Genomic DNA, 115,343 nt, shown 5'->3' on the forward strand with positions numbered 1-115,343 from the left:
AGACGTCCTTCCTGTTGAGCCCTCCGGAGTGGCTCCAGGAGGCGGCCGACAAGCTGGGCATCCCGGACCACCGGGCGGACCGGGACGGGGGCGCGCGGCCCCCCGTCGCCCCTGCCGCCCCCGTGCCCGCGGCGGCGCGGGGCGGGCAGGCCGCGTACGAGCCCACCGCCAACGACGGCGTTCCGGTCTCCCCGCCGAACGTGCCCGCCGGTGCCACCCCCTGGACCGGGACCGACACCAACGCGGACTCCGACGACGGTGCGGTGCCGCTGCCCGCCACGGTGTTCGCGCCGCCGCTCTCGGGCTCCGACGACGACGGCACCCCGCCGCCGGTCGTGCCCGCCGACGCGCCGACCGCCCTGATGTCCGGCGGCAGCCGGCTGCCCAGGACCGCGATCGTCCCCGGCCTGGAACCGCAGGGTGCCGGCGGCCCCGCTTCCGGGGCACCCGCCCAGGGCGCCCCGGGCGCTCCCGGCGCCGGTGACATAGCGGACGCGACCACCCGCAAGGCGGCCGTGCCGCCGCGCGGTACGCGCGGGGGCGGTTCGACGACCCCGCCGCCGCCCGGTGCCCCCGGTGTGCCGGGCGCCCGGCCCGGCGCTCCCGTGCCGCCGCCCTCGGGACCGGGTGCGCCCGGCGCTCCGGCGGGCGGGTATCTGCCGGGCGGGCTTGTCTCCCAGCAAGGTGCGCCGGGGGTTCCTGGTGCGCCGCTGCCTCCTGGCCCTCCGGGTCCGCCGGTGCCTCCTGGTTCGACGCCTCCGCCGGGTGGGGGTGTGCACCATGCGGCGACGATGCTGGCCGATCCGAGCATGGGCGGTCCCGGTGCGCCGCAGCCTCCCGGTGTGCCGCAGCCTCCCGGTCCGCCCGGTCGGCCGGGTGTTCCGGGTGCGCCGGTGCCTCCTGGTTCGACGCCGCCGCCGGGTGGGGGTGTGCATCATGCGGCGACGATGCTGGCCGATCCGAGCATGGGTGGCCCCGGCGCCCCGCAGCCCCCCGGTCCCCCCGGCCCGCCCGGAATGCCGCAGGGCGTCGGCCCCGGCCCCGTACCGCCGAATCCGCACACCCCGCCGCCCCCGGCGTACGGCTATCCGCAGGCGCCGAGCGGTCAGCCGACCGTCGGCCCCGGCTATCAGGCCGTGCTGCGCTACCGCGCGCCCGACGGCAGCGAGCAGCAACTGATCCGCCGCTCGGCGCCCGGCACCCCGCACCCCGAGTGGCAGATGCTGCATGAGCTGCGGGCCATGAACGTGCCGCCGCAGCAGGTCATCGAGCTGCACACCGAGCTGGCGTCGTGCGAGCTGCCCGGTGGTTACTGCGCGCGGATGATCCGTGAGACCTGGCCGCAGGTGCGGATCACCAGCGTCGCCCCGTACGGCACCGATCACGCCAGCCGGCAGCAGGGCATGCAGCATCTGCTCACGCATCAGGGCGAGCTGCACCAGGTGGCGGACGGGCCGGCGCGCCCGGCGCCGGTGCGTGCGCCGCTGCCGCAGATGCCGCCCGCGCCGCAGGTGCCGCCGGAGGTCGTCGCGCAGGAACTGCTGCAGAGCTTCGGCCCGCAGGGCATCCTCCGCTTCGACCAGCGCGCGGTGTCCCGTCAGGGTGTGCCCGAGACCGTGGCACAGACCCTGGTGTGGGCGGGGCTGCCCGCCGACTTCGGGCCGTTCTTCTGGGCACAGCCGGGCCGGCCGGTGGTGCCGACGCTGGCCGAGCTCGCCGCGCAGCGGCAGGTGCAGGCCGCCCCGGACGCCGGGTCGTACCTCGTCATGGGGACCGATTTCGGCCGGGCGATCTGCGTCCAGTACGGCACGGCGAACATCGTGGCCGTGCCGGTCGAGGCGGGTTCCCCCGCGGGCGGGCACGGTCAGTCGGTGGCGCCGCAGTTCGTGAACACCGGGCTGCCGGAGTTCCAGCGCTCGATGGCGCTGCTCGGCCGGATGTGGCGGCTGCGCTTCGGGCTCACCCCCGAGCAGGCGGGCCGCTGGACGGTCGACTTCCAGGCCCAGCTGGTGGCGCTGGACGCGGCGGCGCTGGCGTCGCCGGAGAGCTGGTGGTCCGTACTCCTTGAGCAGATGTGGGACGGGCTGATCTGACCCGGCAGCCGTGCGAGGGCGCCCGGACCCCGACCAGGGGCCGGGCGCCCTCGCAGGGTCTGTGATGCCCGTCGCTTCCGTCCGGAACGCGGCCGATCGATTCCGACTTCTGTGCCAATTACCGCATCCTTGACGTATTGCTGGTGATTCGGAGAGTCGGAAAGAGGCTTCAAGGATGAGTTCTGCACCGGTGTCCCCGCACGGCTTCGTCGTGGTGCGAGGGCGCGGCTACCGCCCGGAGCAGGTGGACAACAGAGCGGCCGATCTGTCGGCGGAGCGGGACGGGGCGCGGGAGCAGGTGTCCCGGCTGACCGCGCTGGTCGACGAGTTGTCGGCCGAGTCGGCGCGGCTGGACGAGGTTGTCGCCGCGCTCGCTCCGCAGAACTACGCATCGCTCGGTGAGCGTGCCCAGCGGATCCTGGGGCTCGCCGAGAGCGAGGCCCAGGACGTCCGGGGCGCCGCCCAGGAGGAGGCGCAGGCGCTGCGGGACGCGGCGGACGAGGCGGGCCGCGGGCTCCGCGCGTCGGCGAGCGCGGACTCCGAGGCGATGCGGACGGCGGCCGGGAAGTACGCCGACGAGACGCTGGCCACGGCCCGGGGCGCCGCCGAGGAGGCCGTCGCCGAGGCCCGCCAGGAGGCCGCGGAGGTCCGGGAGCAGGCGGAGTCGGCGATGGCCGAGACGCGGCGTCGTACCGCGAGCGTTCTCGCGCACCAGGAGCAGGAGCACGCCGAGCGGTGGAAGACGGCCGAACGCGAGCTGGCCGAGGCCGAGGCCGCGCAGGCGGCGCGCCACGACGAGCAGATCGAGCGGGTGGAGGCCCGCCTGGCCGAGGCGCGGCGGGCGCTGGCGGAGACCGAGGAGGCCGCACGGCACGGCCAGGAGGACGCCGACGCGCGGGGCGCGGAACTGTTCGCGGCGGCCCGGGTCCGCGAGGAGCGGGTGGTCCGGGAGACGGAGCGGATCCTGCGGGAGCACGAGGAGGGCCGCGAGGAGGTGCAGGCGCACATGGCGCACGTACGGAACTCGCTCGCGGCGCTCACCGGGCGGGTGGCCCCGGATCCGGCGGAGGACTGAGCCGTACGGCTCCGGCGGAGGTCAGGCTGCCCGCCTGTTGCCGGTTGGGCGGCTGCGCAGTGCCGCGCGCACCGTTTCGACGGAGTCGGCTCCGGTGCGCTCGCCATGGCCGGGCGGGCCGTCGCTGTCCCGGCAATCGCCGCAACTGCCGGGCCGGGCGGCGCGGAAGACGCGTTCGCAGCCACCGTCGCAGGTCTGCCAGGGCAGCACATCCGAGAGTGGCCCGGGGCCTTGGCCCCGGACCCCCGAGTCGGCGCGCGTGTTCAGTCGGCGGTGGGCTGGTCGGGCAGTTCGGCGCGCAGGGTGAGGCCGCCGTCCGGGTTGGGGTGTGCGGACAGGGTGCCGTGGTGGGTTCGGGTGATGGCCTGTACGACGGCCAGGCCGAGGCCCGAGCCGTTTCGGTAGGGGGTGGTGCCGCGCCGGAACGGCTGGAACAGGTCGTCCACGTCGTCGGCTGCCACGACCGGCCCGGTGTTGCGCACCTCGATGCTGCTGCGGGCGGCGGTGCGGGCCGTAGTGATCCGGATGGAGCCGCCGGGGTGGTTGTGGCGCACTGCGTTGGACACGAGGTTGTGCACGAGCTGGCCGAGCAGCACCGCGTCGCCGGTCAGCGGGGCGGGGGTCAGCGCGGTGTCGATGCGCACCTCCAGCCGCTGCGCCTCGTCGGCGATCTGGCCGACGGTGCCGCGCACGAGGTCCGCCAGGTCGGTCGGATGCGGTTCGAGCATGCCGCTCTCCCCGCGGGCAAGGGCCAGGAGCGAGGCGAGCAGGCGCTCGCTGCGCTCGGTGGCTGCCAGGGCGCGCCGCAGCGCCGGCTCCAGGTCTGCCGGCACCCGGCCCTGGGCCAGGGGGATCTCCAGCGCGGTGCGCTGCACGGTCATCGGGGTGCGCAGCTCGTGCGAGGCCTGCGCGGTGAAGCGGCGCTGGTCGGCGAAGGCGCGCTCCAGGCGGTTGAGCATGGCGTCGAAGGTGTCGGCGAGTTCCTTGACCTCGTCGTCGGGCCCCATCAGGGCGAGCCGGTCGTGCAGGTTGGCGTCGTTGATGTGCCGGGCGGTCGCGGTGACCTTGCCGATGCGGGACAGGGAGCGGCGGGCCACCCACCAGCCGGCGACCAGCGACAGTGCGGCGACGGCGAGCAGTACCAGCAGCGAGCGGGTGAGCAGGTCGTGCAGCACCGCGTCGCGGAAGTCCTCGAACCGGTTGGCGGGGGTGGACTGCGCCGCCTCGACGGCCGGTGCCGTCTCGGAGGGTGCCGTCTCGGCGGCCGGTGCCGTCTCGGCGGGTGCGTCGGGCGGGAAAGCGGGCTGCTGCGCGGTGGTGGGCAGGACGACCTGGCGGTGGGCCTCCAGTACCTGGTGCACGCTGAGCCAGTTCAAGGCGAGTAGGACGCTTCCCCCGGCGAGCAGTATCGCGGTGTTGAGCAGCGCCAGGCGGGTGCGGATGGTCGGCCCGCGGCCACGGTCCCGGTCGAAGCGGAGACGGAGGCGGGGGCCGGAACGGACGGCCTTCACAGCTTGTAGCCGAAGCCGGGCACGGTCTCGATCAGCGGCGGTTCGCCGAGTTTGCGCCGCAGTTGGTGCACGGTGACTTTGACGGCGCTGCGCGACTCGGGCGGGGTCTGCCAGACGGTGTCGCGCAGCTGCGCCGGGGTGAGGATGCCGCCGTCGGCTTCCAGCAGTGCCTCCAGTACGCCCAGCTCCTTCGGGGTCAGCCGGAGCAACCGCCCGTCGCGTTCGGCGAGGCGGCGCACGGTGTCCACGCGCACCCCGCGCCGTTCCAGCACGGTGGGCGTGCCAGCCGGGCCGCGGCGGCCCAGGGCGCGCAGCCGGGCCACCAGTTCGAGGTAGGAGAACGGCTTGGTGAGGTAGTCGTCGGCGCCCTGGCCGAGGCCGTCGACGATGTCGGACAGGGTTCCGGCGGCGGTGAGCATCATCACCCGTGCCGGGTATCCGGCCGCGTTCAGGGTGCGGCAGACGGCGTCGCCGCCGACCACCGGAAGGTCGCGGTCGAGTACCAGAACGTCGTAGGAGGTCGCGGAGGCCATCTGCAGCGCGGTGGCGCCGTCGTGGGCGATGTCGGCGCTCATGCCCTCGCCGCGCAGGCCGTCTGCGATCATCTCGGCCAGCTCCTCCTCGTCCTCGACGATCAGCACCCTCATCTGCCGCTCCGCTCCGTGCGTCGTGTGACCGCGCTGCGTTCGCTGCCGCGTTGATGACCAGTCTCGCCGCCCGCCGGTTAGCCGCGGGTTGGCCGCGGATGACCGGGGGCTAACCGGTGCGCGCGTACACCTGGTGCACCGGACGCCGGTTGGCGGCTCCGGGTATCTGCCAGCATCCGGGAGGTATGTGATGAAGCACATGACGGGCCGGGCGGCAGGGGCGACTCTGGTCGCCGCTGTCGCGGTCCTGGCCCTGGGTGGCTGTTCGTCCGGTGCGGACACCGCGCCGAAGGTCGCCGGGGCCCGCACCGGTACGGTCAAGCCGCAGGACGAGGGGGCGGTCAAGCAGGCGTGGGTGCAGTGCATGCACGAGGCCGGCCAGACCTCCGTGCAGGTCAACAAGCAGGGGCAGGTCGAGATTCCGGCCGCGGAGGCCGGGGGGGATGGATCGGGCTCCGGTGTGGACTCCGGCGCCGACGCCATGCAGAAAGCGATGACCGCATGCGACGCCAAGGTGCCGGGCATGCGGCAACTCGCCGACAAGGGACTGTCCAAGAGGGTGGAGCGGGCCCGGCAGCTCGCTGTCTGCCTGCGCAAGCATGGACTGACGGTAGCTCAGGTGCCGGATCCTGAACCGAAGTTCAGCGGCAATTTGGCCATCGCGGTCGGCATCGACGTGGCCGCGTTCGACCGGGCGTACGCCATCTGTGGCAAGGACTTCCAGGACGTGGGCGTCACCTCGCTGGGCGAGGACGGGCAGTGAGCATGTCGATGGACGACGACACCCGCGGCCTCGGGGCGGCGCCGGGCCCGACTGCGCCGCAGCCGCCCGGCGGGCCGGAACCGGGCACGCCGCAGCCCCGCCGTCGAAGCCGGCTGCTGCGCCGCTCCGGCATCGCGCTGCTCGTGGTCGCGGTGCTGTCCGGCGGCGGTGTGGCGGTGGTCGGACAGCCCTGGCGCTCGCACGACACCCCGACCGCGCGGCCGAACGCAGGCACCGGCACGGCCGTCGTTCAGCGCACCTCGCTGTCCTCCGGTATGCGCCTGGGCGGCAGGCTCGACTACGGCACGGGTGTGGAGGTGACCGGGCAGGGCCATGGGACGGTGACCAGGCTCCCCGCGCCCGGCGACGTGATCAAGCCCGGCGGAGCCGTATGGGAGATGGACGGCAGACCCGTGGTGCTGTTCACCGGTGAGCGGCCGTTGTGGCGCGAGCTTGCCGAGAAGATGCCCGACGGCCCGGACGTCAAGCAGCTCAAGCGCAACCTGGTGGATCTCGGCTACGCGAGCGGCCTGGGCCTGACCGTCGACGAGAAGTTCACCGCGGCCACCACCGTCGCGGTCAAACGCTGGCAGAAGGCACTCGGTCTGGAGCAGACCGGAAAGGTCGAGCTCGGCCGGGTGGTGGTGCTGCCGATGCCTGTGGTGCGGGTGAAGGAAGTCACCGCGAAGCTCGGGCAGCAGCTCGCCGCCGGCACCGTTCTGCAGGTCACCGGCCCCGAGGTGGTGGCCACGGTGCAGCCCGACGACGAACAGCTGCCGCAGTTCGCACCGGGCAGCACTGTCTCACTGGAGCTCACCGGCGGCCGCACCGCGCAGGGCAGGGTGCGCGGTTTCGCCCGCAGCGGCGACGGGCAGAGCGGCGGAGAAAACGGCGGCGCAGACGGCGCCGGGGGCAGCCAGAAGGCCACGGTCACCATCAAGGTCACCGACCAGCAGGCGGCCCGCAAGGCGCTGAAGGACGCGCAGCCCGGCGTCACCGTCACCATCACCGACCGCAGCGCGAAGGACGTGCTGGTGGTGCCGGTGACCGCGTTGCTGGCGCTCGCCGAGGGCGGCTACGGCGTGCAGGTGGTGCACGACGGCCGGGCGCCGGTCCTGGTGCCGGTCAAGGTCGGCCTGGTCGCCAACGCCCGCGCCGAGATCTCCGGCGGTATCCGCGAGGGCGACCGGGTGGTGGTGCCGTCGTGACCGCCGGTGCCTCCCATCCGGCCGCCCGGTCCGCCGGCGGGGCCGTTCCGGTGTTGGAACTGCAGGGCGTGGTCAAGGAGTACGGGGAGACGGCGCCACTGCGGATCCTGCATGGCATCGACCTGGTGGTGCGCCACGGTGAACTGCTGGCCGTCGTCGGCCCGTCGGGTTCGGGGAAGTCCACCGTGCTGTCGCTGATCGGTGCACTGGAGCGTCCCACGGCAGGCAGGATCAGCCTGGACGGGCATGATCTGGCGGGTCTGCGCGAGCGGCAGGTGGCCGCGCTGCGAGCCCACCGCATCGGCTTCGTCTTCCAGCAGTTCTTCCTGCTGGCGGGGCTGAGCTGCGTGGAGAACGTGGCCACCGGGCTGCTGTACACGGGCGCGAGCGCCCGCGTACGGCGCAGACGCGCGGTGGAGGTGCTGCGGCGGGTCGGGCTCGGGCACCGCCTGGACCACCGCCCGGAGCAGTTGTCGGGCGGGGAGAAGCAGCGAGTAGCAATCTCCCGTGCGGTTGCCGGGCGTCCGGCGCTCCTGCTGGCGGACGAGCCGACCGGGGCGCTGGACAGCGCGTCCGGCGCGGCCGTCGTCGACCTGCTGCGGGAGCTGAACGAGGACGGCACAACGGTGGTGGTCATCACCCACGACCGGGAGCTGGCGGCGTCGTTCCCGCGGCGCGTCGGCATCCAGGACGGGCGGATCGCGTTCGACGAGCGCGGCACCGCGTCGGTGGCCGGGGGCGGTGCCCGGTGAACTTCCACGCCCACAACCACACCCGCGGCGACTACGAGGGCAGGCTGCCCCGTCCGGTCCGGCTGCGCCCGTCCGACCTGCTGCGGCTGGGCCTGCTGGGGCCACGCACCCGCCGGCTGCGCTCGGTACTGTCCGCGCTCGGCATCGCCCTGGGCATCGCCGCAGTCGTCGCGGTCACCGGTATCTCGGCGTCCAACCAGGCGCATCTGCTGGACCGCCTCGACCGGCTCGGCAGCAACCTGATCACGGTGGCGCCAGGAAAGGACGCCTCCCAGCGGCTCGTGCCGCTGCCCCCGCAGGCGCCGGTGATGCTGGGCAGCATCGCCCCGGTGCAGAAGGTCACCGCCACCGGCGCGACCAAGGCGTCCGTCTACCGCAACGACCTGGTACCGGACGGCCAGACCAACAGCCTGACCGTGCTGTCCGCGCGCCTGGACCTGCTGGACGCACTGCACGCGACGCTGCGCGCCGGCCGCTGGCTCGACACCGCCTCGCAGAACCTGCCCGTGGTGGTGCTCGGCGACGCCGCCGCCAGACGGCTGGGCGTCACCGCCCCCGGGGAGCGGGTCTGGCTGAACGGTAAGGGCATCACCGGCGACTGGTACCAGGTGTCCGGAATCCTCCAGCCCGACGAACTGGCGCCCGAGATCGACTCCACCGCACTGGTCGGCGCCCCCCGGGCGCAAGCGCATCTGGGCGCAGACGGCACACCGGCGACGGTGTATGTGCGCGTGCACCCCGACCGGGTGGCCGATGTGCAGGCCGTCGCCGGGGCCACCGCCAACCCCGCCCACCCCACCATGGTCGCCGTCTCGCGGCCCTCGGACCTCCTCAAGGCCCGCGCGGAGACGCAGGACACGCTGACCGGACTGGTCCTCGCCCTGGCGGGGGTGGCGCTGTTGGTCGGAGGGGTGGGCATCGCCAACACCATGGTGGTGGGGGTGATGGAACGACGCGGCGAAATCGGCCTGCGGCGCGCCCTGGGCGCCCGGCAGGGACAGATCGCCGCGCAGTTCCTGATCGAGGCGGTCCTCCTGGGGGCCCTCGGCGGCCTTGCCGGGGCGGCGATCGGCGCGGCGTCGGTGTACGGGTACGCCGCCGCGCACGACTGGCCGGCGACCGTCCCGGCGATATGGGCCGCAGCCGGACCGGCGACCGCCGTGGTGGTCGGTACCGTCGCGGGCTTGTATCCGGCGCTGCGTGCCGCCCGCATGTCGCCCACCGAAGCCCTGCGCGCCACATAGGCGCACGGGCACAGGACGGCCCGGCCTCCACGCGCGGGCCGTCCTGCGCCCGTGCGGCGGATCCTTCCCTGCGCCGGCAGATCGAGCGCCGTGGGAAACGCCGGCCCTGCGCCCGCGGGAATCCGCCTTTCCTGCTCCGTTGCCGCCTGGGGGCAAGGGGGCATATTGATCCGAAAGGGCAGGCTTCTGGGGCGTTGATCCCTGCGTGAGTGAACTGGCGGGGGACGCACGACAGTTGTCGCCGTCGGCGCAGGCGGCGCATCCGGATGCCCTCCGGGTGCGGCGATGTCTCGAACGGCCCGAGGGTGCTCGGTCACCGGCCGGGGTGGAAGCGGCGGTCTCTCTTCAACTCGGCTATGAACGAGGTCCAGGAGGGAGCAGCGAAGGTCAGTGCCGGGCCGTCGGTCGTCTTGCTGTCACGGACGGGGACGACTCCGGGGAATCCGTCCGCCACCTCGACGCAGTTGCCTCCCTCCTGATTGCTGTAGCTGCTTTTGCGCCAGGCGAAGGCGGTCGGATCGGGACGGGACAGTCGCGTCATAGTGGTTGTCCTCCATCGCGGATCGGATCATGTCGAGCGACATGCGAGGGGGCAGAGCCGCTGCCCGGAGCTGATCGTAGGTCACCGCGAAGCGCCTGACCTCCTCCGGATCCTCGATCAACTGGCCGTAGTGCGCGCCTTCCGTGTAGCCGGTCTCCGTGCCGTCGGGGAGGTCCAGAACGGTCAGGGAGCCGCCCAGGGCGTCGTGCTCGCCGTGGGCGAACGGCAGCACCTGCACGGTGATGTGGGGTTCCTCCGCCGTGGCCAGCAGACGGGCCAGTTGGTCTCTCATGACTTCCGGGCCGCCCACCGGGCGCCGTAGTACGGCTTCGTCGAGGATCACCCACAGCTCGGGGCGATCGGCACTGCGCAGGCGGTCTTGGCGGACCATGCGCGCCGACAGCCTCTCCTCCAGCTGCTCTTCGCTCTTGAGCGTGCGTCCGACGCTCAAGAGCGCCCGTGCGTAGGGTTCGGTCTGGAGCAGACCCGGCACGACTTGTGCGGCGTACTCCCTGATCGCCGTCGCCCGTGCCGAGAGGGTCATGAACGCCTGCACCCAGTCCGGGAACGCCTCCCGGTAGACGTACGGCCACAGGTCGACCAGCAGGTCGTCCGCCACCAGCGCGGCGTCCAGGGCCTGTGCCAGCTCCTGGGACGGCTTGGCTCCGGATGACCGTTCGATCTGGGTGATCCGGGTGCTGACGACGTGTGTCATTCTGCCGAGCTCGGCCTGGGTCAGTCCGGCCGCCGTACGGAGTTTGCGTACCCGCGAACCGAACAGGGCCGCCATCGAATGCTGGGGGTCGATCGCTTTGGCCATGGCGTCACTTCCTCTGCTTACGACCGGGAAGGTAATGCTTCGTCACCTTCCGAGCCTAGGCATGCCTGCCGACTCTTGACTGCGGAACGTAGCGAATTCCGCACGCTGCGGGACGCGTGAGGAACGACGGGATGGGATGGGCCGCACCATGCTCAAGGCAGTGACTGTGCCGGACGACGGGCCGGAGCGAGAGCCGGACAGTGCTCTGCTTGCGGAAGAACGGGAGGCAGAGGTGCTTTTGGGCGCTCAAAAGCACGGCTTCTCAAGGCAGTTCTCTTCCACAGCCCGCGGTGCCCGGCTTGCGCGGCTGACGGCGGTGAGGCATCTCGACGAGTGGGGGTTGCCGCCGGCGTCGGAGACCTCCTGCACTGTTGCGCTGGTGGTTGCCGAGCTCGCCTCCAACGCGGTGCGCCATGGCCGGGTCCGCGGCCGGAACTTTCTCCTGAGCGTGACGTACGGGACGAGGGCCCGGCGTATTCGGATCGAGGTCTCCGACGCCTGCCCGGAGCTGCCACCGGTCGGCCCGTCCATGCGGGCCGACGAGGAGGAGTCGGGTCGCGGTCTGGTCCTCGTAGACGTGCTCGCCGACCGGTGGGGGGCGTCTCCACGGGCTCCCCTCGGGAAGACGGTGTGGGCGGAGTGCATCGCTGAGCCGGCGGCCGTGGACCAACTTGACTCTGTCGGGGATCCCGGTGTGATGCTTAGGGGTATTTCCCAGCGCTGACGCGAGGTCCTCATGAAGTTCCTGCATCACATCGTGGCTGCAACCGCTGTCTTATGGATGGCGGCAGGCGCTGCTCCCGTCGTTGCCTCGACCCCGACGGATACCGAACACCCTGCAACTGAGGCCGCAGCGGCCGGCTGGCCGCTGGCATATGAGGCGGACCCCAGGACAGGACGCTACCTCCCTCTGGGGTTCGTAGGTCCAGACGGCCGAATGGTGCCGCTCTCCGCAGGGCAGCAGGGCTACCGTGCTGATCCGCGTACCGGCAAGCTCGCGCCCGTGAGGGAGGGGCAACTCTTCTCGCCGGCGTCGGCCGACTACGCCCAGCGGCCAAGGTAATGAAAGCGGCAATGCCCCCACCGTCGGTGGGAGCATTGCCGCAGTCCGCAAATGTCGTGGTTCTGTTGGCATGTGATCGCCATTCACCGGTCGATGCCCGCGGACTCCGCCCCACGTCCTCAGGTGCGGTCCACCGGCGCCGTGCCCGCCAGGATCCGGGGCTCCTCCCTGTCGTACTGACGGCGGGCCTCGCCCGCCGTGTAGCGGGGGAGGACGGTTCCCAGCCAGCCCGCCAGGAAACCGGCCGGGATGGAGACGAGCCCGGTCGTGGTGAACGGGAACCAGTTGAAGTCGTGGTCCGGGAAGACCGAGGAGGGGGAGCCCGAGACCAGATTGGTGCCCGTGATCAGCACCATGACGGTGACGGTGCCGACGATCAGGGTGCAGAGCAGTCCGGTACGGGTGAAGCGCCGCCAGAACATGCTGTAGACCAACGCCGGGGCGAGCGCCGACGCGCCGACGCAGAACGAGAGGGTCGCCAGCGCCTGCACGTTCCAGTGCCTGGCCACGACGGCGAGCGTGATGGCGAGCAGTCCGACGGCGACCGCCGAGACCTGTGCCGTGCGCATCTCGGACCGGCCCGCCACCGGCTGTCCGTCCTGGCGGCGCACCCCGTGCAGGCCGTGGGCGAAGAGGTCGTGGGCGAGGGCGTTGGCACAGGCCAGGATCATTCCGGCGACCGAGGCGAGCAGTGTCAGGAAGATCGCCGTCGTCATCGTCGTGACGATCAGCGCGCCCATCTGGCCGCCGCCCGCGACGGCTCCGCTGACCTGCAGGATCGAGCTGTTCCCGGATGCCCCGGCGGCGGTGATGCCGTCATGTCCGACGAGCGCGCCGGCACCGAAGCCGATCACGACGAGCAGCAGACAGATCCCGGCGACCACACAGACCGCCCAGGACAGTGAGCGGCGGACGGCCTGGGTGGAGGGGGCGCTGGTCATGCGCAGGGTGACGTGCGGCAGGCAGGCGGCGCCGAGCACCACGGTCAGTTCGGAGCTGACCATGTCGAGCCCGCTGCCCTCGAACTGGAGCCCCGAGCGCAGATAGGCGGCCCCCGCCCCGCTGCCCTGCTGGGCGGCCGAGAGCAGGGCGCCGGTGTCCCAGCCGAACCGGTTCATGATCAGTACGGCGATGGTGAGGGCGGCGACGAAGAGGACCACGGTCTTCACGACCTGGATCAGTGAGGTGCCCTTCATGCCGCCGATCGCCGCGTAGCCGATCATCAGCATGCCGAGCCCGATGATGGCGCCGGTGCGGAATCCCGAGCTGTCGAACCCCAGGATGAAGGCGAGGAGATCGCCGCTGCTCGCGAGCTGGACGACCATCATCGGCACGAGTGCGGCGAGAGCGGCCGCGCAGGCGGCGACGCGGACCGCGCGGCCGGGGGCGCGGCGTTCGAGCAGGTCGCCCATGGTGAACCCGCCCGCGTTGCGCAGCGGTTCGGCCAGCAGGAACATCAGCAGCACGAGCGAGAGGGTGATGCTCAGGGCGAGGATCAGCCCGTCGTAGCCGGTGAGGGCGATGATGCCGGTGGTGCCGAGGACCGTGGCGGCGGAGAGGTAGTCGCCCGCCAGGGCGAGGCCGCTGCGCAGGGGGGAGTGCGAGCGGGAGCCGGTGTAGAACTCGTGGAGGTCGTCGCGGTCCGGACCCGTCATCACACAGAGCAGCAGCGCCACGGTGGCCACGGCGAGAAAGGCCACCAGGGACATGGTCTGCGCGGAGTTGTCGAATCCGTTCACTGGGCCGCTCCCGCTCTTCGGAGCCGGGCGGCGAGCGGATCGACGGTCTGCCGGGCGGTCCGCTCGTACAGGACGACGGCGAGCAGCGTCACCGGGAGCTGGCAGAGGGCGAGCACCAGGCCGAGGTTGAGACCGCCGAACAGGGGGCGGTCCATCAGGTCCTTGGCGAAGCCGGAGAGCAGCAGGAAGGCGATGAAGTAGCCGAGTGCGGTCAGCGTCGTGATGCGCCGCAGCAGCCGGTAGGCGGTGCGCAGCCGGCGCAGATCGCCGTGACGGGCGGGGGCGGGCGCGGGCGCGGCGGGTGTGTCCGTCCATTCCGCGGGTGGTGAAGGCTGCGAACTCTGCCAGGGGAGCAGGTAGTCGGGATGGTACGGAGGCGGGGGCTGATGCCGCCGGGACGGCTTCGGCAGCCGTTCGGGCCGGGAGGGATACGGGGACGGGGGCGGGTTTCCGTACGACATCTGGTGCTGCTCCTTGCAAGGCTCGGGTCCTGGGCCGGACGGCAAGGCAGGAGTGCGGTGGTGCTGTAGGAAGCGCGAACATTACTCGTGGGTATGGCAGTTGAGGAGAGTATGGCCTGAACTGCCCACGGTAATGGCTCAGTTGCGTGAACTCTCGACGAAATACAGCTCCCCGCACTACGGCGCGGGGCTGTCGCCGCCGGGCTCCTCGGTGAGGACCGGGAAGCGGCGCGGGGCCAGCAGGACCAGCACCAGCAGGGCGAGTGCCGCGGCCGCGGCGGCCCCCAGATAGACATGGTCGACGGCGGCGTCGACGGCCCGCCGCAACTGGTCCGTGGCGGCGGCCGAGAGGCTGCCCGGGTCGTCCAGGGCGTGCGAGACCGCGTCCAGGTCGCCCGGCAGCCCGGGTACCGGGGCGGCGGCCAGCCGGGAGGTGAGGACCCCGTTGGCGACGGCGCCGAAGAGCGCGGCACCGACGCTCTGGCCGACCTGCCGGCAGAAGAGCACCGACGCGGTCGTCGTCCCGCGCTCGGCCCAGCCGACCGTCGACTGCACCCCGACGATCAGCGGCAGCTGGAACAGCCCGAGCGCCGCGCCGAGCAGCAGCATGATCAGGGCGGGCTGCCAGGGCTCGCCCGGATACGGCAGCAGCGGGAAGGCGAGCAGTATCAACAGGGCGCAGCCCATGCCGATGATCGCGGTGAGGCGGAAACCGATGCGGTTGTAGACGCGGTTGGAGAACGCCGCCGAGACCGGCCAGCTCAGGGTCATCACGGACAGCACGAAACCGGCGGCGATGGGGCCGAGGCCGAGCACCGACTGGGCGTACGTCGGCAGGAAGACGGTGGGGGCGACCATCAGCAGTCCCATCGCGCCCAGCGCGAGATTGACCGAGGCGATGGTCCGCCGCCGCCAGACCCAGCCGGGAATGACCGGCTCGGCGGCCCGCCGTTCGATGACGACCGTCAGCGCGCCGAGCGCGACGCTGCCGGCCAGCAGTCCGAGGGACGGGGCGGAGAGCCAGGGCCAGGCGACCCCGCCCTGGACGAGCGCGGTCAGCAGCAGGGTGCCGGTGGCGAAGACGGCGAGGGCGCCCGCCCAGTCGATGCGGGGGCGGGGCGCGCCGGCCGCCCGGCGGGTGCGGGACGGCTCGTGGAGGTGGCGTACGACGAGCCAGAGTGCGACGGCCCCGACCGGCAGATTGATCAGAAAGATCCAGCGCCAGTCCGCGTACACCGCGAAGAGTCCGCCGATCACCGGCCCCGCGACCGCCGACGTGGCCCATACGGTCGACAGCCTGGCCTGGATCTTCGGACGTTCCTTGAGCGGATAGAGGTCGGCGGCGATGGTCTGCACGGTGCCCTGGAGGGCGCCGCCGCCCAGGCCCTGGACGACCCGGAAGGCGATCAGCGCGGCCATGTTCCAGGCGGCGGCGCAGAGCACCGAACCGAACAGGAACAGCACGATGCCGGCGATCAGGACCGGCTTGCGGCCGAAGGTGTCGGAGAGTTTCCCGTAGACCGGCAGAGTGACCGTCACGGCCAGCAGATAGCCGGAGAACAGCCACGAGAAGACGGAGAAACCGCCGAGATCGCCGACGATCTGCGGAACGGCGGTGGAGACGATGGTGCCGTCGATGGCCGACAGGGCCATGGCGAGCATCAGGGCGGCGACCACCGGTCCGCGTCCGCGCGGTGCCGCGGGGGACGGCGCCGGGTCCACCCCGGACCCGGACATCGCTTCGGTACTGCCGCCCGCGCCGCTCACCAAGATTCCTTCCCCCTGCACGTATTTTCTCGTGACACTGTCTCACCCGTGGCTCCGGGCGGGGAGGGTGCCGCTGCTGGGGGACGGGTCCGGGAGCCCCGGCGGACCCGGGAGCGTGCGTCCGTGGGGCCGGCCCCTGAGGCCCGTCTCCACCCGGGGGCCGATACCCCTAAGGGACGCTCCCCACTTTTGCCCAGGGGCGGTTCCTCCCGGCGGAGGACGTGACGGCGCGGGCCCGCTCCTTACGGTGTTCCTACACCGCGAGAAACGGCTGATTCCCGCCGCGAATGCGGCTGGCCGCAGGGGGCGGGGTGGGGGAAACCCCACCCGAAGACTGCGCTGTGCACCAGCGCGCCGACCCCTCTCGGAACACCAGACTTCACCCGTACACCGCGACATCCTGAACACTGACGGACATAGGAGAAAAACCGTGACAACGGCTGTAACCATTCCCAGGCACGGGGGCACTGGAGGGCGTACGGCCGTGGCTGCGCGGGCGCGGCAGGTCGTCAAGGCGTACGGGGCGGGGGAGACCCGTGTCGTCGCGCTCGACCATGTCGATGTGGACATCGCCCGCGGGCAGTTCACGGCGATCATGGGTCCGTCCGGCTCCGGCAAGTCGACCCTGATGCACTGCCTGGCCGGACTGGACACCGTGACCTCCGGTCAGATCTTCCTGGACGAGACCGAGATCACCGGGCTCAAGGACAAGAAGCTCACCCAGCTCCGCCGGGACCGGATCGGCTTCATCTTCCAGGCGTTCAACCTGCTCCCGACGCTCAACGCGCTGGAGAACATCACGCTGCCGATGGACATCGCGGGCCGTAGGCCCGACGCGGCCTGGCTGCGGCAGGTCGTGGAGACCGTCGGTCTCGCCGAGCGGCTGAAGCACCGGCCCACCGAGCTCTCCGGCGGCCAGCAGCAGCGCGTCGCGGTGGCCAGGGCGCTCGCCGCCCGGCCGGAGATCATCTTCGGTGACGAGCCCACCGGAAACCTGGACTCGCGGGCCGGCGCCGAGGTGCTGAGCTTCCTGCGCAGGTCGGTCGACGAGCTGGGCCAGACCATCGTCATGGTCACCCACGACCCGGTCGCCGCCTCCTACGCGGACCGGGTGCTCTACCTCGCCGACGGGCGCATCGTCGACGAGATGCACAACCCGACGGCCGACCAGGTCCTCGACCGCATGAAGGACTTCGACTCCCGCGGGCGGACCTCATGACCGTCTGGAAGACATCGAGGCGCAACTTCTTCGCGCACAAGGGACGCATGGCGCTCTCCGCCGTCGCGGTCCTGCTGTCGGTGGCGTTCGTGTGCGGCACGCTCGTCTTCACCGACACCATGAACACCACGTTCGACAAGCTCTTCGCCGCGACCTCGGCCGATGTCACCGTGAGCCCGAAGAGCCCCGAGGACAACGACCGGCTCCCGGGGAACGGCAAGCCCGTCACGCTGCCCGCCTCCGACGTCGAACGGGTCGCCGGGGGCACCGGGGTGAAGAGCGCCGAGGGCGCGGTCAGCAGCATGTCGGTCACCCTCGTCGACAGCCACGACAAGAACCTGGGCCCTACCTCGGGCGGCCCGACGATCGCGGGCAACTGGACCAGGAACGACCTGCGTTCGATGGAGATCACCTCCGGCCACGCGCCGCGCGGCCCCACCGAGGTGATGATCGACGCCGACACCGCCGGCAAGCACCACCTGCGGATCGGTGACGAGCTGCGCACCATCGCCGCCACCGGCGACATCCGCGCGAGGATCAGCGGCATCGCCACCTTCAAGGTCACCAACCCCGGTGCGGCGATCGTCTACTTCGACACCGTCACCGCGCAGACGAAGCTGCTCGGCGGGCCCGATGTCTTCAGCGCCATCTCCGTCACCGCCGAACCGGGCGTGACCGACACGCAGTTGAAGAAGAACGTCGCCACGGCCCTCGGTGACTCCTCCGCGTACAAGCTCCAGACCCAGAAGGAGGCCGCGGACGCCAACAAGGACTCGATGGGCTCCTTCCTCGACGTCATGAAGTACGCGATGCTCGGCTTCGCCGGGATCGCCTTCCTCGTCGGCATCTTCCTGATCGTCAACACCTTCTCGATGCTGGTCGCCCAGCGCACCCGCGAGATCGGCCTGATGCGGGCCATCGGCTCCAGCCGCAAGCAGGTCAACCGGTCCGTACTGATCGAGGCGCTGTTCCTCGGCATCGTCGGCTCCGTCCTCGGCGTCGGCGCCGGGATCGGCCTCGCCGTCGGCCTGATGAAGCTCATGGGCGCCATGGGCATGGAACTGTCCACCAAGGACCTCACGGTCGCCTGGACGACCCCGGTCGTCGGCCTGGCGCTCGGCATCGTCGTCACCGTCGTCGCCGCGTACATCCCGGCCCGCCGCGCCGGGAAGATCTCCCCGATGGCCGCGCTGCGCGACGCCGGAACCCCGGCGGACGCCCGCGCGGGCCGGGTCCGGGCCGCGCTCGGCCTGGTCCTCACCCTCGCCGGTGGCGCCGCGCTGCTCGCCGCGACGCGCGCCGACAAGTCGAGCGAAGGCTCGCTCTTCCTCGGCGTGGGCGTGATCCTCACCCTGATCGGCTTCATCGTGATCGGCCCGCTGCTGGCCGGCTTCGTGGTCCGGGTGCTGAGCGCGGTCATGCTGCGGATGTTCGGCCCCGTCGGACGGCTCGCGGAGCGCAACGCCCTGCGCAACCCGCGCCGCACCGGAGCGACCGGCGCCGCCCTGATGATCGGCCTCGCCCTGGTGGCCTGCCTCTCGGTCGTCGGCTCCTCCATGGTCGCCTCGGCCACCGAGGAACTCGACAAGTCGGTCGGCGCGGACTTCATCGTCCAGTCGTCCGGCAGCAACTTCCAGCTGATCGTGCCGCAGGCCGAGAAAGCCCTGGAGGCCGTGCCGGGCATCGAGCACCTCACCTCGTACAAGGTCGTCAGCGCCGGGATCACCGCGCCCGACGGCAGCACCGAGGACAAGGCCCTGGCCGCCGTCGACCCCACGTACCGGGACGACGTGCGCCGCGAGACCGTCTCCGGCAAGCTGGCCGACGCCTACGGCAAGGACGCCATGTCGGTCGGCGAGACGTACGCCACCGAGCACCACGTCAAGGTCGGTGACCGGCTCACCATCGCGTTCAAGGGCGGCGAGACGGCCAAGCTGAAGGTCGCCGCGATCACCTCGGACGACGTGAACATCGACAAGGGCGCGATGTACACCGCCCTCACGACCGCCGCGCGGTACGTCCCCGCCGACACCCTGCCGAAGAACATGATCATGTTCGCGAAGGCCGAGGACGGCAAGGAGAAGGCGGCGTACGCCGCCCTCAAGGACGCCCTCGCCAAGTACCCGCAGTACGACGTGAAGAACCAGGCCGACTTCAAGCAGCAGCTGAAGGACCAGATCGGCCAGCTGCTGAACATCGTCTACGGGCTGCTGGCCCTCGCGATCATCGTCGCGGTGCTCGGAGTGGTGAACACCCTGGCGCTGTCGGTGGTCGAGCGGACCCGCGAGATCGGCCTGATGCGCGCCATCGGGCTCTCCCGCCGCCAGCTGCGCCGGATGATCCGTCTGGAGTCGGTGGTCATCGCGGTCTTCGGCGCCCTGCTGGGCCTGGGCCTGGGCATGGGCTGGGGCACGGCGGCCCAGAAGCTGCTGGCCCTGGAAGGGCTCAACGTCCTGGAGATCCCGTGGCCGACGATTCTCACGGTCTTCGTCGCCTCCGCCTTCGTCGGCCTGTTCGCGGCGCTGGTACCGGCGTTCCGGGCGGGCAGGATGAACGTGCTGAACGCGATCGCCACGGAATAGCCGGGGCGAGCCCACGTAGGATGACTGATCCGGCCCCGGGGTGTTCCTCCAAACACTCCGGGGCCGGACGCGTGCGGCCCCGGTCCGCGTCGTTCGCGGGACCTCCCGCGACCGGGGCCGCTTGCACGAAGCTGCCGTGGTCCGTGCAGCAAGCTGACACGTCCGGGCACGCCCCCGCGCCCTCCTCGCTGGCATCGTCGTCCTGCCGGGAACCCCCGGCAGGACGCAACAGCCGAAGGGGAACCGTGTTCAGCTCTTCGCTCTCGCTCCGGCCGGCCGGCGCCGCACGCACTGCCGCCGTCACCGGTCTCGCCCTGGTCTCGCTCGCGCTCTCCGCCGGTGCCGCCTCCGCCTCGGGGCCGGCCTCCTTCGGTCCCCCGGCCGGGCAACCCGGCCCCGCCCAGGCCGATCGGACGCTCTGTACGAGCCTGCGGACGGTACTGGACCGGCTCCCCCTGTCCGCCGCACCCGTTCAGGTGTGCAAGCTGGTCAACGGCTGGGACTAGACCGTGTCCGACACACCCCTTCTGGCGTGCGACGCCCGGCACGCACACGCGCCGCGTTGTCGGAATCATCCGAGTACGTCCGGTACGAGGCTGATCCTCCGCCGTGCGACCGCACGCACCGGACACCGCGCGCCCCGCGCTCCGGGCGGACGGCGCTGTTCGCCGGACACGGACTAGACCGCCGTGATGCGGTTTCAGCTGCTAGGGCCGCTGACCCTCACGGACGGCCCCGAGGCCGTCGTGCTCCAGCCGTCGAAGCCGACGATCCTGCTGGCCGCTCTTCTCCTGCACGCCAACGCCGTCGTGTCCGCCGACTACCTCCAGCGGGCCGTGTGGGGGGAGGAACAGCCGGCCACCGCCAAGGCCGCCCTCCAGACCTGCGTGCTGCGGCTGCGCCGGCTCTTCACCAAACACGGGGTGACGGAGACCTCCATCGAGGCGGTGCCCGGCGGCTACCGGATCACCGCCGAGCCGCACTCGCTGGACCTGCTCGGCTTCCGGGACCAGGTGCGCCGTGCGGTGGCCATGTCCCAGGACCCGGAGGCGGAACTCTGCACGCTCAAGGACGCGCTGTCCCTCTGGCAGGGCTCGCTGCTGGCCAATGTGCGCTCCGACGTGCTGCACCGGGACGAGGTGCCGCGTCTCGCGGAGGAGCGGCTGCGCAGTGTGGAACGGGTCTGCGATCTGCTGCTGGGCCTGGGGCGCTACGGGGAGGCGCTCGTCGAACTGTGGACGGCTACGCGCGTATATCCGGGCCATGAGCGGCTCCACGAGCAGCTGATCGAGGCGCTCTACCGGACCGGACGGCAGACCCAGGCCCTCGCGGAGTACCGGAGGGTCAAGGGGTTCCTGCTGGACGAACTGGGCGTCGACCCCTCTCCCGCGCTCCAGCAGCTGGAGCTCGCGATTCTGCGCGGCGAGGACCCGGGGGCCGAGGACAGCCGGCCCCTTCGGCCGCCCGGTGCCCTCACACGGGTCGTCGAAGGCGAGCTGGTCGTGGCCGACGGCCCCGCCCCGGTGCCGGCGGGGCGTGCGGCGGCGGTGCCCTGGGCCCCGTCCGTGGCCGCTGCCGCCGGAGCGCCCGGGGTGGCGGCCGTGCCGGGGGCGAGCGTGCCACCCGTGGCGCCGGAGGTCCCCGCGGTTCCGAACTTCACCGGGCGGGACGCCGGGACCGCCGCCATGGTGGCCCGTCTCACCGCCCCCGCCGCGTCCGGCGAGGACGACCGGCACCCGCTCACCGTGCTGGTGTCGGGGGCGCCCGGCATCGGCAAATCGGCACTCGCCCATCACGTCGCGCACCTGGTCCGGGGCGGCTTCCCGGGCGGCCGGCTGCTCATCCGCGCGACCCGGCCGGACGGCGAACCCCGTGACGCCGCCGAGGTCGTGGCGGAGGTCTCGGCGGCCCTGCGCCCCAAACAGGCGGACGGACGCACCCTGTTCGTGCTCGACGACGTGCGCGACGCCGACCAGGTGCGCCCGCTGCTGCCCCTCGTCGCGCAGGCGAGGGGAGCCGTGATCGTCACCAGCCGGATGGGGCTCGCCGGGCTCGTCGCCACGCACGGCGGGTGGGTGCACCGGCTCTCCGCGTTCACCGGGGCGGAGTCGTACGCGCTGCTGCTGTCCGTGCTCGGCGCCGAACGGGTCGAGGCGGAGCCGGACGCCGCGCACCGGCTCACGGCGCTGTGCGGCCACTTCCCGCTCGCGCTGCGCATCCTGACGGCCCGTCTGCTGACCCGGCCCGGACTTCGGCTCGGCGACGCCGTCGGCTGGCTGGGCCAGGACCCGCTCGCCCGGCTCACCCTCACCGACTCCCCGGGCCTGTCCGTGACGGCCCTGCTGGACGGCGCGCTGAACCGGCTCGACCCGCGGCTGTCCGAGGCGTTCCTGCGGGTCGCGGCAGCACCCGGGTCCGCCTTCACGGCCGAGGACGTCCCGGCCGTCACCGAGGCGGCCCTGGAACGGCTGGCCGACGCCGGACTGCTGGAGGACGGCCCGCCGGGCCCGTACCGCATCCACGAACTGCTCCGCGCCTACGTACGAAGAACCGACCAGGAACGCATCCGCCGCACAGAGAAGGTGTGACCTCATGGCCGAGAGTGCCGAGAGTGCCGAAACCGCAGTGACCGGGACGTTCGACGCGCTCGGCGCGACCCGGCCGCGCATCCGCCGGGACGTGCTGTTCACCGAGACCCCCGGCGGGGTGCTCTTCCACAACGCCGACGGCGGGTTCCACCTGGCCGGACGCACCGCCTACCGCTTCGCCTCCCTCGTCGTCCCGCACCTGGCCGGTCACCACCGGCTCGCCGACGTCTGCGCGGGCTTCGGGCCGGGACAGCGGGCGATGGCGGCGGAGCTGGTCAGGACGCTGTACGAGCGGGGGTTCGCCCGCGACGTGCCCGAGTCCGGCACCGAGTCCGGCACCGGGGCCGGGCCGGTACCGGACGAGGTGGCGGAGCGGTTCGCGGCCCAGATCGCCTATGTCGACCACTACGTGGACGGTGCGCCGGAGCGCTTCGCCCGCTTCCGCGCCACCCGCGTCGCGGTGCTCGGTGACGACGAGATCGCCCGCTGGTGCGCGCTGAGCCTGCTGCGGAACGGGTGTGTGCGGATCGGTACGACCACGGAGTTCGGCGAGGTGACGGCCGAGGCGGCCCGGGGCGCCGCACGGGCGGACCGGATCGCCGCCGGTCCGGGGGCCGACTGGGCGGCCCTCGACGGCTACGACGTCGTCGTGGTGACCGGGGCCGGGGCCGGGGCACGCACCCACCGGCTGCTCGCCGCCGGGGTGCCCGAGGGCCGGACCCTGATCCCCGCCTGGCTGTTCGGCGAGCGGCTCGTCGTCGGCCCGCTCTCCACCGCGACCGCGACCGGCTGCTGGTCCTGCGCCCTGCTGCGGCTGGGCGGCAATGTGTCGGCCGGGGAGGCCGCCGCGCTCTGGGGCGAGGCCGCCGGTGCCACCCCGGTGTCCCGGGACGCACTGTCCGGCCCGGTCGCCGCGATGGTGGGCAACCTCCTCGGCTACGAGATCTTCCGCCTCACCACCGGTGCGCTGTCCGCCGAGACCGCGGGTCAGGTCCTCGTCCAGGACCTGGCCTCGCTGGACGTGATGTCCGAGCCGGTCCGGCCGCACCCCCGCTGCGGTCGCTGCGCCGCCCTGGACGCGCGCGAACCGGCGCCCGCGCTGCCGGACGGCCTGGCCCTGCCCGTCACCCCGACCGTGGAGACCGCCCGCGACGCGGAGGCCATGGTCGAGGAGCTGAACCGGATCAGCGGGGCGCTGGTGCGCCCGCACACCGGGGTCTTCACCCGCTACGACGACGAGGGGCTGACCCAGACCCCGCTGAAGCTCAGCCGGGTCGAGGTGGCGCTCGGCACCGGGGCGCGGCGCAGGATCGCCGCCTTCGACGTGCACCACCTGGCGGGCGCGCGGATGCGGGCGCTGTACGCGGCGGCGACGGCGTACGTGGAGCACGTGGTGCCCCTGGACCGGTCCGCGGCGGTGCCGGCCGACCGGATCCTGGGCCCCGACGCGCTGACCACCGGCGGCGGGACCGGCACCCTGCCGGACGCCTGGACCGTCGCGACCTCGCTGATCGGCAAGGAACCGGTCCGGGTACCGGCCGCGGCCGTACGCACCTTCGGGGCGCACAACCGGGACCGGCTCCATCTCGCGACGGCCGCGGGTGCGGGCGCGGGTGCGGACGCGCGGGAGGCCGCGGGGGTCGGCCTGTTGTCGGCGCTGGCGCACGACGCACTGCTGCGGGCGGTCCGGGGCACGGCGGTGGTGAGCCCGGTCGCCGCCGACGGCGACGACCCGGAACTGGTGTTCCTGCTGAAGTCCGCGGCCAATCTGGATCTCGCCGTGGAGCTGCTGGACCTGGGGGAGGAGGAGCGCACCTCGGCCCAGGTGGTGCTGGCCCGGGAGCCCGACGGGGAGCGGACGCCGGGGCGTTGGGCGGTCGGCGCGGGGCTGTCGCGCCGGGCGGCGGCCTGCGCCGCGCTGCGGGATCTGCTCGGGCAGGCGCAGCTGGCCGCCGAGGACCCGGACGCGGAGGCCGACCTCGGCGACCCGCTGGTGAGGGACCTCGCCGCCGGGAGCATCACGGTCACCGGCGCCCCCGTCACGGCGGCCGGGCCCACGGCCACGTTCACCGGAGTGCTCGACCGGCTCCGGCTCGCCGGACGCGACGCCCTGTACGTGCCCACCACCCCGGCCGATCTCGTCACCGGTGGCATCAGTACCGCCCGGGTGCTGCTCACGGTGGACGGCGGGGGCGGACCCGATGCCCGTTGAGACCCCCGTCCGAGGACAGCGTCCCTGGGCGGCGGAGTCCGCGCGCACGCTCGCGGCGCTCCTGCACGACGCGCTGGCCCTGACCCACCACGGCACCCCGCCGCCGCTGGACGTGGCGCCGCTCGGCGTGCGCGACGCCTTCGCGGACGGGGCGGCGGTCACCGGAACCCCGGTGGCGGAGGCCGCCGTGCCCGTCCGGTTCTACGGTCCGCACGTCGTCGTCGGCCCCTTCGCGCCGCCCGGACGCACCGGCCGGCGGATCTGCGCCCACTGCCTCGAACGACGCTGGCAGGCGGTCCGCTCCGTCGCGCTGCGCGAGGCGCTGGAGCTCGGCTCGGGCACCCGGGCCGCCGGGGAGTCCCCGTACCTCACACCGTTCGCCGCGCACGCGCTCGCCGGGGTCGTCGCCGCCCGGCTCGGCGGCACCGGACCGGAGACCGGCGCCCTGCCCGCCGTGCACCTGGTGGACCTGCGGACGCTGACGGTCCGCCACTACCCGCTCGTCCCCGACCCCGAGTGCCCGCGCTGCGGGGTGCGGGAGCCGGACACGGCCGGGGCCGCCACGCTCACCCTGCGCCCGGCGCCCAAGCACCGGCCCGGCAGCTTCCGGGTCCGGGACATCGAGGACTACGCCCTGCCCGTCGAGCCGTACGCCAACCCGGTGTGCGGTTCGCTCGGCCCGTCCGTCGTCCAGGACGTCTCCTCCACCTCCACCTCCGCCACCATCGGCTGCTTCTCCATGCGCTCGGGGGAGTATCTGCGCGAGACCTTCTGGGGCGGCCACGCCGACACCTTCGCCGAGAGCATGCGGATCGGTGTGCTCGAAGGACTGGAGCGGTACGCGGGCATGCGCTCCCGGTCCAGGACGGTGCGGACCCGGGACTCGCTGAACGCCCTGCGCGCCCGCGGCGAGCACGCGCTCGACCCGCGGGTGTGCGGGCTGTACTCCGACGCCTTCCACCGGGCCAATCCGCGCGTCACCCCGTTCACCCCGGACCGCGCGATCCCCTGGGTCCAGGGCTGGTCCCTGCGCGACCGGCGCACGGTCCTGGTGCCCGAGGTCCTCACGTACTACCACGCGCCCGGCCTGGAGAACCGCTTCGTCCAGGAGAGCTCCAACGGCTGCGCCTCGGGAGGCTGCCTCGAAGAGGCCGTCTACTTCGGGCTGATGGAGGTCGTCGAGCGCGACGCGTTCCTGCTCGCCTGGTACGGGAAGGCGTCCCTGCCGGAGATCGATCCGCGCACCAGCCGCCGCCCGGCCACCCGTCAGATGGCCGACCGGCTGGAGATGTACGGCTACGAGGCCCGCTTCTTCGACACCCGGATCTCCTTCCCCCTCCCGGTCGTCACGGGGGTCGCCGTGCGCAGGGACGGCGGCCTCGGCCTGATGTGCTTCGGCGCGGGCGCCGGACTGGACCCGGAGGCGGCCCTGGCCGGGGCGCTCTGCGAGATCGCCACCGACGCGGTGAACCTGCGCCGGCGCACCGAGCGTGACCAGGAGCGGCTGCGCGCCATGGCGGACGACTTCCACCGGGTCGAGGCGCTGCACGACCACCCCCTGCTCTACGGCATCCCGGAGATGGGCCGCCACGCGCACTTCCTGATCGGCGAACCGGGAGCGCCGCGCCCGCCCCTGCGCTCCTTCGACCAGCTGTACGGGGACGGCTCGGCGCTGCCCGTCTCCGACGATCTGCGCACCGACCTGACCCGGTGCGTGGACGCCGTCACCGCCGCCGGATTCGACGTGATCGTCGTCGACCAGACCATGCCGGAACAGCGTGAGCTGGGCCTGAGGACGGTCGGCGTGATCGTGCCCGGACTGCTGCCGATCGACTTCGGCTGGACCCGGCAGCGCGCCCTCGGCATGGACCGGCTGCGCACCGCCCTGCGCGAGGCCGGGCTGCGCGGGAGCGACCTCACCGACGCCGACCTCAACCCCGCCCCGCACCCCTTCCCGTGACCGAGGAGCCCGCCATGGGGTACGCCCATGAATACGCCGCCGCGATCCTTCAGCGCGGCCGGGTCCCGATGGACCCCGCCGATTTCGTGCCGAACTGGTCGGACGGCCCGCGCAAGACCAAGTTCTACCCCGGCGTCGACAGCCTTCCGCTGCCCGACTGCGACTACCCGGCCGACGCCGCGCTCGACCGCGGACTCGCCCAGGAGGCTTACGGGGACGGGGAGTTCGACCTCGCGCTGCTCGCCGGGATGCTCCGTGACTCCTACGGGCTGACCGGCCGCCGCCTGGGCATCCAGACCAACACCGACCTCGGTGCCCTGCCGCACTACCCGCTCGCCAACTGGTCGCGGGGCTCGGCGTCCGGCGGCGGGCTCTACCCGGTCAGCGTCTACTGGGTGTCCGGGCCGAGCGGTCCCGTACCGCCGGGGGTGCACTACTACTCCACCCGGCACCACGCGATGCAGCGGCTGCTGACCGGGGACGTCTCCGGCGAGGTGCGGGCGGCGCTCGGGGACGGGGCGCCGGGGCCGGACACCGATCAGTATCTGGTCCTCGGGATCAAGTACTGGCAGAACGCCTTCAAGTACAACAACTTCTCCTTCCACGCCGTGTCCATGGACCTCGGCGCGTGTGTACAGACCTGGCGGATGTGGGCCGGTGCGCGGGGACTGTCCGTACAGCCCGCGCTCTGGTTCGACGAGGAACGGCTCGGCCGGCTGCTCGGTGTCGACACGGCGGCGGAGGGCGTCTTCGCCGTCGTACCGCTCAACTGGGCCGGGGCCGCCGCCCGCACACCCTCCGTCGCCCCGGTCTCCGTGCCCCACCGGGACCGGGAGCGTTCACGCACCGTCCTCGCCTTCGACGCGCTCCGGCGGATGCAGGCCGTCACCGCCGCCCGCGCCACCGACCGCCCCGACCCGTCGGCGCTCGCCCCCGCGGCGGCGCACCCCGCCGATCCGGCCCGCCCGGAGGTGGCGCTGCCGCCGGCCCCGCCGCTCGGCACGGACGTACGCACCGCCCTGCGCACCCGCCGCAGCAGCTTCGGCCGCTTCGACGCCCAGCGCCCGATCGGCGCGGAGCAGTTGGCGGCCTGTCTGGCGGCCTCCGTGGCCGGCTCGCGGATCGGCGGGGACACCGGAGGGCAGCGGCTGGCGAAGCTCTACGCGTTCGTCGGCCATGTCGAGGGGATCGCGCCCGGCGCGTACGAGTACGACCCCGACGCGCACGTCCTGCGGCTGGTGAAGGCGGGCAGGCCGGGGGAGTTCCTGCAGAAGAACTACTTCCTGTCGAACTACAACCTGGAGCAGGCCGGCGCGGTCCTGGTGCCCACCGTCCGCACCGAAGCCGTCCTCGACGCCGTCGGGGACCGCGGATACCGCCTGGTCAACGCCACCGTCGGGGCGATCGCGCAGACCGCCTACACCGCCGCGTCCGCCGTGGGCATCGGCTGCGGGGTGGCGCTCGGCTTCGACAACATCTCGTACATCGAGGAACTCTCCCTCGCCGGGACGGGAGAGGCGCCGTTGCTGATCATGATGATCGGCAACGAGCGGCCCGCCCCGGCCGACTTCCGGTACGAGATCGCCTGAGCGGCTGTCACAGCCGCTGAGCGTGACCACCTTGGACGAGCACCGGAACGAGAAGGGGAGACCACCCGCCATGACGCCGGACCACCCATCCACCGCCACCGTCACCCGCCCCCGCTTCATGCTGCGGGTCGCCGGGCTGCCGGTCGAGAGCGTCCGGGCGCTGCGCTGCCCGCGCAGCCGCCGCTGGGCCGACGAGGTCCTGCACGCCACCGAGCGATCGCGCGCCGACGGCGAGCGGCTCGGCGACCTGCTTCACGGTCTCATCGGCGGCAGCGAGGACGAGGCGCTGCGCCGCACGCTGCTGCGACTGCGCCGCGACGTCTTCAACAACCGGCTGCCGGGGCCCGGGGCCGCCGACCACGCGCTGGCGCTGGTGCGGGGACTCGACGCGGCGACCGGCACCGCGCTGGCGGCCTGGCTGACCGGCCGGCGCCGGCTGGACGAGCAGCGGGCGGCGGGCCGCGCCCTGCTCGCCGACGAGACCGGGCGCGCCCGCGAGGCACTGCGCCGGCTGGCGGGGGAGGAACGGCTGCGCAAGGGGCTGCCGCTGGCCTCCCCGGCGCTGGACGCACAGCTCGACGCGTACACGAGGAGCGCAGCCGGGGCGACGCCGGACAAGAAGCGGCGCAAGATCGAGCGCTCGCTGCTCTCGTACCTCTACCGGACGGCCTGCAAGACCAGTCCGTTCTCCACGTTCACCGGGGTCGCCCTCGGGACCTTCGGCGAGCCCGCCGAGGACCGGGGGCTCGCGGTCCGGGTCGACGAGGAATGGGCCGGGCTGCTGCGGCTCAATGTCGTCGCCGTCGGCAGGCTCGCCCAGGCCGTGATCGCGGACCCGGTCCGCCGCGCCGATCTGCCGGTCGCCCCGGCCTCCGGCTGGGGCCGCGACGACGACCGGGTCCGCTATGTGCGGCGCTGGATCACCCAGGGCGACGAGGACACCGCCGTCACCTTCGACACGGTCAAGGACCGGCTGTTCTTCCTCCGCCGCAGCGGCACCCTGGAGCGCCTCCTGGGCCTGTTCGAGGAGCGCGGCACCCTTCGTTACGGGGAGCTGGCCGACTGGCTGGCCGAGGACCAGGACGCCGGGGAGGCCGAGTGCGCCCACTACCTCCAGGCACTCCTCGACCTCGGCATGGTGCAGGTCCCCTGCCTGCGGACCGAGGTCCATGACACCGATCCGCTGCGCGCCTTCCAGACCTCGCTGCGCGGACTGGACCGCCCCTGGGCCGACCGGCTCGCCGCCCGGCTCGACGCCCCCGCGTCCCGCGTCGAACGGTTCGCGGACGCGGGCCCGGCCGAACGACGCGCCCTGATGGCCGAGTTGCGCACCGAACTGAGCGACATCCAGGTGGCGGAGCTCGGTGTGGACCGGGCGAGAATCCCGCAGACCCTGCTGTACGAGGACGTGGCGGCCGGCCGGCGCACCGAACTCTCCGCAGCCGCCTGGGAGGGGCTGGCGGCCGGACCGCTCGGCGCCGTGGAGCGGGTGCTGCCCGCCTTCGACCTGACCCTGCCGCAGCGCGTCACGTTCAAGGGGTTCTTCCTCGCCCGGTACGGGCAGGGCGGACGCTGCGACGATCTGCTGAAGCTGGTCCACGACTTCCACGAGGACTTCTTCGACCAGTACATGTCGTTCACCGCGAAGCGCACCGCGTTCGACGCGGACGGGAACTACGTACCCGAGGAGAACTGGCTCTCCCTGCCGCAGCTCAAGGCACTCGACACGGCCCGGCAGGCCTTCGTGGAGCGGATGCGCGCCCTGTGGTCGGCCTGGGAGAAGACCGGTGACGGCAGCGGCGAGATCCATGTCGACGCGGACGTCCTCGACGAGGTGGCCGGCGAACTGTCGTCCCTGGATGCGGAGTTCACCCCGCTCGCGCACCATGTGCAGATCGTCGACCGGCCCGCCGACCCGCTGGTGGTCCTCAACCGCTCGTACGGGGGCGTCTCCTTCCCGTTCAGCAGGTTCACGCACCTCTTCGACGGCCTCGACGAACAACTGCTCGCCGCCACCGCCGGTCTCGTGCCCGAGGGCGCCGTCCTCGCCGAGGTCACCGGCGGGCCCGTCACCAGCAATCTCAATCTGCACGGCAGGCTCACCGAGTACGAGATCGTCTGCCCCGGCGAGCGCGGCACCCTGCCCGCCGCCCACCGCATCCACCTGGACGACCTGTACCTCGTCCATGACCGGGCCGCGGACCGGCTCGTCCTGCGCTCCATCCGGCTGGGCAAGGAGGTGGTGCCCGTCTACCTCGGCTACCTCGTCCCGCTGGCGCTGCCCGAACTGCCCCGCACCCTGCTTCTCCTCTCGCCCACCTCCATGTCCCCGCTCAATGTGTGGGGCGGCGTCCCGGAGGGCGCTCCGGACGGCGGGGTCACCCGCAGGCCGAGGGTCCGGCACGGCAGTGTGGTGCTCAGCCGGCGCAGCTGGAGCGCGCCCGCGGCCGTGCTGCCGCTGCGTGGGCCGGGGGCCGGGGAGGACGCCTGGTTCCTGGGCTGGCACGCGTTCCGCCGCGCCCATGGCCTGCCGGACCGGGTCTTCGCCACCGTCGCCGACAGCGGCGCGCGCGGGGCGACCGGCGCGAAGCCGAGCTACGTCGACTTCGACAGCCCGCTCTCCCTGTCCGCGTTCGAGGCACTGATCAGGAACGACGGGGCCAGGGTCGTGTTCCGGGAGATGCTGCCCGACGAGGACGGGCTGCACACCTTCTCCGGCCGGGGCCGCCATGTCGCCGAGCTCGCGGTGGAGACCGTCACCCCCGTCCGAAGGAGGGACCACTCATGAGTCCAGCCCCGCCCACCCCGGCCGTCACGGAGACCCGCCGGGCCGGAGCCTGGCAGGCCACCCACATCTTCTACGCCGCCAACCCCCGGCCGATGCTCACCCACTGCATCCGCCCGCTGGTGGCGGAACTGGAGGCGGACGGCCTGCTCGCCGGCTACTTCTTCATCAACTACTGGCTGGAGGGTCCTCACGTGAGGCTGCGGATCCGGCCCGCGGCCCCGGACGCCGAGGCCGAGGTGCGACGCCGTACCGAGGCGGCCCTCGACGCGTTCCTGGCGGAACGGCCCGCGCTGTACGAGGTGGACTCCGGGTTCCTCAACGACTTCTACAACACCCTGTTCGACATCGAGTTCCCCGGCGCCGAACGCGGCCACTACATGGACGACCAGGGCCGGATGAACCTGCGCCCCAACAACTCGCGCAGCGAGGAGCGTTACGAACCCGAGTACGGCAAATACGGCGGCCCGGCCGGGATCGAGCTCGCCGAATGGCACTTCAGGCACTCCAGCGACCTGGTCATCGACGCTTTCCGGACGAAGAACCTCCATCTGCGGACCGTGCTGCTCGGCACCTCCGCCCAGCTGATGATGGTGATGTCCGCGGCCTTCCTGCCGGACCGGCGGGAACTCGCCGACTACCTCGACAGCTACTACGAGTTCTGGCACCGCGCCTTCCCCGGCACGGGGTTCATCGGCAGCGACGAGTACGACCGCAACTACGCCTCGATGGCGGCCGGACTGGCCGCCCGCTTCGTCGCGATCCGGGCCGCCGTGGCGGGCGAGGAGGGCGCGGCGCGGCTGCCCGGATTCCTCGCCGGCTGGGCCGAGCACTGCGTCGAACTGCGCGACAGGGCCGTCGCGCTGACCCTCGACGGCGATCTGACGTTCCGCTCCTGGGACGGCGAGCGCGACGAACTGGTCACCGATCCGGCGGCCTCCCTGCCGCTGCTCCTCTCCCCGTACATGCATATGACCAACAACCGGCTGCATGTGACGATCAGGGACGAGGCGTACCTCTCGCACGTGCTCGGCCGGGCCCTGCGGGAGCCGGGATGAGCGCCGCCGCCGACGCCCTCGCCGAGTACCGGCCCGCGCTGCGGCCCCGGGTCCTGCTCAGCGACGCGCTGCTGCACGGCGCCGCGACGGTGCATCTGATCAAGGACACCGACAGCGGCAGCTCCTTCCGGGTCGGCCCCAAGGAGCACTTCCTCATCGCCAGGATGGACGGCGAGCGGAGCCTGCGGGAGATCGGCGAGGAGTACGCCCGCGAGTACGGGCGCCGACTGGACGGCGCCCGCTGGCAGCAGATCCTGCGGATGCTCGGTACCCGCGGACTGCTGGCCGGGGCCGACGCCCGTACACCCGCCGGACCCGAGGGATCCGTCGCGCCCGAGGGATCCGCCGCACCCGCGACCCGGCCCGCCGGGCTCGTCGAGCCCGCCGGATCTGCCGCGCCCGAGGGATCCGCCGTACCCGCCACCCGGCCCGCCGGGATCGTCGAGCCCGCGCGCGGGGTGCTGCGCGGCAGCGTCCGGCTGGTCGCCGACGCCGACGCGGCCACCGCCCGGCTGCACCGGGCGGTCGGCTTCCTGCTGGCTCCGGGGTGGCTGGTGCCCCTGCTCGTGCTGGTCGTGGCGATGGAGGTGGTGGTCGCCCTGCGCGTGGGCGAACTCCTGGTCAACATAAGGGGGTTGTTCACCAATCCCGTGCTGCTGACCGGCGCCGCCACGCTGCTCTGGTTCAGCACCGCCCTGCATGAACTCGCCCACGGGGTCGTCGCCCGGCACCACGGCGGCGCGGTGGCCGAAATCGGTCTGCGCTGGCGGCTGCCCGTGGTCATCATGTACTGCACGGTCGGCAACTACCTCTATCTGGGCACCCGTTGGCAACGCATCCACACCGCGCTGGCGGGCGCGGTGATGAACCTGCTGTTCCTGCTCCCGTTCTGCGCCCTGTGGATGTTCGCCCCGCTCGACACGGCCACGCACGACGCGCTCGGCGCCCTGCTGCTCCTCGGCAGCGCGCAGGCGCTCGCCATGCTGGTCCCGTTCCCGCCGCTCGACGGCTACCGGATCGTGAGCCAGTTGTGCGGGGCCACCGGACTCGCCGCGTCGACCGGCGCGTATCTGCGCCTGGCCGCCCGCCGCGACCCGGCGGCGGCCGGCTATCCACGCCGCGCCCGGACCGCCTACCTCGGCTACGGGCTGGGCTCGGTGCTCGTGCTCGTACTGATCCTCGCCGCCGTCGTGGCGGCCGCCCACCATCTGCTCACCGTGTGACCACCGACCGCATGCCGACCCGCCGCCCCGAAGGTACGAGCCGCCCCCCAGCGGCGGACAAGGAGAAGTCCATGACCCCCACCGCCCCGTCCACCTCCCCGGGCAACCAGGCCGGCCCGGACGACGGCCCCCGCCCGGCGGCCGTCGTCCTCGACGACGTGCACAAGCGGTACGGCGGCACGCGGGCCGTCGACGGGGTGTCCCTCACCGTGCCGCGCGGCGAGTTCTTCGGACTGCTCGGCCCCAACGGGGCGGGCAAGACCACCCTCGTGGAGATCATGGAGGGGCAGCGCAGGGCCGACTCCGGGACCGTGACCGTCCTCGGCACCAGCCCCTGGCCGCGCGACGCGGCCCTGCTGCCCCGGCTCGGCGTACAGACCCAGACCTCGGCGTTCTTCGTCCGCCTCACCGCCCGCGAACATCTGCGCACCATGGCCGCGCTCTACCGGGTGGACCGCGCGGCGGCCGAACGGGCGCTGGCCTCCGTCGGCCTCACCGAGCAGGGCGACACCCGGGTGGACGACCTCTCCGGCGGCCAGCGCCAGCGGCTCGCCATCGCCTCCGCGCTCGTCCACGAACCCGAACTGATCTTCCTGGACGAGCCGACCGCGGCCCTCGACCCGCAGGCGCGGCGCGACCTGTGGCAGGTGCTGCGCGAGCTCAAGGGCGCGGGCCGCACCATCATCTACACCACCCACCACCTCGACGAGGCCGAGGCGCTCTGCGATCGCGTCGCCATCATGGTCGACGGCTCCGTCGCCGCCCTCGACAGCCCCGCCCGCCTGATCGCCGCGGCCGGCCCCACCACCCGGCTGCTGGTTCCCGCGGGCCGCATGACCCCCGACCAGGCGCGGGCCATCGAAGGCGTCGACAGCGTCACCGAGGAGCCGGACGCACTCGTCCTGGAGACCCTCGAATCGGGCAGGGTCCTGGCCGCGATCGACGCCCTGGCCGGTCTCCAGGGCGTCCGGACCCGCACCGCGAGCCTCGAAGACGTGTATCTGACGCTCACCGGGAAACAGACCGGAGCCCCGCGGCCGTAACGGGCCCCACCGCCGACCCACCAGGCCCCACCACCCTCATGCCCAGCGATACGGAGACACCCCGATGAGCGCATACGCGGCGCTGAGCCAGGCCGGATACCGGGCCTACACGCGCGACAAGACCACCCTGTTCTTCACCTTCGCCTTCCCGCTCATCTTCCTGGTGGTCTTCGGACTGATCTTCCACGGGCAGACGGTCGAGGAGAGCGGCAAGCCGTACATCAACTACATCGCCCCCGGCGTGCTGTCCTGGGGCGTCGGCAACGCGGCCGTGTTCGGGGTCGGGTTCGTCCTCATGCAGTGGCGGCGCGACGACATCCTGCGCCTCATCCGGATGACCCCGACGCCGGTGTCCGCCGTCCTCGCCTCCCGCTACGTCCTGGCGCTGGGCATCGGTGCGGTGCAGGCCGTGCTCTTCGTCGCCGTCGCCCTGCTGCCCTCGTTCGGCCTCCGGCTGGACGGCCGCTGGCCGCTCGCCCTGCCGGTGCTGGTCATCGGCATCACCGCGTTCCTCGCGATGGGCGTCATCGTCGGCAGTTACGCGAAGACCCCCGAAGCCGTCGCCGCCGTCGCCAACTGCCTGATGATCCCCATGGCGTTCCTGTCCGGTTCGTTCTTCCCGCTCGACGCCATGCCGTCCTGGATGCAGAACCTCTCCCGCGTACTGCCGCTGCGCTACCTCAACGACGGGATCTCCGGAGCCCTGACCGGCGACGGAACCGCCTCGGACATCGGCGTGTCCTGCGCGGTGCTCGCCGGCTTCGCCCTCGTCCTCTGCGCGATCGCGCTCAGGACCTTCCGCTGGAGCGACAAGTCATGACGACGCCCACCGCCACCGGCGCCGCACCCGCGCGCGCCGAGAGCCCGCTGGAAACGGCCCGCGCCGCGCTCCAGGACGAGCTGACCACCCGGTACGCGCGGCTGCCCGCCCCGTCGGCGCTGCCGGCCCCCCTCGTCGTCCCGCTGGGCGCGGCCGACACCCTCGGCTTCGGCCGCCCCGACCCGTACACGGACGCCCGCCCCGCCGCCGGTGTCCAGCTGACCTCACGGGCCGTGCTGATCGGACCCTGGGGCGGCGAGCCGGGCACCACGGCCTGTGGACAGTGCCTGGCCATGCGCTGGCAGCGGCTGCGCAGCCGCTCGGAGCGCGAGGCACTGGAACTCGGCGGCGCACCGCACGGCGCCGTCCACTGGCCGGTCCTCACCGACTACGCGGTCGACGCCGTCTGGGCCGTCTACCGCGCCGTCCTGGGCGGCGGCCACGACACCCCCGACGCGACCCCCGCCGACCGCGCGCTGCCCCGGGTCACCCGGATCGACCTGGTGACCCTCGCCACCGCGACGTTCCCGCTCCTGCCCGAACCCCTCTGCCCCTCCTGCGTCCAGGAGGTCCCGGACACCGCCGCCTCGGCGCGCATGGTCCTGCGTCCCGCCCCCAAACCGGACCCGGACGGCTACCGGCTGCGCTCCCTCGCCTCGTACCCCCTGCCGACCGCCGCGCTCGCCAACCCGGTGTGCGGCACCCTCGGCTCCGACATCTGGATCAATCCGACGTCCACCACCACGGCGCCGGTCGCGGGCACCCATTTCGTACGCGGCTACGCCGGCCTCAACGACGTCACCTGGAGCGGCCAGGCCAACCGTTACGACACCAGCCGCACGCTCGCCCACCTGGAGGGCCTGGAACGGTACGCGGGCACCACACGCAGACGCGGCACCTCTCCCGTGATCGGCTCCTACAACCGGCTGGCCGACCGGGCCCTCGACCCCGCCGCATGCGGTCTCTACGCCCCCGAGACCTACGCGAACGACCCCATGGTCTCCCCGTTCGACCCCGACCGGCCCATCCCCTGGGTGTGGGGGCACTCCCTGCGCGACGACCGCCCCGTCCTCGTGCCCGCCCGGCTCGCCCACTACAGCGCCGGGGTCGAGGCCGACAACTTCGTCTTCGAATGCTCCAACGGCTGTGCCACCGGCGGGAGTCTGGAGGAGGCGATCCTCTTCGGGCTCCTGGAGACAGTCGAGCGGGACGCCTTCCTCCTGGCCTGGTACGGCCGCGCCCCCCTCGCCGCGATCGACCTCGGGTCCTGCCGCTCCCCGGCCGTCCGCACGATGGCCGACCGGGCCGCGCTGCACGGCTACGACGTCCATGCCTTCGACACCCGGATGGACCTGGCCGTCCCCGTCGTCACGGCTCTCGCGGTGCGCCGGGACGGCGGGTACGGGACGCTGTCGTTCGCCGCCGCCGCCGGATTCGACCCGGAGAGCACCATCGAGTCGGCCCTGTCCGAAGTCCTCACCTACATTCCGCACCTGCCCTACCAGGTCGCCGAGCGTCACAGTGAACTCAGCGCCATGGCACAGGACTTCACCCGTGTGCGGCAGCTGAAGGACCACGCCCAGCTCTACGGGCTGCCCGCGATGGCCGAGCACGCGAAGGAATACCTGGACCCGGTCGCCGTGCGCCCGCCGGCCGACACCTTCGGCGACTGGGAGCCGCGGCGGCCCCGCACCGGAGACCTGCTGGACGATCTGAACCTGCTGCGCGACCAGATCGCCGCCGTCGGGCACGACGTCATCGCGGTCGACCAGACCACGCCCGAGCAGCGCCGGATGGGCCTGCACACCGTCGCCACCCTCGTGCCCGGCTTCCTGCCGCTGGACTTCGGCTGGACACGGCAGCGCGCCCTGCTGATGCCCAGGCTTCGGACGGCGCTGCGGGTGGCGGGACGGAGAGCCGACGACCTCCCGGAGTCCGCGGTCAAGCGCGTTCCGCACCCCTTCCCGTGACCGGTGCCGAGACGACCGGCGCATACGTGGCCGGCGGGGGCGTGACGGGTGCGGACGTGACGGGTGCGGGCGTGCCCGGCGCGTACGTGCCCGGTGCGGGCACGACGTCCGCAAGCCCCCTTCGCGTGCGCTCCGCGAAGAGGGCTTGTGGACGTGCGTGCTGTGCGACCGGGTCAGGCGCAGCAGGAGGTGGTGCTGGTGGTGCTGGAGCAGGTCGACGTCGAGGAGCAGGACGTCGAGCCGGCGAGCACGACCTCCGCGGCGTCCGAGTAGTCCGAGATCTCGAAGGTCTCCGACTCCAGCTCCAGGATCTCGTCGGCGAGGGTGGCGAGCTCGGTCTTCGGGGCCATGGTGTTCTCCCTTGGGTCGCGGGGACCGGCCGGCGGGTCCGGCGCTGTTCCCCTGAGCTGATGCCATTGCAGCGGGGGCCGCTGTCAGATCGGCCGCGCTTTCGCTGTCAGATCGCTGGCACCCCATGACAGCGGAACGCCGAATTCCTGAAGCCGGGGCGGCGCAGGCTCACGGACGAGGACCCAACCCGCCCAGCGGAACGAGGTGAGATGACATGAAGGAGAACCCCACCCCACCCGAACCCCCGCCCCCGAATCCGGCCCCGTCCTCGGCCTTACCGCCGCCCGTGCCGCCGGTCGTGCCGCGGGAGGTGCTGCGCTCCGCGATCGAGCTCTACCTCGACGTCCATGCCCATCCGGAGCTCTCCGGGACGGAGCAGGGCACCGCCGACCGGTTCGCCGCGCGGCTGGAGGCGAGCGGCTGCGCGGTCACCCGGAGGATCGGCGGCGGCCACGGACTCGTGGGCGTCCTGCGCAACGGGCCCGGACCGACCGTCATGCTCCGCACCGAACTGGACGCCCTCCCGGTCACCGAGCGCACCGGCCTCGCCTACGCCAGCACCGTGCCCGGAGTGATGCACGCCTGCGGACACGACCTCCATCTCGCGGCGGTCGCCGGAGCGGTGGCCGAACTCTCCCGGACGCGCCCCGAATGGAGCGGCACCGTCCTGGTGGTGGGCCAGCCCGCCGAGGAGACCCTGACCGGGGCGCGCGAGATGCTCGCGGACGGGCTGTACGAACGGTTCGGCACCCCGGACGTGGTCCTCGCCCAGCACACCTCGCCGGCCCCCGCCGGCACCCTCGCCCACGCCGCGGACTTCCGGACCCCGCTGACGGCGGCCAGCGCGGCGGTGGACGTCACCCTGTACGGGCGCGGCGGCCACGCCGGCACCCCGCACCTCACCATCGACCCGGTCCTCGCGGCGGCGGCCGTCGTCCTGCGGCTCCAGTCCGTCGTCTCGCGGGAGACCGCACCGGCCGAGCAGGCGGTGCTGAGCGTCGGCATGCTGCGGGCCGGGGAGCGCGGCAACGTGATCCCGGAGACAGCCGAACTCGCCCTGTGCTTACGTGCGTTGTCCGAGCCGGTGCTCGACCGGATGACGGCTGCCGCGCGCCGGATCACCGCCGCCGAATGTGCGGCCTCCGGCTGCCCGCAGGGGCCGGACTTCACCGTCACCGCGCGTTCGCCCGCGCTGCTGACGGACGCCGCCGCCACCGCGTCCGTACGCGGGGTGCACGAGGCGCTGTTCGGGCCGGGGAGGGTGGCGGACTGCGGCCCCCTCACGGCCACCGAGGACTTCTCGTGGTTCGGCGCCCCGGGGGTGGCGACGGTGTACTGGCTGCTCGGCGTGACCGGGGTACGGCAGTGGCGCGCCGCCCGGGACGGCGGACCGCGCGTACCGCCCAACCACGCGCCGGAGTTCGCCCCGGACGTCCGCACCGCCCTGCCTGCCGGGATCGCGGCGATGGCGTCGGCCGCCAGACAGGTGCTGGCCCCGGAAGGAGGCGCGCCATGACGCGTGCCGACAAGGGGGCCGTCCACGCCCCGGGCCATGTGGACCTGGTCACCGTCCGCCGGGACGCCGCCGCCCCGACCGGTGAGACCACCGTCGTACGTCTGCTGAGCCTGCTCCCCGCCCACTGGAGCTGCACGCCGAGGTCCGTGGGCCCGGACCGGATCGCCCTGCGCGTCGCCCTGCCCCCCGCCGTCGACCGGCAGACGGTTTGCCGCGCCCTCGCCAGTGCCCTCGCCGACCGGGCACTGGAGGGCTGGGCGGAGGAGCGGTGAGGGCACGGCGGCGGCGCGGTCGCGGGCGAGGGCACCTCACGTGGATCCGGACCCGCGCGCGGGTCCCGGGACCGGCCCGGGACCCGCACCTTTCAGATCCAGCCGCGCTCCCGTGCCAGCAGCGCCGCCTGGGCGCGGCTCGCCGCGCCGAGCTTCTGCATCAGATCGGCGACATGCCGCCGGTAGGTCCGCACCGAGACGCCGAGCTCCCGGGCGCCCGCCTCGTCCTTGCCCACGGTGCACATCGACACCAGCACCCGCCGCTCGGTCTCCGACAGGCCGTTGCCCGGCGCCCCGGTGTCCTCGCCCATCGCCTGCGAGAGGTCGTCGGCCTGGTCCCAGATCTTCTCGAAGAGGGCGATGATGTTGGAGACCAGGCCGCTGCGATGGGCGAGCAGCGCGCCGCGCGAGGTGTCGCGCGGATCCAGCGGGACGAGCGCGGCCCTGCGGTCGTACACCAGCAGTCGTTCCGCGGTGTGCGCCGTCACCCGGATCGCCGCCCCGTGATCGGCCAGCTCCCGCAGATAGGCGGCGGTCGCCGGATCGTGCAGCGCGGCCCGTGCGACGACATTCCGGATCCGCACGCCGCGCCGCAGACATCGCAGGTCCAGCGGGCGCGAGCGGGCGATGTTCTCGGGCGACAGCCTCGTGTACGGCTCGACGGAGAGGATCTCGTCCCGGGCGAAGAAGGCGAGGTCGTCGATCCGGTTGCGGATCTGGGCGAGCCCCTCCAACTGCTCGATGCCCGGTGGAGGGGGTCTTCGTGCCCCCTGCTCCGCGCGTAGACCGTCGATGACATGGCGGGACCGGGTGACGCGCTGCAGCTCCTGGTGGAGCGCGTGCAGACGTAAGTCGATCAGCCGGGCCAGCGCGACCTCCGGATCCATCGGGAAGATGCGCAGGTCGGGGCCCTCGGGATGGAGCAGCCCGAGTTCCTGGAGCCGGTCGACGCACGAGCGTGCGGACTGCGGGTCGGTGCGCAGCAGAAGGTGCAGATCGTCGGTGGCGGTGCCGGGATTGCGCAGGAAGTGCCGGTAGACCTCTTCCTCGGCCTCCGAGACCCCGAATATGGACATCTCGTTCTCGCCCACGTGTGCCCCCGCTGCCTGGTCCATGCGTGGCCGCGCACTTCCGGGGATCGCCCGTGAGTGCCGGTCGATGGCTGCCGTACTCACTGCCCGTGCAACTGTTTGTGGAATCTTCGGCCAAAGCGTAGACGCTGGGATCATTTCTGTGAGGAGCCCGGACACAACTGTGTGGAATGCGGAGATGAACGGTTCGTGGCCCGCGACGAGCGGTGCCGGACGCGCGACGGACGGCACCAAGCGGAACGGGACCGGCGCCTGCCCGGTGCCGGATCGCCACGCCTGCCCGTTGTCCGATTCCCGCGCCTGCCCGGTGACGGATTGCCACGCCTCCTCGGTGCCGGATTCCCGCGTCTGCCCGGCCACGGCACCCCGTGTCGTCACCCGCCGGAATCAGGCCGCACACCCTCCGCCCCGGGACGACCGCGCACGCGGCTGTCACAGGGGAGTCGTAGGCTGGAAACACCCCGGCCCGTGAGACGTGTCGGGTCCTTCGCGTTGCCCCCTGGCAGCAGCCGGCTGTCAGACCTCGCCCTCGTTACCCGGACGGAAGCCCTTCATGAGCCTGCACGGTCTGCTGGATGTCGTCGTACGTGACCCGGCACTCTCCGAAGCGGTGAAGGCCGCCGGCGACGGCCACCGGATGCATGTCGACCTCGTCGGTCCGTCCGCCGCCCGGCCGTTCGCCGTGGCCGCGCTGGCCCGGGAGACCGGGCGCACGGTGCTCGCCGTCACCGCGACCGGCCGGGAGGCGGAGGACCTGGCGGCGGCCCTGCGCACCCTGCTGCCGCCGGACACGATCGCCGAGTTCCCGTCGTGGGAGACCCTGCCGCACGAGCGCCTCTCGCCCCGGTCCGACACCGTGGGCCGCCGCCTGGCCGTGCTGCGGCGCCTGGCGCACCCGAGGGAGGACGACCCGGAGACCGGTCCGGTCAAGGTCGTCGTCGCACCGGTCCGTTCCGTGCTCCAGCCGCAGGTCAAGGGGCTCGGCGACCTGGAGCCCGTGGCGCTGCGGATCGGGCAGAGCGCCGACCTCGGCAAGACGGTCGACGCACTCGCGGGAGCCGCGTACTCCCGGGTCGAACTGGTCGAGAAGCGCGGCGAATTCGCCGTGCGCGGCGGCATCCTGGACGTCTTCCCGCCGACCGAGGAGCACCCCCTTCGAGTGGAATTCTGGGGCGACGACGTCGAGGAGATCCGCTACTTCAAGATCGCCGACCAGCGGTCGCTGGAGATCGCCGAGCACGGGCTGTGGGCACCGCCCTGCCGTGAGCTGCTGCTGACCGACGAGGTCCGTGAGCGGGCCGCCGCCCTCGCCGAGGAACACCCGGAGCTGGGTGAACTGCTCGGCAAGATCGCCGAGGGGATCGCGGTGGAGGGCATGGAGTCCCTCGCCCCGGTCCTCGTCGACGCCATGGAGCTGCTGCTCGACGTACTGCCCAAGGGTTCGATGACGGTGGTCTGCGACCCGGAGCGGGTCCGCACCAGGGCGGCCGACCTCGTCGCCACCAGCCAGGAGTTCCTCCAGGCGTCCTGGGCCGCGACCGCGGGCGGAGGCCAGGCCCCGATCGACGTCGGCGCGGCCTCCCTGTGGGGCATCGCGGACATCCGGGACCGGGCCCGCGAGCTGGGGATGATGTGGTGGTCGGTCTCCCCGTTCGCCGCGGACGACGAACTCGGCGAGGACACCCTCAAGCTCGCGATGCACGCCCCGGAGTCGTACCGCGGCGACACCGCCCGCGCGTTCGCCGACACCAAGGGCCGGCTCGCCGACGGCTGGCGCACGGTGTACGTCACCGAGGGCCAGGGGCTCGCCTCCCGCACCGTCGAGGTGCTCGGCGGCGAGGGCATCGCGGCCCGCCTGGACGCCGACCTGGCGGAGATCTCCCCGTCCCTGGTCCACGTCTCCTGCGGCGCCATCGACCAGGGCTTCGTCGACCCGGAGCTCAAGCTCGCCGTGCTGACCGAGACGGACCTCACGGGGCAGCGCACCGCCACCAAGGACCTGGGCCGGATGCCGGCCCGCCGGCGCAAGACGATCGACCCGCTGACGCTGGAGACCGGCGACTACATCGTCCACGAGCAGCACGGTGTGGGCCGCTACATCGAAATGGTGCAGCGCACGGTGCAGGGTGCCACCCGCGAGTACCTCCTCGTCGAGTACGCCCCCGCCAAGCGGGGCCAGCCCGGCGACCGCCTCTACATTCCGACCGACCAGCTGGAACAGGTCACCAAGTACGTCGGTGGCGAGGCGCCCACCCTGCACCGGCTCGGCGGCGCCGACTGGACGAAGACGAAGGCGCGCGCCAAGAAGGCGGTCAAGGAGATCGCCGCCGACCTGATCAAGCTGTACTCGGCCCGGATGGCGGCGCCCGGCCATGTCTTCGGCCCCGACACCCCCTGGCAGCGCGAGCTGGAGGACGCCTTCCCGTACGCGGAGACGCCCGACCAGCTCTCCACCATCGCCGAGGTCAAGGAGGACATGGAGAAGTCGGTCCCGATGGACCGGCTGATCTGCGGCGACGTCGGCTACGGCAAGACGGAGATCGCGGTACGGGCGGCCTTCAAGGCGGTCCAGGACGGCAAGCAGGTCGCCGTCCTCGTCCCCACGACCCTCCTGGTCCAGCAGCACCACGGCACGTTCACCGAGCGCTACTCCCAATTCCCGGTCAACGTACGGGCGCTCAGCCGCTTCCAGTCGGAGTCCGAGTCCAAGTCGACCCTGGAGGGGCTCCGCGAGGGCTCCGTCGACCTGGTCATCGGCACCCACCGCCTCTTCTCCGCCGAGACGAAGTTCAAGGACCTGGGCCTGGTCATCGTCGACGAGGAGCAGCGCTTCGGCGTCGAGCACAAGGAACAGCTGAAGAAGCTCCGCGCCAACGTGGACGTCCTCACCATGTCCGCGACGCCGATCCCCCGTACGCTCGAAATGGCCGTGACGGGCATCCGCGAGATGTCGACGATCACCACGCCCCCCGAGGAGCGCCACCCGGTTCTCACCTTCGTCGGCCCGTACGAGGAGAAGCAGATCGGCGCGGCCATCCGCCGTGAACTGCTGCGCGAGGGCCAGGCGTTCTACATCCACAACCGCGTCGAGTCGATCGACCGGGCCGCCGCGCGGCTGCGCGAGATCATCCCCGAGGCGAGGATCGCGACCGCCCACGGCCAGATGTCCGAACAGGCCCTGGAACAGGTGGTGGTGGACTTCTGGGAGAAGAAGTTCGATGTCCTGGTCTCCACCACGATCGTCGAGTCCGGCATCGACATCTCCAACGCCAACACTCTGATCGTGGAACGCGGCGACAACTTCGGCCTCTCCCAGCTCCACCAGTTGCGCGGCCGGGTGGGCCGTGGCCGCGAGCGCGGTTACGCGTACTTCCTCTACCCCCCGGAGAAGCCGCTCACCGAGACGGCCCACGAGCGCCTGGCCACGATCGCCCAGCACACCGAGATGGGCGCGGGCATGTACGTGGCGATGAAGGACCTCGAAATCCGCGGCGCCGGAAACCTCCTGGGCGGCGAACAGTCCGGCCACATCGCGGGCGTCGGCTTCGACCTGTACGTCCGCATGGTCGGCGAGGCGGTGGCCGACTACCGGGCCTCCCTCGAAGGCGGCGTGGAGGAGGAGCCGCCGCTGGAGGTCAAGATCGAGCTCCCGGTCGACGCGCACGTCCCGCACGACTACGCCCCGGGCGAGCGGCTGCGCCTCCAGGCGTACCGCGCCATCGCCTCCGCCAACACGGAGGACGACATCAGGGCGGTCCGCGAGGAACTCACCGACCGCTACGGCAAGCTCCCCGAGCCGGTCGAGAACCTCCTCCTGGTCGCGGGCCTGCGCATGCTGGCCCGCGCCTGCGGCGTCGGCGAGATCGTGCTCCAGGGCTCGAACATCCGGTTCGCCCCGGTCGAGCTGCGCGAATCGCAGGAGCTGCGTCTGAAGCGCCTCTACCCGAAGACGGTCATCAAGCCGGCCGTCCACCAGATCCTGGTACCCCGCCCCACCACCGGCAGGATCGGCGGCAAGCCGGTCGTGGGCCGCGAACTGCTGGCGTGGACGGGGGAGTTCCTCACGACGATCCTGGGGTCGTAGCCCCGGGACGTCTGCTGCCTCGGCCCCGTCGGACGTCCGGCGGGGCCGGTCCCTTTCACGGGGTGAGCGGTGCGGCAGGCCTCTTGAACGTGAGCCAGACGGTTTTGCCGACGATGTGGTGGTCGATGCCGAACTCCGCGGCCAGTTCATCGACCAGGAATAAGCCGCGCCCCGAGCAGCAGTCGTCTTCCGCGTGCTGGATCGCCGGTCGTCCGCCGCCGCTGTCCCGCACTTCCAGGCGTACAAGTTCCTCTGTTGCGCGGAGGCGGACGGCGAACTCCCTTCCCGGCGGGACGCCGTGCAGCAGGGCATTGGTCGCCAGTTCCGAGACGCAGAGCTTTATGTCGTCGATCAGGGGCGTGAGCTGCCACTCCGTGAGGACATCGACGACGAAGTCGCGTGAGGCACCGACAGAGGTGCGTCGTCGGGGAAAGCGCCGTTGCTGCGACAGAGACACGGTGGTCCACCGCCTTGCTCGTGGGGCATGACGCGCACACCGTACTGCTATTCGCGAAAGGCGGCAAGGTACTCTTTGGGGGGATCGAATGCTTCGCCTACCGTGTGCAGCGGCAGGGTGTCTCGGGCGTCAACTGCGAAGGAGAAGGCCGTGGGTGAAGAGAGGGCCGGTACATCCGCTCGGTACCTGGCGCCGCCCGTCCGGGGCGAAAGCGATGCCTGGGGGGCCGAGTCGGCAGCCGAAGGGCGACGAGGTGCCCAGCGGATCGTGCGCGCGGGAGAGGTGGTCGCACCTGACAGGGTGGCCGACCTCCTCCTGGTGGAGCGTGGCGGTCGTGTCGTCGAGCGACGGCGGATCATGTACCTCGACGGTGAGCCGTGCGAGTTGACCGACACCTACTACCCGCTGGAGATCGCTCGGGGAACCGGGCTGGCCGCAGCGGGCAGAATCCGGGGAGGGGCCATCCGGCTGCTCGCCGATCTGGGGTATGCCGGTGTCCGAGCGCAGGAGGATGTGGTGGCCCGCATGCCGTCCGAAGGCGAGAGAGCGTCCTTGTCGCTGGAGGCGGGTGAGCCGGTGCTCGAACTGACACGGCTCACGCTGAGTGGAGATGACCGACCCATCCAGGCCGATGTGATGGTCATGTCTCCCCGAGGTCAGAACCTGCGGTACGAGATCAGGATCGGATGACTGTGCCCGGAGTGGACGACGAGACATTGGACCGCCGCTCCCTGCATGAGCGGATCGCGGCGGATCTGCGCGACGAGATCATGTCCGGGGATCTGGCCCCGGGAGCCGGCCTCCCCTCCACCGCGCAACTCAAGGAACGGTTCTCCGCTTCGAACGCCACCGTGCAGAAGGCGTTGCAACTCCTCAAAGGCGAAAGACTGGTCATTGGACGCCCAGGTGCGTCGGTGACGGTTCGCGAGCACCGGCAGCGGACGATACGTCCGGCCGCGTACATGGCACCGGCGGCCTCCGGCCGGCCGTACCGTTGGCTGAGCGAAGCAGCGAACTCGGGTGCGCGCGCCCACAGCACCTTGATCGAGGTGGCCGAGGAGAAGCCTCCGGCAGACGTTGCTGCGGCGTTGGGCCTTCAGCTGGGTGGAACTGCGGTCCTCCGGCGTCAGCTGCTGTCGATCGACGACGAACCGGCGGAACTCGTCGCCTCCTACTACCCGTTGGACATCGCCCTCGGTACCGCCCTCACCGAACGCCGCAGAATCACCGGTGGTACGCCCACCCTTCTCACGGCACTGGGCTATCCACCTCGGGTCAGTGTGGACCGGGTGTCCGCGCGTGTCGCCACCCAGGACCAGTACCGATTGCTCCGGCTCCCCGGCGACCTGCCCGTACTGCGCACCTTGCGCATCGTCCACAGCGATGACGACCGGCCCGTCGAAGCGACGGTGATGGTCAAGGCGGGCCATCTGTACGAGGTGCAGTACGCGTTCGTCCCCGAGTGAGGGGTGCTTTGCGGGTTCGCCCGGCCGGTTGTCGGATCCGTGAGGCAGGATGCGACGCATGGAGAGGGGCAGGGAGAACAGAACCCGGAACCGCTGGATCGTGGTGACGTGCGTGCTGCCGGCCTGTTGCCTGCTGTACGTCCTGCGCCCAGGGCAGGGTGCGGAGAACCTGCCGGACCGCTTGGGCGTCGTCGGGATGCTGCTCACGGCCCTGACGCTGGTCGCGACAGTGTTCGGGGTGTGGGCGACGCAGCGGGTCGGTGCGGCGGTGGACGATGTGGCCGCGGCGCGACAACTGAGCCGGGCCGTGGCGCTGGCGGAGCCGCTGTCGCGCCGGGTGCTGGGCGGGGATCGGGTCGTCGCGGACATCACTTACCGATTCCGCCCCTACACACACGCCAGAGGCGCGGCGCCGCCCCTGGCGCCGGCCGGACGATTGGACGGTCTGGTCGCTGACTACCAGGCCCTCAGACCCCGGCGCCTGGTGGTGACGGGCCGGCCGGGAGCCGGGAAATCGGTGCTGGCCCATTCCTTCGTGGCGGAGCTCAACAAGGTCAGGGCGGATGGCGACCCCGTTCCGGTGCTGATCGCGCTCGGGGACTGGGAGCGGGAGGAGAGCTTCCGCGACTGGGTCGTCAGACATCTGGTGCGCGACTACGGCAGATCGTGGAAGCGTGCCGGTCAGCTCGTGGACGCCGGACTGGTGCTCCCGGTCATCGATGGTCTGGACGAGATGGACAGGGCGGAAGTCCCGCTCGCCGAGTCACGGGCCCAGGGCGCGCTGGACGCCCTGGCCGACTATCAGGAGGGCCTGGAACCCGCACCACTCGTCCTGACGTGCCGCACGGATCTCTACGACGCGCTCGAAGCCTCCGGAAGGCCGATGCTGGACACGGCGCGGGTCGAGATCGACCCGGTGAGTGCCGAGGCGGCTGCGGGATTCCTGTCGCGGCGCGCGGGGGCGGCCTACCGTCAGGTCGTATGGGCCCCGGTCCTGGACGAGTTGCGCGCCCGCCCTCACGGCATGCTGGCCCGTTCGCTCTCCACGCCGTGGCGCCTGGTGCTCGTGGCCACGGCGTACGAGCAGGCCAACGACCCCGGCGAACTTCTGACATGCACCACGCAGGAGGAGGTGGGCGACGTACTCCTCGGCCATTTCATCCCGTCGTCCGTCCGCACTGTCGCGGGAACGCGGAGCCGGTACGCACCCGAGGATGTGCACGCGTGGCTGGGCGCCCTCGCACGCGGTCTTCAGGTGCGGGGCGGTGGCGGGACGGATCTGGTGTTGTCCGAACTCGCCCACTCCCCGGGGGCCGTGTGGGCGAGACGGTTGTACGCCGTTCTGGTCGGTGTCCTCGCGCTCGGCCCGGTTGTGCTTCTGCTGTCCGACGGGGACAGGGATGCGATGACCTGGAGCCTGGCCGCTGTCCTTCTCGTGGTGGGAGGCATCGGGTTCCGACACCTGTGTTCCAGCGAGATCAGCCTGTGGGGACGTGCCGACTTCGCCCTGCCCCCGTGGGGCAGCCCGCTGTGGCGGGTGGGGATGCGGCTGGCATGGAACGGGAGCGGGCGCTGGGCGGTACGCGTCACCGCGATCTGGCCCGTTCTGGCGATGTGGCGGGTCGCAGCACCTCAACGATTCGGTGGCATGGAGAACGGGCCGATGACCGTGGCGATGCTGTTCACTCCCGCGCTGTTCTTCATCATGTTCTCCGCCTACTTCCTCGGTTCAGCGGCGGTGGGGCCGTCCGGCTGGCCACGCACCGGCGCTTTCTTCGCTCTGATTGTTCTGTGGCCCGCGGCTGTCCTGGTGTTCCTCAGCCGTTCTGCGGGTCTTGGCCCGACCGCCGACCTCGTACTCTTCACCATGTTCGGGTCGCTCTACTGTGCTTTGTGCGGCCCCATGGCCATGTACACGTGCTGGCTGCTGGTCAACTGCCGACGGCTGCCGTTCCGCCTGAGCCGCTTCCTGGAGTGGTCCCGGACGGCGGGGCTGATCCGGGTGACCGGTGCCGCCTACCAGTTCCGGCATCGTGAGTTCCAGGAGTGGCTCACACGCCACCCCGCTCCGGCCCGTCCGACGCCGAGCGCTCATCCGCCGGCGCGAACACCGACCCCGTGACTGAGCGGAACACCTCCTCGGGGTCCCGGCCGCCCGCCGCCCCTCCAGGTTGCCGCTCAGCAGCAGGGTGGCGAATCCGTGGGCCGTCGACCAGGCGGCGACGGCGGTGAGCAGGCCCGTGCGGTCCTTGAAGTGGTGGGCGGGGGCCGCGTGGGAGACGCCGAAGGTGTGAGCCACCGTGTGCCATGACGACGCGGCGCCAGAGACTCAGGCGGTACGGGATCCGGATCGGGTGACTGCGCCCGGCCCCGAAGCGGAGGGACCGGATCCTGACTGCCGCCCGCATTCCTCACCCGCGCCAGGCGGCCAGCAGATCCGCAGAGGTGAGCGTCAGGTCCGGGCGTACGCCGTCCTCGACCCCCGCCGGGCACACCGCCAGCAGCGGGGCCGCCGACGCGCCCGGTACGGCGGACCGTGCCTCGGCGAGGTGCGCGAGTTCGCGGTCGCTGAAGCGCTTGGTCTCGCGCCACTTGACCGAGCCGAGGAGGAGCGTGCGCTTCCCCGAGGCGGCGGGGACGACGATGTCGTACTCCTGGCTGTTGTCGCGGTTCCACCAGCTCCCCACCTGTCCGGCGCCCTCCAGCCCCGGTAGCTCCGGGGCGAGCCGGTACACCGCCTCCTGGACGAGTGGCTCGATGGCGCGGCCCCGCCAGCTCGGCCAGCCCCGGTCGAAGACGGCGCGGGCGATGTCCGGCCGGCCGCGGGCGATGTGGGCCTGCTGTTCCTCGATGAAGCGGAACCAGAAGCGCAGGTAAGGGTCGTCGATGCGGTAGCGCCGCAGCCTGCTGTTCGCGGGCGCGCCCACCGGTACGTCCACGCTGACCACCCCCTTGTCGGCGAGCACCTTTATGGCCCTGGTGACCGCTGTGTGCGCGGTGCTTCCTTCCTCGGGAAGCCTTCCGACGACCTGGGTGAACGTGCTGACTCCGACATCGGTACCCCCCATCGCGGACAGGACGCGCCGCGCCTGCTGCGCGTCGGGGAATTCGGCGTCGAGAGACCGCTGTCCCATGACCGCCAGATCGCTGTTCTCGTCACCGAGCTGTTCGTGCACGAACGCCCGAGTGCTGCGCGCGCGTGCTCGGTCCAGCACCAGGCGTGGGTAGCCCCCGGTGACGAGCGCGGTGTCGAAAGCGGCCAGCGGGTTCCCACCGCTGCCCAGGGCCTCGGCGCACTCGGCGGGGTCGAAGGGAGCGACAGTGGTGCTCCTGGCCCGGCCGTAGAGCGGCCTGTCGTGTTCGGTCAGCCGCTCCATCATCCCGACGTCGGAGCCGATCAGTACGAAGAGAACAGGAGTGTTCTCCAGCTGCCGGTCCCAGGCGTTCTGGAGCTGCCCCTCCAGGGTCGGATCCGCCGCGGCAGCCCACGGGAACTCGTCGATGACGACGACGGAGGGGGTGCTGCGGCAGGCGACGGCGATCCTGCCCAATGCGTCCCGCCAGTCGGTGGGTGGAGCGGAGAAGAGCGAATCGGCATCGGCGAGCGGGGTCGTCGACGTGTGCAGCTCGGCTGTGAGGGTCCGGAGCTGGGTGGCCGGCGATGCGTTCTTCACGGCGGAGAAGTAGAGGTAGGGCAGCCCCGACTGCTCGACGAAGCGCGTGAAGAGCCGGGATTTCCCCACCTGGCGGCGCCCGCGCACGGCGAGCAGCTGACCGGTTCCGGACTCCCGGATGCGCAGCATGCGGCGTTCCAGATCGGCGAGTGTGCGTTGACGGCCGTAGAAACCCATGCGTCTACCTCCCGGATCTCGGCGACACATGCATGGATGAATCATACGTCGAGGAAACATACATAGATGAATGTTAACCGGAGCTGGGATCGGGGGGTATTGGTGAACAGGCTGTAGCCCCCGGTGGCGAACCTGCCGTGGCCCGGCGGCTCGACGGGAGTGTGATTCAGGCCGCATCCGGCCCGAACGGTAGCCATGTGCATGCCTCCCGGGGAAGACCTCCGTAGGATTCCCGGGATCAGCTTTCTCCCCGTCAGGACGGCTTCGAGTGATACCTCCCCGCGCGTACCGAGTGATGCTGCCCGCCCTCAGTGTGGCGGCGGTGCTGGCCCTGGCCGGCTGTGACCCCGAGCAGACGTCCTCCGGGGCTGGGCAGCAGGGCGGCGGGCAGGCCGCCACCGGATTCGGGGCCAGCCCGCTCGACAACGCCGACGGTACGAAGCCGGGCCTCGCGCCGCTCACGTCCGAGGCGGACCAGGCGGCCGGCCGGAAGATCATCGAGAAGGTGGCGACGAAGGGGCGAGGCCCGAAGACCGGGTACGCACGCGACAAGTTCGGTTACGCCTGGAAGGACTCGGTCGACGGGATACCGCTGGCCAGGAACGGCTGCGACACCCGTAACGACCTCCTCAACAGGGACGGCAAGGACGTGAAGTTCCGGTCCGGGTCGGACTGTGTGGTCGTGTCGATGACCCTCAAGGACCCGTACACCGGCTCGACCATCGAGTGGCGCAAGCAGCAGGCCACCAAGGTCCAGATCGACCACGTCATGCCGCTCTCGTACGACTGGCAGATGGGCGCCGCCCGCTGGAACGAGACCAAGCGGCAGCAGATCGCCAACGATCCGCTCAACCTCCTTCCGGTGGACGGCCCGGCCAACAACGCCAAGCGTGACTCCGGTCCGGCGTCCTGGCTGCCGCCGTACAAGCCGGTCCGCTGCTCGTACGCGGTGCGGTTCGCGCAGGTCTCGCTGAAGTACGCGCTTCCGGTCACCGCCGCGGACAAGCAGGCGATGCTGGAGCAGTGCGGGGGATGACGGGCGGGCGCCCCGCTCCGAACTGTCCGTGTCCAAGGCTGTGACGTGCGGAAAAACGGTTTGGCGCCGGGAACGCCGTTGCCTAGCGTGGGGCGCATGGACCTGACCATCACCACCGTCGCCGCCCGTCCCGAGCTCGCCGGGGCGGCAGGACGGATGCCGGACAGCTGGCCGGGATTCGTCCTGGAGGACTTGGTGGGCTGGGCGAACTACCCCAGGATCGCCGTCGATTTCCCGGAGTACGTGCTCGTCGCGACGGACGAGGACGGCGCCGTTGTCGCACGGGCGTACAGCGTGCCGTTCGCGCTGCATGTTCCGGGGCGGGAGGAACTGCCCGAGGGCGGCTGGGACCGCGTGCTGCTGTGGGCGTTCTCGGACCTGCGGCACGGACGTACGCCGGACACCGTCAGCGCGATCGAGATCGCGGTCGCCGACGGGCACCAGGGGCGGGGGATCTCGGCACGGATGGTCGCCGCGATGCGGGAGAACGCCGGAAGACTCGGTTTCGCGGACCTTGTCGCCCCGGTGCGACCGAGCGCCAAACACCTGGACGCCTCGGCCCCGATGGAGGAGTACGCCCGCCGGACCCGGGCGGAAGACGGACTTCCGTACGATCCGTGGCTGCGTGTCCATGTGCGGGCCGGTGGGGTGATCGAGGCGGTGGCGCCGGTGTCGATGACCGTGTCCGCTTCCCTCGCACGGTGGCGGTCCTGGACCGGCCTGCCGTTCGACGAGGACGGCCCGGTGGAGGTGCCGGGGGCACTGGTACCGGTGCAGTGTTCGGTGGCTCACGGGTACGCGGTGTACGTGGAGCCCAACGTATGGGTGCGGCACCGCGTGTAGACGCCCGTCGTGGCCCCGGCACGGGCGCCGGAAGGCAGCCGCCCGTGGGGGCGCAGCCCTCCGGGCGTGCGGGCGTACGGGTGGGGGTCAGCCGGCCGGCTTGTCCGGGTCGACGATGTCCTTGGCGGCCGGCTCCTTCACCACGACGGGCTTGTCGAAGTCGGAGAGCGTCATCGTCATCGGCTCCTTGCCGCCCTTCGCGTCGACCTTGAGGACGTACGGGGCGCCTTCGGTGGCCACCAGCATCGTGTAGGTGCCTTCGCTGTCCTTCTCGGTGAGACGCAGCGCTCGTTGGCCGTCGACGGTGGTCTCACCGTTCTTGCGGGCCGCGTTGTCGTTTGTCTCGAAGTCCTTCAGCAGTGCACCCAGGTCGCAGAATTCGAGCATGTCCTTGTTGTCGGCGTCCGAGGCCTTCGACTTCATCCAGTGGCCGGCGAGCAGGTCGACCGCGGCGTCGACGTCCGCGGCGGGCTCGCCCTTGGACTGCTCGCGCAGCATCGCCTCGTCGAACTTCGTGTAGAGCGTGTCGCCGGTCTTGCGGACCTCCATGGTGCCCGCCGGGCCGATGGACATCGTTCCGGTGCAGGCACCGGAGGTGCTCATGGCGAAGTGGGCGGAGATCGGTCCGTCGGCCGTCTTCATGTCGACGGCGATCTTCATGGACTTCGCCTTCTTCGTGGTCTTGAGCGCCTTGTTGGCGACTTCGGGGCCCGACATGTCCGCGAAGGGGCCGGTCGCCTTGGCGGGCGAGGCGTCGGTGCCGCAGGCGGCCAGGCCGAGGACGGTGAGGGCGCAGAGGGTGTTGACGGTGGTACGGGCGAGAACGCGCATGGCGGAGGTCTCCGTGAGGTGAGCGGGGTGGGGAGAGGGGCGGGACGGGGAACGCGCGGTGGGCGGGCTTCGCGGGCGCTTCAGCGGAGGGCTGGGCGTGGACCGGCGGAGAGGTGCGAACCGGCGGAGAGGTACGGACCGGCGGAGAGGTGCGGAGCGGTGGAGGGCGCCGGCGTGGTGTCGGCGGCGGCAGCCTTGGTCACGAGCACCGCGCCGACGCCCGAGAGCGTCAGCGCGATCACGCCGAGCACGGCTCCGAAGGTGGTCGTCCCACGATTGGTGGCCTCGCCGCGGCTGGTGCGGCCCCGGCCGGTCAGGCCGAGCGCGAGAGCGAGCAGCCCCAGCGCCGCCGCGAGCCAGAAGAGCGCCCAGACCAGGCCCACGACGCTGCTGGTGATGCCGAGGACGAGCGCCGTGGTGCCCAGCCCGTTGCGCGCCGGACGCTCGCCCGGTGTGCGAGCGGGGGCGTACGCCTGCTGCTGCTGCGGCGGTTCGGGGTACCCGGACATGGCTGGACCCTTCGGTGAAGTTCGGCAAGGGGCGTGAACGGCCGCCCGAATCCCTGGAGATGCGGCGACACGTCAATAACAGCAGAGCTTGTGAACCGAGTCAACACGGTTCACACGTGACGTTCTCTGTCATGCTGTGAACCGATGTGATCGGCCGGAGGTCGGTATGCTCACACACACAGCGCCGACGGATCAGGGAGACAGTCAGTGCCGGAGAACTCGACCGAGGTGACCGCGGCCGGCATCGCCCGGCTCGCGGGCGTGGGACGCGCCGCCGTCAGCAACTGGCGCCGCCGGCACGCCGACTTCCCCAAGCCCGTCGGCGGCACCGAGACGAGCCCGTCCTTCGCGCTGCGCGAGGTCGAGCAGTGGCTGCGCGACCAGGGCAAGCTCGCGGAGGTCCCGCTCCGTGAACGGGTCTGGCAGCAGCTCGCGGGGCACCCGGCCGGCCCGGTCCACGCCCTGGTCCACACCGGCTGCGCCCTGCTGTTCCTGCGGGACAGCCCCCGCGCCTGGAGGGAGACCGTCGCCGTGTCGGACGAGGCGATGGCCGGTGTGCTGTCCCTCGCCCTCGACGATCTGCTCGCCGCCCGCTTCGGACCGGCGGCGGAACCCGGGCGGGCCGTTCACGCCCCCGGCCGCGCGGAGCTGCTCCCGTCCGTTCCGCTGCTCCGGGGCGTCGCGGAGCTCGCCGCGGAGAACGGTGCCCGGGAGACCTTCGAGTTCCTGCTCGGCCGCCAACTGGACGCCAACCCGCGCCAGTACACACTCACCCCGCCCGGCCTCGCCGCACTCATGGCAGCCCTGGCGGAGACCGGGAAGCAGCCGGCCCGTACGGTCCTCGACCCCGCGGCGGGCACCGGCGCCCTGCTGCGCGCAGTCGGTCGCCCGACCGCTCTGTACGCGCAGGAGACCGACCCCGACCTCGCCGCGCTCACCGCGCTGCGGCTCGCCCTGCACACCGGCCCCGCCACCGGCTGTGCCCTCGCGGTACGGACCGGTGACACCCTGCGCGCCGACGCCTTCCCGCAACTCGCCGCCGACGCCGTGCTCTGCCACCCGCCGTTCAACGAGCGCAACTGGGGCCACGACGAACTCGCCTACGACCCACGCTGGGAGTACGGCTTCCCGGCCCGTACGGAGTCCGAACTGGCCTGGGTCCAGCACGCCCTGGCCCGTCTGCGCGAGGGCGGCACCGCCGTACTGCTGATGCCTCCGGCCGCCGCTTCGCGCCGTTCCGGCCGCCGGATCCGCGCCGATCTGCTGCGCCGCGGCGCCCTGCGCGCCGTCATCGCGCTCCCCGCCGGCGCCGCGCCTCCGTACGGCATCCCGCTCCACCTCTGGGTACTGCGCAAGCCGGTCGGCGGCCTACGTCCCTCGCCGGAACTGCTGCTCGTCGACACGGCCGAATCCGCCGAACCCCCGGCCGCGGGCCCGGCCGTCACCGCCCCGTCCGGCGGGCGTGACCGGCTCGACTGGCAGGCGGTACGCAGCACCGTGCTCGCCGCCTGGCAGTCGTTCGAGGGCGAGGGCGAGGGCGAGGGCGAGGGCGCGGCCGAAGGTGCGGGCGAGGGCACAGGCGCAGGCGCGGGAACAGGCAAGAGCACAGGCGGAGACAGGGCCGGCCGGGCGGACGGGACCGGCTCCGTCCGCCCGCTCGGGACCCGCCCGGGGGCCGGCCGGGTCGTCCCCGTCATCGAACTCCTCGACGACGACGTGGACCTGGCCCCCGCCCGCCATCTGCCACCCCCGGCCGCCGCGGACGGACCGGCCGAACTGATCCGGGTACGGGAACGGCTCACCGAGACGCTCGGTCTCACCGGCACCCTCACCCCGCCGGCCGTGACCCTCTCCGACCCGGCCCACTGGCCGCTCACCACCGTCGGCGAACTCGCCCGCGCCGGCGCACTCCAGCTCCGCACCGGCGGCTCCGGCACCGGCCCGCTCCCCGTCCTCACGGAACACGACGTCCTCGGCTCCACCGCCCCTTCGGGAAGCCTGCCCACCGACGGGCCCCCCGAGGAGCCGGTCCTCGTCGAGACGGGCGACGTCGTCGTTCCCGTGCTCGGCGGCGGCGCCGTCGCCCGCGTCATCGACGACACCACCGCGGGGGCCGCGCTGGGCCGCAACCTCCAGCTGCTGCGCCCCGATCCGACCGCCCTCGACCCCTGGTTCCTCGCCGGCTTCCTGCGCGGCACCGCCAACAACCGCCAGGCCAGCAGCTACGCCTCCACCGCCACCCGGCTGGACGCCCGCCGCCTCCAACTGCCCCGGCTGCCACTCGCGGAACAGCGGAGGTACGGGGAACGGTTCCGTGCCCTGGCCGCGTTCGAGGACGCGCTCCGACTGGCCGGCCGGCTCGGCGGACAGCTGGTGCGGGGGATGTACGACGGGCTGGCGGACGGCACGGTCCCGCCGAAGTGACGTGATCCACAACGGTTCGGTACAACCCGGGGCCCGTTGTCGGTGACGCCCTTTACGCTCGGAGCTGCGTACACGGAGCGTGTGCGCGGACGTTCCACGACGAGGTCTCCAGGAGCAGCCATGTACGCCCCCGGTCATCCGCCGCCGCCGCACCGGGTTCCCAGCCGGGCCTGGATCGTCTCGATGCGCGTGCTGTTCGTCGTGCTCCCGGTGTGCTCGCTCGGACTGCTGCTGTGGAGCCCGCTGCTCCGCCTCGCGATCGTGCGCCGCCGGGCCTCCGACGTGTGGCTGACCGGGGCCGGTTTCGTGTTCATCTGCGTGTTCGTGGCGATCCTCGGCAGGGACGGCAACGACGAGCCCGTCGGCATCGACAACGTGCTCATACCGCTGATGATGCTGCTGATGGTGGCCGCGGTTGTCTACTACCTGGTCGGGGACATCCGGCACTACGCACACCTCACGAAGTGGAACCTCATGGGTGGATATGCGCCCTGGGCACCGGGATACGCGTACGCGACCACGATGCCGATGCGCACGCCCGCCCCCGCGCCCGCCCCCGCTCCCACAACTGAGCCCGCCCCCGCCCCCACGGACGCGCCCGCGCCCGCCGCCACACCTGCGCCCGCGCCTGCCCCCACGGACGCGCCCACACCTGCCCCCACGCCCGCTCCCACAGACGCCTTCGCCCCCGCCCCCGCCCCCGCCCCCGCTCCCGCCCCCGCGCAGCGGCCCCCGGCCTCGGCCCGGTCGCCGCACCGGCCTCAGCGGATCGACCAGGTCCGGGCCGAGCTGGACGAGTTGAGCGACTACCTCCGCAAGGAGGAGGGCCGGTGAGCGGGCGCCTCATCGGCGGGCGGTACGAGCTGGCGACCGTCCTCGGCCAGGGCGGCATGGGTCAGGTCTGGACGGCCTACGACCAGCGTCTGGACCGCCGGGTCGCGGTGAAGCTGCTCCGCCCCGACCGGGTCACCGGCCCCATCGGCAGCGAGGCCGCGGGCGAGCTGCGCCGCCGCTTCGTCCGCGAGTGCCGGGTCACCGCCCAGGTCGACCACCCGGGCCTGGTCACGGTCCACGACGCGGGCAGCGAGGGCGACGAACTGTTCCTCGTCATGCAGTACGTCGAGGGTGCCGACCTCGCCGACCACCTCGCCGAGCACGACCCGTACCCGTGGCAGTGGTCCGTCGCGGTCGCCGCCCAGCTCTGTGCCGTCCTCTGCGCGGTGCACGCGGTGCCGATCGTCCACCGCGACCTCAAGCCCCGCAATGTGGTGGTCCGTCCCGACGGCACCGTCACCGTTCTGGACCTGGGCGTCGCCTCGGTCCTGGACACCGACACCACGCGTCTCACCCACACGGGTTCGCCGATCGGTTCCCCGGCCTACATGGCGCCCGAGCAGGCGATGGGCGGTGCCGTCGGTCCGTACACCGATCTTTACGCCCTCGGTGTACTCCTCCACGAACTCCTCAGCGGGGACGTGCCGTTCGCCGGATCGACCGCTCTCGGCGTGCTGCACCGCCACCTCCACGAGTCGCCGCTCCCGGTCCGCCGGGTCCGGCCAGACATCCCCGAACCCCTCGAAGCCCTGGTGCTGCGGCTGTTGGCCAAGGACCCGCAGCACCGCCCGGCCAACGCCCAGGAGGTGTACGAACACCTCGCCCCGCTGCTCCCCTCGCCGGGCGCCGGGATCCCCACGGGCCCGCTCGACCCGACGCGTCCCTTCCTGCGCCCGCACGCCCCGTGGCCCGACCGCGCCGGCACCCCGGCCCAGCCCCCGGCCCCGCCCGCCCCGGCGGCGGACCGGCGCGATGTCGCCGTCGCCGTCGACGATGTCAAGAAGCTGCTCGGCGAGGGCCGGATCACCCAGGCCGTGGACATCCTCGGCTCCATCCTCCCGGTCGCGGCCGAACAGCACGGTGAGGACTCCGCCGTCGTCCGCATCCTGCGCAAGCAGTACGCGGCGACGCTGATGGACGACGGCCAGTACCGCCGTGTCCTGCCCGAGCTGCGCCGCCTCGCCGTGGACCGCGCGGCGGAGGCGGGCCCGGCCGACGCCCAGACACTCCAGTTCCGCTACGACGCGGCCCAGTGCCTGGAACAGCTCGGCGAACCGGCCGCCGCGCTCGCGGAGTTCCGCGCGGTCCTCCCGTACTACGAGAACCATCACGCCACGGGCGGCGACCCGGCCCGCTCCTTCGAGATCCGCAACCGCGTCGCGCACCTGCTGCTCGCGGTCGGCGACCACGTGGCGGCGCGCGTGCAGTTGCAGGGGCTGCTGTACGACACGGAGCGGGCCTACGGACCGCACCATCCGCTGCCCGCGGAGCTGCGCCGCCGCCTCGACCGACAGGCCGAGATGCGGGGCGGCTGACGGAGGCTTACCGGGGACCGACAGGGTGGAGATCTCCAGCCTGTCCGAGGGAGCCGAGTCGGATGAGGGGCGGCACGGTGGCAGGTGTTCGTGTGGCAAGGTACCCCCGGCACGCGTGCTGAGCTGCACACAGTCTCAAGAGCCTTGCACTCCTGGTGTGGTCGTCGCTCCAGGTGTGGTTCTCTGCGTCCGCTCGCCGCGCCGTACTTTTTCGATCCATCTGGAGTGGTGTGTTTTGAACGCGAGACGACATCGGGCCCTGCTGACGGCTGTTGCGGACATGCTGGAGTCCGGTGAGCAGGTCGAGGTGACCACGCTGGTAAATCTGAGCGAGGTCTCGTTCAAGAAGAACATAGTGATGGGGGTTGCTGCGGCCGTCCTGAGCGGTGGTGCGATGACTGTGGCTGCGGCTCCGCAGCCGATGTACCTAGCGGTGACCGGGAAGCGTCTGTTCATATTCCAGGCGAACCAGTTCTTTGTGAAGCCGGACCGGCACGTGGCCACGTTCCAGATCAAGGACGTGAAGCGGACCGAGGCCAAGCGGGGGCTGCTGAAGCATTCGTTCATCCTGGTCGACGAGTCGCTGGGGAGGGCTCTGCGTCTCTTCTTCCCGCTGGTCAGCCGTAAGGAACTGGACGCGGTGGCACGACGGATCGCTGTGACGTCGGCGTAGGAACCGACAGATCCGAGGTCTGGCCACCCGTCCGGAGAGGGCCGGTGGGCCCCGACGTAGGCGGCGAAGGCAATGAGCACGCCAAATTTCTGCAACGGCTACGCAGAACACCCCTTTTGTCGGTGAGCCGGCGATCACGGTGTGAGACCGTGATCTGCCGCCGGGGCGGCTGACGACCCGCCTGCCCCGTCGGCCTCACACTTCTTTCGAGCACCTTCGAGGTCTCCGTGCCTTCTCACCGCATATCCAAGAAGCGCCGCCGTATCTCCCTGGCCGTGGCGGGCGTCGCCGTTCTCGCCGGGGGCGCGTTCGTCGCCCAGGCCGCCACCGCCACCACGGTCTCCAGGCCCGCACCGAAGATCTACACCGGGCATGTCTTCGACACCTGCACCGCACCGTCGCTGACCACCATGAAGGGCTGGTACAGCTCCTCCGTCTACCACGGAGCCGCCGTGTACGTCGGCGGGAAGAACCGCGGCTGCGCACAGCCCAACCTCACCGCCTCCTGGGTGAAGTCCGTCAGCGCCACCGGATGGAAGCTGGTCCCGCTGTACGTCGGCGCGCAGCCGCCGTGCCAGACGAGCGCCAACCCGGAGAAGATGACCGCCGCCAACGCCACCTCGCTCGGCGTCACCGACGCCAACGACGCCGTGGCGAAGGAGGCCGCGCTCGGCATGAAGCCGGGCAGCCCGGTCTACCTCGACATGGAGTACTTCGACCCGAAGAACACCTCCTGTGTGAACACGGTGCTCGCCTACATCCGGTCCTTCGACAAGACGGTCAAGGCCAAGGGGTACTGGTCCGGCTTCTACGGCTTCAGCAACTCCAGCGCCGCCGTCGTGGCCAACGCCACGAACCGTACGGACCTGCCGGAGATCCTCTGGTACGCCCGTTACGACGACGTGTACTCCACCACCAAGGGCTTCCCGTACGCCTCGACGCTGTACACCGGGCACCGCCGCGGCCACCAGTACGCCGTCAACAAGAAGGTGACGCACACCGGAGGTACGCTCACGATCGACCGGAACGCCTGGGACGCCCCGGTCGCGATCGTGGGCTAGGGCCTCTCGTCCGGATCACTCCCGCCGGCCGAGGCGGTCGTGGATGATGTCCCGGTGACTGACCGCATCAACGCTCTGCTCTCGGCCTTCGGTGTCCTTGTCGGCATGTTGTTGCTCGCCTTTGCCGTTCGTGAGTACCGCTCCGGGGCATCAGCCCTCTGGATCGGGGCCGGAGCTGCGATCTTCCTCAGCGCCCTGTACACGCTCGTGCGGGATGTGCGGCGGCTCCGCACAGGGGCGTCGGCCTGACGAGCGGCACCGGTTTCCGGCCGGGCCCCTTGGGCCGACCCGCGTCGGACTTGGCGCTCACGCCCGTGACGGGCCGTCCGGGGACGGAAATGACTGGTCCGCCGGTCCCGGCGGCCAGTAGCCTCCGACCGTGATCGAGGACGTGACAGAGGCTGTGGCCGGGCGTGCCGGTGAGGAACCGGAGGACGGGGAGACGGGGTCGCCTCGGGAGGTTTGCTGGCGGGGCAGGGGCGTCGCCTTCGCGCCGCTCGACATCGACGACGCGGAGCTGGTCCATGTCTGGCGCGCCGACCCCGTGGCCGCCCATGAGGTCGGCATGTGGCCGCGTTCCCTCTCCGCTGTACGCGAGCGCATCGAGCGCGACCGCGACGAGCACGACCGCGACGACTTCCTCGTCCTGCTCCCCGACGGCACGCCGATCGGCCACATCGCCCTGACGGACCAGGACATGGTCGACGGCACGGCCGAGATCATGCTGGTACTGGACCCCGACCACCGGGGCCGGGGCCATGGGGTGGACGCCGTGGACGCGCTGGTCGACCTCGCCTTCGGCGAACTGCCCATGCACCGCATCCAGGCCGTCACCCATACCACCAACACCGCGGCCCTCGGCGTCCTGGCCGGGGCCGGGTTCGTCCAGGAGGGGGTGCGCCGCTCCGCCTGCCTGCACCGGGGCCGCCGGCACGACGTCGCGGTGCTGGCCCTGCTCCGGGACGAATGGCAGGCGCTCACCCGACCCCGGTCCTGGGACGTGCCGGTCACCGGCCGGTGACCTGAGTCAGGGATTCCTCGGTGGTTCACTCCTGGGCGGCGTGAGCTTCGCTGCTCTGCCCTTCGACTCCACGGTCCGGGACCCGCAGGACGGATCTCTGATCCGAATGAGGGGCGCCTAAGGGCTGTCCCGTAATCCGTGGTGGATCAGCGCGCGGCGTCGGATGCGGTGCATCGCAAGGCGGAGGGACGTCCGCATACTGGATGTATGCGGATGTTCCGACAACGCGGCGAGGTGCCGTAGCTGGCGTCGCGCGCCCGTCAGGGATTACGGGACAGCCCTTAGCTCCCGGAGGCCGGACCCCGCCGTCGCCGCCGCGCCCCCCACACCCCGGCCACCAGCAGGGCGAGTGCCGCGCACCCGCCGATCGCCTCGCCCGCCCGCAGGCCGGGGGGCCGGAACGTGCAGTCGACAAAGCCGCCGCGGGCCGGGACCGGGGTGGCGACCAGACCCAGGTAGCTGTCGGCGGGCCGCCCCTGGCAGCTCCAGCCGGCGATCCGGGGCGCGGCGATCAGAGCCGTTCCGGTGCTGCCGGGCGGGAGTTCGGCCCGGACACCGTGGCCGGTGACGTGGACGGTGGTCGCGCCGGTGCGCTTCAGCCCGGCGACCGCCGAGGCCAGCCGGGACCGGTCCAGACAGCCGATCGCCTGATGCGGCACGGTCCCGGCGCGCACCGGGGCCAGCGTGACCCGCACGTTCCCGCCCCCGCCGACCGTGCCCAGGCGCTGCATCACGGCACGCCTGGCCGGCAGCTGCCCCTTGAACTCGACCTCCGGGCCGTCGCCGAGCCGTGCCCGGCCGAACATGTCGGGCGCCCACAGATACGCCTCGGTGCCCGCCGGGCAGGCTGCGGTCAGCGTGTACGTACCGCGCCCCACCCGGTAGTCGTACGCCCCCTTGTCGGCCACCGCACCGCCCCCCGCCGCGCGCAGCACCGTCTTCGGCACCGTGTACACCGTCGAGCCCAGCAGCGCCTCCTGGTTGCGGTACGGCGAACGGCCGTACGGCACGGGGCCGCCCGGCGGCCGTACCGTCACCAGCGGCGGCGCCTGTTCACGGCTCACCGTCACCGGCCGGTCGTCCGGGGCGTTCGCCCCCTGGTGCGGATCGCGCGGCCCGCGCACCCGCGCGCCGACCGAGAAGACCGCGTCCGTGACCGGGTTGTCGAGGCTCTGCACGGCTCGGCCGTTCGACGTCCACCCGCCGCCGAGGGCACGCATCGTGCGGGTCAGCACGGCGGGCGTGTGGCTGCTGTAGTACGCGCCGCCCTGCCCGCCCACCAGCAGCGGATCGTTCGCGGTGGTCTGCTCCCGGCCGGGGTCCGTGCGATAGCCCGGCCAGCCGTCGGCGCCCGCGACCACGGCCGCCTGGGTCCGCTGCCGTTCGCCCCAGGGCGCGTAGTCGTCGAGCCGGTTCAGTCGTTGCCGGTCGAAGTACGCGGTGGTCGCGGCGGCCTGCCCGGCCTGTGCGCCGATCAGCAGCACGGCGGCGAGCGCCGCGAGCCTCCGGCCCCGCCCGACCAGCACCACAGCGCCGGCCGCGGCCACCAGGCCCACCGCGAACAGCGGATACGTCCACCCGGTGACCAGGCCGCTGAAGCCGGCCCCGGCCGCGATCAGCACCAGCACCGCGGCCCCGCCGAGCAGCGCCCGCCGCCCCGGCCAGCCGTACGAGACCGAGACCCAGGCGGCGATCACCACCAGCCCGGCCAGCACGAACGTCTGCCGGTACGGACTGCCGTTGGGCGTGGCGAAGGCATGCCAGAGCAGATGGGTGGGGCCCCACTGCAAGGACAGCGCGACCCCGGCCACCAGCCCCGCCCACGCCCACCGCTCGCGCCCCGGCACGGACCGCTGGAAGGCCAGCGCGCAGGCCAGCAGCAGGGTGCCCGTGCCCAGGAAGAGGGCCGGGGTGAAGAAGCTGTACGTGGCGGGCAGCAGCCGAGCGAGCACATCGGGCCAGGCGGCGGGCGCGAACGTCCGGTCCCAGCCCGGGTAGGCGTGCTTGGTGCCCAGGTAGACGGGGAGCAGGACGGGCGCCGAGAGCCCGACGCCCACCCCGACTGTGCAGACGGCCCGTACCAGCCCCCGGACCACCGTCCGTCGGTCGTCCCGCTCGGTGAAGAGCCGGACGGCCAGCACCAGAGCGGCACCGAGCGTCGCCATGTACGCCGTGTAGAAGTTGGCCGCCCACACCACCGCGACGAGCAACGGCGCGGCGATGCGGTGGCGTCCTGTCCGGGCCCACTCGGCGACCAGGCAGAGCAGCGGCAGCGCGACCAGACCGTCCAGCCACATCGGGTTGTACGAGGCCTCGGCGACCGACCAGCCGCACAGCGCGTACGAGGCGCCGAGTGCCCCGGCCGCCCACCAGCGCCCGCCACGCAGCGTCAGCAGGAACAGGGCCATCAGCGCCGCCGCCGACGCCATCTTCAGGACCGTGACCACATAGACCGCGAGATCGATCCGGTCGCGCGGGAAGACCCCGACGAGCAGGGCGAACGGGCTGGTCAGATAGGTGCCGAGATCCGGCAGGAAGCTCGTCCCGTACCCGGAGGACCAGTTGAGCAGCAGCCCGCCGTCGGCGTTCCCGTGCAGCAGGTCCCACAGTCGGGCGTGGAACGGCACGAACTGATTGCCCAGGTCGTTGACGCTGCGCGTGTGCGGCCCGAACGGGAAGACGCGCGCCACGGCGTCACCCGCGCAGACTGCGGCGACGGTGAGCAGCGCGGCGAGCGAGCCCGCGCACAGGCGGGGACGGGAAGTCGGCATACGCAGGAATATGCCAGCCTCGAACGGGTAAACCCGGGCCGGAATAGGGCAGTTCACTTGATGGACGCCCCTCAGCCATATGGAGCGTCAGATTCCGACACGTGCGCGGGTTGGTGTACATCCGTGCTGATCTCGCTGGTGGTGCCTTGTTTCAACGAGGAAGAGATCCTCGAACGCTTCCATGAACGCGTCACGGAAGAAATGACGCGGCTGGGACATGAATTCCAACTGGTCTACGTCGACGACGGCAGCAAGGACCGGACCCTGGCGATCCTCCAGGAGTTAGCCGCCGCCGACCCTCGGACCCGCTACGTCTCCTTCAGCCGCAACTTCGGCAAGGAGGCCGCCATGCTGGCCGGTCTCCAGCACGCCGAGGGCGACGCGGTCGTCATCATGGACGCCGACCTCCAGCACCCGCCGGAGCTCGTGGGGCGGATGCTCCAGGAGCACGCGGACGGCTACGACCAGGTGATCGCCCGCCGCACCCGCAAGGGTGACCGCGTCACCCGCACGGTCAGCGCCCGCGCCTACTACTGGCTGATCAACCGGCTGGTCGACGTGGAACTGGTCGACGGAGTCGGCGACTTCAGACTGCTGTCCCGCCGCACGGTCGACGCCGTGCTGGAGCTCACCGAATACAACCGGTTCTCCAAGGGCCTTTTCGCCTGGGTGGGATTTCGCACCACGACCTTCAGTTACGAGAACGCCGTACGCGAACAGGGCCGTTCCGCCTGGACCTTCGGGAAGCTCCTCAATTACGGTCTCGACGGGCTTCTCTCCTTCAACAACAAACCGCTGCGCGCCGCGCTCTACCTGGGCATGCTGCTGCTGTCCGTCGCCCTCGCCTACGCCGCGTGGATCGTCGGCGTCGCGCTGGTGAGAGGGGTCGACACCCCCGGCTATGTCACCCTCCTCGTCGTGGTCACCGCCCTCGCCGGGGTCCAGATGGTGATGGTCGCAGTGGTCGGCGAGTACGTCGGCCGTATCTACTACGAGGTGAAGCGCCGCCCGCACTTCCTGGTGAAGGCCACGAACACCGCGGCGGCGACGAAGCCGATACGGGAACGCCAGGAGTTCGCACGCCGATGACGGTCAAGGCACAGATGGCCCGATTCGCCCTGGTGGGAGTCGTGAACACCGGTACGTACTACGGCTGTTACCTCGTCCTGCTGACCTGGCTGCCGTACATCGCCGCCCATGTGGCCGCGTTCGCGCTGAGCATGACCGGGTCCTTCTTCCTGAACTCGTACTTCACCTACCGGACCCGGCCCACCTGGCGGAAGTTCCTGCTCTTCCCGCTCACCAACGCCGCCAACTTCGTCATCACGACCGGTGGCGTCTATCTGCTGGTCGATCTCGCCGGATTCAGCAGCCGGTACGCGCCGCTGGTCGCGGCCGCGGCGGCCATCCCGATCACCTTCGTCGTCTCGCGCACGATCATGCTGCGCCCGGACCGCGGGGCCCCGGCGGCCGAACGCGTCTCCTGAGCGCGGCCTGAGGGCTGTCCCGGAGAGGGCCCACATCCCCAACTCCTTCCGAATCGTTGGTCGAACCAGTGGCCCCAACCACATCCACTGCCTAACATCGATCAACGCAAGGTCTTGTGCACTGATGCACAAACTCTCCCCGGGAGGTTCCTTTGCACCGCCGCCGTCGCACCGCGCTCACCGTCTCCGCCGCCCTGCTCGCAGGCGCCCCACTCCTGGCCGCCTGCGGCAGCCAGGCCCACCCGGGCGCCGCGGCCCTCGTCGGCGGGGACCGGATCGAGGTGTCCACGCTGCAGGGCCAGGTGGCGGCGGTACGGGAGGCCCAGCGCGATTCGAAGGACGCCTCCCAGCTCATCGACAAGTCCGGGCAGCTCAGCCGGGCCAAGCTGCACGGCATGATCTTCGACCGGGTCCTCGACCGGGCCGCGCGGGACGCCGGCGTTACCGTCAGCCGCAACGAGATCCAGCAGATGCGCAGGGCTGCTGCCGCCCAGTCCGGGGGAGAGACACAGCTGCGGACGGCGATGCTCCAGCAGAGCTGGGTCGCCCCCGACCAGATCGACGCCGTCCTGCGCGAGCAGGTCCAGCTGACGAAGCTGGCCCAGGCGCTCGGCGCCGACCTGCAGCAGCCCGCGGGGCAGAAGGCCGTCGGCGACGCGCTCAGCAAGGCGTCGAAGGCGCTGAAGGTCGACGTGAACCCGCGGTACGGCGCCTGGGACGACAAGCAGACTCAGCTCGCCAACTACAAGGCCCCCTGGATCACCCAGGTCACCAAGGCCGCCGAGGCGGGTGCCGAGTCCGGCGCCTGAGGGCGGCGACCGGAGCGACCGGAGTAGATTCGAACGGTGAAATCTGAAGCCCCCGGCCGTATCGTCCTGCTCACCGCCAGCCACCGCGTCGCGCCCGGTCTCCTGTCCTGGCCCGCCTGGCAGACGCTGCACGCCGCCGACCGGGTGCTCTGCGCCGAGCGGGAGAATCCGCAGCTGCCGTACCTGCGCGAGGCGGGCGTCACCGTGGAGCACTCCGCGCCCACCGCGCAGGAGCTCGTCGACGCCTGCGCGGGCGGCCGGAGCGTCGTCGTCCTCACGAGCGGCGAAGGCAGCCCGGCGCTGACCGACGGGCTCGCGCGGCTCGCGGGTTCGGGCCGGGTGCGGATGCCGGACCTGGAGCTGCTGCCCGGTTCGTACGATCTGCCGGGGGCCCGGTTCCTCGATCTGGTCCAGATCATGGACCGGATCCGGATCGAATGCCCCTGGACCTCGCAGAAGACCCACAAGGGCCTCGCCAAGTACGCCATCGAGGAGGCGTACGAACTCGTCGAGGCGATCGAGGACGGCGACCGCGACGAGCTGCGCGAGGAGCTCGGGGACGTACTGCTCCAGGTCGTCTTCCACTCCCGGATCGCCGAGGAAGGCCGCCCCGAGGACGGGGCGGAGCCGTTCTCCGTCGACGACGTGGCCGCGACCCTCGTCGAGAAGCTGATCCACCGCCACCCGCACGTCTTCGGCGACGAGACCGCCGAGACCCCGCAGGACGTGCACGCGCACTGGCTGCGGACCAAGGCCGTCGAGAAGCAGCGCGACTCGGTCACCGACGGGGTGCCGCTCGGCCAGCCCGGCCTGGCGCTGGCGGCGAAACTGGCGGGCCGGGTCCGTACCGCGGGGCTCGACGTGGCGCTCCCCACGGGCGACGGCATCGGGTACGAGCTCCTCGCCCTCGCCGTGCGCGCCGAACAGGACGGCATCGACCCCGAGGCCGCGCTGAGGGCCGCGGGCCGCGCCTACCGGAACGCCATCCGGGCGGCGGAGAGCAACGGATAACGTCGGGGGGGTGAACCACAGCCCCGTCGACCGCCCCGCCGATCCGCCCGCCGACGGCCCCGCCGGTGATTTCGGTGACCGCCCCGCCGATGGCCCGGCGGCCCACTCCGGCTCCCGCCCCGCCGACAGCCCCGCCGCTGCCCCCGGCGATCACCCCGCCGCCTGCCCCGTCGGTGCGCCCGAACTCTTCACCTGGGAGTTCGCCACCGATCCGTATCCGGCCTACGCCTGGCTGCGCGAGCACAGCCCCGTGCACCGCACCGCGCTGCCCAGCGGCGTCGAGGCGTGGCTCGTGACCCGGTACGCGGACGCCCGGCAGGCGCTCGCCGACTCCCGGCTCTCCAAGAACCCGGCGCACCACGCCGGGCCGGCGCACGCCAAGGGGAAGACGGGTATCCCGGGCGAGCGCAAGGCGGAGCTGATGACGCATCTGCTGAACATCGACCCGCCCGACCACACCCGGTTGCGCCGCCTCGTCTCCAAGGCGTTCACCCCGCGCCGGGTGGCCGCGTTCGCGCCGCGCGTGCAGGAACTGACGGACCGCCTGATCGACCGCTTCATCGCGGAGGGGAAGGCGGACCTCATCCACGACTTCGCGTTCCCGCTCCCCATCTACGCGATCTGCGATCTGCTCGGCGTGCCGCGCGAGGACCAGGACGACTTCCGGGACTGGGCGGGCATGATGATCCGCCACGGCGGCGGACCGCGCGGCGGGGTGGCCAGGTCGGTGAAGAAGATGCGCGGCTATCTCGCCGAACTGATCCACCGCAAGCGGGAGAACCCGGGGGACGATCTGATCTCGGGGCTGATCAGGGCCGGCGACCACGGCGAGCACCTCACCGAGAACGAGGCCGCGGCCATGGCCTTCATCCTCCTCTTCGCCGGCTTCGAGACGACGGTCAATCTCATCGGCAACGGGGTGTACGCCCTGCTGCGCGACCCCGCGCAGCGCGAGCGGCTGCACCTCTCCCTCGACGCGGGGGAGAGCGGGCTGCTGGAGACCGGGATCGAGGAACTGCTGCGGTACGACGGCCCGGTGGAGCTGGCGACCTGGCGGTTCGCCACCGATCCGCTGACGCTCGGCGGGCAGGACATCGCGGCCGGCGACCCCGTGCTCGTCGTACTCGCCGCCGCCGACCGCGATCCGGAACGCTTCGAGAACCCCGACACGCTCGACCTCGCACGGCGTGACAATCAGCACCTCGGATACGGGCACGGCATCCACTACTGCCTGGGAGCGCCACTCGCCCGGCTGGAGGGACAGACCGCGCTCGCCACGCTCCTGAGGCGCCTTCCGGACCTGCGACTTGCGGTGGAACCTACCGATTTGCGGTGGCGTGGCGGACTCATCATGCGTGGACTGCGCACCCTGCCCGTGGAGTTCGCGCCGGGGGTCGCGACGACACAAGATGACACTCTGTCAACTCTGTGACTTTCACGTGATCTGCGCTGCATCGACTTGTGACACGCGTTCGAGTCCCGCTAGGTTCACCGTTCGACTCACCAGTCACTCGTCAGTCACACGGAAGGCAACCCCATGGGCTCCGCGAACGGCAGACACCGTCGCCCTCGTCAGGCACCCGCCATCGTCGTCGCCGCGGGCGTGACCGGCTCGGCCATCGCCATCCCGCTGCTCGGCGCGGCCGGTGCGCACGCGGCCGACGCCACGACCTGGGACCGGGTGGCCGAGTGCGAGAGCGGCGGCATGTGGAGCGCCGACCTCGGCAACGGCTCCTACGGCGGTCTGCAGTTCTCGCCGGAGACCTGGAAGGCGTACGGCGGCGAGTCGTACGCCCCGCGTGCCGACCTCGCCAGCCGCGTGCAGCAGATCGCCGTGGCCCAGAAGGTCCTGGCCGACAAGGGGCCGAAGGCGTGGCCCAGCTGTGCGGTCATCTCCGGTCTCGCGACGGACGGAACGCTGCCGGGTGTCGACCCGGGGGTCACGGACTCCGCCGGGACGGCGGACGGTGTGGAGCCGGCTGACGGCGCGTCGGCGACCCCGTCCGATGCCGCCGCGCCCTCGGGCGCCGCCCACAAGCCGACGGGCAAGCCGACGGGCAAGAAGGCGGACAAGAAGGCGGACAAGGCGGTCCCCTCCGCGAAGCCTTCGGCCACCGAGTCGGCCGCCCCGTCCACGGGTCCGTCCTCCAAGGCATCCGATTCGCCCCGTACATCCGACTCGTCCAGCGGTACGCATGGCAAGCATCGCGGCGCTCCGGCCCCCGAGGAGAGCCGGGACGTGGACGGCGGCCTCGACCGCGAGTCGGGCCGCCATGCCTCCCGTGGCGGCGGCGACGCGCGCGACGCGGGCGCGCCGGTCGCCGACGGCGCGTACACCGTCCGTTCCGGCGACAACCTCTGGGCGATTGCTGATGCACAGAAGGTTCCCGGCGGCTGGCCCGCGCTCTATGAGGCCAACAAGGGGACGGTCGGCTCCGACCCGGACCTCATCCTTCCTGGCCAGAGCCTCCGTCTCGATGTGAAGGCCGACTGAGGACAGTCTGAAAATCGGCTAATAGAGCCTCAAGAACCGGGGTAGTTCAGGGACCTATGTCCACTTATGCGTAAGTGAGACATGGGTCTCTTTACGTCAACTGGCGTGTCGCGCTCGGGGGGCCCTTCCGTAGCGCCTCCCACCTGCGGAAACGATGGTTCCTCAGATGCAAGTAAGGGCTGATTGTCCGATGTGTCCATCTTTGAATGTGGGGGTTGCCTATGTTTACGGTCGGAACCGCTCGCACCGCGGGCCCCGTCGACCGTCACGCCGAATCCTGCCGTCGGTCGAAGGGAACAGACGCGTAAAGCGCCGTAGGCAGGAGCGGGGGACCCAGGTAAGCGCCGGCCCGATCGCCGAAAGACGGTCAGGGACGGCTTGGGGTGAAGTCGCGTGCTAGGACGTGCGACCGGGCAACTCACTTGGCCCGAACCCGACAGCTCACCTCGTAGGCGTCGGTGAGGAGAAGTTCCATGCTGCTTTCCAGCAAGGGCAAGCACCGCCGCCCGTCCAAGGCCGTTCGTATCGCCACGCTCGCCGGTGTCGCCGGTACCGCCGTCGTCGTTCCGCTGATGGGCGCGACCGGTGCCTCCGCCGCCTCCGTCGCCACCTGGGACGCTGTCGCTCAGTGCGAGTCCGGTGGCAACTGGTCCATCAACACCGGCAACGGCTACTACGGCGGTCTGCAGTTCTCGCAGTCCAGCTGGGCCGCCGCCGGCGGTACGCAGTACGCCTCCCGTGCCGACCTGGCCACCAAGGCCCAGCAGATCGCCACCGCCGAGAAGCTCCTCGCCATGCAGGGCCCGGGTGCCTGGGGCTGCGCCGGCGCCGGCAACCTGCGCAACGACGGTGTGAACCCGGGCGTCGACACCGGCTCCTCCTCGAAGACCAACTCCGGCGCCACGCAGCAGCAGAGCGCCCCCGCCGCGCCCGAGCGGCCGACCCAGCAGGCCCAGCCGAAGAAGGCCGAGCGCACCGAGGCCCCCGCCACCAACCGCTCGGACCGCTCCGCCGCCCCGCAGGCCGAGGCGAAGAAGACCGTCACCACCCCGACCGGCGAGAAGGTCAAGAAGGGCGACGGCGAGTACAAGGTCGTCTCCGGCGACTCCCTGAGCAAGATCGCCGCCGACCACGAGGTCAAGGGCGGCTGGCAGCGGCTGTTCGAGCTGAACAAGGACATCGTCAAGGACGCCGACCTGATCTACCCGGGTCAGCAGCTGCACCTGACGAAGTAGTCCGGGATCTCTCCTCCCTGAGCACCCCGGCCCGGCGCGCGTTCCCCCGTACGCGCCGGGCCGGGGTTTCCGTGTGACCCCTGCTTCCGCGAGGTGCGTCACCTCTCTGTGTGCGGCAGCTCCGTCCCGGCGGAGTGTGCGGCAGCTCCGTCCCTGCGGGGCGCGTCGCCTCCGTATCGCGTCCGTACGGGCCGGTGCCGGACCGCGCGAGGCGGGCTCCGGGATGGCCCCATCGGTGCGTGATCGTTCAACTTCTGTAGTTACTGGCCAGTAAAATTCTGGCCGTTCGCCCCGTAATGCTCGCTCTTGGGTCCTTTTTCGTCCCAGGGGACGGGCGGTAGTCCGACTGAGCGGGCCGGGCCGGTTAGGCTCTTGTCGCAAGGCCAAAGTGACCCTGCACAACCAGTGTCATATCCCAGAAGGAGATGCCTCGTGCCGTCCATCGACGTCGTCGTAGCCCGGGAAATCCTCGACTCCCGGGGGAACCCCACGGTCGAGGTCGAGGTCGGCCTCGACGACGGCAGCACGGGCCGTGCTGCCGTGCCGTCCGGCGCCTCCACCGGTGCGTTCGAGGCCATTGAGCTTCGCGACGGTGACCCCAACCGCTACCAGGGCAAGGGCGTGGAGAAGGCCGTCCTCGCCGTGATCGAGCAGATCGGCCCGGAGCTCGTGGGTTACGACGCGACCGAGCAGCGGCTGATCGACCAGGCGATGTTCGACCTGGACGCGACGGAGAACAAGGGCTCGCTCGGCGCGAACGCCATCCTCGGCGTCTCCCTGGCCGTCGCCCACGCCGCCTCCGAGGCCTCGGACCTGCCGCTGTTCCGCTACCTCGGCGGCCCGAACGCGCACCTGCTGCCCGTTCCGATGATGAACATCCTCAACGGTGGGTCGCACGCCGACTCCAACGTGGACATCCAGGAGTTCATGATCGCCCCGATCGGCGCGGAGTCCTTCTCCGAGGCCCTGCGCTGGGGCGCCGAGGTCTACCACACGCTGAAGAAGGTCCTGAAGACCAAGGGCCTTTCGACGGGTCTCGGCGACGAGGGCGGCTTCGCGCCGAACCTGGAGTCGAACCGCGCCGCCCTGGACCTCATCGTCGAGGCCATCAAGGAGGCCGGCTACGTCCCGGGCAAGGACATCGCGCTCGCGCTCGACGTCGCCGCCTCGGAGTTCTACAAGGACGGCACGTACGAGTTCGAGGGCAAGTCCCGCTCGGCCGCCGAGATGACCGAGTACTACGAGGAGCTCGTCTCCGCGTACCCGCTGGTCTCCATCGAGGACCCGCTGTACGAGGACGACTGGGCCGGCTGGAAGGTCATCACCGACAAGCTCGGCACCAAGGTGCAGATCGTCGGTGACGACCTGTTCGTCACCAACCCGGAGCGTCTGGCCCGCGGCATCGAGGAGGGCTCCGCCAACGCCCTGCTCGTCAAGGTCAACCAGATCGGTTCGCTGACCGAGACCCTGGACGCCGTCGAGCTGGCCCAGCGCAACGGCTTCAAGTGCATGATGTCCCACCGCTCCGGCGAGACCGAGGACGTCACCATCGCCGACCTCGCCGTCGCGGTGAACTGCGGTCAGATCAAGACCGGCGCCCCGGCCCGCTCGGACCGCGTCGCCAAGTACAACCAGCTGCTGCGCATCGAGGAGATCCTCGACGACGCCGCGGTGTACGCGGGCCGCTCCGCGTTCCCCCGGTTCCGCTCCGAGAGCTGATCGGCACAGCGCCACGACAGCCGGTCCGGCACAGCGCTCCGTGAACCGATGAGCGCAGCGCCTCGCGAACCGTCAGGCGCGGCCAGACCTGATCGCAGGCCCCTCGCGGGTCAAAGGCACCGGCCTCCGTCCGTCCCCGCACTCGGTCCCGTACCGTGTGCGGGGACGGACGTGCGTAATGGGGAGGCGGAGACATGGCCGCGAAGGACCGGGACCGGTTCTCCACCGCGACCCGGCTGCGGCTGCTCGGCGAGCAGACCGCCGCCCGCGTCTACCGGTCGCAGAACCGCCGTCAGGCCCGCCGCTCCCGGCTCACCGGCCGGGCCGCCTTCCTCGCCCTCGTCGTCTGCTCCCTGGTGGTCGCGCTCGCGTACCCGATGCGGCAGTACGTGTCGCAGCGCGACGAGATCGCCGACCAGGAGCGCCGGGCGCAGGAGGCCGGAGCCCGTACCGAGGAGCTGCGCGACGAGAAGGCGCGCCTCCAGGACGACGCGTACATCAGGCAGCTGGCCCGCAAGCACCTGCACTACCTTCTCCCCGGAGAGACCGGTTATACGGTGATCGACCCCGACGCGGTCAAGGAGCGCAACGGCGAGACGGACGATTCCGGCCGGCCGTGGCACTCCAACCTCTGGGACGGCGTGGACAGCGCCGACCGCGACTGACTTCCTTTCATCCCCTCTGCAGAACCGCAGTTCGAGCAGCCCGATCAGAACCTAGGCAGGCATGGAAACCCCCCCTCCGCAGACCGAGTCCACCGCGCCCACCGAGGCGGACATCGCCGCGTTCCAGCTGCAGCTGGGCCGCCCGCCGCGCGGGCTGCGCGCGATCGCGCACCGCTGCCCGTGCGGCAACCCGGACGTGGTCGAGACCCAGCCCCGGCTGGAGGACGGTACGCCGTTCCCGACGACGTACTACCTGACGTGCCCGCGCGCCGCGTCCGCGATCGGCACGCTGGAGGCGAACGGCGTCATGAAGGAGATGACCGAGCGCCTCGCCACGGACCCGGAGCTGGCCGCCGCGTACCGGGCCGCGCACGAGGACTACATCGCCCGGCGCGACGCCATCGAGGTTCTTGAGGGCTTCCCGAGCGCCGGGGGCATGCCGGACCGGGTGAAGTGCCTGCACGTGCTGGTCGGCCACTCGCTGGCCGCCGGGCCCGGAGTGAACCCGCTGGGCGACGAGGCGATCGCCATGCTGCCGGAGTGGTGGCGCAAGGGGCCGTGCGTGACGCCGTGCGGCGCGCCGGAGGAGAAGGACGGCCGGACCGTCGAGACGCCTGAGGGCGGGCACTTCGCGTTCCGGCCGGCCGACGGGGCGCCGGACGAGGGCTGACCGTTCCCCCCGGGGCCCCGCCCCCGGACCCCCGCTCCTTGATCGCCGGAGGGGCTTGATTTCTAGGAGCACCCATGACCCGCGTGGCCGCCATCGACTGCGGTACCAACTCCGTCCGACTGCTCGTCGCCGACGCCGACCCGTCCACCGGCGAGCTCGTCGAGCTCGACCGGCGGATGGAGATCGTCCGCCTCGGCCAGGGCGTCGACCGCACCGGCAGGCTCGCGCCCGAGGCCCTGGAGCGGACGTTCGCCGCCTGCCGCCGGTACGCGGCGGTGATCAAGGAGCACGGGGCGCAGAAGATCCGTTTCGTCGCCACCTCCGCCTCCCGCGACGCGGAGAACAGGGAGGACTTCGTCCGTGGTGTGCTGGACATCTTGGGCGTCGAGCCCGAGGTGATCAGCGGCGACCAGGAGGCGGAGTTCTCCTTCACCGGCGCCACGAGGGAGCTCGCGGGCCGCGATCACCTCGCGAAGCCGTATCTCGTCGTGGACATCGGCGGCGGCTCCACCGAGTTCGTCCTCGGCGACGATCATGTGCGGGCCGCGCGCTCCGTGGACATCGGCTGCGTCCGGATGACCGAGCGGCACCTCGTGCACGAGGGTGTCGTGAGCGATCCGCCGGCCCCCGACCGGATCGCCGCGATCCGTGCCGACATCGACGCGGCCCTCGACCTCGCGGAGGAGAGCGTCCCGTTGACCGGGGCCGCCACGCTCGTCGGTCTCGCCGGGACGGTCACCACCATCGCCGCGATCGCCCAGGGGCTGAAGGAGTACGACTCCGAGGCGATCCATCACTCCCGGATCACCCTCGGGCAGGTCCAGGAGATCACCGGACGGCTCCTCGCCTCCACCCACGCCGAGCGTGCCGCGATCGGTGCGATGCACCCGGGGCGGGTTGATGTGATCACCTCCGGGGCGCTGATCCTGCTCGCCGTGATGGAGCGGACCGGGGCCCGGGAGGTCGTCGTCAGCGAGCACGACATCCTCGACGGTATCGGCTGGTCGATCGCGTAGGTCCGCTCCGGTGAGGGCCGCCCCCGGGCTGCCCCGCCGCGGTGCGCGACGGCCCGCCGCGGTGCGCGATGGTGCCGGCGGCCCGCGGTGGTGCGCGACGGGCTGCGGCGGACCTTCCGGGCGGTTCCTGAAAGGTGCTCATGCGCACTCCGGCCTGCACTTTCGAGCCTTCATGGGCCACCCGAGGGGCGCCTCGCGAGACAGGTCGCGACGAAGTTCGTGAACTTCTTCACAAGGAATTCGGCCCTGTGGAGGGCTGTTCTGCTCCGTATGGGCACTCAGGGTCGCCCGCGGGGGCGTTCCGTGTCGATACGGGGCTGTTCCGGGTGCGTTGCCGGAGTGTGAACCGGGGCGGTGGTTCGCCCCGCTCCGGGGCTCAAGGGCCAGCTCACAAGCGGTGAACAACGTTCGCCCCCGTGCCGCGGTTCCCCGTCGGCGTCATGACCTGGGTCACGTGGGCGGCGAAGTGTAGCAGAGGGTCGGCAATAGCTTGTGAAGGGGCTCACGAGCCCACCCTCCGAGGGGGGTGGATACTCGATGGCATGAGCACCACGGAGCGTCCCAGGATCCTCGTAGTAGGCGGTGGGTACGTAGGCCTGTACGCAGCTCGACGCATTCTGAAGAAGATGCGCTACGGAGAGGCGACCGTCACGGTCGTCGACCCGCGCTCGTACATGACGTACCAGCCCTTCCTCCCCGAAGCTGCTGCCGGCAGCATCTCGCCTCGGCATGTCGTCGTCCCGCTGCGACGCGTACTGCCGAAGGCCGAGGTGCTCACCGGCCGCGTCACGACCATCGATCAGGACCGCAAGGTCGCCACGGTCGCGCCGCTCGTCGGCGAGGCCTACGAGCTGCCTTTCGACTACCTGGTCATCGCGATGGGCGCGGTCTCCCGCACCTTCCCGATCCCCGGCCTCGCCGAGCAGGGCATCGGCATGAAGGGCATCGAGGAAGCCATCGGCCTGCGCAACCACGTCCTTGAGCAGCTGGACAAGGCCGACTCGACGACCGACGAGGACGTCCGCCGCAGGGCGTTGACGTTCGTCTTCGTGGGCGGCGGATTCGCTGGTGCGGAGACCATCGGCGAGGTCGAGGACATGGCCCGCGACGCGGCGAAGTACTACACGAACGTGAAGCGCGAGGACATGCGCTTCATCCTCGTCGACGCCGCCGACAAGATCCTTCCCGAGGTCGGCCCGAAGCTGGGCACCTGGGGCCGGGAGCACCTGGAGTCCCGTGGCGTCGAGGTCTTCCTCTCGACCTCCATGGACTCCTGCGTCGACGGTCACGTCGTGCTGAAGAACGGCCTGGAGGTCGACTCCAACACGATCGTGTGGACGGCCGGTGTGAAGCCGAACCCGGCGCTGGCCCGTTTCGGTCTGCCGCTCGGTCCGCGCGGTCACGTGGACACCTCCGAGAAGCTCCAGGTGCAGGGCACCGACTACATCTGGGCCGCGGGCGACAACGCCCAGGTCCCGGACATGGTCGGCCGCAAGGCCGGCAACCCGAACGCCTGGTGCCCGCCGAACGCCCAGCACGCACTGCGTCAGGCCAAGGTCCTCGGCGACAACGTCATCTCCGGGATGCGCGGCTTCCCGCAGAAGGAGTACAGCCACGCCAACAAGGGTGCGGTCGCCGGTCTGGGGCTGCACAAGGGCGTCGCGATGGTCGTCATGGGCAAGATGAAGATCAAGCTCAAGGGCCGTCTCGCCTGGTACATGCACCGGGCCTACCACGGCATGGCGATGCCGACCTGGAACCGTAAGATCCGGATCTTCGCGGACTGGACCCTTGCGATGTTCCTCAAGCGCGAGGTCGTCTCGCTCGGCGCCATGGAGACGCCGCGCGAGGAGTTCTACGAGGCCGCCAAGCCGGCCCCGGCACCGGCCGCCGCCAAGGCCGAGGGTGAGAAGGCCAAGGCCTCCTAGGGCCTCTCGTTCGGATCATGCCGGGCTCCGGCCCGATCCGAACGGAAGACCTCAGCCGGCCCGCGGGCCCGACTCGCCCGAGCAGTACGTGCACAACGCCCGAAGGGGCCGTCCGCCATCCGTGGTGCGGACGGCCCCTTCGGCGTACCCGGCCGCCGCGCGGCGGGGCATCGTGCGGAGCGCGAGGTGGCGCACCATCAAATACGTGTGACCTACAGGTATTTTGCCGTTCCGTTGCGCCATAGCGGGATGACCTGCGTTCCGCAGACTGTTGAGGGGGGTGTACCTCGCCGTGGCGTCGTGGGTGCCCGGCGTGGTTGCAGGCATGTTTGGGCATGTTTGGGCACATTGGGAACACCATCACGGAGGTGTGCGCCATGGCAGACGCCGCATTGCGGCTGACCGCTCTCGCCGAGGAGTTGCTGGGAGAAAAGCTGCCGGTCCGTATCCGGGCCTGGGACGGCAGCGAAACCGGACCGCCCGGTGCCCCCGTTCTTGTCGTCCGGAACCGCCGCGCGCTGCGCAGGCTGCTCTGGAAGCCGGGCGAACTGGGCCTGGCCCGCGCCTGGGTGGCGGGCGATCTGGGTATCGAAGGGGATCTGTACGAGGCTCTGGATCTGCTGGCCTCGCTGATCTGGGACCGCGGCGCGGAGGCCACGCACGGCGTCCATCCGGTCCGTGACCCGAAGGTGCGGGCCTTCGCCACGGGGCTGTTGCAGCTCGCGGGCCCCTGGCTCCCGCCCACGCCGCCGCCCGAGGAGGTACGCCGCCGCATCGGCACCCTCCACACCAAGCGCCGCGACAAGGAGGCCATCAGCCACCACTACGACGTGGGCAATGACTTCTACGAACTGGTCCTCGGCCCGTCCATGGTCTACTCCTGCGCCTACTGGGAGGACGACGGAAACCTTGAGGACGCCCAGCGCGACAAGCTCGACCTTGTCTGCCGCAAGCTCGGGCTGAAGGAGGGCGACCGGCTCCTCGACGTCGGCTGCGGCTGGGGCTCCATGGCCATCCACGCGGCCCGCACCTACGGCGCCCGGGTCACCGGAGTGACCCTCTCCAGCGAGCAGGCCGCCTATGCCAGGAAGCGCATCGCGGGAGAGGGCCTCACCGACCGGATCGAGATCCGGGTCCAGGACTACCGGGACGTCAGGGACGGCCCGTACGACGCCATCTCGTCCATCGGCATGGCGGAGCACGTCGGCTCCGTCCGCTTCCGCGAATACGCGGACGACCTCTACGCACTGCTCAAGCCCGGCGGCCGGCTGCTCAACCACCAGATCGCCCGCCGCCCCGAGAAGGACGAGTCCGCGTACCACGTGGACGAGTTCATCGACGCCTACGTCTTCCCGGACGGCGAACTGTCCCCGGTGGGACGGACCGTGACCACCCTCGAAGAGGCCGGCTTCGAAACCCGTGACGTCGAGTCGATCCGCGAACACTACGCACTGACCCTGCGCCACTGGGTCGCCAATCTGGAGAAGCACTGGGACCGCGCGGTCCGGATGACCTCGCCCGGACGGGCCCGCGTCTGGCGGCTCTACATGGCCGCCTGCGCCCTCTCCTTCGAGCACAACAAGATCGGCGTCAACCAGATCCTCGTGGTGCGCCCGGCGACGGGAGGCTCCTCCCGCCTGCCGCTGCGGGCCCGCGACTGGACGGCGTCCGCGACCGGCTGACACCGGGACGGACCGAGGGCCGGTACGCGCAGCACGGAGCTGCGCGTACCGGCCCTCGGGCGCGTCCGGCGAGATGCCGCCCGGTTCGCTACTCGGTCTTGATCGCCGTCAGCATGTTCAGCTTCGCGGCGCTGCGGGCCGGCCAGAGGGCGGCCAGCACACCCACGACCCCTGCCAGCACCAGGAAGACCGCGATCCGGTCCCACGGGATGACCAGCGCGTACTCCGGGATGTCCGACGACAGGGTCTGTCCGATCGCCCAGCCGAGGAACATGCCGAGCACGACACCGACCACCGCACCGAAGAGCGAGATGACCACGGCCTCCAGCCGGATCATGCGCTTCACCCGGCGCCGGTCCAGGCCGATCGCCCGCAGCATGCCGATCTCCTGCTGGCGCTCGAAGACAGACATCGCCAGGGTGTTGATGACCCCGAGCACCGCGATGATCAGGGCCATCGCCAGCAGCCCGTACATGATGTTCATCGCGAGGTTGACCGAGCCGCCGAACATGTCACGGATGTCCTGGCGGTCCATGATGCTCATCCCCGGGTTGTCACCCAGAGCCTTCACCAGGGCCTGCTCGTTGGCCTCGCTCGCGCCGCCGTCCATCTTCAGCCAGATCTCGCGGATGTCCGACATGCTGCCGTGCGCATCGGCGACGTTCTTCGGGACCAGGACCGGGGAAAGCATCTCGTTCCCCTTGAAGACCGCCCCGACCTTCAGGTCGCCCTTCTTGTCGTCTTCGAACTTCACCCGGAGGGTGTCGCCGGTCTTCCAGCCGTTGGACTTGGCCGTCTTCTCGTCGACGGCGATCTCACCCTTGTCCAGCGCGTCGAGCGAGCCGGAGACGGTCGGCAGCGTGAAGAGCTTCTGCACAGCGCCGGGGGTGACGGCGGACGCGGAGTGGTACTCGTCCTTGACCTCGATCGAGGTGGCCTGCTGCGGCGAGACCGCCGAGACTCCGTCGGCCTTCTGCAGGGCGGTGAGCGCCGACTCGTCGAGCGGACCGCCGCTCGCCATCGTTACCATGTAGTCGGCCTTGATGTTGTCCGTGGTCATCCGGTCGACCGCCTGGCCGAGGGTGACGCCGAGGACCGAGATGCCGGTGACCAGGGTGAGGCCGATCGCCAGCGCGGAGGCGGTGGCACCGGTACGGCGCGGGTTGCGGACCGCGTTCTGCGCGGCCAGCTTGCCGGAGACCCCGAACAGCCGCTTCAGCAGCGGGCGGACCAGTGCGATCACCGGCCGCGACAGCAGCGGGATCAGCACGATGACACCGATCAGCGTGAGGAAGGCGCCCACGGCGATGACGGTCCGGCCGGTCGATCCGGACTTGGCCGCGCCCCCCACGATGGCCGCCCCGCCCAGCAGGGTGAGCACGGCGCCGATCGAGTTGCGCAGCACCAGGGACTTGACGGTGGCCGTCGCGTGCACGCTGCTCATCGCCGCGACCGGCGGGATCTTGGCGGCCCGGCGGGCGGGCAGCCAGGCGGCCAGCACGGTGATCAGGACACCGACGGCGAACGCGGCGATGACCGCGGTGGGCGAGATGATCAGCGGTCCGGCCGGGATCTTTCCGCCGAACAGGCCCATCGCGGAGCGCAGTCCGGTGGCGAGGCCGAGGCCGAGGGCGAAGCCGATGACCGAGGCGATCAGGCCGACGACGGCCGCTTCGAGGAGCACCGAGCGCTTGACCTGGCGGCGGGAGGCGCCGACGGCGCGCATCAGTGCCAGCTCCTTGGTGCGCTGGGCCACCAGCATGGTGAAGGTGTTGGCGATCAGGAAGACACCGACGAACAGGGCGATGCCGGCGAACGCGAGCAGCATCCCGTTGAGACCGCTCAGACCGTCCTCGATGTGCTTGGCCTGATCGTCCGCGAGCGCCTGGCCGGTCTTGGCCTGGGCGTCCTTGGGCAGCAGCGGCTTCACTCCGGCCAGCAGCTTCTCGGCGGAGACGCCGGGCGCGGCGGACACATTGACGTCCCTGAACACGCCGGGCCTGAGGTAGAGCTTCTGGGCGACCTCGGTGTCGAAGAGGACCAGGCTGCCGCCCGCGTTGACCGCGCCGTCCTCGGTGGTGAAGACACCGGAGAGGGTGTACTCCTTCACCGGCCCGTTCGTGGCGACCCGGACCCGGTCACCGACGTGGTACTCGCCCCGCTTCGCGGTCTCCTTGTCGAGCGCGATCCGGTCGGCCGCGACCGGGCCCGTACCGTCGACGAAGGTGTACGCGGAGTCCTTGCCGTTCTTGCCGGGGGAGTAGTTCCCGCCGGTGTTCGACCAGCCGTTGCCGATCAGCTTGCCGTCGGGGTCGGCGACCCCGGCGAAGCCGGAGACCCGGCCGGTGGCGGTGTCGACGCCGTCCAGGCCCTGGATCTTCTTCAGGGTGGCGGTGGTGATGCCGGGCGTCTTGCCGTCGCGCTGGTCGGCGTAGGTGGTGACGGCCACGGCGACGTCGTCGTAGCTCTTCGCCGACTGGTTACGGAGGGCGTTGCCGAGGGTGTCGGTGAAGACCAGGGTGCCGGACACGAAGGCCACGCCGAGCATCACGGCGAGTACGGTCATCAGCAGCCTGGCCTTGTGCGCGAGCACATTGCGCAGGGCGGTACGGAACATGTCTGTCAGTCCTGGGATCGGGAGGGGTTCCGGAGGATGGCGCGGAGAAGGGCGGGCGTCAGCTGGTGCGGCCCTTGGCGTCGAACGCCTTCATCCGGTCGAGGACCCCGTCCGCGGTGGGGTGCATCATCTGGTCGACGATCCGGCCGTCCGCGAGGAAGATGACCCGGTCCGCGTAGGAGGCGGCTGCCGGGTCGTGGGTCACCATCACCACGGTCTGCCCCAGCTCGCGCACCGAGTTGCGCAGGAAGCCGAGGACCTCGGCGCTGGAGCGGGAGTCCAGGTTTCCGGTCGGCTCGTCACCGAAGATGATCTCCGGCTGCGAGGCCAGGGCGCGGGCCACGGCGACGCGCTGCTGCTGGCCGCCGGAGAGTTCGGTCGGCCGGTGGGTCAGCCGGTCGGAGAGGCCCACCATGTCGATGACCTTGCGCACCCACTCGGCGTTCGGCTTGCGGCCCGCGATGTCCATGGGAAGCGTGATGTTCTCCTGGGCCGTCAGTGTCGGCAGCAGGTTGAACGCCTGGAAGATGAAGCCGATCTTGTCCCGGCGGAGCTGGGTGAGCTGCTTGTCCTTGAGGGAGCCGAGCTCCGTCTCACCGATCCGTACCGAACCGCTGCTGAAGCTGTCGAGGCCCGCCACGCAGTGCATCAGCGTGGACTTGCCGGAGCCGGACGGGCCCATGATCGCGGTGAACTCGCCGCGCGGGAAGTCCACGGAGACCCGGTCCAGGGCGGTCACCCTGGTCTCGCCCTCTCCGTAGACCTTCGACAGATCCGTGGCGCGGGCAGCCACCGTGGTGACGCGGTGTGCGGTGGAAGTGGTGGTCACGGGAATCTCCTGATTCGGGCTCCGGCCAAGGGCCTCGTCCGGGGTTGCGTTCGGTTGCGTCCGCTTGAGTTCGGAACCCCTCCATCGTCACCGCCGTATCGCCGCGGATCGTCAGTCCCCGTGCCCGTTCCCGGGGCCGTCTTGAGTCGCACCGAGGGGCCCCGGTGTCCTCCTTCGGTATGACATCGACCCTGAGAGGCCCACCCGTCCGGCCGAGGGCCCCGCGGCCCCCTCCGGCCGACCCGCCCGGGTGCCGGACACCCGTCGACCCGCTGCCGGGAGAGCGTCGTGTTCCGCGTCACGGACGAGAGGTTCCCGGACCCCGGGAAGGCCCGGCGCCGGCCGCCGTCCGTGGCGCGTCGGAGACACCGTCGCCCAGCCGGGTGGCGCACCCGTGGCGATCGCTGGCGCGTGCCTGGCGAATGCGCCATCCGAGTGCGGCGACTTTACGTCAATCCCGGAATAACGGTCGTTGCGCCCGCAACCCCGCCCAGGCATGTGGCGATGGCCTCTCAGGAGTGCTGACGACCCCTCAAACGGTCAATAAAATAAGACAACATCGCGCCACCGATCGGCTGATCGGAGGAAGCGCCCGGATAGGGTCATGTGCCAACGCGGAGCCGCGCGCCAGGCCCGGATGGTGGAATGCAGACACGGCGAGCTTAAACCTCGCTGCCCCTCGGGGGCGTACCGGTTCGAGTCCGGTTCCGGGCACCACCCAGCGCGCAAGGCCCGACCGGCGAAAATCGCCCAGAACGCGCCTGATCCCTTCCCGTCCTGGCCACACCGTTGCCACCCGCCCGGCCGGCTTCGGCGCACGGCGAGCGTGCGAGAGCGAGAAGGCCGCGACAGGACGAGCTTGTGGGCCCGCCGGCGGACGGGAGGACCCGCCGGGGTGCTGAGCAGCCGGAGACGTTCGACGACGCGGAGTCAGCCGGGTTCCTCAAGGCCGCCGTTGACGAGGCCGGGCAGAACCGGCCGCAGGGGCGGGCCGGTGCGCGCCGCACGTGTCACCGCCCGTGCTGGACGCGCTCATGGAACTGGGACACCACCGGCTGGAGCGCGACGGCCGGTGTGCCGGAGTGCTCGTTCGCCTTGGATTCCGTCGAGTGGGTGATGCAGCCGGACCTGTGCGCCTCCGGTACGGATCCACGCGGTATCTGCCGGCCCTCCCACCGGAACGGCCCAGCGGTACGCGGTGGTGCCGGAGCGCAACCGGCAACGCCCCCCCGCATGGGCCCCGGCCTGTGCCGCCCCCACCGGGTCCCGCCTCGCGGCGGGCGTCGGCCGTCGGCCTCGGCTCGCGCCGGTTCTCGTGCCGTTCGGCTTCCGCAAAGATCCTCCCCAAGCACTAGCCTGATCCCTTTGCCTACCCATTACTCTTGTGGGAAGGCCACGCAGGGTGGCCATGGAGGAGTGAGATGAGGAGCAGCAACCCGGTCTTCTCGCGACGGGGCTTCAGCCGCGACAACGGATACGCGGGCTTCAACGCGGCGCCGCAGGCCGGGGCCCCCGTCGCGGGTGCCAACCCGTACGCGCAGGGCACCGCCGCCAACCCGTACGCCACCAACCCCTACGCCCAGCAGGACACCCAGTACGGCGTTCCGCAGGCACCGGCGCGTTCCGGTGCGATGACGATCGACGACGTCGTCACGCGGACCGCGATCACGCTGGGCACCGTGGTGCTCGGTGCCGCGCTCGCCTGGGCCCTGCTGCCGGTCGACGAGGCCAATCTCGGCAAGTCCTACGGCATCGCGATCGGCGCCGCCCTGGTGGCGTTCGTCCTGTCGCTCGTCCAGTCCTTCAAGCGCAGGCCGTCCCCGGCGCTGATCGTCTCGTACGCGGCCTTCGAGGGTGTCTTCCTCGGAGTGATCTCCAGCGCGGTCAGCACGTACATCGGGCCGGGCGTCGTGATGCAGGCGGTGATGGGCACCATGTGTGTCTTCGCCGGTGTGCTGCTCGCGTACAAGATGCGCTGGATCCGCGTCACCCGGCGCTTCTACGGCTTCGTGATGGCCGCCGCCATGGGCTTCATGCTCCTGATGGTGGTCAACCTGCTGTTCGCCGTCTTCGGCGGCGGTGACGGCCTGGGCTTCCGCAGCGGTGGCCTCGGCATCCTCTTCGGCGTCATCGGGATCGTGCTCGGTGCGTGCTTCCTGGCCCTGGACTTCAAGCAGGTCGAGGACGGCGTCGCGTACGGCGCTCCGCGCGAGGAGTCCTGGCTGGCGGCCTTCGGCCTCACCATGACCCTGGTGTGGATCTACCTGGAGATGCTGCGTCTGCTCTCCATCCTCAGCGGCGACGACTGACGTACGCCCGCGACGCGATAGGGAACGGCCCGCAGGCACCGCCTGCGGGCCGTCCCGCGTCTCCGGGTCCGTGCGGGGGCTGGAGCAGCTCCGTGGGCCCTTCCGAGGTCGTACGCGTGGATGAGTGCCTTCGCGTGTCGCCGGTCCTTCCCGACGCCGTGCCCGAGCATCGCCCGTTGGCAACCGTCCCGGGAGGGCGCGTAGGGTCGCGGAGTGCTCGATACGACCCCACTGATCACCGCCGTGGACCGATTCGCCGACCGGCTGCGCGCCGCCCCGCAGAGCCGGCTGCAGCGTGGAGCCGCTGCCGAAGGGCTGGCCACGGCCAGAGAGTTGGCTGTGCGGGCCCAGCGCATCGAGGCGCCGGACCGGGAGCCGCGGATCATGCCGGACGCCGGGATCTTTGCGATCGGCGACCAACTCGCCGTAGCGGGCCGTGACTTGGCGGTGGCATTGGAAACGGCCCCGTCGGCTGAGCTGGACGAGGCCGTGCAATTCGTGGTGGAGGCGGCTGCGCGGGCGTTCGCGTAGCGGCGGGCGGGCGCCCGGAGGCGGCGGCCGACGAGAGCCGCTCCGCCCGGAGGACCCGGGGTCTAGAACGAGGCGATGACGCGGTCGGCGAGGATGTAGAGGTTCTCCTTGCCGCAGGAGAACGTCAGGGCGTAGGCGCCGGAGACACCGGAGCCGCCCAGCAGAACGGGGTGCTCGCCCGCGAGCAGCGCTTCGGCCAGCCGCTCGGCCGTCTCGCGGTGGCCGGGGGTCATACAGAGCGTGGTGCCGTCGGCGAAGACATAGACATCGAGGGTGCCGAGCGGGCCGGGGCGCACATCCGCGAGTTCCGTACGGCTGTCGGCGAGCTCTTCCAGCCGGTTCACGGTGCGCTCGTGGTCGGTGACGACCGGGGTCTGCACCGGTACGAAGTCGGGGTGCGAGGGGTGGCGGCGACGGGCCGCGGCCAGGTCGGGGGAGTCCTCGGCGAACTCCGCCGTCTCGGGCAGCTCGGTCACGTCCGCCAGTTCGGTCAGTTCCGTCAGCTCTTCGAGCGCCTCGGTGGCTTCGAAGTCCATGGCCTCCAGGCCCGCGAAGTCGGCCTGGCGCGGCATGAAGAACGGCGCGTCCTCACCGATCCCGGTCAGACCGCCCAGCAGGGACGGGGCGTCGGCGGCATCGCGCGCTTCCTGGGAGGCCCAGAAGGCGCGGGCCTCGGCGAGCTCGCGCTCCCGCTCCTCGGCGAGTGCTTCGGCGACGGCCGCGCGTATCTCGGCGGCCGGGGTGACGTCGTTGCGGCTCTGCGCGGGCACGGCGACATCGTGGGCGCGGGCCGTGGTCAGCTCCGTCCGAAGGGCCGTGATCTGCTTGCGCAGCCCGTGAGCGGCGTGCAGAGCAGCAGCGCCCACGGCCGTGGCGGCGGCGGTGGTCAGCAACAGGGCAAGAGACATGGCGCTCACTGACATACTCCCGGTTTCAATCGATCCCCCGACTTCCTACCTCAGCTTGTCCTCTACCTGCGCCCGGTGTCAGTGCATTACGTCACGAATTGGACAGGTCTTTGGGCCTGGGGTTTAACCCTGTTACGGGTGTGACCTGCGGAAATGAGTCTCCCCCAGGAGATAGGTCACATCCTGGGGGAGATTCGGTCACGGTCGGGGCTCGGAACCGGCCACTGCTCAGCCACTCGATCTTGTGGTCGTGCTGGAGCCTGTGGTCGCGTCCGCGTCCGCGTTCGCGGCAGCTCGGCTCAGCTCAGCCGCTCGGTTGTGTGGTCGCGTTCGCTTCGCTTCCGCTGCGGGCAGGTGCCGCCTTCGTTCCTCAGGCGACCCCTACCCTCCGCTGCAGCTCAGCTCAGCCGCTCGGTTGTGTGGTCGCGTTCGCTTCGCTTCCGCTGCGGGCAGGTGCCGCCTTCGTTCCTCAGGCGACCCCTACCCTCCGCTGCAGCTCAGCTCAGCCGCTCGATGACCATCGCCATGCCCTGGCCGCCGCCCACGCACATGGTTTCCAGGCCGAACTGCTTGTCGCGGAACTGCAGGCTGTTGATCAGCGTGCCGGTGATCCGGGCGCCGGTCATGCCGAAGGGGTGACCGACGGCGATGGCGCCACCGTTGACGTTGACCTTCTCCAGCGGCAGACCGAGGTCGCGGTAGGAGGGGATCACCTGGGCGGCGAACGCCTCGTTGATCTCGGCCAGGTCGATGTCGTCGATGGTCAGCCCGGCCCGCTTCAGCGCCTGCCTGCTGGCCTCCACCGGCCCGTACCCCATGATCTCGGGGGAGAGGCCACAGACGCCGGTCGAGACGATCCGGGCCAGGGGGGTCAGGCCCAGCTCGCGCGCCTTGGTGTCGGACATGATCACGAGCGCGGCGGCGCCGTCGTTGAGCGGGCAGCAGTTGCCCGCGGTGATCCGGCCGTCGGGGCGGAAGACCGGCTTCAGGCCCTGCACGCCCTCCAGGGTGACGCCCGCGCGCGGCCCGTCGTCCTTCGAGACGACCGTGCCGTCCGGGGTGGTGACCGGAGTGATCTCGCGCTCCCAGAAGCCGTTCTTGAGTGCTTCCTCGGCGAGGTTCTGCGAGCGCACGCCGAACTCGTCCATGTCCTGACGGGTGACGCCCTTGAGCCGGGCCAGGTTCTCCGCGGTCTGTCCCATCGCGATGTACGCGTCCGGGACCAGGCCGTCCTCGCGTGGGTCGTGCCAGTCGTCGCCGCCCTGCTCGGCGCGGGCCGCGGTACGGGCCTCGGCGTCGGCGAACAGCGGGTTGTGCGTGTCCGGCCAGCTGTCGGAGTTGCCCTTCGAGAAGCGGGACACCATCTCGACACCGGCCGAGATGAAGACGTCGCCCTCGCCGGCCTTGATGGCGTGCAGCGCCATCCGGCTGGTCTGCAGGGAGGACGAGCAGTAGCGGGTGACCGTACAGCCCGGAAGGTGGTCCATGCCCATCTGCACGGCGATGATGCGGCCCAGGTTGTTGCCCTGCTCGCCACCGGGGAGACCGCAGCCGAGCATCAGGTCGTCGATGTCCTTCGGGTCCAGCTCGGGAACCCTGGCCAGCGCGGTCTGGATGATCGTGGCGGTCAGGTCGTCCGCACGCAGGTCCTTCAGCGAACCCTTGAAGGCCCGGCCGATGGGGGAACGGGCAGCAGAGACGATCACGGCTTCGGGCATCACGCGGCTCCATGAGGGCTGGAAGGCGGGTTCTGGCAGGTGCTGACTTGGAAGTTACCTGTACGTAGATGCTGGGTCACCGGGCAGCGCATGTGACGCCGACCTCTTTTCTAAGCAACCGCTCAGTCGATCAATTGGCCGGGAGATTGTGGGTCTCCCCGCTCGTCTCCTCACTCGTCGCCTCGCTCGCCTCCTCGCTCGTCCCGCCCCGCGACCGCCCGTCCGCCCGTCCGTGCGGCTCGCCGTACGGTTCCCCGCCTGTCTCCGCAGGGGCCTCCAAAGGCGTCTCCGAAGGCGTCTCCGTGTGCGAGTCCGCGGGCGGGCCCACGCGTGGGTCCTCGTGCGCGTCCGGCTCCGGTTCCTCGTGCGTCTCCGGGTGCGGATGGGGCTCCGTGGCCGCGGGCAGACGCCGCCGCCTGCGGTGCTTGAGGAGCGCCCAGGGCGCTCGGGCCCCCGTGACCTCCGTACCGGCCTCCCTGGCCGCCTGGGAGGCCGCCTTGGCCACCGGCAGCATGTCCTCGCGCCGGACACCGTCCAGCCGGTCGGACTCCGGCCACAGCCCCAGGACCGCGCAGAGTGTGGGCAGGACCGCCATCGCCGCCGTGGCGTACCCCTCCGCCGACGGGTGGTAGTTGTCCGGCCCGAACAGCTCCCGCGGATTCGCCTCGAACTCCGGCCCCAGCAGATCGCCCAGCGACACCGTGCGCCCGCCCTGCTCGACCGAACCGATCGTCTGTGCCGCCGCCAGCTGTCGGCTCACCCGCCGGGCCAGCCAGCGCAGCGGCTGATAGACCGGCTCGATCGTGCCGAGATCCGGGCACGTGCCGACCACCACCTCCGCACCCGCCGTACGCAGCCTGCGTACCGCGGTGGTCAGACAGCGCACCGACTGGGTGGCGGGCATCCGGTGCGTCACATCGTTGGCCCCGATCATGATCACGCAGACATCGGGCGTACGGGACGGATCGGCGAGCAGCAGGGAGACCTGCCGCTCCAGATCGTCCGACCGGGCGCCCGGCTGCGCCACGTTGCGCAGATCCACCGGCCGCTCCGACACCGCCGCGAGCCCCGACGCCAGCAGTGCCCCCGGCGTCTGCCCGGCCCGGCGAACCCCCTGTCCGGCCGCCGTCGAGTCGCCCAGCAGTCCCAGTCGCAACGGGTCCGCCGGGCCGGCGAACGCCACCCCGTACCGCCCGTCCGCGCTCGGCGGCACCGGTGCGATGCCCCCGCCCACCTGCCGTTTCGCCAGCTGGACCTCCGCCAGCAGTACGCCTACCGCGGCCGCGCCGAGCAGCCCGACGCTGCCGCCGCCGTAGGCCGCGCCCGCTGCGATCCGCCGTGCCACCCTTGCCCTCGACACAGTCCGGTCCACCTCCTCGTTGCCGTACCGCCGTACATACAGCTAACTGCCCCGCGGTGACGGTCGCTCAATCGCTTCACCCAATCTCGCGCCCGTACGCATACCCTTGCCGGACCATCTCGGAGACCCCGGAGTACACGGTGCAATTCCACGATTCGATGATCAGTCTCGTAGGCAATACCCCGCTGGTGAGGCTGCACAGTGTGACGGCCGGCATCCAGGCGACGGTCCTGGCCAAGGTCGAGTACTTCAACCCCGGCGGTTCGGTCAAGGACCGCATCGCTCTGCGCATGATCGAGGCCGCCGAGCAGAGCGGCGAGCTGCAGCCCGGCGGCACGATCGTCGAGCCGACGAGTGGCAACACGGGCGTCGGTCTGGCGATCGTCGCCCAGCAGAAGGGGTACAAGTGCATCTTCGTCTGCCCGGACAAGGTGTCCACGGACAAGATCAATGTGCTGCGCGCCTACGGTGCCGAGGTCGTCGTCTGCCCGACGGCCGTTGACCCCGAGCACCCCGACTCGTACTACAACGTCTCCGACCGGCTCGTCCGCGAGACGCCCGGCGCCTGGAAGCCCGACCAGTACTCCAACCCGAACAACCCGCGTTCCCACTACGAGACCACCGGTCCCGAACTGTGGGAGCAGACGGACGGGAAGATCACCCACTTCGTCGCGGGCGTCGGCACCGGCGGCACCATCAGCGGCACCGGCCGCTATCTGAAGGAGATCAGCGGCGGCTCGGTCGAGGTCGTCGGCGCGGACCCGGAGGGCTCGGTCTACTCCGGCGGCTCCGGGCGGCCGTACCTCGTCGAGGGCGTCGGCGAGGACTTCTGGCCGAGCGCGTACGACCGGACGGTCACGGACGAGATCGTCGCCGTGTCCGACAAGGACTCCTTCCAGATGACCCGCCGCCTCGCCAAGGAGGAGGGGCTGCTGGTCGGCGGCTCCTGCGGCATGGCGGTCGTCGCGGCCCTGGAGGTCGCGAAGCGGCTGGGCCCGGACGACGTGGTCGTCGTGCTGCTGCCGGACAGCGGCCGCGGGTACCTCAGTAAAATTTTCAACGACGAGTGGATGGCTGACTACGGCTTCCTGGAGGACACCGGCCCGTCCGCGCGCGTCGGCGACGTGCTCGACCACAAGGACGGCCCGATCCCGACGCTCGTCCACATGCACCCCGAGGAGACCGTCGGCGAGGCGATCGACGTCCTGCGCGAGTACGGCGTCTCGCAGATGCCGATCGTGAAGCCGGGCGCGGGCCACCCGGACGTGATGGCCGCCGAGGTCATCGGCTCGGTCGTGGAGCGCGAGCTGCTGAACGCGCTGTTCGCGCAGCGTGCCTCCCTCTCCGACCCGCTGGAGAAGCACATGTCGCCGCCGCTGCCGCAGGTCGGCTCCGGCGAACCGGTCGAGGACCTGATGGCGGTGCTCGGCGGCACGGACGCGGCGGACGCGGCGATCGTTCTGGTGGAGGGCAAGCCGAAGGGCGTGGTCAGCCGGCAGGACCTGCTGGCGTTCCTCGCCAAGGACGCGGCGGCCGGGAAGCCGTAACGGCCGGGAAGCCGAGGTGGCCGACGAAGCACAGCGGTCCGCGAGGCGTAGCGGTCGCGAGGCGTAGCGGTCTGCGAGGCGTAGCGGTCGCGAGGCCGGGCTTAGGGAAAACGGTACGAGCGCGACACGTACGCGCAGCACTGGCTTAACACGGGTCCGGCACATTGAGGGGTGTCGGCGGGGAACCCGCTGACACCCGATACGGCGACACGGACTACGGAGCGGCTCCCGGACCTCCACCGTCGCCCGGACGCGGTGACCGGCCCTGACCCGGACCGTGTCCCTCGCGGGGACCGCCGTCGTCCCGCCCCCCGGGAAACCGGGGGTGCGGCGGTCCCCGCGATACATCCGTACGCCCGCGCGCGGCACGGATCGCACCCGTACGCAGTGGCGCGATCGCCTAAGGGCTGTCCCGTAATCCGTGGTGGATCAGCGCGCGGCGTCAGATGCGGTGCATCGCAAGGCGGAGGGACGTCCGCATACTGGATGTATGCGGATGTTCCGACAACGGGGCGAGGTGCCGTAGCCGTCGTCGCGCGCCCGCCAGGGATTACGGGGCAGCCCTTAAGTCGCGCCCGGCGCCTCACCCGGCGGGTGCGGTCGCCCAGTTCGCCAGCAGCGCGATGCGTTCCGCGGTCTCGCTGCCCGGCTCCGGGGTGTACACCACCAGGGACTGACCGGGGTCGCCCGGCACACCGAGCGTCTCGTACGGGAGGGTCAGCCCGCCCGCGACCGGGTGATCGATGCGCTTGACGCCGTATGTCTTCACCTTCACCTGGTGGTCCGCCCACAGCCGGCGGAAATCCTCGCTCTTCATGGACAACTCGCCTACGAGTGTGGCCAGTTGCCGGTCATCGGGGTGCAGGCCGGCGTCCAGGCGCAGATGCGCGACCGTCTCCGCCGCCACCGCCGCCCACTCCGGGTACATCTCCCGCGCCGCGGGCTCCAGGAACACCTGGCGCGGCATGTTGCGCTCGGCGGCGGGTATCCGTGAGAAGCCGACGACGGCGTCGCCCAGCGCGTTCCAGGCCAGTACGTCCATCCGGCGGCCCAGGATGAACGCCGGGGCCCCGCCGATCGTGTCCAGCAGCAGCCGCAGGCCCGGTCGGACCCGCTGCGCGGCGGCCGGGGCCGAGGCGCGCGGCTTGGGACGTGCCACGGTACGCAGATACGTGTGCTCCGTCTCGTCCAGCCGGAGCACCCGGGCGATGGCGTCGAGCACGGCGTCCGAGACGCTCGGGCCGCGCCCCTGTTCCAGTCGGATGTAGTAGTCGACGCTCACCCCGGCGAGCTGCGCGACCTCCTCGCGCCGCAGTCCGGGCACGCGCCGTCGGCCGTAGGCGGTCAGCCCCACGTCCTCGGGCCGGATACGGGCTCGCCGTGAGCGGAGGAAATCACCGAGGTCGCCGTCCATGACACCGATCGTAGGAGAGGAACGGACGCCGAACCTGGTACTGGCAGACCCAGGAACAACGCATCCCTGGGTGGCCGGGCGGAAGTCGCGCAGGGTGGAGGCGGGTCCGGGGAGATCACCCCGGGCCGGAAGAGGCCCGAAGGCCCTGAAGAGCCCGACGGGTTCGAGGGCCGGGAAGAGCCCGAAGAGCCCGAAAGCACAAGGAGTACGGACCATGTCGTACAAGACCCTCGCAGGCCGCACCGCCGTCGTCACCGGAGCCGCCAGCGGCATGGGCGCCGCGACCGCCCGGCTGCTCGCCGCCCAGGGGGTGAGGGTGGCGCTGCTGGCCCGGCGCGCGGAGCGGCTGGAGGAGCTGGCCGCCGCGATCGGGGCGGCGGGCGGTGCGGCGCTCGCCGTCACCACCGACGTCACCGACCAGGCCTCCGTGGACGCCGCGGCCGAGCGGGTGCACAGCGTGTTCGGCCGGGTGGACCTGGTGGTCAACGCGGCCGGGGTGATGCTGCCGAACCCGGTGGACGAGGGCCGGACGGACGAGTGGCAGCGGATGCTCGACACCAATGTGGCGGGCGCGTTGCGCGTCATCCGGGCCTTCACGGCCGATCTGGTGGCGGCGGCGGCCGAGGGGCGCACCGCGGACCTGGTGAACATCTCGTCGATCGGCGCGCACGTCACGTTCCCGAACTACGCGGTGTACGGGGCGACGAAGGCCGCGCTCACGTACCTGTCGGCGTCGCTGCGCACGGAGCTCGGACCGCGTGATGTCCGCGTCACGAACATCGAGCCGGGCCTCACGGACACGGAACTGGGCGGCCACATCGACAACGCCGAGCTGAGCGGCCAGCTCGACGGCATGTTCGACGCGCTCGGGGCACTGTCGAGCGACGAGATCGCCGACCTCGTCGCCTACGCCACCAGCCGGGCGCGCCACATCAACCTGCGCCAGCTGGTCGTGCTTCCGACCCGCCAGGCGTGACGCCCGGTGTCCTCGGGTCCGTCCCGCGGCCTCAGTCCTCCCAGTCGGACTCCGCGCGCCGGGTACGGCGCTGGAACCAGGGCCAGTTCCGGGCGGCGAGCACGGCGTTGACAGCGACGATCCCGACCCAGGCGACGACCAGGCCCGCCGTATGGGCGGCCGCGGCGCCGATCGCCGACAGCGGGATGGCCAGGACCAGCGAGATGATCCCGAAGCCGTAGCGCTCGCCGAAGTTCCCCATGGGCTGCGGCGGGCGCGCACCCCTGGCGACGCTCACCTGCTGCTCGGCGAGATGACGCCGTACGCGGCGGTCGAGCGTGGTGTCGAGGCGCTGCTCGACCTTCTCCAGGAAGGACTCGACGAGCGCGGACTCGTAATCCGAACCCAGCTCACTACGGGCGTGCAGGGTGGCATCGAGCTCGTTCTTGAGCTCAGGGTCACGGGTATCCATGTCCTTTACGGTACGAATCGGGGGCGCCGGGGGCAGTGGGGCTAACCCCCCTCTTTCGTGCCGCCTCCTTCCGCCCGCCCGCGCCCGCCGCCTCGCACGCGTCCTCTCGCGCCCGCCCGTTCGCCCCGTGCCGCCCTCCCCGTCCGGGAGTTGTCCGAAAGCCGTCCGGAAAAGTCGTCCGTAACATCCGGCACAGCCGGAGCGTGTTCATGGCAAGAGCGTTTCTGGCGCGATGAACGGACGGGGACGATGCCGACGGGATCCGAGGATTTCGACGCTTTCTACACGGCGACGGCCAAACGCCTGGTTGCCACGGTCTATGCGGTGACCGGCGATCTGGCGGAGGCGGAGGACGCGGTGCAGGAGGCCTACGTGCGGGCGTGGCAGCGGTGGGACCGCCTGGCACGCGAGGGGGATCCGCTGCCCTGGGTGCGGACGGTGGCCGTGCGGCTGGCGATCAGTACCTGGCGAAGGACCCGCAACCGCGTACGGGCGCACTTCCGGCACGGGCCGCCCACCGAGGTCCCCGGTCTCTCGGTGGACCGGGTGGCGCTGGTCGGGGCGCTGGGCGAGCTGAGCGTCGAGCAGCGCCAGGCCGTGGTCCTGCACCATCTGCTGGATCTGCCGGTGGAAGAGGTGGCGCGTGAGGCGGGAGTGTCGAACGGCGCGATACGGACCCGGCTCCACCGGGCCCGCAAGATCCTCGGCGAGCGGCTCGCCGAAACCATAGGCACTGCCGGGCGAGTGGAGGGCGTTCACCATGGCTGAGGTCGAGGAACTGCTGGACGGCGTCGTGGTGCGGTTGCCCGCCGCCGAGGAGATCCGGGCGAGGGGGAGGCGGCGTTCGCGCCGCAGGACCACGACGGTGGCGGTGTGCACCGTGGTGCTGATGGCCGCCGGGGCCTGGGCCGTACTGCCGACCGGAGCGGATCAGCGCCACAAGCACGGCACGGTCGCCACCGCGCCGGACAACCCGTTCCGCAAGGACGGCGTGATCCAGATGATGCGGGCGGACGAAGTGCCCCTCCACGGGACGTGGCACTGGAAGGAGGACGAACGGCCGACCACCGGAGCCGGTTCGCGGGGGGAGCCCCTGCCGTACCTGGGTCTCGACGGAGCCTGCGCGGATGCGCCCCCTTCGGTGAGCGTGGTCGACGAGATCAGTTACTTCCGGTGGTACACGGGCAGGGACGGTGCCGTGGCCCAGCAGTGCATCGTCGAGTACGGCGACGGGGCCACGGCCCGGGAGCAGCTGAGGAAGATGGGCGACGTACTGGAATCGGGCGGTCTGCGGCCGGCACCGGGGAACTCGGGGAAGGCGGAGGACGGGGACGGCTCCTGGGCCGGCACGGTGGAGAGCGGCCGTACGCTGCGGGTGTTCACGCGGCGCTGGAACTCCTGGGTCTCGGTCACCGAGGTCCTGGACGGCGTGCGCGGTTCCTGAGCGCGTGGGACCGATGGGGTCTGCCGGGGGGCTTGAGCACGGTGGTCCGACCGGGTCTGCGGGGTCCTTGAGCACGGTGGTCCGACCGGGTCTGCCGGGTTCTTGAGTGCGGGGGAGGCCGGGCCCTCGCTGCCGCTGCATATGGACATGCAGACGCCTTGCTGGCTGAATGGATTTGTCGGCGCCGGACCGTGGTGCGACGGATCTACCGAGGGGACAGCATGAGCGGGAGCAGCCCGGCCGCGCGGTTGCAGCAGCTCTTCGAGGGGCACCGGCTCACACCCACCCAGCGGCGCATCGCGCACTCGATGGTGCGCAGGGCCGGGGACGTGGCGTTTCTGTCGAGCGTGGAGCTGGCCGAGCTCGCCGGGGTCAGCCAGCCGTCCGTCACCCGGTTCGCCGTGGCGCTCGGCTTCGACGGCTACCCGGCACTGCGCAGGCATCTGCGCGAGGTCACCCCCGCCGGGTCCGTGGCGGAGGGCGGGGACGACGCTTTCAATGAGTACCAGCAGGCCGTCCTCGGCGAGATCGAGAACCTTCGGCATCTGGCCGAGTTGCTCGCCGACCCCGGTCCCGTCGAGCGCGCGGGCAGGCTGCTGGCTGCCTCGCGTCCGCTGCCGGTGCTCGGGCTGCGGGCCGCCTCCTCGCAGGCGCGCGGGTTCGGGTACTTCGCGGCCAAGGTGCATCCCGATGTGCGGGTGCTCGACGAGGGCGGCAGCATGCTGCACGACCGGATCGACGCCGCGCGGCGGGCGGGCGCCTCGGCGCTGATCTGCTTCGCGCTGCCCCGGCACCCGAAGGAGGTCGTGGACGCGCTCGCGTACGCGCGGGAGCAGGGGCTGACCGTCGTATCGGTCGCGGATTCCGCCTTCGCCCCCGTCGCCAAATGCAGCGACCTGCTGATCCCGGCCGCCGTCGGCACCGGGCTCGCCTTCGACACCGCGTGTGCGCCCATGCTGCTGGGACGGGTGCTGCTGGAGGCGATGTGCGACGACCTGCCCGACGCGCAGGCACGGCTGGAGGAGTTCGACACCCGAGCGGTGGCACGGGGGCTCTTCGTCGAGTGACCGGTGCCGCCGGTGACGGGCGCCGCCCGGCGGTCCGGCGGCAACCGGCCCTGATGCGCCCGCAGTCCGGAGCCCGGACGGTGGTGCGCCGTCGCGCCGGGCGGCGGCCCGGTCGGGATCACGCGCCGGGTCGCCCCGCCGAACTTGCCCCGCCGACCCCGCCCCGCCCGCGTCGGCCCTTCTCGGACATCGCTCTCAGACATCGCTCATCTACGGCTATTGATCTCCGGCCCCGGAAGGACCAGAAGGAGCTGTGGAGAGGGGTACGGACGTGGGGCGCGGAGCACAGTCGTTGGCGAGGGTGGCCGTGATCGTACGGGCCGGATCCGCGCCGCTGTGGTGGCCGGGGCTGCTCGCCGCGGCGATCGGCGCACTGGTGCCGGGGCTCACCGGACGCCGGATCGGGCTGCTGGCCGGAGCGGCGCTGTTCCTGATCACCGCGGCCGTGGTGGCGCTCGTGCGCGCCCGCCGGTACGCGGAACTGGCCGGGGGCGCCACCCGCGCCGGACGGTCCGACTTCCTCCAGGACCGGGCCGTGACCGTACGCAACTGGCGGCGCGGGCATCGGTGGTGGCTGCTCGGGGCGTTCCTGGCGGCAGTGGCGAGTGCCTTCCTGCTGCCCGGGGCCGGCGGCCTGGTCCTCGCGGGCGCGGGGGCCGGGCTGTGGCTCAAGGCCGTCAGGATCGGGCAGCGCGAGCGCCGGGACGACGTCCTGTACTGGGTGCGGACCGACTGGGTGGAGCGCGGGCGGCCCGCGGGCAAGCAGGTGAAGGGGTATCGGACGACCGGGCCGATGGCGGGTGACGCCGCGCCCGGCGGGGCGCGGCGTCACCGTTGAGGCCGCCGGGTCAGACCTCCAGTTCGGCCTCGATCCGCTTCAGCTGGTGGCGGGCCATCGCCAGGTTGGCGCGTTGCGCGTCCAGCACCAGGTACAGGAAGAGACCGTTGCTGCCACGGGCCTTGAGCAGCCTGATCAGGTGGTACTGGCTGCCGAGCGTGATCAGGATGTCCTCGATCTCGTCCTTGATCCCGAGGTGTTCCATGGTGCGGAGCTTGGAGCGGACGACATCGGTGTTGCCCGCCGCCGCGACCTCCAGGTTGAAGTCCTTGCCGCCGCCGAGGGTGCCCAGCGCCATTCCGCTGGTGTAGTCGACGAGGGCGACAGCGACGGCGCCCTCGATGGACGACATCGCTTCCTTGAGTGACGCTTCGGTGTTCGCCATGTGCGGTCGTTTCCTTTCCTGGCCGGCCGGGTCGACCGGATCCGTGGGTTGTCTCCGGGGTACGGGGTGTCAGGTGCGGTGGGGCAGCGGCCCGGGACGCGGGTCGCGCTGCTCGGGGGCGTGGGCCGGGAGCACCGGTTGTTCGGCGCGCCGCAGCGCGGGGTCGATCAGTTCGCCGATCCGGGCGCCTGCCCGGCGGCCCTCCAGATGGAGCCTGCCGACGTTGATCCGGTCCTCGGCCAGCAGCGTGAGGACGGCCGAGGAGCCCGCGGCGTAGGTCGCGATGTAGCCGGTCTCGCCGCGTACGAGAAGTTCCCGGAAGCCGCCCCGGCCGGTCGCCTCCGCCATCCGGATCGCGACCCCGAGCGCGGCGGCGGTCAGGGCGGCGACGCCCTCCGCCTCCACGCCCGGGGTGTCGTGGGCCAGGACGAGGCCGTCGACACCGGCCGCCAGGGCGCCGGAGAGGAGAGGGACCCGGGCCCGTAACCGCTGGAGCTCGGCCAGGACGTCCCGGACTTCGGTTTCGGGCACCATCAGCTGTCTCCTCCCGGCACGCTGTCTGAGCGCGCGTATCACAGGGCCTCCAATGCGTCTCGGAGCCGGCGCAGCAGGGCGACGTCGGGGTCGGCCGTGACCTCGGGAAGCGGGATCCGGCCGGAATCGGCCGCGGCCGACGGCTTCCGTACCGCCTCGACCAGTCCGGCCGCGGCCAGGCGCCGCAGACCGACCAGGACGTGGAACGCCGGCCTGCCCAGCTCCTGGGCGATGTCCGACGCGGTACGCGCCCCGTCCACGAGATCGAGCACGCGGCGCCGGCCCGGCGGAACGGGTGCGTCGACGGAACGGTCCGTCCGTACCAGCGGTCCGCTGTCGGTCATCGCGTCGGGCCAGATCCGCTCCAGCAGCTCGCGGCGCCGGAAGGTCTCGCGCTGCACGGCGTCGACGGGGACGGGGCGGACGGTGCCGATCCAGTGCGAGACCCCGTGGCGGAAGCGTGCCGGGGTCCGGGTGGGCGCCAGCGCGAAGAACGCGGCGTCGTACAGCGCGCCCAGATGACACAGCTCCAGCGTCCCGGCCGGCACCCTCCCGCTGTCCACCAGATGGCGGCCGACCCGTTGTCCGGCGCCCGCCCTGGTGACCGCCTCCCACCAGCCGTCGCGATGCAGGGCGCCGCCTGTAGTGAGCAGGATGTCGATGCCGGGGGTCGCCGGGCTCTCGGCGTGCACCACCTGGCCCTCGGCGAGGTAGAGCGTGCCGTGGTCGCGGATCAGGGCGCCGGTGGCGCGCTCGGCGGCGAGGCGCCGCAGCATGGGGGAGAGGGCCGTGACCCCGGCGGGGGTGGCCGTCCTCACGCCAGGACCAGCCGCTCGGCCATCTCGCCCAGCCGGATCCGGGCGAGAGCCAGATTGCCCTCCGCGCGATCGAGCCAGAGATGGACGAAGACGCTGCTGTCGAAGGCGGTCTCGACGAAACGGAGGATGTGGTACCCGGTGCGGGTGGTGACGATGACGTCCTCGACAGGGGGTGGCGATCCGCCAACCGCCTCTTCCGGCGACGCGGTCGACGGTCCGGTCGCCTCCAGGGCGAAGGCGGGCTGCTCGGCCGCCATCCTCGCGACCTCGGCCGTCTCCGCGGCGGTGGCCTCGTGGTCGCCGTTGGGCGATTCGCCGATGGTGCCGAGGGCGAGACCGCTCGTCCAGTCGACCACCGCGGCGCCGCGGGCGCCGGGCAGCCTCATGACTTCGAGCAGGCACTCGTCGATTCCGGGCACGCGCACTCCCCTCCCGACGTGGCGTACGGCTGTGACCCAGAGGCTACGCAACGTGCTTGCCCCAGGCGGGAGTTCTGGCATTTTCCATAGGTACATGCGTAACGGATCTTCGGGCGTATGTACGAGAGATCTCCGGAGGGCGCGGGGGGTATGCCGGAACGTCCCAGTCCACAGCGGGTGGGTGTCGTCGCCCCATGGTGTCGGCGCGAGACTGTTGACTATGAGTATTCAGGTCATCAGGATGTGAATAGAAGATTTACAGACGCGAGGAGGCATCGCCATGTCAGGACCCCGCCCCGTACGGGCACCGCGCGGTACGGAACTGAGCGCCCTGGGATGGCAGCAGGAGGCCGCTCTGCGCATGCTGCAGAACAACCTCGACCCCGAGGTCGCCGAGCACCCCGACAAGCTCGTCGTCTACGGCGGCACCGGCAAGGCGGCCCGCGACTGGCGCTCGTTCGACGCGATGGTGCGCACACTGCGGACGCTCAAGCAGGACGAGACGATGCTCGTCCAGTCCGGGCGTCCGGTCGGCGTCATGCAGACCCACGAGTGGGCGCCGCGGGTCCTGATCGCCAACTCCAACCTGGTGGGCGACTGGGCGAACTGGGAGGAGTTCCGCCGCCTGGAGGCGCTCGGGCTCACCATGTACGGCCAGATGACCGCCGGATCGTGGATCTACATCGGCACGCAGGGCATCCTGCAGGGCACGTACGAGACGTTCGCCGCCGTCGCGGCCAAGAAGTTCAACGGGACGCTGGCCGGAACGATCACCCTGACCGCCGGACTCGGCGGCATGGGGGGCGCCCAGCCGCTCGCCGTGACCATGAACGACGGCGTCGCGATCTGTATCGACTGCGATCCGCGTGCCATCGAGCGCCGGATCGAGCACCGCTACCTGGACGTGCGAGCCGACTCCCTGGAGCACGCGCTCCAGCTGGCCACCGAGGCCCGCGACGCCCGTAAGCCGCTGTCCATCGGTCTGCTGGGCAACGCGGCGGAGCTGTTGCCGCGGATGCTCGCCGAGGGCGCGCCGATCGACATCGTCACCGACCAGACCAGCGCACACGACCCGCTCTCCTACCTCCCGCTCGGTGTCGACTTCGACGACATGGCCTCGTACGCCGCCGAGAAGCCCGCCGACTTCACGCAGCGCGCACGGGAGTCGATGGCCAGGCACGTCGAGGCGATGGTCGGCTTCATGGACGCCGGGGCCGAGGTCTTCGACTACGGCAACTCGATCCGCGGCGAGGCCCGGCTCGCCGGATACGACCGGGCGTTCGACTTCCCCGGATTCGTGCCCGCCTACATCAGGCCGCTCTTCTGCGAGGGCAAGGGACCGTTCCGCTGGGCCGCGCTGTCCGGCGAGGCCTCGGACATCCACAAGACCGACAAGGCGATGCTCGAACTCTTTCCGGAGAACGAGTCGCTGCACCGCTGGATCAAGATGGCCGGTGAACGCGTCCACTTCCAGGGACTGCCCGCCCGGATCTGCTGGCTCGGTTACGGCGAGCGCGACCGGGCCGGTGAGCGGTTCAACGACATGGTGGCGAGCGGTGAACTGGCCGCTCCGCTGGCCATCGGGCGCGACCACCTGGACTGCGGCTCCGTGGCCTCCCCGTACCGGGAGACCGAGGCCATGCTCGACGGGTCCGACGCGATCGCCGACTGGCCGCTGCTGAACGCCATGGTCAACGTGGCGTCGGGGGCATCCTGGGTCTCCATCCACCACGGCGGCGGCGTCGGGATGGGGCGTTCCATCCACGCCGGGCAGGTGACCGTCGCCGACGGTACGAAGCTGGCGGGCGAGAAGATCCGCCGCGTGCTCACCAACGACCCGGGCATGGGCGTCATCCGGCACGTGGACGCCGGGTACGACATCGCGGAGTCGGTCGCCGCGGACAAGGGCGTGCGCGTACCGATGACGGAGGACGAACGATGAGCGAGCCGTCCGGGGCCGGAGCCGGGGGCGGAAGCCGCGGCGGCGCCCCGTCCGGGGCCGGAATCCGGGCGTCCGGGGCCGGAGCCGGGGCTGCGGCCAGGGGGGGCATCCAGCAGTCCGTGGCCACAGCCGGGGTCGTGGCAGGCGCCGGAATCAGCCCGTCCGGGGCCGGAGCGTCGTTCCAGGCCATGTGGCGGGAGCTGGCACCCCTCGGCCGGCATCCGGACAGTGGCGGCTACCGCCGTTACGCCTGGACCGGGGCCGACGCCGACTGCCGCGCCTGGTTCCGCGCCCAGGCCGAGGCGCGCGGACTCACCCACGAGGTCGACCGGAACGGCAATCAGTGGGCCTGGCTCGGTGACCCCCTGGCCGGGGACGCCGTCGTCACCGGATCGCACCTCGACTCCGTACCGGACGGCGGCGCCTTCGACGGGCCGCTCGGTGTGGTCTCCTCCTTCGCCGCGCTCGACGAACTCCGCCGCAGGGGAGCGGAGTTCACCCGGCCGCTGGCCATCAGCAACTTCGGTGACGAGGAGGGGGCCCGCTTCGGGCTGGCCTGTGTGGGCTCCCGGCTCGCCGCGGGACAACTGACCGTCGAGGCGGCCCGCCGGCTCCGCGACGGCGACGGCGTCACGCTGCCGCAGGCCATGGAGGCGGCCGGATACGACGCCGACGCCATCGGCCCCGACCCCGAACGGCTCGCCCGCATCGGCGCGTTCGTCGAGCTGCATGTCGAGCAGGGGCGCGCCCTCGACCTCACCGGCGACCCGGTCGGCATCGCCTCCGCGATCTGGCCGCACGGGCGCTGGAGGTTCGACTTCCGGGGCGAGGCCAACCACGCGGGCACCACCCGGCTGACGGACCGCCGCGACCCGATGCTCACGTACGCCGAGACGGTGCTGGCGGCGCGCCGCGAGGCGGAGCTCGCCGGAGCCCTCGCCACCTTCGGCAAGGTCGTCGTCGAGCCGAACGGTGTCAACGCCATCCCCTCCCTCGTCCGTGGCTGGCTCGATTCCCGCGCCGCCGACCAGGACCGCCTCGACGTCGTGGTCGGCGGCATCGAGCGGGCCGCCCGGGAACACGCCGAACGGGCCGGGATCGACCTCGACGTCGTACGGGAGTCCTTCACGCCCGTCGTGGAGTTCGAGCACGCTCTGCGCGACGAACTCGGCAAGATCCTCGGGGGCCGGGGCGAGGCCGACCGGGCCGTGCCCGTCCTCGGCACCGGAGCCGGACACGACGCGGGTATTTTGTCCGCTTCGGTCCCGACCGCCATGCTGTTCGTACGGAACCCCACCGGGATCTCGCACTCGCCGGCCGAGCACGCCGCCGAGGACGACTGCGTGGCCGGGGTGATCGCACTCGCCGATGTACTGGAAGGTCTCGCGTGCAGCTGACAACGGAGCCGACGGGCAGGCCCGTCACCGTGACGTACTGGTTGTCCCACGCCTGGCTCGGCACCCATGTCGAGCCGGACGTCGCCCTGGACGTGTCCGGCGGGATCGTCGCGGGCGTCCGCACCGGCGTCGCCACTCCGCCGCCGGGCGCCACCGTGCTGCGCGGACTCACCCTCCCCGGACTCGCCAACACCCACTCGCACGCCTTCCACCGTGCCCTGCGCTCCACCGTCCAGGTCGGCTCCGGCACCTTCTGGACCTGGCGCGAGACCATGTACCAGATCGCCGCCCGGCTCACCCCCGATTCCTATTACGACCTCGCCCGTGCCGTGTACGCCGAGATGGCCCTGGCCGGCATCACCGCGGTCGGCGAATTCCACTATCTGCACCACGCGCCGGGCGGCACCCCGTACAACAACCCGAACGCCATGGGCGAGGCGCTGATCGCGGCCGCGGGCGAGGCCGGTATCCGGATCACGCTGCTGGACACCGCCTACCTCTCCGCCGGATTCGGCCGACGCCCCACCCAGTACCAGCAGCCCGACCAGCACCAGCTGCGCTTCTCCGACACTACCGCCGACGCCTGGGCGGAACGCGCTTCCCTTCTCAAGGGCGGCGACCACGCCCTGATCGGCGCGGCCGTCCACTCCGTGCGCGCCGTCCCGGCCGCGCAGCTCGCCACCGTGGCCGCGTGGGCCGAGGAACGGCAGGCCCCGCTCCACGTCCACCTCTCCGAACAGACCGCGGAGAACGACGCCTGCCTCGTCGCCCACGGCTGCACCCCCACCCGGCTGCTCGCCGACCACGGCGTCCTCGGCCCGCGCACCACCGGCATCCACAACACCCATCTGACCGGCGAGGACATCGCGCTCCTCGGCGCCTCGGCGACGGGCACCTGCATGTGCCCCACCACGGAACGCGACCTCGCCGACGGAATCGGTCCCGCCGTAGCCCTCCAGCGCGCCGGCTCGCCGCTCTCCCTCGGCAGCGACAGCCACGCCGTGATCGACCTCTTCGAGGAGGCTCGGGCGATGGAGCTCGACGAACGCCTGCGCACCCGGGCGCGCGGTCACTGGACGGCGGCCGCCCTGCTGCGCGCCGCGACCGTCGACGGTCATGCCGCGCTCGGCCGGCCCGAGGCGGGCATCCTCGAACCGGGGGCCCCCGCCGATCTGACGACCGTCGCCCTGGACTCGGTCAGAACAGCGGGGCCGGTGCCGCGGCTGGCAGCCGAGACAGCCGTATTCGCCGCCTCCGCAGCCGATGTGCGGCACACGGTCGTGGCAGGTCGGCACATCGTCCGCGACGGGCTGCACACGCTGGTCGAGGACGTCCCCGCGGCGCTCGCTTCGGCGATCGCCGCACTCCACCGCTGAACAAGCCGGCCAGGGGACCGGCAGTTGCCGGTCTCCGGGCCCGCGGATCGCCGCCTCCGACACCTCCGACACCTCCGACACCGAAGCCCCCGATTCCGAGGCTCCCGGCCCGCGGATCGCCGCCCCCGAGCCCGGCCGCTCCGAGCCCCCCGGCTCCGGGGGCCCCGGCCCCGAGACCGCGACCAGGGGTGGCGTCCCGCCCCGCTCCCCGCAGGCCCCGCCACAGGCCACCCCGCAAGCCGATACCCAAGGAGAGCAGTCTCCCCATGACGACGACCGCCATCACCCACATCGCCAGTCTGGTCACCAACGACCCCTCCCTCCGCGCGGATTCCCCCCTGGGTCTGATCCAGGACGCGGCCGTCGTCATCGAGGGCGACCGGGTCGTCTGGACCGGTGAGTCAAGCGAAGCACCCGCCACTGACAACGCCGTCGACGCGGGCGGCCGGGCGGCGATCCCCGGCTTCGTGGACTCCCACTCCCACCTCGTGTTCGCGGGCGACCGCACCGAGGAGTTCAACGCCCGGATGTCCGGCCGCGCCTACAGCGCGGGCGGCATCAGGACCACGGTCGCCGCCACCCGCGCCGCCACCGACGAAGAACTCTCCGCCAATGTCGCCCGCTACCTCGCCGAGGCGCTGCGCCAGGGCACCACCACCATCGAGACCAAGTCGGGCTACGGCCTCACCGTCGAGGACGAGGCCCGCGCCCTGCGCATCGCCGCCCGGCACACCGAAGAGGTCACCTACCTCGGCGCCCACATCGTCTCCCCGGACTACGCCGACGACCCGGCCGGCTACGTCGACCTGGTCACCGGACCGATGCTCGACGCCTGTGCCCCGTACGCCCGTTGGGTCGACGTCTTCTGCGAGAAGGGGGCCTTCGACGGGGACCAGGCCCGCGCCGTCCTCACCGCCGGCCGCGCCAAGGGCCTGCACCCCCGCGTCCACGCCAACCAGCTCGGCCACGGGCCGGGTGTCCAGCTCGCCGTCGAGCTCGACGCCGCGTCCGCCGATCACTGCACCCATCTCACCGACGCGGACATCGACGCCCTGGCCCACGGCAACACCGTCGCCACCCTGCTCCCCGGCGCCGAGTTCTCCACCCGCGCCACCTGGCCGGACGCCCGCCGCATCCTCGACGCGGGCGCCACCGTCGCGCTCTCCACCGACTGCAACCCGGGCTCGTCGTTCACGTCCTCCATGCCCTTCTGCATCGCCCTCGCCGTACGGGACATGGGCATGACCCCGGACGAGGCCCTCTGGTCCGCCACCGCGGGCGGCGCGGCGGCCCTGCGCCGTACGGACATCGGTCGCATCGCCCCCGGCGCCCGCGCCGACCTGGTACTCCTCGACGCACCCAGCCATGTCCACCTCGCCTACCGGCCGGGCGTCCCCCTGGTCCACGCGGTCTGGCAGCACGGCGAACGCGTCGTCTGAGTCCTCGCCGCTGCGGCCGGGAGTCCGTGGATCCGGCACCGGTGCGGCCGGGAGTCCGTGGATCCGGCGCCCGTGCGGCCGGGAATCCGTGCGGCCGGGAATCCGCGCATCCGGAACCCGCGCATCCGGCGTCCGTGACGCGACGTCACACATGCGGAAGGACCCGCCCGTTGCCGGTGCGGGTCCTTCCGCAAGGGGGCTCGCGGTATGCCGCACGCGGGTGTTCCGCGGGCACGCGAGCTGCCCGTCACTCCTCCAGCGTCAGCCCCTTGCGGAGCTTGACCAGCGTGCGGGAGAGCAGCCGCGACACATGCATCTGGGAGATGCCCAGCTCCTCACCGATCTCCGACTGCGTCATGTTGGCGACGAACCGGAGCGAGAGGATCGTGCGGTCACGGCGTGGCAGCGAGGCGATCAGCGGCTTCAGGGACTCGACGTACTCGATGCCTTCGAGCCCGTGGTCCTCGTAGCCGATGCGGTCCGCCAGCGCGCCTTCGTGGTCGTCCTCCTCGGGCTTGGCGTCCAGCGAGCTCGCGGTGTACGCGTTGCTCGCGGCCATACCCTCGACGGCCTCGTCGTTGGTGATGCCGAGGCGGTCGGCGAGCTCGCCCACGGTGGGTGAACGATCCAGCTGCTGGGCGAGCTCGTCGCCCGCCTTGGCCAGGTCGAGCCGCAGCTCCTGCAGCCGGCGCGGGACGCGCACGGACCAACTGGTGTCGCGGAAGAAGCGCTTGATCTCACCCACGATGGTCGGCATCGCGAACGTCGGGAACTCCACGCCCCGACTGAGCTCGAAGCGGTCGATCGCCTTGATCAGGCCGATGGTGCCGACCTGGACGATGTCCTCCATCGGTTCGCTGCGGGAGCGGAACCGGGAGGCGGCGAACTTGACCAGGGCCAGGTTCAGTTCGACGAGCGTATTGCGGACGTACGCGTACTCGTGGGTGCCCTCTTCGAGCGATTCGAGCCGTTCGAAGAGCGTCTTCGACAGGGCCCTGGCGTCCAGCGGCCCCACCTCGTCGTAGGGCGGGATCTCGGGAAGCCCTTCGAGACCGTCGGTGACGCCGTGGTCGTCGAGGTCGGCGGCGGTGTCCGCGCCGATGGTGCTGATGTCGCTGTTGCGCGTGCCGTCTCCGGCGTTCGCGGCAGGGGAGTCCGAGGGGGTCGGTCCCTGAGGACATGCTGACGTCGCGCCGTGCGTGCGCGGTGCGTCGAGCCGGGGTGACATGGTCTCCTCCATCGTTCTCGGCATATGGCTGCCGATGCCCATACGTGTTCCTGCGGTGAAGCGGCGCCTCCGAAGCCGGCCGTGTTTTGGGTGTCCCCCTACCCTTACCCGGTTCGGACAGACAGTTACAAGCTCCAATTGGGGCCATATGTCCGGTTTGTTGAGGTCTTCGGGTACCGCGTGGCGTACGGAACGCGTACTGTTTCAGTGACGTCAGTGATGGCTACAACGAATCTGCATACGCAGAGACGCAGGCAGTGACGAACGGCGAAGAGGGACGGGCATGGACCGCGGGACGGTCGGCAGTGCGAACCGGGGTCGGCTTCAGGTCGAGGCCCGCACCGAGGGGCGCAGCGAGGTCGTGACGCCGGTGGGTGAGCTGGATCACCACACGGCGGATCTGCTGCGGGAGCCCCTGGAGAGCGCGGTCGAACAAGGGCGAGTACGCCTGGTGGTCGACTGCTCGCGACTCGAATTCTGTGATTCCACCGGGCTCAATGTGCTGCTCGGTGCCCGCCTCAAGGCGGAGGCGGCCGGGGGAGGGGTCCATTTGGCCGGAATGCTGCCGGTGGTGGCGCGGGTCTTCGAGATCACCGGGGCCGAGGCGGTCTTCACCGTCCACGACTCCCTCGAAGAGGCCCTGGACGCCTGATCGTGGCGCGTTCGGCGGCCCGGGTGCCTGCTGTGTTGCCCGCGTCACGCGGTCCACGTGAATGAAGTGGGTGTTGTCACGATTCCGCCGGGCAGAAGACACCCGGCGGGGCCCTCGGGTGACCCGCGCACTCTGTATCTGTACTTGTAACTGTTCGATGGTGACATGGTGAATCGGTGAGGTGAAGCGCTGATGAGCACCACCCGGCAGCATCCGCCGGGCGACCTCGGCCGCGAGCCGGAGGGCGCCGGAGCGGGCGCACGCGAGGACGCGGACGCCGGCGCGGCACCCCCCGAGCCGGCCGAGCGGCAGTGGCGCACGTTGTCGCTGCGGGGAATCGCCGGCATCGTGCCGACCGCCCGCGACTTCGCCCGCCAGGCCCTCCACGACTGGGGCTGGCTCCCCGCGTCGAGCGCCGACGGACGCGCCGCCGCCGAGGACGTCCTGCTGGTCGTCTCCGAGCTGGTCACCAACGCCTGTCTGCACGCGGACGGCCCCGAGGAACTGCGTATCGCCTGCACGGCGAAGGTGCTGCGGGTGGAGGTCGTCGACTCGGGCGCGGGCCAGCCCGCGCCGCGCACCCCGCACCGGGCCGGGCGGCCCGGCGGGCACGGCATGTTCATCGTGCAGCGGCTCTGCCTGGACTGGGGTGTCCTGCGGGTGGCGGACCGGGCCGGCAAGACCGTCTGGGCGGAGCTGGCCGCCCCCGCCTAGCGCTGGTGCCGGAAAGGTTTGCCGCGAGCCGGTGAACGTTTCCGTTCACGGCGCCAGGAGCCGTCCGGCCGTGATCCCCCGGACCGGTGCCGGTTCCCCGCCGGGCCCCGGGGGGCGTACGGCCCCGCATTTGCACCTTCGAAGAGCGCGCCGGATCGGCGCGCTCTTTGTCTTCCCTCCACAAGGCCCCAGGCGTACCTTGAGCGCCCGATCTGATGTGTCGTCAGTAACTTGCGTCGGTGAGAGACGGCGCGCGGCGACTTCCGGCATGAGGGGAACTCAAGGTGTCCTACCAGAAGCGAACAGCTCTCGCGCTGGCGTCCGCGCTGGCGGGCACGGTGGTGCTGATGGCCGCGCCCGCCGCCCACGCCACGGTCGTGGACGTCGACTACCAGTGCAAGACTCCGATCGGCGACAAGAGCGCCGTGTCTCCCATCGACATCAAGAGCGTCAAGAGCGGCGGTGGCTACAAGCTCACGATGTCCTTCCAGAAAGGCGTGTCGTCCAGCCCCGTCGAGCTGGGCAAGGGGGCGATGAGTCCCAGCGCGGTCATCAGGGTAGGGGGCGCCGACCCGGGCCAGGTCCAGGTCTCCGGGGCGTCGAACTCCGCGGCCATACCCGCCAACACCCCCATCAAGATCAGCGACCTGTCGGGTACGTACACGCCGAAGAAGAGCGGCAAGGTCGACTTCACCGCCGGTGTGCTCACCATCAAGGCGCTCGGTACGACCACGACCTGTACGCCCTCCAACAACCCGGGTCCGTCGCTCCAGCTCGATGTGACGGCCGCGGGCAACGCGCAGAACACCCCGGCGGACAACGGCGGGCAGCTGCCGAAGACCGGCCCGCTCGACTCTGCCGTGGCGCTCGGCACGCTCGGGGGCACAGTGCTGCTGACCGGCGCGGCCGGAGTGCTCTGGCTGACCAGGCGCGGGCAGGGGGCTGTGGGCCGATAGGACAGCGGGGCGTTTCCTCGGATCGGGACGGATCCGAGGAGGCCCCGGCCGCCCACGAGCCAGCCGCCGTCACGCACAAGGGAGCCGCCCATGCCGTCGCCGCCCGGTCACGCCGCCCGACTCGCCCTCACCGCAGTGCTGTTCGCCTTCGCCATGACGCCGGTGGCCGGTGCCGCGGCCCGGACGCCGACGTCCGGGGGCGCCGCCGCGTGGACGGCCCGGCCCGCGGTGAGCGGTTCCGGGGCGGGCGAGGGCAGACCGTACTTCTATCTGGAGGGCCCGCCCGGCGCCGTACTCCAGGACCGCCTCTCCGTCACCAACCCCGGTACGGCACCGCTCACCGTGCGGCTGGGCGGTGCCGACGCGTACAACGCCGAGGACGGTGGTGTCGCGGTACGCGGCGGCAAGGGCTCCACCGGGACCGGTGCCTGGCTGCGGACCGCCGCCGCCGAGGTGACCGTGCCGGCCCGTACCCGCGCCGATGTGCCGTTCTCGGTCACGGTGCCGACGGGCGCGACGCCGGGCGACCACCCCGGCGCGATCGTCGTACGCGGCGGCGACCGCTCGGTGGGCGTACGGATCCAACTGCGGGTGGGCGGGCCGACGCTGGCCGCGCTCACCGTCGAGGATGTCAGCGTGTCCGGGCGGACGATCCACTACACGCTGGTCAACCGCGGTAATACGGTTCTGGCCCCGCGGATCACCGTCGGCGCCGAAGGGGTGTTCGGGACGCTGCTGCGGCGCGGGGCCCGCACGCTGCCGGTGGAACTGCTGCCCGGACAGCGCGTCAGGCTCGCCGAACCCTGGCGGGACGCCCCGGCCCTGGACTCGGCGACCGTCCGGCTGCGCGTCACGGCGGCGGGCGGCGCGCACAGCGAGGCGACGGCCCGTGCGGTCTTCGTGCCCTGGCTGCCGGTGACCGGCGGCGCGCTGCTGATCCTGACCGCAGCCTTGGCGGGAGCGTACGCGTACCGGCTCCGGCGCTCGCGCGGACGGCCGTCCGACGGAGCCGACGACGGCCGTCCCGGACCGCCCTCGGACGGACAACAGCACTCGGAGAGCAGGCACTTGGTGAAGGCGGGAGCGGAATCGTGACTGGACAGGCCGGACCGGCACCACTGCGCGGCGGCGTGCACCGGTGGGCCGCCGCGCTGCTCGGCGTACTGCTGCCCGCCCTGCTGATGCTCTCCGCGGCCGGCGCCGACGCGGCGGGTACGAGGGCCGCGGACCCGAAGCCCGCGGTCACCCTCTCCAAGCAACAGGCGGGCAAGGGGGGTGACATCACCGTCAAGGGCAGCGGCTGGCGACCGAACACGCTGCTGATGATGCTGATCTGCGGGCGGTCCACGCCCGACCGCGGGGTGATCGACGGCACCAACTCCTGTGCCAACGCCGAGGGCCGGGCCGTCACCACCGGTGCCGCGGGCGCCTTCAGCAAGAAGATGCCGGTCGCCGAGCCGCCCGTGCCCTGCCCCTGTGTGCTCCATGTCGCGACCGTCACGGGAGAACAGGCCACCGCCGACGCCGTGTTCGTCGTCGCGGGCCACCCGGTGGCCGCGCTGCCGAAGGAGACCGGGGGCGGCAGGCTCGCGGTGCTGGCCACCACCCGGCTGGAGGGCGACAGCGGCATCCTCACCTGGTTCGGCGCCCCGCCCTCCCGGCAACTGGTCTTCACCGTGGGCAACCTGGGCTCCGCCCCCGTCAAGGATCCGGTCTTCCAGGTCGGCACCGCCCACGGTGTCTTCGCCCCGCAGTGGGAGGAGCGGCAGTGGCGCGGCACCATCGAGTCCGGCCGCAAGGCGCAGATCAAGCTGCCGGTCGAACTGACGGCGGGCGCTCACGGTGACTACCAGATCTCGCTGAAGTACGGCAGCAAGATCCTGGCCGAGCAGCCGTGGGGGGTCGGCCGCCCCTGGGGCGTCACGCTGTTCTGGATCCTGCTGTGCGTCGTCGTGCCGGCCGCCGTGTTCCGCATCGGCATGGCGATCGTCGACAAGGTACGTCCCCGCTCCGCGCGCACCCCGGCCCGTTCCGGACGCCGTCGCCCCCCGCAACTCACCGAGGTGACCGCCAGGCTCCCGAAGCTGCGCCGCCCACCGGGGCCCACCGAGGGCCCCGCTGCCGCGCCCACGACCACGACGGCCGCGCTGCCGTGGTTCACACCGGATTCCGCACCGTCAGAGAACAGACCGACAACGAAGGGACATTCGTGAGTACGCAACGCAGGACGGTCGCGGCAGGAGTCGCGATGATGCTCGGCGGCGCGGGCCTGCTGCTGGCCGCGGGCCCGGCCCAGGCCGCCGACATCTCGTACAGGACGGAGTGCATCCCTCCGGCCATCTCCGGGCTGCCGGCCGTGCAGGGCACCACCGTGGTGCAGTTGACCGCGCCCGCCGAGGCCAAGGTGGGGGACACCGTCGAGGTGGTGTGGAAGACGGTCGAGGCCGCTTCCAAGAACCCCGACGTGCTCGATCTCAACAAGGACACGATCAAGCCGACCGGCACGATCAAGGTGGGCGGGGCGACCACGGGCACCCTCCAGATGGAGGGGCCGCGTCAGAACCCGCCCATCCCGAAGAACAGCGCCATGGTGCTGCCCGACATGAAGGGCACACTGAAGCTGGAGAAGGCCGGTGAGATCACGCTCACACCGGACGCGTACAACATCAACGTCTCCAAGCCGATCTCCACCGACACCAAGTGCTCCCCGAAGGAGACCGTGCAGCCGGGCGCGACCATCAAGGTCACGGACGGCGGCGGATCCACGACGGCGGGGGGTACGTCCTCCGGCTCCACCTCCGGCTCCACGACGGCGGGCGGTACGACCTCGGGCTCGACCACGGCGGGCGGTACGACGTCCGGCTCCACCTCGGGCTCGACCGCGGCGGGCGGCACGTCGTCCGGCTCCACGACCGCGGGCGGCGCCACCTCGGGCTCCGGGGGCGGCAGCGGTCAGACCGACTTCCCCGGCAAGGAGGTCTCGGTCCACTTCACCTGCACGTCCCCCGGACCGCCCGACATCGCCTCCAAGGTGACGATCAACGCCAAGAAGAGCGGCGGGAGCTACGCGCTCACGGTCAAGACCGCCAAGGGCGTGATGGACAGCCCGGCCGCGTTGCCCGCCGGTGCGCTCAAGCCGTCCATGGACATCGTCGTCGGCGGCGCCGACAAGGGCTCGGTGAAGGTCACCGGGCCGGCCAACGCCGCGCCGCTGGAGCAGGGCAAGCCGGTCGACCTGTCCGACATGACCGGCAGCTACAAGCCGGGCGCGTCCGGGAAGTCCACGCTCAGCCCCGGCACCCTGACGATCGATGTCACCCTGGGCGGCTCGAAGATCAACATCCCCTGCAAGGTCAAGGGATCGGTGACCCCGTCACTGGAACTCGACACCACCGCCCAGCAGGGCGGCGCCTCCGGCTCCACCACGACGGGCTCCACCGGCTCGACCGGCTCCGCGGCAGGCGGCACGGCCTCCGGCGGCGGACTGGCCGCGACCGGGGCCGAGAACAACGGCACCCTGCGCGCACTCGGCCTGGTCGCGGGGACGGCGATCCTGCTGGGCGGCGCCGTGTTCACCTTCACCCCGTGGCGCAGGCTGCGCGGCACCAGGTGAACCCGCTCGCGTAACGCCAGAGCGAGCGAGGGCAGCACGAGGAACAGCACAAGGAACAGCACAAGGGCCGCCGCACCGGTCGACGGTGCGGCGGCCCACTTGTGTGCGACGGTGCGGGATCAGAGCGTCAGCGCACGTCGCCCATGAGCTCCACGACCTTCTTGCGGTACATCCAGATCGCGAGCGCCGCGACGATCGCGAGCGCCGCCTCCAGACCCACCATGCCGGTCTTGTCCAGATCGACGCCCGCCAGCGACAGCAGGCTGGTGGTGCAGTCGCCGGCGGTGACGGCGAGGAACCAGACACCCATCATCTGGCTGCCGTACTTCGCCGGAGCCATCTTCGTGGTGACCGACAGGCCGACCGGGGAGAGGCAGAGCTCACCGACGGTCTGCAGGAAGTAGATCGACACCAGCCACATCGGGCTGACCTTGTCGCCGTCCGTGGTCATGGTCAGCGGCAGCATGAAGACGAGGAAGGAGACGCCGACCAGGAAGAGACCCGAGCCGAACTTGACGACCGTGCTCGGTTCCTTGCCGCGCCGGTTCAGCGCCAGCCAGATCCAGGCGACGACCGGGGCCAGCGCCATGATGAAGACCGGGTTGACCGACTGGTACCAGGAGGTCGGGAAGCCCACACCGAACACGCTGTTCGTGGTGGAGGACTCACCGAAGAGCGACATCGTGGAGCCGCCCTGGTCGTAGATCATCCAGAACACGGCCGCGGCGACGAAGAACCAGATGTAGCCGGACATCTTGGACTGCTCGGTCTTCGAGAGATCCCGGTCCCGCTTGATCCGCACCAGCACGGCGACCGGAATGATCAGACCGGCGACGGTGATCGGGACGAGCGCCCAGTTGAGCGTGTACACATCGGTGGCGACCAGCACGCCGTAGAAGACGGCGGCGGCTATCAGCCACAGCAGACCCTTGCGCAGGGTCGTACGGCGCTCCTCGGCCGACAGCGGCTTCGGGACGACGCTGCTGCGGGCGCTGAGGTGGCGCGTACCGATGAGGAACTGGGCCAGGCCCAGTGCCATGCCGACTGCGGCGATGGCGAAGCCGAGGTGCCAGTTCACCTTCTCGCCGACCGTGCCGATGATCAGCGGGGCGGCGAAGGCACCGAGGTTGATGCCCATGTAGAAGACGGTGAAGCCGCCGTCGCGGCGCGCGTCCTCCGGACCGTTGTAGAGGTGGCCGACCATCGTCGAGATGTTGGCCTTCAGCAGACCGGAGCCGAGCGCGACCAGCGCCAGACCGGCGAAGAAGGTGCCCGAGCCGGGCAGGGCCAGCGTGAGGTGGCCCAGCATGATGATCGCGGCCGAGACGGTGACCGTCTTGCGCGGCCCCCAGACCCGGTCACCGAACCAGCCACCGGGCATGGCCAGCAGGTACACCATGGCCATGTAGATGGAGTAGATCGCGGTGGCCGTGGCCGCGTTCATGTGCAGGCCGGAACCGGAGACCAGATACAGCGGAAGCAGGGCCCGCATGCCGTAGAAGCTGAAACGCTCCCACATCTCGGTCATGAAGAGAGTGGCCAGGCCGCGGGGGTGGCCGAAGAAGGTCTTCTCGGATCCAGAAGTACTGGCCGGGTCCTTCGTCAGGCTGGACGCCATGGTCGATCCTTGGGTGCTCGGGACGCGACGCCTTGTGAGCGTGACGCGCCCGGTGGGGGGAGGCCGGCACCGACCCGGCCGCACCCCACCCCCACGCCTGACAGGGGATTCGTCCCGACCATCGGACTCATGGGGAGCCGACTGGAGGAGACGGGGACCGACCGCATCGGGATCCACGCCCGGTGCGCATCTCGCACTCCGGGCCCGGCCACAGGTCATTCACTGAAGTCACGGCTGGCGGGTACCAGCCGGCAAAACAAAAGAGACCCTCGGCGCTAAAAGCTGCCCAAGGGTCCTTGAGTAGTGCAACAGGCGTCAAGCCACCATACGACACGACACCGTCGGATATGAATGGACTTGAGAGATGGATCACAGGTTCTGATGGAACCGCGCTCCCACATTCGAAGGCGTCGCCCCGTTTCCCCTTCGGACCCGCAGGGCTTTTCGATCACCTCACGGCATCCCCCCTGCGCGGACTACCATCACTCCATGACCCGTGTACTGCTCGCCGAGGACGACGCATCCATCTCGGAGCCACTGGCCCGCGCCCTGCGTCGGGAGGGTTACGAGGTCGAGGTCCGCGAAGACGGTCCGACCGCTCTCGACGCCGGCCTCCAGGGCGGAATCGACCTGGTCGTACTCGACCTGGGCCTGCCCGGGATGGACGGCCTCGAAGTCGCCCGCAGGCTCCGTGCCGACGGCCACACCGTGCCGATCCTGGTGCTCACCGCCCGTGCCGATGAGGTGGACACCGTCGTCGGTCTGGACGCGGGCGCCGACGACTACGTCACCAAGCCCTTCCGACTGGCCGAACTGCTCGCCCGGGTCCGGGCCCTGCTGCGCCGCGGCGCCACCGAGCCCGCCCCGCAGCCCGCCACCCACGGCGTCAGGATCGACGTCGAGTCGCACCGGGCCTGGATGGGCGACGAGGAACTCCAGCTCACCGCCAAGGAGTTCGACCTGCTGCGGGTCCTGGTCCGCGACGCCGGCCGGGTCGTCACCCGCGACCAGCTGATGCGCGAGGTCTGGGACACCACCTGGTGGTCGTCGACCAAGACCCTCGACATGCACATCTCCTGGCTCCGCAAGAAGCTCGGCGACGACGCGGCCAACCCCCGCTACATCGCGACCGTACGGGGCGTCGGCTTCCGCTTCGAGAAGAGCTGACGTACAGAAGCACTCATGCGCCGCAGACTGATCAACTCCACGCTCGCCGTGGTGCTCGTGGTGATCGCCGTCTTCGGCGTCTCCCTCGTCATCGTCGAGAGCCGCACCATCAGCAACAGCGCCCAGGAGAGCGTCGACTCCGAGGCGCTGCGGCTGATCAGCGTCGTCGAGAGCCGGCTCCTGGGCGCCGAGCGGATCAACCCCGCGCTGCTGGCCCAGCAGATCTCCAGGAAGCGCTACGCCCTGGTCAAGATCCCCGGACGCGCCCCCCTCGAAGTCGGTACCCGCCCCACCGGCAACGTGATCAGCAGTACGGCCGAGGGGGAGCAGGGCGAACGGGTCACCGTCGAGGAGTCCAGCTCCGCCGTCACCCGCGAGGTCGGCCGCACCCTGCTGATCATCGGCGCGGTGGCCCTGCTGGCCATCGTCTCGGCGGTGCTCCTCGCCGTGCGCCAGGCCAACAAACTGACCTCACCGCTGACCGATCTCGCCGAGACCGCCGAACGGCTGGGCTCCGGCGACCCGCGCCCGCGCCACAAGCGGTACGGAGTGCCGGAGCTGGACCGGGTCGCCGACGTCCTGGACGCCTCCGCCGAACGGATCGCCCGGATGCTCACCGCGGAACGCCGGCTGGCCGCCGACGCCTCGCACCAGCTCCGCACGCCGCTGACCGCGCTCTCCATGCGGATCGAGGAGATCTCCGTCACCGACGACCCGGACACGGTGAAGGAGGAGGCGAACATCGCCCTCACCCAGGTCGAGCGGCTCACCGACGTGGTCGAGCGGCTGCTGACCAATGCCCGCGATCCGCGTACCGGCTCCGCCGTCGTCTTCGACCTCGACGAGGTCGTCAAGCAGCAGATCGAGGAGTGGCGCCCGGCCTACCGGGGCGAGGGCCGCGCCATCGTCCGCTCCGGAAAGCAGGGGCTGCGGGCCGTCGGTACGCCCGGCGCGGTCGCCCAGGTGCTGGCCGCCCTGATCGAGAACTCACTGATGCACGG

Annotated in this window: 94 protein-coding genes, 1 tRNA gene, 2 pseudogenes and 1 riboswitch (2 of these 98 cut by a window edge); of the genes and pseudogenes, 69 read left to right on the forward strand and 28 right to left on the reverse strand. The window is 71.5% G+C overall.

The genetic code is table 11. The features are described from left to right. Nucleotides 1-2,093 carry the 3' portion of an SUKH-4 family immunity protein gene (locus ACZ68L_RS03345; protein WP_469574003.1) on the forward strand. Its footprint begins 310 nt before the window's first position, so 2,093 of the gene's 2,403 nt are visible here — the last part of the coding sequence; the start codon falls outside the window, past its left edge; its stop codon occupies nt 2,091-2,093. Nucleotides 2,094-2,268: 175 nt separating this feature from the next. After that, nucleotides 2,269-3,168, forward strand: a complete 900-nt coding sequence (locus ACZ68L_RS03350; protein ID WP_469573792.1) for a cellulose-binding protein — start codon at nt 2,269-2,271, stop codon at nt 3,166-3,168. 263 nt (nt 3,169-3,431) lie between these two features. Here ACZ68L_RS03350 and ACZ68L_RS03355 read toward each other — a convergent pair whose 3' ends face one another. After that, nucleotides 3,432-4,679 carry a sensor histidine kinase gene (locus ACZ68L_RS03355; protein ID WP_469573793.1) on the reverse strand — a complete coding sequence of 416 codons (1,248 nt, stop codon included), beginning with the start codon at nt 4,677-4,679 and terminating at the stop codon, nt 3,432-3,434. Continuing rightward, complete coding sequence (locus ACZ68L_RS03360) at nt 4,676-5,326, reverse strand: response regulator transcription factor (RefSeq protein ID WP_469573795.1); 651 nt, start codon at nt 5,324-5,326, stop codon at nt 4,676-4,678. Before ACZ68L_RS03360 ends, ACZ68L_RS03355 begins: the two co-directional genes overlap by 4 nt. Before the next feature lie 190 nt (nt 5,327-5,516). Here ACZ68L_RS03360 and ACZ68L_RS03365 point away from each other — a divergent pair, with 190 nt between their 5' ends. The 4 genes from ACZ68L_RS03365 to ACZ68L_RS03380 are packed head-to-tail and all read left to right on the forward strand — an operon-like array spanning nt 5,517 to nt 9,293. Further along, nucleotides 5,517-6,089 (forward strand): hypothetical protein, encoded by a 573-nt coding sequence (locus ACZ68L_RS03365; protein ID WP_469573797.1) that lies wholly within the window; start codon nt 5,517-5,519, stop codon nt 6,087-6,089. Between the two features lie 2 nt (nt 6,090-6,091). Then, on the forward strand, nt 6,092-7,297 hold the full coding sequence (locus tag ACZ68L_RS03370; RefSeq protein ID WP_469574004.1) for a peptidoglycan-binding protein: 1,206 nt from the start codon (nt 6,092-6,094) through the stop codon (nt 7,295-7,297). Beyond that, nucleotides 7,294-8,049, forward strand: a complete 756-nt coding sequence (locus tag ACZ68L_RS03375) for an ABC transporter ATP-binding protein (protein ID WP_469573799.1) — start codon at nt 7,294-7,296, stop codon at nt 8,047-8,049. Before ACZ68L_RS03370 ends, ACZ68L_RS03375 begins: the two co-directional genes overlap by 4 nt. After that, the gene (locus ACZ68L_RS03380) at nt 8,046-9,293 is read left to right on the forward strand and encodes an ABC transporter permease (protein ID WP_469573801.1); all 1,248 of its coding nucleotides are present in this window, start codon (nt 8,046-8,048) and stop codon (nt 9,291-9,293) included. Before ACZ68L_RS03375 ends, ACZ68L_RS03380 begins: the two co-directional genes overlap by 4 nt. A 313-nt stretch (nt 9,294-9,606) precedes the next feature. On the opposite strand, the gene ACZ68L_RS03385 is transcribed toward ACZ68L_RS03380, so the two are convergent. Next, nucleotides 9,607-9,747 (reverse strand): DUF397 domain-containing protein, encoded by a 141-nt coding sequence (locus tag ACZ68L_RS03385; RefSeq protein ID WP_469573803.1) that lies wholly within the window; start codon nt 9,745-9,747, stop codon nt 9,607-9,609. Further along, entirely contained in the window at nt 9,710-10,624 is a 915-nt protein-coding gene (locus ACZ68L_RS03390; RefSeq protein WP_469574006.1) for a helix-turn-helix domain-containing protein, read from the reverse strand. Before ACZ68L_RS03390 ends, ACZ68L_RS03385 begins: the two co-directional genes overlap by 38 nt. A 178-nt stretch (nt 10,625-10,802) precedes the next feature. Between ACZ68L_RS03390 and ACZ68L_RS03395 the strand changes: the two genes are divergently transcribed. Beyond that, nucleotides 10,803-11,378: an ATP-binding protein gene (locus tag ACZ68L_RS03395; RefSeq protein WP_469573804.1), complete on the forward strand. Its 576-nt coding sequence runs from the start codon at nt 10,803-10,805 to the stop codon at nt 11,376-11,378. Between the two features lie 458 nt (nt 11,379-11,836). Here the strand turns inward: ACZ68L_RS03395 and ACZ68L_RS03400 are convergent, their stop codons facing one another. The 3 genes from ACZ68L_RS03400 to ACZ68L_RS03410 form a co-directional block, all read right to left on the reverse strand. Further along, a complete protein-coding gene (locus ACZ68L_RS03400) occupies nt 11,837-13,426 on the reverse strand; it encodes a sodium/solute symporter (RefSeq protein WP_469574008.1) in 1,590 nt (529 codons plus the stop codon). Nucleotides 13,427-13,452: 26 nt separating this feature from the next. Then, a complete protein-coding gene (locus ACZ68L_RS03405; protein WP_469573805.1) occupies nt 13,453-13,917 on the reverse strand; it encodes a DUF485 domain-containing protein in 465 nt (154 codons plus the stop codon). 177 nt (nt 13,918-14,094) lie between these two features. Then, the gene (locus ACZ68L_RS03410) at nt 14,095-15,654 is read right to left on the reverse strand and encodes an MFS transporter (RefSeq protein ID WP_469574010.1); all 1,560 of its coding nucleotides are present in this window, start codon (nt 15,652-15,654) and stop codon (nt 14,095-14,097) included. Between the two features lie 460 nt (nt 15,655-16,114). Here ACZ68L_RS03410 and ACZ68L_RS03415 point away from each other — a divergent pair, with 460 nt between their 5' ends. The 13 genes from ACZ68L_RS03415 (at nt 16,115) to ACZ68L_RS03475 (ending at nt 36,733) form a co-directional block, all read left to right on the forward strand. Continuing rightward, a complete protein-coding gene (locus tag ACZ68L_RS03415) occupies nt 16,115-16,903 on the forward strand; it encodes an ABC transporter ATP-binding protein (protein ID WP_384450789.1) in 789 nt (262 codons plus the stop codon). Further along, entirely contained in the window at nt 16,900-19,485 is a 2,586-nt protein-coding gene (locus tag ACZ68L_RS03420) for an ABC transporter permease (protein WP_469573807.1), read from the forward strand. The genes ACZ68L_RS03415 and ACZ68L_RS03420 overlap by 4 nt, the downstream gene beginning before the upstream one ends. A gap of 245 nt (nt 19,486-19,730) precedes the next feature. Next, a complete protein-coding gene (locus ACZ68L_RS03425) occupies nt 19,731-19,991 on the forward strand; it encodes a hypothetical protein (protein ID WP_469573808.1) in 261 nt (86 codons plus the stop codon). A gap of 186 nt (nt 19,992-20,177) precedes the next feature. Further along, a complete protein-coding gene (locus ACZ68L_RS03430; protein ID WP_469573809.1) occupies nt 20,178-22,073 on the forward strand; it encodes an AfsR/SARP family transcriptional regulator in 1,896 nt (631 codons plus the stop codon). Between the two features lie 4 nt (nt 22,074-22,077). Further along, nucleotides 22,078-24,285, forward strand: coding sequence for a TOMM precursor leader peptide-binding protein (locus ACZ68L_RS03435; protein ID WP_469573811.1), 2,208 nt, complete (start codon nt 22,078-22,080; stop codon nt 24,283-24,285). After that, nucleotides 24,275-26,245 carry a TOMM precursor leader peptide-binding protein gene (locus ACZ68L_RS03440; RefSeq protein ID WP_469573813.1) on the forward strand — a complete coding sequence of 657 codons (1,971 nt, stop codon included), beginning with the start codon at nt 24,275-24,277 and terminating at the stop codon, nt 26,243-26,245. The genes ACZ68L_RS03435 and ACZ68L_RS03440 overlap by 11 nt, the downstream gene beginning before the upstream one ends. Before the next feature lie 14 nt (nt 26,246-26,259). Next, entirely contained in the window at nt 26,260-27,834 is a 1,575-nt protein-coding gene (locus ACZ68L_RS03445; protein WP_469573815.1) for a nitroreductase family protein, read from the forward strand. Between the two features lie 70 nt (nt 27,835-27,904). Continuing rightward, the gene (locus ACZ68L_RS03450; protein WP_469573816.1) at nt 27,905-30,622 is read left to right on the forward strand and encodes a lantibiotic dehydratase; all 2,718 of its coding nucleotides are present in this window, start codon (nt 27,905-27,907) and stop codon (nt 30,620-30,622) included. Beyond that, entirely contained in the window at nt 30,619-31,677 is a 1,059-nt protein-coding gene (locus ACZ68L_RS03455; protein ID WP_469573818.1) for a lantibiotic dehydratase C-terminal domain-containing protein, read from the forward strand. Before ACZ68L_RS03450 ends, ACZ68L_RS03455 begins: the two co-directional genes overlap by 4 nt. After that, a complete protein-coding gene (locus ACZ68L_RS03460; protein ID WP_469573820.1) occupies nt 31,674-32,900 on the forward strand; it encodes a M50 family metallopeptidase in 1,227 nt (408 codons plus the stop codon). The genes ACZ68L_RS03455 and ACZ68L_RS03460 overlap by 4 nt, the downstream gene beginning before the upstream one ends. Nucleotides 32,901-32,971: 71 nt before the next feature. Then, entirely contained in the window at nt 32,972-33,943 is a 972-nt protein-coding gene (locus tag ACZ68L_RS03465) for an ABC transporter ATP-binding protein (RefSeq protein ID WP_469573821.1), read from the forward strand. 64 nt (nt 33,944-34,007) lie between these two features. After that, nucleotides 34,008-34,763, forward strand: coding sequence for an ABC transporter permease (locus ACZ68L_RS03470; protein ID WP_469573823.1), 756 nt, complete (start codon nt 34,008-34,010; stop codon nt 34,761-34,763). After that, nucleotides 34,760-36,733: a TOMM precursor leader peptide-binding protein gene (locus ACZ68L_RS03475; RefSeq protein WP_469573825.1), complete on the forward strand. Its 1,974-nt coding sequence runs from the start codon at nt 34,760-34,762 to the stop codon at nt 36,731-36,733. Before ACZ68L_RS03470 ends, ACZ68L_RS03475 begins: the two co-directional genes overlap by 4 nt. 173 nt (nt 36,734-36,906) lie before the next feature. On the opposite strand, the gene ACZ68L_RS03480 is transcribed toward ACZ68L_RS03475, so the two are convergent. Beyond that, complete coding sequence (locus tag ACZ68L_RS03480) at nt 36,907-37,083, reverse strand: thiazolylpeptide-type bacteriocin (RefSeq protein WP_073790073.1); 177 nt, start codon at nt 37,081-37,083, stop codon at nt 36,907-36,909. 215 nt (nt 37,084-37,298) lie between these two features. On the opposite strand from ACZ68L_RS03480, the gene ACZ68L_RS03485 reads away from it, so the two are divergent. Together ACZ68L_RS03485 and ACZ68L_RS03490 are read left to right on the forward strand one after the other, a co-directional pair. After that, nucleotides 37,299-38,600 carry an amidohydrolase gene (locus ACZ68L_RS03485; RefSeq protein WP_469573827.1) on the forward strand — a complete coding sequence of 434 codons (1,302 nt, stop codon included), beginning with the start codon at nt 37,299-37,301 and terminating at the stop codon, nt 38,598-38,600. Beyond that, the gene (locus ACZ68L_RS03490; protein WP_469573828.1) at nt 38,597-38,872 is read left to right on the forward strand and encodes a hypothetical protein; all 276 of its coding nucleotides are present in this window, start codon (nt 38,597-38,599) and stop codon (nt 38,870-38,872) included. The genes ACZ68L_RS03485 and ACZ68L_RS03490 overlap by 4 nt, the downstream gene beginning before the upstream one ends. A gap of 92 nt (nt 38,873-38,964) precedes the next feature. On the opposite strand, the gene ACZ68L_RS03495 is transcribed toward ACZ68L_RS03490, so the two are convergent. Next, a complete protein-coding gene (locus tag ACZ68L_RS03495; RefSeq protein WP_469574012.1) occupies nt 38,965-39,963 on the reverse strand; it encodes a LuxR C-terminal-related transcriptional regulator in 999 nt (332 codons plus the stop codon). A gap of 553 nt (nt 39,964-40,516) precedes the next feature. On the opposite strand from ACZ68L_RS03495, the gene mfd reads away from it, so the two are divergent. Next, on the forward strand, nt 40,517-44,047 hold the full coding sequence (gene mfd / locus ACZ68L_RS03500; RefSeq protein WP_469573830.1) for a transcription-repair coupling factor: 3,531 nt from the start codon (nt 40,517-40,519) through the stop codon (nt 44,045-44,047). A 55-nt stretch (nt 44,048-44,102) separates the two neighbouring features. On the opposite strand, the gene ACZ68L_RS03505 is transcribed toward mfd, so the two are convergent. Further along, nucleotides 44,103-44,504 carry an ATP-binding protein gene (locus ACZ68L_RS03505; protein WP_469573831.1) on the reverse strand — a complete coding sequence of 134 codons (402 nt, stop codon included), beginning with the start codon at nt 44,502-44,504 and terminating at the stop codon, nt 44,103-44,105. A 150-nt stretch (nt 44,505-44,654) separates the two neighbouring features. Here ACZ68L_RS03505 and ACZ68L_RS03510 point away from each other — a divergent pair, with 150 nt between their 5' ends. Genes ACZ68L_RS03510 through ACZ68L_RS03520 form a run of 3 tightly spaced genes read left to right on the forward strand, consistent with a single transcriptional unit; the run spans nt 44,655 to nt 48,092 of the window. Continuing rightward, complete coding sequence (locus ACZ68L_RS03510) at nt 44,655-45,194, forward strand: UTRA domain-containing protein (RefSeq protein WP_469573833.1); 540 nt, start codon at nt 44,655-44,657, stop codon at nt 45,192-45,194. Beyond that, nucleotides 45,191-45,970, forward strand: a complete 780-nt coding sequence (locus tag ACZ68L_RS03515; protein WP_469573835.1) for a GntR family transcriptional regulator — start codon at nt 45,191-45,193, stop codon at nt 45,968-45,970. The genes ACZ68L_RS03510 and ACZ68L_RS03515 overlap by 4 nt, the downstream gene beginning before the upstream one ends. A 58-nt stretch (nt 45,971-46,028) precedes the next feature. Then, the gene (locus ACZ68L_RS03520) at nt 46,029-48,092 is read left to right on the forward strand and encodes an NACHT domain-containing protein (protein WP_469573837.1); all 2,064 of its coding nucleotides are present in this window, start codon (nt 46,029-46,031) and stop codon (nt 48,090-48,092) included. On the opposite strand, the pseudogene ACZ68L_RS03525 reads toward ACZ68L_RS03520, so the two are convergent. Beyond that, a pseudogene (locus tag ACZ68L_RS03525) lies at nt 48,022-48,290 on the reverse strand (WHG domain-containing protein); the annotation flags it as partial. The gene ACZ68L_RS03520 and the pseudogene ACZ68L_RS03525 sit on opposite strands and share 71 nt — an antisense overlap. Before the next feature lie 91 nt (nt 48,291-48,381). Beyond that, a complete protein-coding gene (locus ACZ68L_RS03530) occupies nt 48,382-49,821 on the reverse strand; it encodes an ATP-binding protein (RefSeq protein WP_469573838.1) in 1,440 nt (479 codons plus the stop codon). 268 nt (nt 49,822-50,089) lie between these two features. Here ACZ68L_RS03530 and ACZ68L_RS03535 point away from each other — a divergent pair, with 268 nt between their 5' ends. Beyond that, the gene (locus ACZ68L_RS03535; protein WP_469573839.1) at nt 50,090-50,857 is read left to right on the forward strand and encodes an HNH endonuclease family protein; all 768 of its coding nucleotides are present in this window, start codon (nt 50,090-50,092) and stop codon (nt 50,855-50,857) included. 96 nt (nt 50,858-50,953) lie between these two features. Beyond that, nucleotides 50,954-51,700, forward strand: a complete 747-nt coding sequence (locus ACZ68L_RS03540) for an N-acetyltransferase (protein ID WP_469573841.1) — start codon at nt 50,954-50,956, stop codon at nt 51,698-51,700. A gap of 87 nt (nt 51,701-51,787) precedes the next feature. Here ACZ68L_RS03540 and ACZ68L_RS03545 read toward each other — a convergent pair whose 3' ends face one another. Both ACZ68L_RS03545 and ACZ68L_RS03550 read right to left on the reverse strand, forming a co-directional pair. Further along, nucleotides 51,788-52,531, reverse strand: coding sequence for a hypothetical protein (locus ACZ68L_RS03545; RefSeq protein WP_469573842.1), 744 nt, complete (start codon nt 52,529-52,531; stop codon nt 51,788-51,790). An 80-nt stretch (nt 52,532-52,611) separates the two neighbouring features. Beyond that, nucleotides 52,612-53,040 (reverse strand): hypothetical protein, encoded by a 429-nt coding sequence (locus ACZ68L_RS03550; protein ID WP_469573844.1) that lies wholly within the window; start codon nt 53,038-53,040, stop codon nt 52,612-52,614. Nucleotides 53,041-53,247: 207 nt separating this feature from the next. Between ACZ68L_RS03550 and ACZ68L_RS03555 the strand changes: the two genes are divergently transcribed. The 7 genes from ACZ68L_RS03555 to ACZ68L_RS03585 all read left to right on the forward strand — a co-directional run bounded on the left by ACZ68L_RS03555 (nt 53,248) and on the right by ACZ68L_RS03585 (nt 60,588). Next, nucleotides 53,248-55,464: an N-6 DNA methylase gene (locus tag ACZ68L_RS03555; RefSeq protein ID WP_469573846.1), complete on the forward strand. Its 2,217-nt coding sequence runs from the start codon at nt 53,248-53,250 to the stop codon at nt 55,462-55,464. Nucleotides 55,465-55,584: 120 nt separating this feature from the next. Then, nucleotides 55,585-56,298, forward strand: a complete 714-nt coding sequence (locus tag ACZ68L_RS03560; RefSeq protein ID WP_469573848.1) for a hypothetical protein — start codon at nt 55,585-55,587, stop codon at nt 56,296-56,298. Next, a complete protein-coding gene (locus ACZ68L_RS03565) occupies nt 56,295-57,833 on the forward strand; it encodes a protein kinase domain-containing protein (RefSeq protein ID WP_469573850.1) in 1,539 nt (512 codons plus the stop codon). Before ACZ68L_RS03560 ends, ACZ68L_RS03565 begins: the two co-directional genes overlap by 4 nt. A 157-nt stretch (nt 57,834-57,990) precedes the next feature. Next, on the forward strand, nt 57,991-58,506 hold the full coding sequence (locus ACZ68L_RS03570) for a hypothetical protein (protein ID WP_469573852.1): 516 nt from the start codon (nt 57,991-57,993) through the stop codon (nt 58,504-58,506). A gap of 227 nt (nt 58,507-58,733) precedes the next feature. Next, on the forward strand, nt 58,734-59,567 hold the full coding sequence (locus tag ACZ68L_RS03575) for a glycoside hydrolase domain-containing protein (protein WP_469573854.1): 834 nt from the start codon (nt 58,734-58,736) through the stop codon (nt 59,565-59,567). A 54-nt stretch (nt 59,568-59,621) separates the two neighbouring features. Next, nucleotides 59,622-59,816 (forward strand): hypothetical protein, encoded by a 195-nt coding sequence (locus ACZ68L_RS03580; RefSeq protein WP_469573856.1) that lies wholly within the window; start codon nt 59,622-59,624, stop codon nt 59,814-59,816. A gap of 130 nt (nt 59,817-59,946) precedes the next feature. Further along, a complete protein-coding gene (locus ACZ68L_RS03585; protein ID WP_469573859.1) occupies nt 59,947-60,588 on the forward strand; it encodes a GNAT family N-acetyltransferase in 642 nt (213 codons plus the stop codon). Between the two features lie 281 nt (nt 60,589-60,869). Here the strand turns inward: ACZ68L_RS03585 and ACZ68L_RS03590 are convergent, their stop codons facing one another. Next, nucleotides 60,870-63,359: a YfhO family protein gene (locus ACZ68L_RS03590; RefSeq protein WP_469573860.1), complete on the reverse strand. Its 2,490-nt coding sequence runs from the start codon at nt 63,357-63,359 to the stop codon at nt 60,870-60,872. A 123-nt stretch (nt 63,360-63,482) separates the two neighbouring features. On the opposite strand from ACZ68L_RS03590, the gene ACZ68L_RS03595 reads away from it, so the two are divergent. The 13 genes from ACZ68L_RS03595 (at nt 63,483) to ACZ68L_RS03655 (ending at nt 78,075) form a co-directional block, all read left to right on the forward strand. Beyond that, nucleotides 63,483-64,448 carry a glycosyltransferase family 2 protein gene (locus ACZ68L_RS03595; protein WP_469573862.1) on the forward strand — a complete coding sequence of 322 codons (966 nt, stop codon included), beginning with the start codon at nt 63,483-63,485 and terminating at the stop codon, nt 64,446-64,448. Continuing rightward, entirely contained in the window at nt 64,445-64,846 is a 402-nt protein-coding gene (locus ACZ68L_RS03600; RefSeq protein ID WP_469573864.1) for a GtrA family protein, read from the forward strand. The genes ACZ68L_RS03595 and ACZ68L_RS03600 overlap by 4 nt, the downstream gene beginning before the upstream one ends. 152 nt (nt 64,847-64,998) lie before the next feature. After that, nucleotides 64,999-65,655 (forward strand): SurA N-terminal domain-containing protein, encoded by a 657-nt coding sequence (locus tag ACZ68L_RS03605; RefSeq protein ID WP_469573865.1) that lies wholly within the window; start codon nt 64,999-65,001, stop codon nt 65,653-65,655. A gap of 36 nt (nt 65,656-65,691) precedes the next feature. Then, the gene (locus tag ACZ68L_RS03610; protein WP_469573866.1) at nt 65,692-66,666 is read left to right on the forward strand and encodes a nucleoside triphosphate pyrophosphohydrolase; all 975 of its coding nucleotides are present in this window, start codon (nt 65,692-65,694) and stop codon (nt 66,664-66,666) included. A 10-nt stretch (nt 66,667-66,676) separates the two neighbouring features. After that, nucleotides 66,677-68,098: a cytochrome P450 family protein gene (locus ACZ68L_RS03615; RefSeq protein ID WP_469573867.1), complete on the forward strand. Its 1,422-nt coding sequence runs from the start codon at nt 66,677-66,679 to the stop codon at nt 68,096-68,098. A gap of 105 nt (nt 68,099-68,203) precedes the next feature. After that, nucleotides 68,204-69,160 carry a transglycosylase family protein gene (locus ACZ68L_RS03620; protein ID WP_469573869.1) on the forward strand — a complete coding sequence of 319 codons (957 nt, stop codon included), beginning with the start codon at nt 68,204-68,206 and terminating at the stop codon, nt 69,158-69,160. 300 nt (nt 69,161-69,460) lie between these two features. Beyond that, nucleotides 69,461-69,630, forward strand: a riboswitch (cyclic di-AMP (ydaO/yuaA leader). A gap of 3 nt (nt 69,631-69,633) precedes the next feature. Further along, nucleotides 69,634-70,395: a transglycosylase family protein gene (locus ACZ68L_RS03625; protein ID WP_469573871.1), complete on the forward strand. Its 762-nt coding sequence runs from the start codon at nt 69,634-69,636 to the stop codon at nt 70,393-70,395. Between the two features lie 432 nt (nt 70,396-70,827). Then, the gene (eno, locus tag ACZ68L_RS03630) at nt 70,828-72,114 is read left to right on the forward strand and encodes a phosphopyruvate hydratase (protein WP_469573873.1); all 1,287 of its coding nucleotides are present in this window, start codon (nt 70,828-70,830) and stop codon (nt 72,112-72,114) included. A gap of 194 nt (nt 72,115-72,308) precedes the next feature. Further along, the gene (locus tag ACZ68L_RS03635; protein WP_469573874.1) at nt 72,309-72,779 is read left to right on the forward strand and encodes an FtsB family cell division protein; all 471 of its coding nucleotides are present in this window, start codon (nt 72,309-72,311) and stop codon (nt 72,777-72,779) included. Nucleotides 72,780-72,840: 61 nt separating this feature from the next. Beyond that, a complete protein-coding gene (locus tag ACZ68L_RS03640) occupies nt 72,841-73,449 on the forward strand; it encodes a DUF501 domain-containing protein (protein ID WP_469573876.1) in 609 nt (202 codons plus the stop codon). Between the two features lie 74 nt (nt 73,450-73,523). After that, complete coding sequence (locus tag ACZ68L_RS03645) at nt 73,524-74,465, forward strand: Ppx/GppA phosphatase family protein (protein ID WP_469573877.1); 942 nt, start codon at nt 73,524-73,526, stop codon at nt 74,463-74,465. Between the two features lie 542 nt (nt 74,466-75,007). Continuing rightward, the gene (locus ACZ68L_RS03650; RefSeq protein WP_469573879.1) at nt 75,008-76,393 is read left to right on the forward strand and encodes an NAD(P)/FAD-dependent oxidoreductase; all 1,386 of its coding nucleotides are present in this window, start codon (nt 75,008-75,010) and stop codon (nt 76,391-76,393) included. A gap of 377 nt (nt 76,394-76,770) precedes the next feature. After that, on the forward strand, nt 76,771-78,075 hold the full coding sequence (locus ACZ68L_RS03655; protein WP_469573880.1) for a class I SAM-dependent methyltransferase: 1,305 nt from the start codon (nt 76,771-76,773) through the stop codon (nt 78,073-78,075). Nucleotides 78,076-78,163: 88 nt separating this feature from the next. Here ACZ68L_RS03655 and ACZ68L_RS03660 read toward each other — a convergent pair whose 3' ends face one another. Then, nucleotides 78,164-80,692 (reverse strand): ABC transporter permease, encoded by a 2,529-nt coding sequence (locus ACZ68L_RS03660; RefSeq protein ID WP_469573882.1) that lies wholly within the window; start codon nt 80,690-80,692, stop codon nt 78,164-78,166. A gap of 58 nt (nt 80,693-80,750) precedes the next feature. Further along, nucleotides 80,751-81,521 (reverse strand): ABC transporter ATP-binding protein, encoded by a 771-nt coding sequence (locus ACZ68L_RS03665; RefSeq protein ID WP_469573884.1) that lies wholly within the window; start codon nt 81,519-81,521, stop codon nt 80,751-80,753. A gap of 631 nt (nt 81,522-82,152) precedes the next feature. Between ACZ68L_RS03665 and ACZ68L_RS03670 the strand changes: the two genes are divergently transcribed. The 3 genes from ACZ68L_RS03670 to ACZ68L_RS03680 all read left to right on the forward strand — a co-directional run bounded on the left by ACZ68L_RS03670 (nt 82,153) and on the right by ACZ68L_RS03680 (nt 84,361). Then, a tRNA-Leu gene (locus ACZ68L_RS03670) sits at nt 82,153-82,238 on the forward strand. Nucleotides 82,239-82,942: 704 nt separating this feature from the next. After that, nucleotides 82,943-83,830: a Bax inhibitor-1/YccA family protein gene (locus ACZ68L_RS03675; RefSeq protein ID WP_469573886.1), complete on the forward strand. Its 888-nt coding sequence runs from the start codon at nt 82,943-82,945 to the stop codon at nt 83,828-83,830. Between the two features lie 213 nt (nt 83,831-84,043). Next, nucleotides 84,044-84,361, forward strand: a complete 318-nt coding sequence (locus ACZ68L_RS03680) for a hypothetical protein (protein WP_351076734.1) — start codon at nt 84,044-84,046, stop codon at nt 84,359-84,361. A gap of 62 nt (nt 84,362-84,423) precedes the next feature. Here the strand turns inward: ACZ68L_RS03680 and ACZ68L_RS03685 are convergent, their stop codons facing one another. The 3 genes and pseudogenes from ACZ68L_RS03685 to ACZ68L_RS03695 all read right to left on the reverse strand — a co-directional run. Further along, nucleotides 84,424-85,284 (reverse strand): hypothetical protein, encoded by an 861-nt coding sequence (locus ACZ68L_RS03685; protein ID WP_469573888.1) that lies wholly within the window; start codon nt 85,282-85,284, stop codon nt 84,424-84,426. A 482-nt stretch (nt 85,285-85,766) separates the two neighbouring features. Further along, on the reverse strand, nt 85,767-86,987 hold the full coding sequence (locus tag ACZ68L_RS03690; RefSeq protein WP_469573890.1) for an acetyl-CoA C-acetyltransferase: 1,221 nt from the start codon (nt 86,985-86,987) through the stop codon (nt 85,767-85,769). A 367-nt stretch (nt 86,988-87,354) separates the two neighbouring features. Further along, nucleotides 87,355-88,332: pseudogene (locus ACZ68L_RS03695) on the reverse strand (SGNH/GDSL hydrolase family protein); the annotation flags it as partial. Nucleotides 88,333-88,487: 155 nt separating this feature from the next. Here ACZ68L_RS03695 and ACZ68L_RS03700 point away from each other — a divergent pair. After that, nucleotides 88,488-89,894: a cystathionine beta-synthase gene (locus tag ACZ68L_RS03700; protein ID WP_469573891.1), complete on the forward strand. Its 1,407-nt coding sequence runs from the start codon at nt 88,488-88,490 to the stop codon at nt 89,892-89,894. 583 nt (nt 89,895-90,477) lie between these two features. Here the strand turns inward: ACZ68L_RS03700 and ACZ68L_RS03705 are convergent. Beyond that, on the reverse strand, nt 90,478-91,308 hold the full coding sequence (locus tag ACZ68L_RS03705; RefSeq protein WP_469573892.1) for a helix-turn-helix transcriptional regulator: 831 nt from the start codon (nt 91,306-91,308) through the stop codon (nt 90,478-90,480). 214 nt (nt 91,309-91,522) lie between these two features. On the opposite strand from ACZ68L_RS03705, the gene ACZ68L_RS03710 reads away from it, so the two are divergent. Continuing rightward, on the forward strand, nt 91,523-92,284 hold the full coding sequence (locus tag ACZ68L_RS03710; protein WP_469573893.1) for an SDR family oxidoreductase: 762 nt from the start codon (nt 91,523-91,525) through the stop codon (nt 92,282-92,284). A gap of 31 nt (nt 92,285-92,315) precedes the next feature. Here the strand turns inward: ACZ68L_RS03710 and ACZ68L_RS03715 are convergent, their stop codons facing one another. After that, on the reverse strand, nt 92,316-92,735 hold the full coding sequence (locus tag ACZ68L_RS03715) for a hypothetical protein (protein ID WP_469573895.1): 420 nt from the start codon (nt 92,733-92,735) through the stop codon (nt 92,316-92,318). A 249-nt stretch (nt 92,736-92,984) separates the two neighbouring features. Between ACZ68L_RS03715 and ACZ68L_RS03720 the strand changes: the two genes are divergently transcribed. The 4 genes from ACZ68L_RS03720 (at nt 92,985) to ACZ68L_RS03735 (ending at nt 96,084) form a co-directional block, all read left to right on the forward strand. Further along, the gene (locus tag ACZ68L_RS03720; protein WP_469573896.1) at nt 92,985-93,503 is read left to right on the forward strand and encodes a SigE family RNA polymerase sigma factor; all 519 of its coding nucleotides are present in this window, start codon (nt 92,985-92,987) and stop codon (nt 93,501-93,503) included. Further along, complete coding sequence (locus ACZ68L_RS03725) at nt 93,496-94,179, forward strand: hypothetical protein (protein WP_469573898.1); 684 nt, start codon at nt 93,496-93,498, stop codon at nt 94,177-94,179. The genes ACZ68L_RS03720 and ACZ68L_RS03725 overlap by 8 nt, the downstream gene beginning before the upstream one ends. Before the next feature lie 221 nt (nt 94,180-94,400). Next, nucleotides 94,401-95,246 carry a MurR/RpiR family transcriptional regulator gene (locus ACZ68L_RS03730; protein WP_469573900.1) on the forward strand — a complete coding sequence of 282 codons (846 nt, stop codon included), beginning with the start codon at nt 94,401-94,403 and terminating at the stop codon, nt 95,244-95,246. A 271-nt stretch (nt 95,247-95,517) separates the two neighbouring features. Beyond that, a complete protein-coding gene (locus ACZ68L_RS03735) occupies nt 95,518-96,084 on the forward strand; it encodes a hypothetical protein (protein WP_469573902.1) in 567 nt (188 codons plus the stop codon). Between the two features lie 10 nt (nt 96,085-96,094). Here ACZ68L_RS03735 and ACZ68L_RS03740 read toward each other — a convergent pair whose 3' ends face one another. The 4 genes from ACZ68L_RS03740 to ACZ68L_RS03755 all read right to left on the reverse strand — a co-directional run bounded on the left by ACZ68L_RS03740 (nt 96,095) and on the right by ACZ68L_RS03755 (nt 98,240). Further along, a complete protein-coding gene (locus ACZ68L_RS03740; RefSeq protein WP_469573903.1) occupies nt 96,095-96,469 on the reverse strand; it encodes a hypothetical protein in 375 nt (124 codons plus the stop codon). Nucleotides 96,470-96,538: 69 nt separating this feature from the next. Next, a complete protein-coding gene (locus tag ACZ68L_RS03745) occupies nt 96,539-97,003 on the reverse strand; it encodes a roadblock/LC7 domain-containing protein (protein WP_469573905.1) in 465 nt (154 codons plus the stop codon). A gap of 38 nt (nt 97,004-97,041) precedes the next feature. Continuing rightward, a complete protein-coding gene (locus tag ACZ68L_RS03750) occupies nt 97,042-97,779 on the reverse strand; it encodes a transcriptional regulator (RefSeq protein ID WP_469574014.1) in 738 nt (245 codons plus the stop codon). A gap of 38 nt (nt 97,780-97,817) precedes the next feature. Continuing rightward, nucleotides 97,818-98,240, reverse strand: coding sequence for a hypothetical protein (locus ACZ68L_RS03755; protein WP_469573906.1), 423 nt, complete (start codon nt 98,238-98,240; stop codon nt 97,818-97,820). A gap of 280 nt (nt 98,241-98,520) precedes the next feature. Here ACZ68L_RS03755 and hutU point away from each other — a divergent pair, with 280 nt between their 5' ends. The 4 genes from hutU to hutI all read left to right on the forward strand — a co-directional run bounded on the left by hutU (nt 98,521) and on the right by hutI (nt 104,394). Continuing rightward, a complete protein-coding gene (hutU, locus tag ACZ68L_RS03760; RefSeq protein WP_469573907.1) occupies nt 98,521-100,182 on the forward strand; it encodes a urocanate hydratase in 1,662 nt (553 codons plus the stop codon). A gap of 188 nt (nt 100,183-100,370) precedes the next feature. Continuing rightward, on the forward strand, nt 100,371-101,579 hold the full coding sequence (locus tag ACZ68L_RS03765; RefSeq protein ID WP_469574016.1) for an allantoate amidohydrolase: 1,209 nt from the start codon (nt 100,371-100,373) through the stop codon (nt 101,577-101,579). Next, a complete protein-coding gene (locus ACZ68L_RS03770; protein ID WP_469573908.1) occupies nt 101,570-102,955 on the forward strand; it encodes a formimidoylglutamate deiminase in 1,386 nt (461 codons plus the stop codon). Before ACZ68L_RS03765 ends, ACZ68L_RS03770 begins: the two co-directional genes overlap by 10 nt. Nucleotides 102,956-103,221: 266 nt before the next feature. Further along, nucleotides 103,222-104,394: an imidazolonepropionase gene (gene hutI, locus ACZ68L_RS03775; RefSeq protein ID WP_469573909.1), complete on the forward strand. Its 1,173-nt coding sequence runs from the start codon at nt 103,222-103,224 to the stop codon at nt 104,392-104,394. A 247-nt stretch (nt 104,395-104,641) separates the two neighbouring features. Here hutI and ACZ68L_RS03780 read toward each other — a convergent pair whose 3' ends face one another. Next, a complete protein-coding gene (locus tag ACZ68L_RS03780) occupies nt 104,642-105,622 on the reverse strand; it encodes an RNA polymerase sigma factor SigF (RefSeq protein WP_469574018.1) in 981 nt (326 codons plus the stop codon). 283 nt (nt 105,623-105,905) lie between these two features. Between ACZ68L_RS03780 and ACZ68L_RS03785 the strand changes: the two genes are divergently transcribed. From ACZ68L_RS03785 to ACZ68L_RS03810, 6 genes are all read left to right on the forward strand, one after another. Next, a complete protein-coding gene (locus ACZ68L_RS03785) occupies nt 105,906-106,274 on the forward strand; it encodes an STAS domain-containing protein (RefSeq protein ID WP_469573910.1) in 369 nt (122 codons plus the stop codon). Nucleotides 106,275-106,466: 192 nt separating this feature from the next. Then, entirely contained in the window at nt 106,467-106,988 is a 522-nt protein-coding gene (locus ACZ68L_RS03790) for an ATP-binding protein (RefSeq protein WP_351080965.1), read from the forward strand. A gap of 284 nt (nt 106,989-107,272) precedes the next feature. Then, nucleotides 107,273-107,944: a peptidase gene (locus ACZ68L_RS03795; protein WP_469573911.1), complete on the forward strand. Its 672-nt coding sequence runs from the start codon at nt 107,273-107,275 to the stop codon at nt 107,942-107,944. A 90-nt stretch (nt 107,945-108,034) separates the two neighbouring features. Beyond that, nucleotides 108,035-109,039 (forward strand): COG1470 family protein, encoded by a 1,005-nt coding sequence (locus ACZ68L_RS03800; RefSeq protein WP_469573913.1) that lies wholly within the window; start codon nt 108,035-108,037, stop codon nt 109,037-109,039. Beyond that, nucleotides 109,036-110,157, forward strand: a complete 1,122-nt coding sequence (locus ACZ68L_RS03805) for a hypothetical protein (protein WP_469573914.1) — start codon at nt 109,036-109,038, stop codon at nt 110,155-110,157. Before ACZ68L_RS03800 ends, ACZ68L_RS03805 begins: the two co-directional genes overlap by 4 nt. A gap of 38 nt (nt 110,158-110,195) precedes the next feature. Continuing rightward, on the forward strand, nt 110,196-111,557 hold the full coding sequence (locus ACZ68L_RS03810) for a hypothetical protein (protein ID WP_469574020.1): 1,362 nt from the start codon (nt 110,196-110,198) through the stop codon (nt 111,555-111,557). A 127-nt stretch (nt 111,558-111,684) separates the two neighbouring features. Here the strand turns inward: ACZ68L_RS03810 and ACZ68L_RS03815 are convergent, their stop codons facing one another. After that, nucleotides 111,685-113,175, reverse strand: a complete 1,491-nt coding sequence (locus ACZ68L_RS03815; RefSeq protein ID WP_469573915.1) for a peptide MFS transporter — start codon at nt 113,173-113,175, stop codon at nt 111,685-111,687. Between the two features lie 489 nt (nt 113,176-113,664). Between ACZ68L_RS03815 and ACZ68L_RS03820 the strand changes: the two genes are divergently transcribed. Together ACZ68L_RS03820 and ACZ68L_RS03825 are read left to right on the forward strand one after the other, a co-directional pair. After that, complete coding sequence (locus ACZ68L_RS03820) at nt 113,665-114,342, forward strand: response regulator transcription factor (RefSeq protein WP_361450310.1); 678 nt, start codon at nt 113,665-113,667, stop codon at nt 114,340-114,342. A 15-nt stretch (nt 114,343-114,357) separates the two neighbouring features. Further along, nucleotides 114,358-115,343 carry the 5' portion of an ATP-binding protein gene (locus ACZ68L_RS03825; RefSeq protein WP_469573917.1) on the forward strand. It continues 280 nt past the right edge of the window, so 986 of the gene's 1,266 nt are visible here — the first part of the coding sequence; the start codon lies at nt 114,358-114,360; its stop codon lies off the right edge, out of view.

It is taken from the genome of Streptomyces sp. NPDC104309 (assembly GCF_055584025.1).

Coding starts and splice junctions, on each gene's coding strand:
- ACZ68L_RS03765 (WP_469574016.1), top strand. CDS start 100,371: ATGTGGCGGGAGCTGGCACCCCTCGGCCGGCATCCGGACAGTGGCGGC.
- ACZ68L_RS03635 (WP_469573874.1), top strand. CDS start 72,309: ATGGCCGCGAAGGACCGGGACCGGTTCTCCACCGCGACCCGGCTGCGG.
- ACZ68L_RS03685 (WP_469573888.1), bottom strand. CDS start 85,284: ATGTCAGTGAGCGCCATGTCTCTTGCCCTGTTGCTGACCACCGCCGCC.
- ACZ68L_RS03400 (WP_469574008.1), bottom strand. CDS start 13,426: ATGTCCCTGGTGGCCTTTCTCGCCGTGGCCACCGTGGCGCTGCTGCTC.
- ACZ68L_RS03515 (WP_469573835.1), top strand. CDS start 45,191: ATGACTGTGCCCGGAGTGGACGACGAGACATTGGACCGCCGCTCCCTG.
- ACZ68L_RS03620 (WP_469573869.1), top strand. CDS start 68,204: ATGGGCTCCGCGAACGGCAGACACCGTCGCCCTCGTCAGGCACCCGCC.
- ACZ68L_RS03710 (WP_469573893.1), top strand. CDS start 91,523: ATGTCGTACAAGACCCTCGCAGGCCGCACCGCCGTCGTCACCGGAGCC.
- ACZ68L_RS03405 (WP_469573805.1), bottom strand. CDS start 13,917: ATGTCGTACGGAAACCCGCCCCCGTCCCCGTATCCCTCCCGGCCCGAA.
- ACZ68L_RS03445 (WP_469573815.1), top strand. CDS start 26,260: ATGGGGTACGCCCATGAATACGCCGCCGCGATCCTTCAGCGCGGCCGG.
- ACZ68L_RS03660 (WP_469573882.1), bottom strand. CDS start 80,692: ATGTTCCGTACCGCCCTGCGCAATGTGCTCGCGCACAAGGCCAGGCTG.
- ACZ68L_RS03395 (WP_469573804.1), top strand. CDS start 10,803: ATGCTCAAGGCAGTGACTGTGCCGGACGACGGGCCGGAGCGAGAGCCG.
- ACZ68L_RS03690 (WP_469573890.1), bottom strand. CDS start 86,987: ATGCCCGAAGCCGTGATCGTCTCTGCTGCCCGTTCCCCCATCGGCCGG.
- ACZ68L_RS03360 (WP_469573795.1), bottom strand. CDS start 5,326: ATGAGGGTGCTGATCGTCGAGGACGAGGAGGAGCTGGCCGAGATGATC.
- ACZ68L_RS03745 (WP_469573905.1), bottom strand. CDS start 97,003: ATGGTGCCCGAAACCGAAGTCCGGGACGTCCTGGCCGAGCTCCAGCGG.
- ACZ68L_RS03475 (WP_469573825.1), top strand. CDS start 34,760: ATGACGACGCCCACCGCCACCGGCGCCGCACCCGCGCGCGCCGAGAGC.
- ACZ68L_RS03550 (WP_469573844.1), bottom strand. CDS start 53,040: ATGTCCGGGTACCCCGAACCGCCGCAGCAGCAGCAGGCGTACGCCCCC.
- ACZ68L_RS03675 (WP_469573886.1), top strand. CDS start 82,943: ATGAGGAGCAGCAACCCGGTCTTCTCGCGACGGGGCTTCAGCCGCGAC.
- hutI (WP_469573909.1), top strand. CDS start 103,222: ATGACGACGACCGCCATCACCCACATCGCCAGTCTGGTCACCAACGAC.
- ACZ68L_RS03815 (WP_469573915.1), bottom strand. CDS start 113,175: ATGGCGTCCAGCCTGACGAAGGACCCGGCCAGTACTTCTGGATCCGAG.
- ACZ68L_RS03640 (WP_469573876.1), top strand. CDS start 72,841: ATGGAAACCCCCCCTCCGCAGACCGAGTCCACCGCGCCCACCGAGGCG.
- mfd (WP_469573830.1), top strand. CDS start 40,517: ATGAGCCTGCACGGTCTGCTGGATGTCGTCGTACGTGACCCGGCACTC.
- ACZ68L_RS03720 (WP_469573896.1), top strand. CDS start 92,985: ATGCCGACGGGATCCGAGGATTTCGACGCTTTCTACACGGCGACGGCC.
- ACZ68L_RS03750 (WP_469574014.1), bottom strand. CDS start 97,779: ATGCTGCGGCGCCTCGCCGCCGAGCGCGCCACCGGCGCCCTGATCCGC.
- ACZ68L_RS03725 (WP_469573898.1), top strand. CDS start 93,496: ATGGCTGAGGTCGAGGAACTGCTGGACGGCGTCGTGGTGCGGTTGCCC.
- ACZ68L_RS03465 (WP_469573821.1), top strand. CDS start 32,972: ATGACCCCCACCGCCCCGTCCACCTCCCCGGGCAACCAGGCCGGCCCG.
- ACZ68L_RS03455 (WP_469573818.1), top strand. CDS start 30,619: ATGAGTCCAGCCCCGCCCACCCCGGCCGTCACGGAGACCCGCCGGGCC.
- ACZ68L_RS03540 (WP_469573841.1), top strand. CDS start 50,954: ATGGACCTGACCATCACCACCGTCGCCGCCCGTCCCGAGCTCGCCGGG.
- ACZ68L_RS03600 (WP_469573864.1), top strand. CDS start 64,445: ATGACGGTCAAGGCACAGATGGCCCGATTCGCCCTGGTGGGAGTCGTG.
- ACZ68L_RS03810 (WP_469574020.1), top strand. CDS start 110,196: ATGCTCGGCGGCGCGGGCCTGCTGCTGGCCGCGGGCCCGGCCCAGGCC.
- ACZ68L_RS03800 (WP_469573913.1), top strand. CDS start 108,035: ATGCCGTCGCCGCCCGGTCACGCCGCCCGACTCGCCCTCACCGCAGTG.
- ACZ68L_RS03650 (WP_469573879.1), top strand. CDS start 75,008: ATGAGCACCACGGAGCGTCCCAGGATCCTCGTAGTAGGCGGTGGGTAC.
- ACZ68L_RS03370 (WP_469574004.1), top strand. CDS start 6,092: ATGTCGATGGACGACGACACCCGCGGCCTCGGGGCGGCGCCGGGCCCG.
- ACZ68L_RS03785 (WP_469573910.1), top strand. CDS start 105,906: ATGGACCGCGGGACGGTCGGCAGTGCGAACCGGGGTCGGCTTCAGGTC.
- ACZ68L_RS03655 (WP_469573880.1), top strand. CDS start 76,771: ATGGCAGACGCCGCATTGCGGCTGACCGCTCTCGCCGAGGAGTTGCTG.
- ACZ68L_RS03520 (WP_469573837.1), top strand. CDS start 46,029: ATGGAGAGGGGCAGGGAGAACAGAACCCGGAACCGCTGGATCGTGGTG.
- ACZ68L_RS03420 (WP_469573807.1), top strand. CDS start 16,900: ATGACCGTCTGGAAGACATCGAGGCGCAACTTCTTCGCGCACAAGGGA.
- ACZ68L_RS03435 (WP_469573811.1), top strand. CDS start 22,078: ATGGCCGAGAGTGCCGAGAGTGCCGAAACCGCAGTGACCGGGACGTTC.
- ACZ68L_RS03590 (WP_469573860.1), bottom strand. CDS start 63,359: ATGCCGACTTCCCGTCCCCGCCTGTGCGCGGGCTCGCTCGCCGCGCTG.
- ACZ68L_RS03410 (WP_469574010.1), bottom strand. CDS start 15,654: ATGTCCGGGTCCGGGGTGGACCCGGCGCCGTCCCCCGCGGCACCGCGC.
- ACZ68L_RS03820 (WP_361450310.1), top strand. CDS start 113,665: ATGACCCGTGTACTGCTCGCCGAGGACGACGCATCCATCTCGGAGCCA.
- ACZ68L_RS03480 (WP_073790073.1), bottom strand. CDS start 37,083: ATGGCCCCGAAGACCGAGCTCGCCACCCTCGCCGACGAGATCCTGGAG.
- ACZ68L_RS03490 (WP_469573828.1), top strand. CDS start 38,597: ATGACGCGTGCCGACAAGGGGGCCGTCCACGCCCCGGGCCATGTGGAC.
- ACZ68L_RS03545 (WP_469573842.1), bottom strand. CDS start 52,531: ATGCGCGTTCTCGCCCGTACCACCGTCAACACCCTCTGCGCCCTCACC.
- ACZ68L_RS03730 (WP_469573900.1), top strand. CDS start 94,401: ATGAGCGGGAGCAGCCCGGCCGCGCGGTTGCAGCAGCTCTTCGAGGGG.
- ACZ68L_RS03740 (WP_469573903.1), bottom strand. CDS start 96,469: ATGGCGAACACCGAAGCGTCACTCAAGGAAGCGATGTCGTCCATCGAG.
- ACZ68L_RS03790 (WP_351080965.1), top strand. CDS start 106,467: ATGAGCACCACCCGGCAGCATCCGCCGGGCGACCTCGGCCGCGAGCCG.
- ACZ68L_RS03430 (WP_469573809.1), top strand. CDS start 20,178: ATGCGGTTTCAGCTGCTAGGGCCGCTGACCCTCACGGACGGCCCCGAG.
- ACZ68L_RS03560 (WP_469573848.1), top strand. CDS start 55,585: ATGTACGCCCCCGGTCATCCGCCGCCGCCGCACCGGGTTCCCAGCCGG.
- ACZ68L_RS03485 (WP_469573827.1), top strand. CDS start 37,299: ATGAAGGAGAACCCCACCCCACCCGAACCCCCGCCCCCGAATCCGGCC.
- ACZ68L_RS03645 (WP_469573877.1), top strand. CDS start 73,524: ATGACCCGCGTGGCCGCCATCGACTGCGGTACCAACTCCGTCCGACTG.
- ACZ68L_RS03715 (WP_469573895.1), bottom strand. CDS start 92,735: ATGGATACCCGTGACCCTGAGCTCAAGAACGAGCTCGATGCCACCCTG.
- ACZ68L_RS03470 (WP_469573823.1), top strand. CDS start 34,008: ATGAGCGCATACGCGGCGCTGAGCCAGGCCGGATACCGGGCCTACACG.
- ACZ68L_RS03450 (WP_469573816.1), top strand. CDS start 27,905: ATGACGCCGGACCACCCATCCACCGCCACCGTCACCCGCCCCCGCTTC.
- ACZ68L_RS03460 (WP_469573820.1), top strand. CDS start 31,674: ATGAGCGCCGCCGCCGACGCCCTCGCCGAGTACCGGCCCGCGCTGCGG.
- ACZ68L_RS03440 (WP_469573813.1), top strand. CDS start 24,275: ATGCCCGTTGAGACCCCCGTCCGAGGACAGCGTCCCTGGGCGGCGGAG.
- ACZ68L_RS03780 (WP_469574018.1), bottom strand. CDS start 105,622: ATGTCACCCCGGCTCGACGCACCGCGCACGCACGGCGCGACGTCAGCA.
- hutU (WP_469573907.1), top strand. CDS start 98,521: ATGTCAGGACCCCGCCCCGTACGGGCACCGCGCGGTACGGAACTGAGC.
- ACZ68L_RS03365 (WP_469573797.1), top strand. CDS start 5,517: ATGAAGCACATGACGGGCCGGGCGGCAGGGGCGACTCTGGTCGCCGCT.
- ACZ68L_RS03625 (WP_469573871.1), top strand. CDS start 69,634: ATGCTGCTTTCCAGCAAGGGCAAGCACCGCCGCCCGTCCAAGGCCGTT.
- ACZ68L_RS03705 (WP_469573892.1), bottom strand. CDS start 91,308: ATGGACGGCGACCTCGGTGATTTCCTCCGCTCACGGCGAGCCCGTATC.
- ACZ68L_RS03530 (WP_469573838.1), bottom strand. CDS start 49,821: ATGGGTTTCTACGGCCGTCAACGCACACTCGCCGATCTGGAACGCCGC.
- ACZ68L_RS03350 (WP_469573792.1), top strand. CDS start 2,269: ATGAGTTCTGCACCGGTGTCCCCGCACGGCTTCGTCGTGGTGCGAGGG.
- ACZ68L_RS03390 (WP_469574006.1), bottom strand. CDS start 10,624: ATGGCGGCCCTGTTCGGTTCGCGGGTACGCAAACTCCGTACGGCGGCC.